Origin of the sequence: Flavobacterium hydrocarbonoxydans, from assembly GCF_009789235.1 — a bacterium.
GTDB lineage: Bacteria > Bacteroidota > Bacteroidia > Flavobacteriales > Flavobacteriaceae > Flavobacterium > Flavobacterium hydrocarbonoxydans.
This window is the reverse complement of record NZ_WSTB01000002.1, coordinates 115,344-230,686: the sequence shown is the minus strand read 5'-3', so window position 1 is coordinate 230,686 and position 115,343 is coordinate 115,344. Positions and strand designations below refer to the sequence as shown.

The 115,343-nt window shown below is 34.9% G+C and carries 105 protein-coding genes and 2 tRNA genes (2 of these 107 cut by a window edge); 40 read left to right on the top strand and 67 right to left on the bottom strand.

All coding sequences use genetic code 11. The features are described from left to right. The 4 genes from hppD to GON26_RS04215 form a co-directional block, all read right to left on the bottom strand. A protein-coding gene (gene hppD / locus GON26_RS04230; protein WP_160373836.1) for a 4-hydroxyphenylpyruvate dioxygenase crosses the window boundary here: on the bottom strand, nt 1-243 show its 5' end (the start). Its footprint begins 918 nt before the window's first position; 243 of the gene's 1,161 nt are visible here — the first part of the coding sequence; its start codon is at nt 241-243; its stop codon lies off the left edge, out of view. Between the two features lie 84 nt (nt 244-327). Next, a complete protein-coding gene (locus GON26_RS04225) occupies nt 328-690 on the bottom strand; it encodes a four helix bundle protein (protein WP_160373480.1) in 363 nt (120 codons plus the stop codon). 183 nt (nt 691-873) lie between these two features. Continuing rightward, the gene (locus GON26_RS04220) at nt 874-2,031 is read right to left on the bottom strand and encodes a homogentisate 1,2-dioxygenase (protein WP_160373479.1); all 1,158 of its coding nucleotides are present in this window, start codon (nt 2,029-2,031) and stop codon (nt 874-876) included. A gap of 216 nt (nt 2,032-2,247) precedes the next feature. Next, a complete protein-coding gene (locus GON26_RS04215; protein WP_230407894.1) occupies nt 2,248-4,365 on the bottom strand; it encodes a patatin-like phospholipase family protein in 2,118 nt (705 codons plus the stop codon). 7 nt (nt 4,366-4,372) lie between these two features. Here GON26_RS04215 and GON26_RS21645 point away from each other — a divergent pair, with 7 nt between their 5' ends. Further along, nucleotides 4,373-4,627 carry a hypothetical protein gene (locus tag GON26_RS21645; RefSeq protein ID WP_230407893.1) on the top strand — a complete coding sequence of 85 codons (255 nt, stop codon included), beginning with the start codon at nt 4,373-4,375 and terminating at the stop codon, nt 4,625-4,627. Here GON26_RS21645 and uvrC read toward each other — a convergent pair. The 3 genes from uvrC to GON26_RS04200 form a co-directional block, all read right to left on the bottom strand. Beyond that, complete coding sequence (gene uvrC / locus GON26_RS04210; protein ID WP_160373477.1) at nt 4,624-6,417, bottom strand: excinuclease ABC subunit UvrC; 1,794 nt, start codon at nt 6,415-6,417, stop codon at nt 4,624-4,626. The genes GON26_RS21645 and uvrC overlap by 4 nt on opposite strands. Before the next feature lie 273 nt (nt 6,418-6,690). Then, nucleotides 6,691-6,861, bottom strand: a complete 171-nt coding sequence (locus GON26_RS04205; RefSeq protein WP_160373476.1) for a hypothetical protein — start codon at nt 6,859-6,861, stop codon at nt 6,691-6,693. Nucleotides 6,862-6,909: 48 nt separating this feature from the next. Then, nucleotides 6,910-7,449, bottom strand: a complete 540-nt coding sequence (locus tag GON26_RS04200) for a DUF6934 family protein (protein ID WP_160373475.1) — start codon at nt 7,447-7,449, stop codon at nt 6,910-6,912. A 171-nt stretch (nt 7,450-7,620) separates the two neighbouring features. Here GON26_RS04200 and GON26_RS04195 point away from each other — a divergent pair, with 171 nt between their 5' ends. Both GON26_RS04195 and GON26_RS04190 read left to right on the top strand, forming a co-directional pair. Beyond that, nucleotides 7,621-8,601: a succinylglutamate desuccinylase/aspartoacylase family protein gene (locus tag GON26_RS04195; RefSeq protein ID WP_160373474.1), complete on the top strand. Its 981-nt coding sequence runs from the start codon at nt 7,621-7,623 to the stop codon at nt 8,599-8,601. Then, the gene (locus tag GON26_RS04190) at nt 8,588-9,157 is read left to right on the top strand and encodes a 5-formyltetrahydrofolate cyclo-ligase (protein WP_160373473.1); all 570 of its coding nucleotides are present in this window, start codon (nt 8,588-8,590) and stop codon (nt 9,155-9,157) included. The genes GON26_RS04195 and GON26_RS04190 overlap by 14 nt, the downstream gene beginning before the upstream one ends. Before the next feature lie 249 nt (nt 9,158-9,406). Here the strand turns inward: GON26_RS04190 and GON26_RS04185 are convergent, their stop codons facing one another. The 8 genes from GON26_RS04185 to GON26_RS04150 form a co-directional block, all read right to left on the bottom strand. After that, the gene (locus tag GON26_RS04185; protein WP_160373472.1) at nt 9,407-10,153 is read right to left on the bottom strand and encodes a tetratricopeptide repeat protein; all 747 of its coding nucleotides are present in this window, start codon (nt 10,151-10,153) and stop codon (nt 9,407-9,409) included. 58 nt (nt 10,154-10,211) lie between these two features. Next, a complete protein-coding gene (locus GON26_RS04180) occupies nt 10,212-11,957 on the bottom strand; it encodes a BatD family protein (protein WP_160373471.1) in 1,746 nt (581 codons plus the stop codon). Nucleotides 11,958-11,996: 39 nt separating this feature from the next. Beyond that, nucleotides 11,997-12,770, bottom strand: coding sequence for a tetratricopeptide repeat protein (locus GON26_RS04175; protein ID WP_160373470.1), 774 nt, complete (start codon nt 12,768-12,770; stop codon nt 11,997-11,999). Nucleotides 12,771-12,891: 121 nt separating this feature from the next. Next, the gene (locus tag GON26_RS04170) at nt 12,892-13,926 is read right to left on the bottom strand and encodes a VWA domain-containing protein (protein WP_160373469.1); all 1,035 of its coding nucleotides are present in this window, start codon (nt 13,924-13,926) and stop codon (nt 12,892-12,894) included. Between the two features lie 172 nt (nt 13,927-14,098). Beyond that, nucleotides 14,099-15,100: a vWA domain-containing protein gene (locus tag GON26_RS04165; protein WP_160373468.1), complete on the bottom strand. Its 1,002-nt coding sequence runs from the start codon at nt 15,098-15,100 to the stop codon at nt 14,099-14,101. Next, nucleotides 15,100-16,734: a phenylalanine--tRNA ligase subunit alpha gene (locus GON26_RS04160; protein WP_160373467.1), complete on the bottom strand. Its 1,635-nt coding sequence runs from the start codon at nt 16,732-16,734 to the stop codon at nt 15,100-15,102. Before GON26_RS04160 ends, GON26_RS04165 begins: the two co-directional genes overlap by 1 nt. 159 nt (nt 16,735-16,893) lie before the next feature. Then, entirely contained in the window at nt 16,894-17,757 is an 864-nt protein-coding gene (locus GON26_RS04155) for a DUF58 domain-containing protein (RefSeq protein WP_160373466.1), read from the bottom strand. A 97-nt stretch (nt 17,758-17,854) separates the two neighbouring features. Next, the gene (locus tag GON26_RS04150; RefSeq protein WP_007807095.1) at nt 17,855-18,859 is read right to left on the bottom strand and encodes an AAA family ATPase; all 1,005 of its coding nucleotides are present in this window, start codon (nt 18,857-18,859) and stop codon (nt 17,855-17,857) included. Nucleotides 18,860-19,082: 223 nt separating this feature from the next. Here GON26_RS04150 and GON26_RS04145 point away from each other — a divergent pair, with 223 nt between their 5' ends. From GON26_RS04145 to GON26_RS04130, 4 genes are all read left to right on the top strand, one after another. Further along, nucleotides 19,083-19,955, top strand: a complete 873-nt coding sequence (locus tag GON26_RS04145; RefSeq protein ID WP_160373465.1) for an aldo/keto reductase — start codon at nt 19,083-19,085, stop codon at nt 19,953-19,955. A gap of 11 nt (nt 19,956-19,966) precedes the next feature. Beyond that, nucleotides 19,967-20,500, top strand: coding sequence for a GNAT family N-acetyltransferase (locus tag GON26_RS04140; RefSeq protein WP_160373464.1), 534 nt, complete (start codon nt 19,967-19,969; stop codon nt 20,498-20,500). 50 nt (nt 20,501-20,550) lie between these two features. Beyond that, the gene (locus tag GON26_RS04135; protein WP_160373463.1) at nt 20,551-21,306 is read left to right on the top strand and encodes an SDR family NAD(P)-dependent oxidoreductase; all 756 of its coding nucleotides are present in this window, start codon (nt 20,551-20,553) and stop codon (nt 21,304-21,306) included. A gap of 114 nt (nt 21,307-21,420) precedes the next feature. Further along, entirely contained in the window at nt 21,421-22,560 is a 1,140-nt protein-coding gene (locus GON26_RS04130; protein WP_160373462.1) for an ATP-binding protein, read from the top strand. 223 nt (nt 22,561-22,783) lie between these two features. On the opposite strand, the gene GON26_RS04125 is transcribed toward GON26_RS04130, so the two are convergent. Further along, entirely contained in the window at nt 22,784-23,527 is a 744-nt protein-coding gene (locus tag GON26_RS04125; protein WP_160373461.1) for a DUF3298 and DUF4163 domain-containing protein, read from the bottom strand. Nucleotides 23,528-23,631: 104 nt separating this feature from the next. Here GON26_RS04125 and GON26_RS04120 point away from each other — a divergent pair, with 104 nt between their 5' ends. Continuing rightward, a complete protein-coding gene (locus GON26_RS04120) occupies nt 23,632-24,774 on the top strand; it encodes a cystathionine gamma-synthase (RefSeq protein ID WP_160373460.1) in 1,143 nt (380 codons plus the stop codon). Nucleotides 24,775-24,815: 41 nt separating this feature from the next. Here GON26_RS04120 and GON26_RS04115 read toward each other — a convergent pair whose 3' ends face one another. Beyond that, complete coding sequence (locus GON26_RS04115; RefSeq protein ID WP_160373459.1) at nt 24,816-25,610, bottom strand: THC0290_0291 family protein; 795 nt, start codon at nt 25,608-25,610, stop codon at nt 24,816-24,818. Nucleotides 25,611-25,895: 285 nt separating this feature from the next. Between GON26_RS04115 and gdhA the strand changes: the two genes are divergently transcribed. The 5 genes from gdhA to GON26_RS04090 all read left to right on the top strand — a co-directional run bounded on the left by gdhA (nt 25,896) and on the right by GON26_RS04090 (nt 34,450). After that, nucleotides 25,896-27,239, top strand: coding sequence for an NADP-specific glutamate dehydrogenase (gene gdhA / locus GON26_RS04110; protein ID WP_160373458.1), 1,344 nt, complete (start codon nt 25,896-25,898; stop codon nt 27,237-27,239). Between the two features lie 215 nt (nt 27,240-27,454). Then, nucleotides 27,455-29,737, top strand: a complete 2,283-nt coding sequence (gene porZ, locus GON26_RS04105) for a type IX secretion system anionic LPS delivery protein PorZ (protein WP_160373457.1) — start codon at nt 27,455-27,457, stop codon at nt 29,735-29,737. Between the two features lie 86 nt (nt 29,738-29,823). After that, nucleotides 29,824-30,537, top strand: a complete 714-nt coding sequence (gene recO, locus GON26_RS04100) for a DNA repair protein RecO (RefSeq protein WP_160373456.1) — start codon at nt 29,824-29,826, stop codon at nt 30,535-30,537. 121 nt (nt 30,538-30,658) lie between these two features. Next, nucleotides 30,659-34,060 carry an isoleucine--tRNA ligase gene (ileS, locus tag GON26_RS04095; protein WP_160373455.1) on the top strand — a complete coding sequence of 1,134 codons (3,402 nt, stop codon included), beginning with the start codon at nt 30,659-30,661 and terminating at the stop codon, nt 34,058-34,060. 9 nt (nt 34,061-34,069) lie between these two features. Then, the gene (locus tag GON26_RS04090) at nt 34,070-34,450 is read left to right on the top strand and encodes a TraR/DksA family transcriptional regulator (protein ID WP_116753876.1); all 381 of its coding nucleotides are present in this window, start codon (nt 34,070-34,072) and stop codon (nt 34,448-34,450) included. Nucleotides 34,451-34,644: 194 nt separating this feature from the next. Here GON26_RS04090 and GON26_RS04085 read toward each other — a convergent pair whose 3' ends face one another. Both GON26_RS04085 and GON26_RS04080 read right to left on the bottom strand, forming a co-directional pair. After that, a complete protein-coding gene (locus GON26_RS04085) occupies nt 34,645-35,025 on the bottom strand; it encodes a hypothetical protein (protein ID WP_160373454.1) in 381 nt (126 codons plus the stop codon). 40 nt (nt 35,026-35,065) lie between these two features. Next, on the bottom strand, nt 35,066-35,422 hold the full coding sequence (locus GON26_RS04080; protein WP_160373453.1) for a roadblock/LC7 domain-containing protein: 357 nt from the start codon (nt 35,420-35,422) through the stop codon (nt 35,066-35,068). A 176-nt stretch (nt 35,423-35,598) separates the two neighbouring features. Between GON26_RS04080 and GON26_RS04075 the strand changes: the two genes are divergently transcribed. From GON26_RS04075 to GON26_RS04045, 7 genes are all read left to right on the top strand, one after another. Then, a complete protein-coding gene (locus GON26_RS04075) occupies nt 35,599-35,799 on the top strand; it encodes a hypothetical protein (RefSeq protein WP_160373452.1) in 201 nt (66 codons plus the stop codon). A 127-nt stretch (nt 35,800-35,926) separates the two neighbouring features. Next, nucleotides 35,927-36,526, top strand: coding sequence for a lipoprotein signal peptidase (locus GON26_RS04070; RefSeq protein WP_160373451.1), 600 nt, complete (start codon nt 35,927-35,929; stop codon nt 36,524-36,526). 163 nt (nt 36,527-36,689) lie between these two features. After that, nucleotides 36,690-39,842 (top strand): UvrD-helicase domain-containing protein, encoded by a 3,153-nt coding sequence (locus GON26_RS04065; protein ID WP_160373450.1) that lies wholly within the window; start codon nt 36,690-36,692, stop codon nt 39,840-39,842. A gap of 82 nt (nt 39,843-39,924) precedes the next feature. Then, entirely contained in the window at nt 39,925-41,118 is a 1,194-nt protein-coding gene (gene kbl / locus GON26_RS04060; protein WP_160373449.1) for a glycine C-acetyltransferase, read from the top strand. Between the two features lie 113 nt (nt 41,119-41,231). After that, nucleotides 41,232-42,695, top strand: coding sequence for an OmpA family protein (locus tag GON26_RS04055; protein ID WP_160373448.1), 1,464 nt, complete (start codon nt 41,232-41,234; stop codon nt 42,693-42,695). A 63-nt stretch (nt 42,696-42,758) separates the two neighbouring features. Continuing rightward, nucleotides 42,759-45,524: a PD-(D/E)XK nuclease family protein gene (locus GON26_RS04050; protein WP_160373447.1), complete on the top strand. Its 2,766-nt coding sequence runs from the start codon at nt 42,759-42,761 to the stop codon at nt 45,522-45,524. Nucleotides 45,525-45,825: 301 nt separating this feature from the next. Next, nucleotides 45,826-46,512, top strand: coding sequence for an ATP-binding cassette domain-containing protein (locus tag GON26_RS04045; protein WP_160373446.1), 687 nt, complete (start codon nt 45,826-45,828; stop codon nt 46,510-46,512). On the opposite strand, the gene GON26_RS04040 is transcribed toward GON26_RS04045, so the two are convergent. Beyond that, nucleotides 46,509-46,652: a hypothetical protein gene (locus GON26_RS04040; protein ID WP_160373445.1), complete on the bottom strand. Its 144-nt coding sequence runs from the start codon at nt 46,650-46,652 to the stop codon at nt 46,509-46,511. The two genes, GON26_RS04045 and GON26_RS04040, sit on opposite strands and share 4 nt — an antisense overlap. Nucleotides 46,653-46,937: 285 nt before the next feature. Here GON26_RS04040 and GON26_RS04035 point away from each other — a divergent pair, with 285 nt between their 5' ends. Together GON26_RS04035 and GON26_RS04030 are read left to right on the top strand one after the other, a co-directional pair. Beyond that, entirely contained in the window at nt 46,938-47,258 is a 321-nt protein-coding gene (locus tag GON26_RS04035) for a roadblock/LC7 domain-containing protein (protein ID WP_160373444.1), read from the top strand. Nucleotides 47,259-47,276: 18 nt separating this feature from the next. Then, entirely contained in the window at nt 47,277-47,651 is a 375-nt protein-coding gene (locus GON26_RS04030; protein ID WP_160373443.1) for a hypothetical protein, read from the top strand. Nucleotides 47,652-47,714: 63 nt separating this feature from the next. Here GON26_RS04030 and GON26_RS04025 read toward each other — a convergent pair whose 3' ends face one another. The 7 genes from GON26_RS04025 to GON26_RS03995 all read right to left on the bottom strand — a co-directional run bounded on the left by GON26_RS04025 (nt 47,715) and on the right by GON26_RS03995 (nt 58,855). Then, complete coding sequence (locus tag GON26_RS04025) at nt 47,715-48,494, bottom strand: alpha/beta fold hydrolase (protein ID WP_160373442.1); 780 nt, start codon at nt 48,492-48,494, stop codon at nt 47,715-47,717. A gap of 150 nt (nt 48,495-48,644) precedes the next feature. Beyond that, nucleotides 48,645-49,544, bottom strand: coding sequence for an alpha/beta fold hydrolase (locus GON26_RS04020; protein WP_160373441.1), 900 nt, complete (start codon nt 49,542-49,544; stop codon nt 48,645-48,647). Between the two features lie 7 nt (nt 49,545-49,551). Next, nucleotides 49,552-50,844, bottom strand: coding sequence for an aminopeptidase P family protein (locus GON26_RS04015; RefSeq protein ID WP_160373440.1), 1,293 nt, complete (start codon nt 50,842-50,844; stop codon nt 49,552-49,554). Nucleotides 50,845-51,055: 211 nt separating this feature from the next. Next, a complete protein-coding gene (locus tag GON26_RS04010) occupies nt 51,056-52,003 on the bottom strand; it encodes a lipid A deacylase LpxR family protein (RefSeq protein ID WP_160373439.1) in 948 nt (315 codons plus the stop codon). Beyond that, the gene (gene mtgA / locus GON26_RS04005; protein ID WP_202110832.1) at nt 51,993-52,760 is read right to left on the bottom strand and encodes a monofunctional biosynthetic peptidoglycan transglycosylase; all 768 of its coding nucleotides are present in this window, start codon (nt 52,758-52,760) and stop codon (nt 51,993-51,995) included. The genes GON26_RS04010 and mtgA overlap by 11 nt, the downstream gene beginning before the upstream one ends. Before the next feature lie 69 nt (nt 52,761-52,829). Further along, nucleotides 52,830-57,704 (bottom strand): T9SS-dependent choice-of-anchor J family protein, encoded by a 4,875-nt coding sequence (locus GON26_RS04000; protein ID WP_160373438.1) that lies wholly within the window; start codon nt 57,702-57,704, stop codon nt 52,830-52,832. A gap of 38 nt (nt 57,705-57,742) precedes the next feature. Next, nucleotides 57,743-58,855: an NAD(P)/FAD-dependent oxidoreductase gene (locus GON26_RS03995; protein WP_160373437.1), complete on the bottom strand. Its 1,113-nt coding sequence runs from the start codon at nt 58,853-58,855 to the stop codon at nt 57,743-57,745. 267 nt (nt 58,856-59,122) lie between these two features. Here GON26_RS03995 and GON26_RS03990 point away from each other — a divergent pair, with 267 nt between their 5' ends. Next, entirely contained in the window at nt 59,123-61,024 is a 1,902-nt protein-coding gene (locus tag GON26_RS03990) for a S9 family peptidase (RefSeq protein WP_160373436.1), read from the top strand. A 147-nt stretch (nt 61,025-61,171) separates the two neighbouring features. Continuing rightward, nucleotides 61,172-63,613: a hybrid sensor histidine kinase/response regulator gene (locus tag GON26_RS03985; protein WP_160373435.1), complete on the top strand. Its 2,442-nt coding sequence runs from the start codon at nt 61,172-61,174 to the stop codon at nt 63,611-63,613. On the opposite strand, the gene GON26_RS03980 is transcribed toward GON26_RS03985, so the two are convergent. The 11 genes from GON26_RS03980 to pdxA form a co-directional block, all read right to left on the bottom strand. Continuing rightward, nucleotides 63,610-64,953, bottom strand: a complete 1,344-nt coding sequence (locus GON26_RS03980) for a sigma-54-dependent transcriptional regulator (protein ID WP_160373434.1) — start codon at nt 64,951-64,953, stop codon at nt 63,610-63,612. The genes GON26_RS03985 and GON26_RS03980 overlap by 4 nt on opposite strands. A 129-nt stretch (nt 64,954-65,082) precedes the next feature. Next, nucleotides 65,083-65,379, bottom strand: a complete 297-nt coding sequence (locus tag GON26_RS03975; protein WP_160373433.1) for a hypothetical protein — start codon at nt 65,377-65,379, stop codon at nt 65,083-65,085. A 12-nt stretch (nt 65,380-65,391) separates the two neighbouring features. Then, nucleotides 65,392-65,691, bottom strand: a complete 300-nt coding sequence (locus GON26_RS03970; protein ID WP_160373432.1) for a hypothetical protein — start codon at nt 65,689-65,691, stop codon at nt 65,392-65,394. Between the two features lie 43 nt (nt 65,692-65,734). Continuing rightward, nucleotides 65,735-66,031: a hypothetical protein gene (locus tag GON26_RS03965; protein ID WP_160373431.1), complete on the bottom strand. Its 297-nt coding sequence runs from the start codon at nt 66,029-66,031 to the stop codon at nt 65,735-65,737. 72 nt (nt 66,032-66,103) lie between these two features. Further along, nucleotides 66,104-66,400: a hypothetical protein gene (locus GON26_RS03960; protein ID WP_160373430.1), complete on the bottom strand. Its 297-nt coding sequence runs from the start codon at nt 66,398-66,400 to the stop codon at nt 66,104-66,106. A 303-nt stretch (nt 66,401-66,703) separates the two neighbouring features. Further along, complete coding sequence (accC, locus tag GON26_RS03955; protein WP_160373429.1) at nt 66,704-68,050, bottom strand: acetyl-CoA carboxylase biotin carboxylase subunit; 1,347 nt, start codon at nt 68,048-68,050, stop codon at nt 66,704-66,706. 104 nt (nt 68,051-68,154) lie between these two features. Next, a complete protein-coding gene (gene accB, locus GON26_RS03950) occupies nt 68,155-68,643 on the bottom strand; it encodes an acetyl-CoA carboxylase biotin carboxyl carrier protein (RefSeq protein ID WP_160373428.1) in 489 nt (162 codons plus the stop codon). 23 nt (nt 68,644-68,666) lie between these two features. Continuing rightward, nucleotides 68,667-69,665, bottom strand: coding sequence for a beta-ketoacyl-ACP synthase III (locus GON26_RS03945; RefSeq protein WP_160373427.1), 999 nt, complete (start codon nt 69,663-69,665; stop codon nt 68,667-68,669). Nucleotides 69,666-69,837: 172 nt separating this feature from the next. Next, complete coding sequence (gene rpmF, locus GON26_RS03940) at nt 69,838-70,032, bottom strand: 50S ribosomal protein L32 (RefSeq protein WP_007137315.1); 195 nt, start codon at nt 70,030-70,032, stop codon at nt 69,838-69,840. A gap of 9 nt (nt 70,033-70,041) precedes the next feature. Next, nucleotides 70,042-70,587, bottom strand: a complete 546-nt coding sequence (locus GON26_RS03935) for a YceD family protein (RefSeq protein ID WP_160373426.1) — start codon at nt 70,585-70,587, stop codon at nt 70,042-70,044. A gap of 105 nt (nt 70,588-70,692) precedes the next feature. Further along, the gene (gene pdxA / locus GON26_RS03930; RefSeq protein WP_160373425.1) at nt 70,693-71,742 is read right to left on the bottom strand and encodes a 4-hydroxythreonine-4-phosphate dehydrogenase PdxA; all 1,050 of its coding nucleotides are present in this window, start codon (nt 71,740-71,742) and stop codon (nt 70,693-70,695) included. 57 nt (nt 71,743-71,799) lie between these two features. On the opposite strand from pdxA, the gene GON26_RS03925 reads away from it, so the two are divergent. Further along, nucleotides 71,800-72,390, top strand: coding sequence for a riboflavin synthase (locus GON26_RS03925; protein ID WP_160373424.1), 591 nt, complete (start codon nt 71,800-71,802; stop codon nt 72,388-72,390). Between the two features lie 36 nt (nt 72,391-72,426). On the opposite strand, the gene GON26_RS03920 is transcribed toward GON26_RS03925, so the two are convergent. The 5 genes from GON26_RS03920 to GON26_RS03900 all read right to left on the bottom strand — a co-directional run bounded on the left by GON26_RS03920 (nt 72,427) and on the right by GON26_RS03900 (nt 76,788). Further along, nucleotides 72,427-72,645: a hypothetical protein gene (locus GON26_RS03920; RefSeq protein ID WP_160373423.1), complete on the bottom strand. Its 219-nt coding sequence runs from the start codon at nt 72,643-72,645 to the stop codon at nt 72,427-72,429. Between the two features lie 156 nt (nt 72,646-72,801). After that, nucleotides 72,802-72,875 (bottom strand) — tRNA-Ile (locus GON26_RS03915). A gap of 135 nt (nt 72,876-73,010) precedes the next feature. Beyond that, nucleotides 73,011-73,421: a methylmalonyl-CoA epimerase gene (gene mce, locus GON26_RS03910; protein ID WP_160373422.1), complete on the bottom strand. Its 411-nt coding sequence runs from the start codon at nt 73,419-73,421 to the stop codon at nt 73,011-73,013. 42 nt (nt 73,422-73,463) lie between these two features. After that, a complete protein-coding gene (locus GON26_RS03905; protein WP_160373421.1) occupies nt 73,464-75,824 on the bottom strand; it encodes a tetratricopeptide repeat protein in 2,361 nt (786 codons plus the stop codon). Beyond that, entirely contained in the window at nt 75,784-76,788 is a 1,005-nt protein-coding gene (locus GON26_RS03900; RefSeq protein WP_160373420.1) for a hypothetical protein, read from the bottom strand. The genes GON26_RS03905 and GON26_RS03900 overlap by 41 nt, the downstream gene beginning before the upstream one ends. Before the next feature lie 192 nt (nt 76,789-76,980). Here GON26_RS03900 and GON26_RS03895 point away from each other — a divergent pair, with 192 nt between their 5' ends. Beyond that, nucleotides 76,981-78,672, top strand: a complete 1,692-nt coding sequence (locus tag GON26_RS03895) for an Ig-like domain-containing protein (protein ID WP_160373419.1) — start codon at nt 76,981-76,983, stop codon at nt 78,670-78,672. Here the strand turns inward: GON26_RS03895 and GON26_RS03890 are convergent. Beyond that, on the bottom strand, nt 78,669-79,433 hold the full coding sequence (locus GON26_RS03890) for an amidohydrolase (RefSeq protein ID WP_160373418.1): 765 nt from the start codon (nt 79,431-79,433) through the stop codon (nt 78,669-78,671). The two genes, GON26_RS03895 and GON26_RS03890, sit on opposite strands and share 4 nt — an antisense overlap. A 188-nt stretch (nt 79,434-79,621) precedes the next feature. On the opposite strand from GON26_RS03890, the gene GON26_RS03885 reads away from it, so the two are divergent. The 6 genes from GON26_RS03885 (at nt 79,622) to GON26_RS03860 (ending at nt 85,452) form a co-directional block, all read left to right on the top strand. Continuing rightward, complete coding sequence (locus GON26_RS03885) at nt 79,622-80,941, top strand: GntP family permease (protein ID WP_160373417.1); 1,320 nt, start codon at nt 79,622-79,624, stop codon at nt 80,939-80,941. 4 nt (nt 80,942-80,945) lie between these two features. Next, nucleotides 80,946-81,413 carry a RidA family protein gene (locus GON26_RS03880; protein ID WP_160373416.1) on the top strand — a complete coding sequence of 156 codons (468 nt, stop codon included), beginning with the start codon at nt 80,946-80,948 and terminating at the stop codon, nt 81,411-81,413. A 139-nt stretch (nt 81,414-81,552) separates the two neighbouring features. Next, complete coding sequence (locus GON26_RS03875) at nt 81,553-82,584, top strand: sugar kinase (protein WP_160373415.1); 1,032 nt, start codon at nt 81,553-81,555, stop codon at nt 82,582-82,584. A gap of 15 nt (nt 82,585-82,599) precedes the next feature. Further along, nucleotides 82,600-83,256, top strand: a complete 657-nt coding sequence (locus GON26_RS03870) for a bifunctional 4-hydroxy-2-oxoglutarate aldolase/2-dehydro-3-deoxy-phosphogluconate aldolase (protein WP_160373414.1) — start codon at nt 82,600-82,602, stop codon at nt 83,254-83,256. Continuing rightward, entirely contained in the window at nt 83,243-84,364 is a 1,122-nt protein-coding gene (locus GON26_RS03865) for a D-TA family PLP-dependent enzyme (protein WP_230407892.1), read from the top strand. Before GON26_RS03870 ends, GON26_RS03865 begins: the two co-directional genes overlap by 14 nt. Nucleotides 84,365-84,381: 17 nt before the next feature. Beyond that, nucleotides 84,382-85,452, top strand: coding sequence for a dipeptidase (locus tag GON26_RS03860; protein ID WP_160373413.1), 1,071 nt, complete (start codon nt 84,382-84,384; stop codon nt 85,450-85,452). Here GON26_RS03860 and GON26_RS03855 read toward each other — a convergent pair. Then, complete coding sequence (locus GON26_RS03855; protein ID WP_160373412.1) at nt 85,449-86,222, bottom strand: DeoR/GlpR family DNA-binding transcription regulator; 774 nt, start codon at nt 86,220-86,222, stop codon at nt 85,449-85,451. The genes GON26_RS03860 and GON26_RS03855 overlap by 4 nt on opposite strands. 199 nt (nt 86,223-86,421) lie before the next feature. Between GON26_RS03855 and GON26_RS03850 the strand changes: the two genes are divergently transcribed. Further along, a complete protein-coding gene (locus GON26_RS03850) occupies nt 86,422-88,719 on the top strand; it encodes a family 20 glycosylhydrolase (RefSeq protein ID WP_160373411.1) in 2,298 nt (765 codons plus the stop codon). A 45-nt stretch (nt 88,720-88,764) separates the two neighbouring features. Here GON26_RS03850 and GON26_RS03845 read toward each other — a convergent pair whose 3' ends face one another. From GON26_RS03845 to GON26_RS03830, 4 genes are all read right to left on the bottom strand, one after another. Further along, nucleotides 88,765-89,781 (bottom strand): hypothetical protein, encoded by a 1,017-nt coding sequence (locus GON26_RS03845; protein ID WP_160373410.1) that lies wholly within the window; start codon nt 89,779-89,781, stop codon nt 88,765-88,767. 125 nt (nt 89,782-89,906) lie between these two features. After that, a complete protein-coding gene (locus tag GON26_RS03840; protein WP_160373409.1) occupies nt 89,907-90,653 on the bottom strand; it encodes a succinate dehydrogenase/fumarate reductase iron-sulfur subunit in 747 nt (248 codons plus the stop codon). A gap of 75 nt (nt 90,654-90,728) precedes the next feature. Then, on the bottom strand, nt 90,729-92,729 hold the full coding sequence (locus GON26_RS03835; protein WP_160373408.1) for a fumarate reductase/succinate dehydrogenase flavoprotein subunit: 2,001 nt from the start codon (nt 92,727-92,729) through the stop codon (nt 90,729-90,731). A gap of 4 nt (nt 92,730-92,733) precedes the next feature. Continuing rightward, nucleotides 92,734-93,567: a succinate dehydrogenase cytochrome b subunit gene (locus GON26_RS03830; protein WP_160373407.1), complete on the bottom strand. Its 834-nt coding sequence runs from the start codon at nt 93,565-93,567 to the stop codon at nt 92,734-92,736. 361 nt (nt 93,568-93,928) lie between these two features. On the opposite strand from GON26_RS03830, the gene GON26_RS03825 reads away from it, so the two are divergent. Further along, nucleotides 93,929-95,290, top strand: coding sequence for a hydroxymethylglutaryl-CoA synthase family protein (locus GON26_RS03825; RefSeq protein ID WP_160373406.1), 1,362 nt, complete (start codon nt 93,929-93,931; stop codon nt 95,288-95,290). Between the two features lie 569 nt (nt 95,291-95,859). On the opposite strand, the gene GON26_RS03820 is transcribed toward GON26_RS03825, so the two are convergent. From GON26_RS03820 to GON26_RS03805, 4 genes are all read right to left on the bottom strand, one after another. Then, nucleotides 95,860-96,231, bottom strand: a complete 372-nt coding sequence (locus tag GON26_RS03820) for a hypothetical protein (protein WP_160373405.1) — start codon at nt 96,229-96,231, stop codon at nt 95,860-95,862. Nucleotides 96,232-96,270: 39 nt separating this feature from the next. Continuing rightward, on the bottom strand, nt 96,271-96,708 hold the full coding sequence (locus GON26_RS03815) for a GNAT family N-acetyltransferase (protein WP_160373404.1): 438 nt from the start codon (nt 96,706-96,708) through the stop codon (nt 96,271-96,273). Between the two features lie 9 nt (nt 96,709-96,717). Next, nucleotides 96,718-97,284, bottom strand: coding sequence for a hypothetical protein (locus tag GON26_RS03810; RefSeq protein WP_160373403.1), 567 nt, complete (start codon nt 97,282-97,284; stop codon nt 96,718-96,720). A gap of 121 nt (nt 97,285-97,405) precedes the next feature. Then, on the bottom strand, nt 97,406-98,446 hold the full coding sequence (locus GON26_RS03805; protein ID WP_160373402.1) for a PIN domain-containing protein: 1,041 nt from the start codon (nt 98,444-98,446) through the stop codon (nt 97,406-97,408). 344 nt (nt 98,447-98,790) lie between these two features. Here GON26_RS03805 and GON26_RS03800 point away from each other — a divergent pair, with 344 nt between their 5' ends. Together GON26_RS03800 and GON26_RS21550 are read left to right on the top strand one after the other, a co-directional pair. Further along, a complete protein-coding gene (locus tag GON26_RS03800) occupies nt 98,791-99,120 on the top strand; it encodes a YegP family protein (protein WP_160373401.1) in 330 nt (109 codons plus the stop codon). A gap of 191 nt (nt 99,121-99,311) precedes the next feature. After that, nucleotides 99,312-99,485: a hypothetical protein gene (locus GON26_RS21550; RefSeq protein ID WP_202110831.1), complete on the top strand. Its 174-nt coding sequence runs from the start codon at nt 99,312-99,314 to the stop codon at nt 99,483-99,485. 68 nt (nt 99,486-99,553) lie between these two features. Here GON26_RS21550 and GON26_RS03795 read toward each other — a convergent pair. Next, a tRNA-Ala gene (locus tag GON26_RS03795) sits at nt 99,554-99,627 on the bottom strand. A 189-nt stretch (nt 99,628-99,816) separates the two neighbouring features. Here GON26_RS03795 and GON26_RS03790 point away from each other — a divergent pair. The 3 genes from GON26_RS03790 to GON26_RS03780 all read left to right on the top strand — a co-directional run bounded on the left by GON26_RS03790 (nt 99,817) and on the right by GON26_RS03780 (nt 102,174). Further along, nucleotides 99,817-100,581: an enoyl-CoA hydratase/isomerase family protein gene (locus GON26_RS03790; RefSeq protein ID WP_160373400.1), complete on the top strand. Its 765-nt coding sequence runs from the start codon at nt 99,817-99,819 to the stop codon at nt 100,579-100,581. A gap of 309 nt (nt 100,582-100,890) precedes the next feature. Beyond that, entirely contained in the window at nt 100,891-101,343 is a 453-nt protein-coding gene (locus GON26_RS03785) for a 6-pyruvoyl trahydropterin synthase family protein (protein ID WP_160373399.1), read from the top strand. A gap of 87 nt (nt 101,344-101,430) precedes the next feature. After that, nucleotides 101,431-102,174, top strand: a complete 744-nt coding sequence (locus tag GON26_RS03780) for a UDP-2,3-diacylglucosamine diphosphatase (protein ID WP_160373398.1) — start codon at nt 101,431-101,433, stop codon at nt 102,172-102,174. On the opposite strand, the gene GON26_RS03775 is transcribed toward GON26_RS03780, so the two are convergent. The 10 genes from GON26_RS03775 to GON26_RS03730 all read right to left on the bottom strand — a co-directional run bounded on the left by GON26_RS03775 (nt 102,175) and on the right by GON26_RS03730 (nt 111,793). After that, complete coding sequence (locus GON26_RS03775; RefSeq protein WP_160373397.1) at nt 102,175-103,386, bottom strand: cytochrome c3 family protein; 1,212 nt, start codon at nt 103,384-103,386, stop codon at nt 102,175-102,177. A gap of 82 nt (nt 103,387-103,468) precedes the next feature. Next, nucleotides 103,469-103,825, bottom strand: a complete 357-nt coding sequence (locus GON26_RS03770) for a hypothetical protein (protein WP_160373396.1) — start codon at nt 103,823-103,825, stop codon at nt 103,469-103,471. Between the two features lie 128 nt (nt 103,826-103,953). Then, complete coding sequence (locus tag GON26_RS03765; protein WP_160373395.1) at nt 103,954-104,817, bottom strand: carboxypeptidase-like regulatory domain-containing protein; 864 nt, start codon at nt 104,815-104,817, stop codon at nt 103,954-103,956. Nucleotides 104,818-104,864: 47 nt separating this feature from the next. Then, nucleotides 104,865-105,761, bottom strand: coding sequence for an alpha/beta fold hydrolase (locus tag GON26_RS03760; RefSeq protein WP_160373394.1), 897 nt, complete (start codon nt 105,759-105,761; stop codon nt 104,865-104,867). A gap of 13 nt (nt 105,762-105,774) precedes the next feature. After that, nucleotides 105,775-106,110 carry a hypothetical protein gene (locus tag GON26_RS03755; protein WP_160373393.1) on the bottom strand — a complete coding sequence of 112 codons (336 nt, stop codon included), beginning with the start codon at nt 106,108-106,110 and terminating at the stop codon, nt 105,775-105,777. A gap of 246 nt (nt 106,111-106,356) precedes the next feature. Further along, nucleotides 106,357-107,637: an MFS transporter gene (locus GON26_RS03750; RefSeq protein ID WP_160373392.1), complete on the bottom strand. Its 1,281-nt coding sequence runs from the start codon at nt 107,635-107,637 to the stop codon at nt 106,357-106,359. Continuing rightward, nucleotides 107,627-109,327, bottom strand: coding sequence for a single-stranded-DNA-specific exonuclease RecJ (recJ, locus tag GON26_RS03745; protein ID WP_160373391.1), 1,701 nt, complete (start codon nt 109,325-109,327; stop codon nt 107,627-107,629). The genes GON26_RS03750 and recJ overlap by 11 nt, the downstream gene beginning before the upstream one ends. Before the next feature lie 169 nt (nt 109,328-109,496). Then, the gene (locus GON26_RS03740) at nt 109,497-109,841 is read right to left on the bottom strand and encodes a HopJ type III effector protein (RefSeq protein WP_160373390.1); all 345 of its coding nucleotides are present in this window, start codon (nt 109,839-109,841) and stop codon (nt 109,497-109,499) included. A gap of 121 nt (nt 109,842-109,962) precedes the next feature. Further along, nucleotides 109,963-110,685: a 16S rRNA (cytidine(1402)-2'-O)-methyltransferase gene (gene rsmI, locus GON26_RS03735; protein WP_160373389.1), complete on the bottom strand. Its 723-nt coding sequence runs from the start codon at nt 110,683-110,685 to the stop codon at nt 109,963-109,965. 103 nt (nt 110,686-110,788) lie between these two features. Further along, a complete protein-coding gene (locus GON26_RS03730) occupies nt 110,789-111,793 on the bottom strand; it encodes a hypothetical protein (protein ID WP_160373388.1) in 1,005 nt (334 codons plus the stop codon). Nucleotides 111,794-112,030: 237 nt separating this feature from the next. On the opposite strand from GON26_RS03730, the gene GON26_RS03725 reads away from it, so the two are divergent. Further along, nucleotides 112,031-112,618: a thymidine kinase gene (locus GON26_RS03725; protein WP_160373387.1), complete on the top strand. Its 588-nt coding sequence runs from the start codon at nt 112,031-112,033 to the stop codon at nt 112,616-112,618. 101 nt (nt 112,619-112,719) lie between these two features. On the opposite strand, the gene rpoN is transcribed toward GON26_RS03725, so the two are convergent. The 3 genes from rpoN to asnS all read right to left on the bottom strand — a co-directional run. Next, nucleotides 112,720-114,180, bottom strand: a complete 1,461-nt coding sequence (gene rpoN, locus GON26_RS03720) for an RNA polymerase factor sigma-54 (RefSeq protein WP_160373386.1) — start codon at nt 114,178-114,180, stop codon at nt 112,720-112,722. A 92-nt stretch (nt 114,181-114,272) separates the two neighbouring features. Beyond that, nucleotides 114,273-114,668, bottom strand: a complete 396-nt coding sequence (locus tag GON26_RS03715) for a GxxExxY protein (protein WP_160373385.1) — start codon at nt 114,666-114,668, stop codon at nt 114,273-114,275. A gap of 238 nt (nt 114,669-114,906) precedes the next feature. Next, nucleotides 114,907-115,343, bottom strand: partial view of an asparagine--tRNA ligase gene (gene asnS, locus GON26_RS03710; RefSeq protein ID WP_160373384.1) — the end only. Its footprint extends 1,009 nt past the window's final position; only the last 437 of its 1,446 coding nucleotides appear in the window; its start codon lies beyond the right edge, outside the window; it ends in the stop codon at nt 114,907-114,909.

Genomic DNA, 115,343 nt, shown 5'->3' with positions numbered 1-115,343 from the left:
GGTCAGAACAATTCTGATTTTGTCTTGTTTCAACACATAAGAAGCTCTGTCTTTTACTCCGGTTTCTAATCCGGCATAAGCCAAAGATTGATATCCGAAAGCAGTCTTGTAATAATGTGCCGATTGTTTGGCGTTTCCAACATAGAATTCTACATAATCGGTTCCTAATAAAGGAAGGAAATCCTGAGCTCCTTCGAAAATTTTCTCTAATCCGTATTCTACTGATTTTACTTGTTTCATAATTAGATAATTTGACAATGAGAAAATGAGATAATTTTGAAATGTTTTAAGTTGATCAATTTTCCAATTGACACATTTTCTAATTTTCTAATTCCTCATCTTAGATGTTGATATTATTTTATTTAAAATTTTTAAAATCTCTGATAATTCATTCAGTAATTCTTCGCAATCTGGATAACTTTTGTGAGCATCACATAAGAATAACCAGTATTCAGTCTCGTCGGCTTCCTTGATCGCAATTTTTAATTTATGAATAAAGTCTGCTTTGCTCTCTGCGTTTTGCGATTCTTTTGAATTGGCTCCTATTGATGTTCCGCTTTTTAATAATTGATTTGCAATTACAAATTTCTTTTGTTCTTGTAGCTCACTTGTATAGTCAATTATATTAAGAGCAAAGTTGAAAGTTTTTATTAAAAGAGCGTTGTCTTTGTATTTTTCGTTGAAAGTCATTTTGAATTAGTTAATTAGAAAATTTGATAATGAGATAAATTATTATCAAAGATAATAATTTGTAATTTAAATACTACAAATAAGTATTGTTTTAATTATCTTTTTTTAATTGGCACATTTTCTAATTTTTATGTGCTTTCAAAAACATTATCTAATTATCAAATTGACACATTATCTAATTCGCTACTCCGTCCAGGATTTATAATATTGTCCATCATCAAGTCCCATAGCTTCTTCGGTAACCATCAATGGCCTGAAAGTATCCACCATAACGGCTAATTCCTGGGTTTCTTTATGACCAATACTGCGTTCCATTGCACCAGGAGCTGGTCCGTGCGGAATGCCTTTTGGATGCAACGTGATATGACCCTGCTCAATATTATTACGGCTCATAAAATCGCCATCGACATAATACAGTACTTCGTCTGAATCTATATTGCTGTGATTGTAAGGTGCCGGAATTGCCTTCGGGTGATAATCGTATAATCTTGGACAGAATGAGCAAACGACAAAAGTGGCCGTTTCGAAAGTTTGATGCACTGGTGGCGGTTGATGAACGCGCCCAGTTATAGGTTCGAAATTATGAATCGAAAATCCGTACGGAAAATTGTAGCCGTCCCAACCCACAACGTCAAAAGGATGTGTAGCATAAACCACTTCGTGAATCATACCTTCTTTTTTGATTTTAATTAAAAAATCACCTTTTTCATCGTGTGTTTCCAATTCGTTTGGCAAAATAAAATCGCGTTCACAAAAAGGCGAATGTTCCAAATGCTGACCTGATGCGTTTTTATAACGTTTTGGTGTATAAAAAGGAGCGTAAGATTCAACGTAGAAAAGTCGGTTCTCCTGGGTTTCAAATTCTATTTGGTAAATGATTCCGCGTGGAATAATAAGGTAATCGCCGTATTCAAAAGGAATATTGCCTAACATGGTACGCAGTTTCCCTTTTCCTTTATGGATGAAAATCATTTCATCGGCATCGGCATTTTTGTAGAAATATTTTGTGAGCGATTCTTTTGGAGCTGCCAAACCTATGATACAGTCTTTGTTGACCAGCATGGCTTTGCGACTATCCAAAAAGTCGTTTTCAGGTTTTAATTCAAAACCTTTAAATAATAATGATTTTATGTTTTTTCCGATTGCAATTTTAGGTTCAACCGAATATGAATTCAGAATTTCCTTAACCTGTGTAGGTCGGTGAACATGGTATGACAAGGATGAATGTCCGTGAAAACCTTCGGTACCAAACAATTGTTCGTAGTAGAAACCACCGTTTGGTTTTTCGAATTGGGTGTGTCTTTTTTGAGGAAAGTTTCCAAGTTTATGATATAATGGCATGGCTTTTCAATTAGATAATTTGTAAATTAGATAATTCGAAAAATTTGAATTGTATGAACAGATAATCAGTTCATTTTACTCAATGACTAATTACCTCAATTCGATAGCCTTTACTCAGGATTTCTCTTAATAAGGAATTGAAGATACTCTAATAAACCTGTCCATTTTGTTTTCATTACAACAAATATCGTAATTTTTATTGATTTAAATTACAAATTAAAACAAAAATCCGATACTAAACCAGGTAAAGCCCTTTGGGTTTTCCGGTGACCAGGAATACTTAACTTCGATCGGCCCAATAATGGTTTCTAAACCATAACCAACTGCATAACCTGTGTATTTGGGCATCGAAACCCAATCGACACTGCTAAAAATATCGTCGCCGAGATTGGCAAAATTGGCTGAAAAATTGATATGGTTTTTCTTTACAATTTCATAATCTGCCGTGATTGCCGACTTGATAAAACTATTTCCTGCAATACTCAGGAAATCATAACCATAAAAATAATTGAAATTATTCGTTTTATTATAACCATATCCACCAAGGATATAATCAAAAAAGGGAACACTTTCATTGCCAAATGTCAGACCTGCTTCGGCCTGAAATTTTATAGTCGCTTTTCTGAAAAGTGTTCTCGCAAAACCGGCTTCAGCTTTGGCAGTTGTAAAAGGATTGAATAATCCTGTATAATTTGAAGAGGCTAAATACGTCTGAATATCTCCCGATCCATACCAGCCTCTGCTCGGGAAACTCTTATCATCAAAAGAATCATATTTTAGATATCCAAAAAGGCTCCAATACGTACTTTCATCTATTTTTTGGTCAATATTGGCAAGGGTAGGCGATTTTATTTTTAGAAATTTATGTTCGACACCTCCGCCCATTAAAAATTTTTGTACAAAAATGGTCTGGAAATAAGCCTGATTCGAAACATCCAGAAACTCTACATTAATCAAATTAATGTTTGGGTTCTGCGTTGAAGCATTACTGATGCTTGTGGTAACATTACGGTTGAACTGATTTAATCTGGAACGAAAACCAAAGCTGATATTAAATCCATTTTCGACATAATAATTTAAATCGTATCTGAAATTATCTCCTAAAATAATATCCAATGAGGTTACATCATTCTTTAAAAAAGTTTTCTTGTGCGTAAGATTTAGTAAAACGGCACTTTTATAAAGTCCGTCATAATGCAAGCCCAGTTTTAGGTAGGTTTGTGTTGGGTTTTCCTGTAATTCTAAGTTTAAATCGTCTTTTTGGCCATTTGGGTCAAGACGATAAGACAATGCACTAAAGTTTTGTGTCGCATTGATATTATTGATTCCAACTCGTAAATCCTGATACGTAATTGTGCTTCCTGGTTTAAAACGAAGTTTACTGTTGATATATTCTTTGGTAAAATTATCTAGTTTATTACTATTTATTTTTGCAATTTTTAATGTATCTGTTGCTATTTCTAGCTTAGGCTTTTTGTAATAATGCTCTTCATCTACTAACGATTTGATTTTTTCGTAAACGCTAAAGGCAGCATCTTCTCCTTTTCGAATGATTTCAGAACCTTTGTCAAAAGAAATCACACCGTAATCGCTTATATCAGGTTTGATATAAACATCGGTGTTTTTTATTTTTCGTTTCATTTTGTCGATAGACTGGAGATTGGTAATCTGTACTAGTATTCTCGTAGCATTTTTCAGGCTTTTACGATCTAATAAATCGTCTTGTACATCAACACCGATAATAATATCAGCACCTAAATTACGAACTTCTTTGATTGGATAATTGTTGACTACACCACCATCGACTAATAATTTTCCGTCGATTTCAATTGGAGAAAATAAAGAGGGGAATGCAGCACTTGCCATCATAGCCTGAACTAAATTGCCTTTGTCTAATACGACTTCTTCGCCGGTTTCGATGTTTGTTGCAATACATAAAAAAGGGGTTGGCAGTTCATTAAAATCACGAACATGTCGCACATTTCGGGTAAGGCTGCTCAATAAATTATAATTGTACATTCCTTTTGAGAGCGCTTCCGGGATTCCTACTTTTAAATTACTGAAAGGCAAGGCCAATGCGTACAATTCGTCATTTTTTTTGCCATAGAAATTTTTTGAAGAACGCGGGATATAATCGTTTATCAGTTCATCAAAATTCGTTTGTTTGAATATAGAATCGATTTGAGCTGCATTGTAACCTGATGCGTAAAGTCCGCCAACAATAGCACCCATACTGGTTCCGCCAATATAATCGATTTTGACTCCTGCTTCTTCCAGAACTTTTAAAACGCCAATATGTGCAAAACCTTTGGCACCACCGCCGCTTAAAACCAAACCTATTTTGGGTCTTTTTGTACTATTGGTGCTATCCGGAGTCTTTTCTTGTGAAAATGACTCCTGCGAATTAAACAGAAAGATTGTTATAAAAACGAGTGCCACGCCACTGATGGAAATGGAAAACTGCGAGAGGCAAAAAGCTATTTTTTCTTGCCAAAAAAGAGCGACCCAAGAAGCTCCTTTTTCTGGCGTAGAAAAAAAGATTTTTGACCGAGTATTTGTAATGGACAGCAGTTTTTGGCGCATAAAAGAAAACTAATTGGTTTTGTAAAAGTCGGTAATTTTTTTGGCTTTTGCTACTCCAACAACAGCTGAAATTTCTTTTTCTGTAGCCAATTTCAATCTTTTAACACTTTTGAAATGTTGTATTAACGTAAGCATGGTTTTTTCGCCAATGCCCGGAATGCTTTCTACCGAAGAGTTAAGGGCGGCTTTGCTTCGTTTGTCACGATGAAAAGTGATGCCGAATCGGTGGGCTTCGTTACGTAATTGCTGGATGACTTTTAACGTTTCGGATTTTTTATCGAGGTACAACGGAATCGAATCGCCGGGATAAAAAAGCTCTTCGAGACGTTTGGCAATTCCGATAATGGCAATTTTTCCGCGTAAACCTAATTCGTCGATACTTTTTAAGGCTGATGAAAGCTGTCCTTTTCCACCGTCTATAATGATCAATTGCGGAAGCGGTTCGTTTTCGTCTAATAATCTTTTGTAACGGCGATACACAATTTCGGTCATCGAGGCAAAATCGTCTGGGCCTTCGACCGTTTTTACGTTAAAATGGCGATACTCTTTTTTGCTTGGTTTTCCGTCTTTAAAAACGACGCAGGCCGCAACCGGATTGGTTCCCTGAATATTCGAGTTGTCAAAACATTCGATATGGCGAGGCTCTACAGGCAAACGCAAATCTTTTTGCATCTGCGCCATGATGCGATTCGTATGACGATCAGGATCTACTATTTGCAATTGTTTAAGCTGTTCGATTCGGTAAAATTTGGCATTTCGGATTGATAAATCCAGAATTTGTTTTTTATCACCCAGTTGCGGAACGGTTATTTTGATGTTTTCGCCCAAATCAACTTCGAACGGAACAATGATTTCTTTTGATAATAAATGAAAACGCTCCCGAAGTTCTATGATGGCCAGTTCGAGTAGTTCTTCATCTGATTCGTCCAGTTTTTTCTTTATTTCTAAAGTATGCGAACGAATGATCGAACCATGCGAAATTTGTAAAAAGTTGACATACGCCGCACTTTCGTCTGATACAATCGAGAAAACGTCTATGTTGGTAATTTTTGGATTTACAATCGTGGATCGCGATTGGTAATTTTCAAGGACTTCTATTTTTTCTTTGATTTTCTGGGCTTCTTCAAAACGTAATTCCTGGGCATGCAGCATCATTAAGCGCTTGAAGTCTTTCATGCTTTCTTTGAAATTTCCTTTCAGGATTTCACGAATCGCATCCACTTGTCTTTGATAATCTTCTATTGATTCCAATCCTTCACAGGGACCTTTGCAATTGCCAATATGATATTCGAGACAAACTTTGAATTTTCCCGAATTGATGTTTGATTCGCTCAAATCATAATTGCAGGTTCGCAAGGGATATAATTCTTTGATTAAATCCAAAATAGTATGTACCGTTTTGAAACTGGTGTACGGGCCAAAATATTCAGAACCGTCCTTGACCATTCTACGGGTCGAAAATATTCTCGAAAAAGGTTCTTTTTTAATACAAATCCAAGGATAACTTTTGTCATCACGAAGCAGTACGTTGTAACGGGGCTGCAGGGTTTTGATCAAGTTGTTTTCTAACAAAAGCGCATCGGTTTCGGTAGGAACCACAATGTGTTTTATGGTTACAATTTTCCTTACCAGCACATTAGTTTTGGCGGTATCGTGAATTTTATTGAAATAGGAAGAGACTCTTTTTTTTAAATTTTTGGCTTTGCCAACATATAAAATTTTGCCGTCTTTGTCATAATATTGATACACGCCAGGATTGTCTGGCAGGGTTAGAATTTGGAGATCTAAAGACGGTTTTTGCATGCTGTTTTATTTCTGGAAATAGAGTAAAAAGTGGTTTCAAAAATCATTCCGATTTTGCCACAAAATGTAACGTTATGTTACTACAGCGGCCTTGGCGCTAAATTAAGCCCATTATTCGGATTTGCCAAATCATCCTAAATACAAAACAACTTTCTATTTAATGAATTGTCCGAATTTGTTGTAGAAAATTATTTTTTGAGTTCAACAAATGTGTAAAATAAAAAAGTCGATTTAGTTTTCTCTAAATCGACTTTTTTATTTGGGCTATTGTATTTAAATAGGTAAAGATTTTAAGTCACTTAAACTTTTCTTTGCCAGTTCTATCTTATCCGTAAACAATTCTTTTCCTTTAAGATTATTAGCAACAGTTGCAATTCTCTCTTTAATTATTGTTGATTCAACAATAACTTTAGAAGCTTTTAAAGTTGGTTTAATTGTTTTCATACTATTAAATTACATTAGAAATAATGCTTAATTATACACAAATTTATATTATTTTTTCTTGTAAACCAAAATGTCATTGTAATCTTGGTTTGGAATATATTGGACAAATGTGTTTTCTTTTGTTTTATTGCGTCCAAAAAAAATAAATTCTTTACATAGTTCATCGAAGTTTTTATCTACATAATATCTATATGCTTTTATTCTTCTTTGGTAGTTCTTGCATTTATCTACGCATTTCTTTCTACAATCTGGAAGACAATTATTTATAAAATCTTCATGACTATCACTACCACTAACAATAATTACTGCGTCTGGGTTTGTTTCAAAAAAGACAGGAACAGTACTTAATACGGTATTAAATACTATATAAATATCACCATTGTTACTGTTAATATCGTCAATAATTGTGCCGTTGGCTTCATCATAATCTCCAAAACCTAAATTATAGACGGTTCTTGCTCCCAAAGTAGTTACAGGTGAGTATTCAATTGCTTTAATGATTGTTTTTTCACCAATGCTGGCAAACAAATATTGGATTTTTATTTCGTCTTCAATTTGTTCGATATGATATATTGGTAGAGTTTTCAAAGTGTAGTTTTTTTTAGAATAAGTTTGATGAATTAATTTAAAAAACTAATAAGCTCATGTTTAAAGATTTAGTTTTTTTGCAAACTTAACGATAATTTCCTACAAATCGAATTAATTTCAAATTTACGAAATCAAAAGAATAATTTCTATATTTAGATTTTATAATTCGATATGAAAAACAGCAAAACTTTGGTGATTTTTGGCGAGACGATTTTGCCCGGTGAAAGCAGAACTATAAATGTCGAAATTGCCCGCTTACACACTACTACAAAATTAAATATTCCGATTATCGTACGCCGTTCAAAAATTGATGGGCCGGTGGTTTTATTTTCGGCTGGAATTCATGGTGATGAAATAAACGGGGTAGAAATTGTGCGGCAGATTATCAGTAAAAAAATAAATCGCCCTTCAAGAGGCACTATTATTTGTATTCCGGTTATTAATATGTATGGCTTTGTCAATAAATCGCGTGAATTTCCGGATGGACGGGATTTGAACCGGGTTTTTCCTGGAAGAAAAAAAGGTTCTTTGGCCAGCCGGTTTGCGTTTCATATAACAACTCAGATTTTACCAATTTTAGATTATGCGGTAGATTTTCATGCAGGTGGAGCAAGCAGGTTTAATGCGCCACAAATTCGAATTACCGAGAATAATCCGGAGCTGAAGATTCTAGCAGATGTTTTTAATGCACCGTTTACCTTGTTCTCTAAAAATATTGCAGGTTCTTTCAGAAATACATCTGAAAAAGCCAATGTGAAAATGCTGCTTTTTGAAGGCGGAAAATCTATTGATATTAATAACATTGTGGCCAATGAAGGCGTAAAGGGTGCTAAACGCTTACTGGCACATTTGAATATGCTCAATAGCAACCAAATTGTGGAGCCTTTTGAAGCACCAACGATTTATATCAAAAATTCGGTTTGGCTGCGGGCTAAATGTTCCGGTTTGCTGCATGATTTTAATTTGGTTGGGAAATATGTGCAAAAAGGGACTATTTTAGCCACGATTACCGATCCATTTGGTAAGTTTGAGCGAAAAGTAAAAGCGCCTCATGACGGTTTTATTATCAATGCCAATCATTCACCAATTGTTTATGAAGGCGACGCGATTTATCACATGTCTAATACCAATCCTGACTATGACGAAGAATAAGAAAGATTTACGTTTACAGTATAAAAATCTTCGAAAGGAACTGACTCTTGATGATCTTGAAGAAAAGAGTCTGGCTATAGCCAATACAATTCTGAACTTACCCATTTGGGAGAAAACCTATTTTCATGTTTTTCTGCCTATCGAAGAGCAGAAAGAAGTGAATACGGAGTATATTTTGCATTTACTTTCGGGTAAAGACAAAGAAATTGTGATTTCTAAAAGTGATTTTGAGTCAAGAGGAATGACTCATTTTTTATTGACGGATAACACTAAAATCAAGAAAAATGAATACAATATTCCGGAACCTGTAAATGGTTTGCCCGTTCCATCGCAAACTATCGATGTAGTTTTTGTACCGCTTTTGGCATTTGATATTTTAGGAAATCGCGTGGGCTACGGAAAAGGGTTTTATGATAAATTTTTAGCCGAATGTAAGCCGGAAACCATCAAAATTGGACTTTCTTTTTTTGAAGCTGAATCAGAAATCGAAGATGTTTTTGAATTGGATATAAAACTGGATTATTGTGTGACGCCTGAGAGGATTTATGCGTTTTAGGTTTTTGAACCATATAAGTTATATAAGCTAATGGAAGTTTTTTAAAATTACCCGTTGTGTTTGATTAATAAAAATTAATTAAACACATAGAAAACATAGATTTTATGATTTTTAAAAAAAAAAGGAAATCAAAAAGAAACTCGTTTTTTCACACATAGTTATGTGTTAAAAATAATTTCACCCAACGGGTTAAAATTAAACTCAACAGCATTTACCTTGAATCTCTTATATACCTTATATGGTTTAAATTTACTTCACCTCGCGAATTGCCAAAGCTTCAATCCAGCCTTCGGTTCCGTCTGTCAGTTCTACTTTTTTCCAGTTTTCTAAACTTTCTTTTACATAAACAACTGCGCCTTCGTGTAACAATATTATTTTAGAACCAGATTTTTGTGGCTCGTTTCGTAATTCGGTCATTTCTGCAAAAACTACTGCTGGTCTGTCATTATCAAAATGATTTTTTTCAGACATTCCTGCTGAAACCGTTAACAATAAAGCAAAAAGAAGCACAAACATCCCAATGAAATACAATCTTTTTGAAAGTGTTAACTGTGAAAAATAATAACCAATAAAACTCAACAAGAAAGCAAAAGAAATTTCGACTGAAATTATAGCCCAGGTATTATAATCGAAGATAGAAGTGAAGTTCTGAATTAGTTTTGCAAAACCTACTTTTGGCACTTCTTTAATTTCGTCAATAGTTAGTTTTTTGGCAAATTTCAGATTATTTAAAGTTTCAGTATCATTTGGTTTCAGGACCAAAGCTTTTTGGTAATTGTAAATCGCAGGAGCAACTTTATTCAGTTTATAATAACAGTTTCCTAAGTTAAAATACAGCTCCGCCGATTGTTCTTTATTATCCGTTACGACAGTCTCATAAGCCTGCGCCGCTTCCTGGTAAAAACCTTTTTGGTACAGGGCATTCCCTTTCTCAAAGCTAGCCTGAGCAAAGAAAGCTTGTGAAATTAATAAAAAGAGATAGAGTATATTTTTCATTTTAATTTTTATTTAAGACCTAACAGGTTTTATAAACTGTTAGATCTTGTCTTAAATTTTAAACAATTTGCTTTTCTAATTCCGAAATAATTAAAACCGCTTTGTCGTAATCCTGCTGAATAGATGCAGTTGAAGCCGGTGCATAACGTGCAAACTCGCAATTTTCTGTCAGAACAATAAAACTTTGAACGGTTTCAGGATTTGCATTTCGGGATAATAATAATTCACGAATATTGTCTTTGCTCATTTCTGAAGTTTCGATATGTAGTTTCGCTTTCAGGAAATTGTGCATTGCTTTTTCCAGTGCAATATAAAATGGCTCTTTGTTGTTAAGCTGTTTCTTAGCTTCAGACAAATACTTTTTAGCCAATTTATTATTCATTTTAATTCGGTTACCCGTTACATCACTGTCAATTGCATCTTTTTTCTTCTTCGCCAGGATTATAATCGGGATGATGATAAATGGTAAAAGCAATAAACCGTAATACAATTTCGAACCATAAAAATCTTTTTTAGCAGTACTTACTAAAACGGTTCTGGTTTTAATATGTTTAAATTGTTCCGCTTTTGCAACAACATTTTTAGAACTGGTGTTGGCTTCTGCCGGCGTTGGACCATCTAATACATCCACCATAATTTCTGAAGAAGTAATGGTTTTATAGGTTTTTGAATTCAAATCAAAATAAGAAAACTCCATCGGTTTAATGGCATATTTTCCTTTGTATTGCGGAATAATGGTGTATTTATCCGAAATTTTTCCGGACATTCCAGCTAGTGAAGTTGTCACTTTTTCGTCATGAACGGGATCGTACATTTCTAAAGCGTTTGGAACAACTGGTTTTGGCAATGTAAACAATTTCATGTTTCCGTCTCCAGTTGCAGTGACCATTAAATCCAGACTTTCGCCGTTTTTCAAGGTTGTTTTCGAAGGTGTAACAGTAAAATTAAATTTACCTACAGCGCCTGTAAATCCAATTGGTTTTCCAGCTTCCGGAAGTGCTTTTACATTAATAGTTTTGGCTCCTGCCGATACTACTTTATTTCCTTGAGTAAGAATCATTTGTCCAAACATATCTCTACGATTGCTAGGATATTCTACACCAATATCAAGAGACAATGGCTCAATGGTTAGTAATCCTGCTTTTTGAGGATATAAAATAGTTTTTTTAAGAACTACGAAATAAGATCTTTCTCCTTTATAATTTCCTTCTTCTATTTGTAATTGTTTGATTTCGATATTTTGATTCCAGAAATCATTGTATTTGGGTTTTCCGAGTTCTTTAAAACCGTTTACATTGATATTATTAAAATACAATTTGTAAACCACCGTGATGGGTTCGTTCAGGTACGGATTTGTCTTCGAAATTTCAGCGATTAAGTTTAATGACGAATCATTTGAACCACCTTGTTGCTGCGGATTGTTAGGGTCATTTTCCTGCGGTACAGCATTGGTAACTTTTATTTTTATGGGTGCTGTTTTGTAGGCTTGGCCATTATATTCAATAGAGGCTTGTTTTATAACAAAATTTCCTTTTTGAATAGGCTGAAGGATATAAGAGTATATTTTCTGAAAAGAACTTCTGCCATTCACCCAGGATTGGCTTATTTGCTGACTTGGACCTGCGACTACTCTGAATCCTTCAAATGCAGGCTCCTCAAAGTTATCGCCATCAACATTCATCATAAAGTCAATGCGAAATCTTTCGTTTTGCCCCAGAGTGTTTTTGCTCACTCTGGCTTCAAACTGAACCTGGGCCATAAGCCCTTGAAAACTTAATAGTAATAGAACTAAGTGTTTTTTCATTACTCGTTTATTCTTTTTTATCTTTTTTTAAATTAAATCTTACCAGTCTTTTTCGGCTTTTCTTGGTGCTCCTTTTACTTTTTGAGCGTTTACCTTATCCTGAATTTTCTTTTCTTCATTGTTTACGGCATCTAATAAATTCTGAACACGGTCTTTAGAAATTCCGCCTGGCATTTCTTTTGGTTCGCCATTATTATCTGATTGGTCGTCTTTTTTAGGATCGTTTTTACCGTCTTTTTTATCCTTGTCCTGATCGCCTTTGTCGTTTTTCTTCTGATCGTCTTTGCCGTCCTTTTTGTCTTTATTGTCGCCGTCTTTCTTCTGATCGTCTTTTTTGTCGTTTTTTTTGTCCTTATCCTTATCCTTGTTTTTATCGTTTTTCGGAGGATTTTCTTTTAGCTTTTGTTTTGCCAATGCGTAATTGTAGCGTGTTTCTTCATCGGTAGGATCATTACGCAAGGCATTTTTATAAGCTTCTACGGCTTGCGTATAATCTTTCTCTTTCATAAAAACGTTTCCAAGATTATGAAAGGCTTTGTGTTTCTCCGGTTTTGTTTTGGCTTTTTTTATCGCTTTAGCGTAAGCAAACTTGGCTTCGGAAATTTGATTTTGTTTGTAAATGGTATTACCTAAATTATAGGAAGGAGCGCTTGTTCTCGAAAATTTTGATTGCGAAATTCTGTAATTTGCCTCTGCATCAACAAATTTATTCTGCTTATATTCTTCATTGGCAACAGGCAATGTTTTGTCTTTCTCCTGAGCCGAAACTGCAAAAGAAGACGTTATTAAAATATAAAGAAGTAAATTTTTCATTCTATTTTTTTATTTTTTATTAGCCACAGATTTCACTAATTAGTTTTCTTGTGTTTGAATTTCACGAATAGTTATTAAAAACGTTATTCATGTAAATTCGAGTAATTTGTGGCGAACTTTATTATTTCTTTTCATTAAATAAATTCAACTCTTTCACCCAGTTTGTTTTTCTTTCTAACAGGAAAATATCCAAAAACAAAAGGAAGAAAGCGAAACCTAAAAACCACTGAAATTGCGATTCAAATTCGGCCATTTGTATCGCTTCAAATTCTGTTTTCTGAATATTATTTAAGGCATTTTTGATGTAATCCAAAACCTCTTTGGTATTTCCGCCATAAACATAACCACCTTTAGTCGCTTTTGCAATAGCTTTTAATCCGTCCTGATTTAGTTTTGTGATAACGGTTTCACCATTATTATCTTTTTGATAGCCTTTGATGACACCGTTTTCTTTTAATGGAATTGTTCCTCCCTTTTCAGTTCCTATACCAATGGTAATGATTTTTATTCCCAGTTTGTTAGCTTCTTCGGCTACACCCGAGGCTCCTTCAGAATGGTCTTCACCATCCGAAATCATAATCAGCAATTTGCTTGTTTTGCTTTTTTCATCAAAATAAGTCGATGATAATTTGATGGCTTCATCCAATGATGTTCCCTGCGAGGAAACCATTCCAGGACTCATACTTTGCAGGAACATTTTGGCAACACTATAATCTGTAGTGATAGGGAGTACGGGAAAAGCACTTCCGGCGTATGCCACAATCCCAATTCGGTCATTTCCTAAATTGTTAATAATCTGCGAAACGACTTGTTTGCTTTTCTCTAAACGACTTGGCGCAACATCTTCGGCCAGCATACTTTTGGAAACATCGACTGCAAAAACGATGTCGATTCCTTCGCGTTTTACGGTCTCCATTTTGGTCCCCATTTTAGGGTTTACCAATCCGATAATCAAACAAGCCAAAGCCAAAAGAACAACGACCAACTTTAAAACAGGTTTAAAAGTGGAGCTTTCCGGACTCAGTTTTTTTACCATGTCTAAGTCCCCAAATTCGCGTTGCTTTTTTCTTTTCCAATACAAATTAAAAAAGAAAATACACACCACTATTGGTAGTAAAATGAGTAAGTATAAATATTTTTTTTCGTCTAATTCCATAAATATTTTTAAAATTCCAATCTCAAATCGTTGAGATAAATTCCAAATTCCAATTTTTTGTTCTTAAAAGTTTAATTTTTAAATTTCTAATTCCAATTTTATTTTTTTTTAAATTTTACTAATCCATTTTCGAATTTGGAATTTAAATTTTGGAATTTTTTGATTTGAAAAATCAAATAAAACTTCTGTAAACAGTGTTTCGTAATCCAACCTCAAGTAACAATAAAAAGGCAGCTAATAAAACAAAAGGCCTGTATTTTTCGTCGTAATCGTAGAATTTTAGTTCTTCGATTTCTGTTGTTTCTAGTTTATTGATCGAATTGTATATTTCGGCTAATTTGTCATTGCTGGTTGCTCTAAAATACTTTCCATCGGTTTTTCTGGCAATGCTTTTCATCAATTGTTCGTCGATTTCTACTTTTTGCATTTTAAATAAAAATCCACCGTTTGGTGCATAGGCATAAGGAAATTCGGCCATTCCGTTGGTTCCAATTCCTACTGTATATACTTTTATACCGTATTGTTTCGCAATATCTGCAGCGGTTTCAGGTTCTATAAAACCAGCGTTGTTTACACCATCAGTCAATAAAATGATTACTCTGCTTTTAGCTTTACTGTCTTTTAAACGGTTTACCGCAGTAGCCAATCCCATCCCAATTCCTGTTCCGTCTTGTAAAACCTGATCGTATTTGATGCTTTTTATAGCTTCTAAAATAATGGCTTTGTCACTCGTTACAGGCGTTTTAGTATAAGCTTCTGAAGCGTATAAAACCAATCCGATTCTGTCATTTGGGCGTTCTTCAACAAAATCTGCTGCTACTCTTTTTAAAGCTTCCATACGGTTTGGCTTTAAATCTTTGGCCAGCATACTTCCCGAAACGTCAATTGCCATTACGATATCAACTCCTTTGGTTGTTTTGGTCTGATTGCTGATGTCAACCGTTCTTGGTCTTGCCAATGCAATAATTAGCGAACAGAGTGCTATTATTCTAAAAACGTGTAAAAAAGGTTTGAACTTCGTTAAAAAAGACTCAGAACCTTTAAAACCTTGTGTTGAACTTATTTTTAATGTTGCCGACTGCTCATTGCGTTTCCAGAAAAACCAGGCAATTGCTATCGGAATGATTAAAAATAACCAAAAAAATTCCGGATTTAAAAAAGTTATCTTTCCCATTAGTTACTTGCTTTTTTAAGTTCAACAGAATTTAAAATTCGGGCCGAAATTTCGTTTGCATAGGTATCACCTTCTTCGTGTAAAATCACGATTTGTTGTAATCCCTGCTCTTGTTTAAAAAGCAAAATTTCATAATATGCTTTTGTACTGCTTTTGTCAATTGGATTTAAAACAGTCATTGTACCATATCCTTTTACTCCTTCAATACCTTCATTTGTCTGGAAATCCTCTTGTTTTACAATAATATTTTTACCGCCCTGCGCTTCCATTACTTTTAGTGAACCTTCAAGTGCCTTTGCTAAATCAATATCAGTTGGGTTTTTGAATTTAGTTGTAGAAACGGTCACGTAAAAGTTGTCAATCATGCTTCCGTACACAAACAGCTGCATTTCCTTAATCAAAGCCATCGCTTCTTTAGGCAATACTTTTTGGGTGTCCATACGTTTTAAAACCTTTGGAGTTTCGATAACAACTCCTGGATTTCCGTACTCGCTTTTTACCCATTCGCCTTCTAATAATTCTTTGGAAGGGTGACCAATCAGATTGTCTTTTACAAAACTGAAACCTTTAGTAACGATAAAATAAGTTGTTGTAGCTGTAAGCAGGAAAACAACGGTTGCTATTGAAGTTACAATTCGTTTATTTCTTTTCTTTTGTAATTGAATTTTGATTTGCTTTTGTCTTTGCGCTTCATTCAGCAATTGATCTTCTTCTTCCGCAGGAACTTCAGTTGGTATTGCATTATCAAGTGTCAGAATAACTCTTTGGATTTTATTTCGGTCTTCAGTAATTTCAAAATCCAAAGGTTTAGATTTTGCAAATTTCACCAAATCGGCCTGACGTAAAACACGTTCCAAATTCTCAACGGTTTCAGGAGTTAGCGTCATCTTCTTTTTTGTAGAAGCTAATCGTATGGCCTGAATCAGTTCAGATGTGGTGCTTTCCATTGCCGGAATATGAATCGCTTCTTCGATATAGTTACGGGCAATATCGGTCAGTTCACTATAATATTCCTTGATTTCTCCTTTTTGCACCAATTCTTTTTGCTCCAGATTGTTTAACAAACTTGTCGCTTTTTCGATTGGCGTTTTATAAACTTCTTCTTCAATCTTTTTCTTCTGATGCTTTTTCATGTACCAATACACAAATGCACCAATAGCAAGAATTACAATCAATATCAAAAGATAAATCCACCAGGAACCAATGCCACTTTCTGCAGTGGAAATGTCCTTGATGTCATACATTTTTTGTTGTAAGGTATCTACTTTTACATTAGCGACTTCTACCGAAAGGGAATCGCTTAAAAAAGGTTTTTTGTCAATTAAAATTTTAATGGCCGGAATGGTATATTTTCCGGAATCAAATTGCGTTAAACCATATTTTTTGATGAGTTCGTAGGTATCGTTCTTTTTTACAGTATCAATCGGATAGGATTCGATAACTTCTAAAGCGCCGATATTTTTTAACTTCGGAAAAACAACTTTCGATTTGGAGCTCACGACCGTTTTAAGCGTTAACTTAAACTCGGCACCAATTTTATTCTTTGTAGTATCAATGCTGGTTTCGACTTGTTTTTGTTGAGCAAAAACAGTGGTTGAAAGCAGAAATAAAAATATGTACAGTTTTAATTTCATTTGATTTTTAATTTCAGATTTTAGTCTAAAATGAATGCTTAAACATAGAATGCTGATCTAAGCGGATTTTTTATTGTTATAATTCTTCAGCAGAAATCAATTATCAATTTTTTAAAAATCTATCCCGATAGCTATCGGGACTGCAATCTAAAATTAATTTTATCTTGATTTAAAATAACCTAATAACTTCGTTACATAACTTTCGTCAACTCTTGTGTTTACTATTCCTGCGCCAGATTTTCTAAAAACATCTTTAAAATAGTCCAGGCGTTCCTGATAATGTTTTTCGTAATTCAATCTTACCGTTTTTGAACCTGTATTTACCAGTTGTATTTTTCCGCTTTCGGCATCCAGCATGGTGACCATTCCTAAATTTGGAATTTTTTCTTCGCGAATATCGTAAACTCTGATTCCGGTAATATCGTGTTTTTTAGAAGCAATCTTTAATGTATGCTCATAATTTTCAGACATAAAATCTGAAATCATAAAAATGATGGCTTTCTTTTTTTGAGTTCCCGATAAGAATTTCAAAGCTTGGGCAATGTCGGTTTTGTTGCTTTTGGGTTCAAATTCGATTAATTCACGAATGATTCTCAAAACGTGTGAACGCCCTTTTTTAGGCGGAATATACAATTCGATAGTATCAGAAAATAAAATCAAACCAATTTTATCATTATTTTGTGTAGCCGAAAAAGCCATCGTTGCCGCAATTTCGGTGACGATGTCTTTCTTAAACTGATTTTTTGAACCAAAACCTTCCGAACCTGAAATATCGACCATCAAAACCATGGTTAGTTCACGTTCTTCTTCGAAAACTTTTACGTGAGCTTCATTGTAGCGTGCCGTAACATTCCAGTCGATGTTACGAATATCATCGCCATATTGGTATTGGCGTACTTCGCTAAAAGTCATCCCACGCCCTTTAAAAGACGAGTGATATTCTCCCGAAAAGATGTGATTGCTCAGTCTCTTGGTTTTGATTTCTATTTTTCGTACTTTTTTTAAAAGCTCTTTTGTATCCATTTTTTCGGATTGCAGATTTTAGATTTTAGATTTTAGATTCCAAATTAGAGCGTAGTTTTTTTAAATCTAAAATCTACACTCTAAAATCTAAAATTTCTTAAGGTACTTCAATCTCGTTTACGATTTTGTTGATGATATCTACGGAAGTAATGTTTTCGGCTTCAGCCTCATAAGTGATACCAACTCTATGGCGTAAAACATCGTGTACAACAGCACGAACATCTTCCGGTATTACATAACCACGACGTTTGATGAAAGCGTAACATTTAGCCGCATTGGCCAAATTGATACTTCCACGTGGAGAGGCTCCAAAGCTGATAAGTGGCTTTAAATCGGCCAATTTGTACTTCTCAGGATAACGAGTAGCAAAGATGATATCCAGGATATATTTTTCTATTTTTTCGTCCATGTACACTTCACGAACAGCTTCTTGCGCACGCAAAATTTGTTCTACAGAAACTACCGGATTTACTTTTTCGTAACTTCCTTTTAAGTTCTGACGAATTACAAAACGCTCTTCATCAATTTTTGGGTAGTCAATTACGGTTTTCAACATAAAACGATCGACCTGTGCTTCAGGAAGCTGGTACGTTCCTTCCTGCTCAACAGGGTTTTGTGTTGCCAATACTAAAAACGGACGGTCTAGTTTGAAAGTCGTATCGCCAATAGTAACTTGTTTTTCCTGCATCGCCTCTAAAAGTGCAGACTGAACTTTGGCAGGAGCACGGTTTATCTCATCGGCAAGTACGAAATTAGCAAAAATTGGCCCTTTTTTAATCGAGAATTCATTTGCTTTGATGTTGTAAATCATCGTCCCCACAACATCGGCAGGTAATAAATCAGGAGTAAACTGAATACGGCTGAAAGAACCCTGAACCGCTTGCGACAAGGTATTTATCGCTAACGTCTTGGCTAATCCCGGAACTCCTTCAAGCAAAATATGCCCTTGTCCTAAAAGTCCAATCAATAAACGCTCGACCATATGTTTCTGGCCCACAATAACTTTGTTCATTTCCATTGTAAGAAGGTCTATAAAAGCACTTTCTCTTTCAATTTTTTCATTAATCGCTCTAATGTCTAAAGTCGTTGTATTTTCTTCCATATAAATATTTTTAAAACCTTTTTTAAACGGTGTATTTTAAGCCTTACTTTTGAGAGTGCAAATTGAATATTTTTTGAGAAGTAAGATGTTAAAGAATGGTTAAAACTTCGACCAACTGACTAATTTTAAGGACGAATTGTGATTCTATTTTTATATTTTTAAGAACTTTGATGATTATGCTTCACGAAAGTATATTTAATACCACAAAAAACACAATAAAACCATGAGTAAAACTGCCTTGTCGCCTATAATTTCAGGCACTATGAATTGGGGTGTCTGGGATAAAAACCTAACGCCAAAAGAAATGGAAAACATGATACAAATTTGTATCGAAAATAAAATCACGACTTTTGATCACGCCGATATTTATGGTTCTTATACTACCGAAGCTGATTTTGGAAAAGCCTTTAAAGCGAGTAAAATAGCAAGGGAAAAACTACAATTGATTACCAAATGCGGGATTCAGATGATTGCTGAAAGTCGTCCAAACAAAATCAAACATTACGATTATTCTAAAGAATACATAATCTGGTCAGTCGAAGAATCTTTAAAAAAGCTGAAAACTGATTTTGTGGATGTTTTTTTATTGCACAGACCAAGTCCGTTGATGCAGGCAGATGAAATTGCCGAAGCAGTCGAAAAGTTAAAATCAGAAGGAAAAATCATCGATTTTGGATTATCGAATTTTACGAGTTCTCAAACCGAATTGATTCGCCAGAAAACCGAAGTGAGTTATAATCAGGTACAATTTTCGGCAACAAATTATGAGCCAATGCTGGACGGAAGTTTCGATTATATGCAAACACATAAAATTCGTCCACTTTCTTGGAATCCACTCGGAACGGTTTTTAGAGAAGATACCAAGAAAACAAGACGTTTGAAAAAACTGCTTGCTGATTTGGTTCAAAAATACAGCTTTGGCTCTGATACACTTTTATTGGCCTGGATATTGAAACACCCAGCCGGAGTCATCCCGATTGCAGGAACTGTGAATGTCGCCAGAATTCAATCGTTGATGAAAGCCGTAGAATTAGAAATGGACAAAGAAGACTGGTTCGCCATTTGGACAGAAAGTATGGGCGATGATGTTCCTTAAATAAAAACATTATGAAAATGATACGCCTCGAAAAATTTGATAAAATTTTTTATTCCGAATTAATCAATTCCATCAAAAATGCAAAAGATTTAATGCAATTTGGAGGACCAGAATTTACTTTTCCGTTAACGGAAGAACAAATAAACAAAACACTTTCGGATAAAAAGCGAATTGCTTTTAGAGTTGTAAATGCTTTTGATGAAAGTACGGTTGGGCATTGTGAAATTTATTTCAAAGACGATTCTGCAAAACTCGGAAGGATTCTGATTATCGATGAAAAGCAACGAGGTAAAGGAATTGGAGAACAAATTGTGGTTCTCTTACTGCAATTTATTCTTGAAAACAGAAAAGAAAGAAATGTTGAATTGAATGTTTTCGATTTTAATATAGGCGCCATTAAGTGTTATGAAAAAGTTGGTTTCAATATTAATCCGGATAAAAAATTGACAAGAAAAGTTGATGATGAAATCTGGACCGCGATTAATATGACAATAGATTTAAATTGGAACAATATAGGAGAGAAAATAAAATTTAAAAACAGATAAAAATCATTAAAATCCTTTTAATCTGTGGCTAAAAAACATAAAAAAAGAGAATGAAAAAAACAATTTTAATTACTGGCGCCACTAGTGGAATCGGAAAAGCAACGGCGCAATTATTTGCAAAATACCATTACAAAATTGTCATTTGCGGCAGAAGAAAAGACCGATTGGAAGAACTTGAAAAAGAACTTTCTGAATATACAGAAGTACATTCTTTGGCGTTTGATGTTCGGGATAAAAATGCGGTTTTAGAGAGTATCAATTCTTTGCCAGAATATTTTTCAAACATTGATATTTTAATTAATAATGCTGGAAATGCGCATGGGTTAGATCCTATTCAGACGGGAGATTTAGAAGATTGGGATGCTATGATAGACATCAATGTAAAAGGTTTATTATATGTTTCGAAAGCGATAATTCCGCAAATGGTCGAAAGAAAATCAGGTCATATTATCAACATTGGTTCAACCGCCGCGAAAGAAGTGTACCCGAACGGAAATGTATATTGCGGTTCAAAACACGCTGTTGACGCCATTACTGCGGGAATGCGAATTGATTTGAATCCGTTTTCTATAAAAGTTGGCGGGATACATCCAGGAATGGTTGAAACGGAGTTTAGTGAAGTGCGTTTTAAAGGCGATACCAACAAAGCTTCGAATGTTTACAAAGGTTTTGATCCGCTGCAGGCTCAGGATATTGCCGATATTATTCATTTTGTTGTGTCAAGGCCCTATCATGTAAATATTGCAGATTTGGTCGTAATGAGTACAGCGCAAGCCTCATCGACGATCGTTAAAAAAGATATTTAATTGAAATTTAATGTAGAGACGCACAGTAGTGCGTCTTTCTTTTTAAATTAGTAGAAATTTGTAATCGCCTGATTTATTCGTTGTTGCTGAAACTAAAATAAAAAATATTTAAACATGATCAACAAACGCCTTTTAATAAAAAATCTACTCGCCCATAATGATGAGAGCAGTTTTTATGACAAAAAAAGGCAGCTGAATTTACACTCCCGTGAAGGAAAAGGAAAATTCCTGAAACACATTTGTGCCCTTTCAAATTCAAACCCAACCAATAATTCCTATATCGTAGTTGGGGTAGAAGATCAGGATAACGAAATTGTTGGCGATGATTTTTTCGATGATAGCCGAATTCAGAATCTGGTGAATGCTTTTCTCGAAAACCCGCCAAAAATTCAATACGAAAATGTGCCTTTTCCTAATCTTCCAAAAGATAAAGTGGTGGGTTTGGTGACTATTAAACCCAAAAGCAAAATTTCGTATTTCAAAAAAGGAATTCATACCACGCCCGCAAATAGTGTTTTTATACGTCGTGGCAGCAATTCGGTTCCGGTTGAGGGCGAAGTTGAAAAAAATTATCAAAATACAGAAACCGTCATCGGGATTGAGAACAGTTCCCGGAATAGTATTCAATATACGCTGGATGGAGTGATAGATTTTATGAATTTCAGGCACAAAGATATGTCGCCAAAATATCATGTTTTCAAAGAATTGTTTGTGATTTGCTGGGCTGGAGTTCCTAAAAAATCTCGTGACAAAACTTTCTTATCGCGTGTAGATATTGAGCTGATTAACGAGCAAATTAAGCTTTTTTATTCGGCTCAGGATGTGGTTACCATTGTTTTTGACGACAATAGTTTTACAATTACGGAATATGTTCCGTTGGGGTTAAACGACAAAACGAGTTATTATCCTTTAGAAGAACAAACCATCCGTTTTTTTGACAATGGCTATTACAAAATTGATAGTAAAATGCTTTTTCAACCGCCTGAATTCAATAGGAGAATGTTGTTTCATATTTACAATTCGAATATAGCTTTACTTCAGAAATTGCAAAAAAATCAGATTTTATCAGAACGTGAGCTGAAAGATTTGGAAAACCTGCCTTCGACTTTTATGATTTGTTATCTGAATGGTTTTGACGATGCCAAGCAAAAATTAATTGATGCAAAATTACTTTTAAAACCTTTTTCGCAAGTGTATTTGTCCTTTAAAGAAGCGTTGCGAATTTTAAGAAAAATGAAATATGGAGAGCAGTGAAAAAAAAGGTTCTAAGTCTCTAAGGTTCTAAGTTTTTGAGTTGCAAAGGTTCAAAGCGACAAAGGTTTTCTGTAGAGACGCACCGCAGTGCGTCTTATTTAGGATTCGTTAAACGCAATTTTGTCATTCCGTAGGAATCTCTAAAACTGGTAATTCTTTGCATATAGAGATTCCTTCGGAATGACAAACTTTATGAAATTTGGTTTCTTTAAACAATCATTTATCACTCAAAAACCAAATATTTTTTTACTTTTTCAAAAGGGAAAATTATTTCCTGCGGACCTTCAGCATAAGAAGCGGCTTCATAGGAGTTGTAATATAAAAGCAAACCTTCATTGGTATAAAAAATATTTTGCGGAAGCTGAAATTTATCATTTTCAAACATAAAACCGGTCGAATTGATATTGGCTGCTGCCGGAATTTTAAATTTTGTTCTAAATTCTTTTTCGGCGAAAGCCTGAAACTCTTTTTTGTTTCTGAATAGTTTATCCATAGAAATTGACTTTCCCGTTTTAGGGTTAAACAATAAGGAACGGAAGCCCTGATAACCATGTGCGCCCCCAGTATAAGTATAATGGTCTAATTTTATATTTAAAATTTGATCCGATTGATATTCTACATTTCCAGTGATTTTGCCTTCCCAACCAAATGTTTCACTCGGGAATTTTTTGTGCATTTCTTCATAAGAAGCAATAAACGAACTTGCCAGTGTATTATAATCTCTGGCTTCCGAAGGTTTTTCCCCAAAATAAACAATGTCTTTTAAAACATTCAAAATTTTCTTGTTGATGCTATCCGCCGTCACAGGAACATTTTTTGCAACTGGAATATCAATCGTGATTTCTGGACAATCTTTTTCGCAGGGAACGGTTGACTTTTTTGTAATTACTTCGTTTTCAAAAGAAAGTTCTTTACTGCAACTGGCGAATACAAAAAATAATAGCGGAAGGAAAACGTGGTATTTCATCTCAAAAATTGTTAATTATATACAAAGGTAGGAAGTGTTTCAGGATTAGAATAAATTAAACGGTAAATTTGTAGAATATTTAAGTTTTTAAAAACGGTAACTACATGAAATTCAATACAAAAGTAATACATGGCGGTCAGCATCATGACCCAAGTACAGGAGCTGTTATGCCTCCGGTGTATCAAACTTCAACTTATATTCAGACAAGTCCGGGGCAGCCTTTGGGTGACTATGAGTACAGCAGAGCTTCAAACCCAACCCGTACGGCTTTAGAAAATGCTTTGGCCAGTATCGAAAACGGAACGCGCGGATTGGCTTTTTCGTCTGGTTTGGCAGCTACAGATTGTATTTTAAGAGCATTCAAAGCAGGTGACGAAGTTATTGCAATGGATGATTTGTACGGAGGAACCTATAGAATGTTTTCTAGAATTTATAAAGATTCAGGTATAAAATTTCATTTTGTTGATATGACCGATATTACCAAATTGAAGTCTTTAATTAATGAAAATACTAAACTGATTTGGGTAGAAACACCAACCAATCCGTTGATGAAATTGGCCGATATTCAGGAAATTGCAAAAATCACTAAAGAACATAAAATCTGGCTGGCGGTAGATAATACTTTTGCAACACCTTATTTGCAAAAACCGCTTGATTTGGGTGCTGATATCGTGATGCACTCGGCTACAAAATATTTAGGAGGACACTCCGATGTTATAGCCGGAGCTTTGATTGTAAAAGACGAAGCACTAGGCGAGCAATTGCATTTTCAGCAATTTGCAACGGGAGCAACTCTAGGACCAATGGATAGTTTTTTGGTTTTAAGAGGAATTAAAACGCTTTCGCTAAGAGTACAAAGACACTGCGAAAACGGAGAGAAAGTAGTGGAGTATTTAAGTAAGCATCCAAAAATAAATACAGTTTATTATCCAGGTTTAAAAAGTCATCCGTTTCATGAAATTGCTAAAAAGCAAATGAAAGCTTTTGGCGGAATGGTTTCGTTTACTTTTAAATCGGGTAAAAAAGAAGATTCGATTGCTTTTTTAGAGAAATTGAAAGTCTTTACGCTGGCAGAATCATTAGGCGGTGTAGAATCGCTGGCGAATCATCCGGCTTTGATGACACATGCGTCAATTCCGGCTGATAAACGTGCTGAGGTAGGTATTACCGATGACCTGGTAAGATTGAGTGTTGGTATCGAAGACGCCGAAGATTTAATTGCCGATTTAGAACAGGCATTAGCTTAAAAATAAGAAACCCCAACTCGTAAGAATTGGGGTTTTGTATTTTAATATTCTAAATAATATACATAACCAACATTAAACCAGACTTGCCAGTCATTGGCTTTGTTTTCGGTATAAATGTCTTTATTTGGGTTTAATCCGTCAATCCAGTCTGAACTGAAAACCTGGAATCGCGTTTCGAATAAGATGTCATTCATTTCATCCAGTTTGTAGTGTACTCCAAGACCTCCAACTGCTGATACGGCGAATCCTCTTTCGCTGGAAAAACCATATGCGTGACCGTCAGATGGTACTAAATATTTACCAGGTGTTGTTTCCGGAGTTCCTAACGGACCAAGAGATGAGGTGAGTTTTGATTTATATAAAGTAGCCAGAAAACCTAAACTTACATAAGGACTAAATCGTCCATTAAGTCTTTCGTAGTTTTTTATTTCTACAAATGGAGAGTACTCTAACTGTGAGCCAATATTTACTAAAGTCGAGGATCCGGTCATGGCTTTAAGCTTTGCAACTCCTGCAGAATTACTGTTTCTGTTAACCCATTGTCCGAAGTGTTCCAAATTAGCTTTGTTAAAGGATAACTCTGATCTGACTTTAAAATGCTCCGCAAAATAAGTATTACGGCTACTATTTGAAGAAAAGTTGATAAAGTGAACAATTCCAATGCCAAATCCTGTATTACCAATGTTAGTATCGAAATCATGACGTTCTCCAAAGTCTGATTGTAAGGTAACTGGTCCAAAAATAACACCAACTTCATGAGCCAGGTCTAATTGGGCATTTGTCGTCGATGAAAAGCCAAAAATGGTTATTAATGTAATTACAATTTTTTTAAACATGTGAGTGGTGGTGTCTGAATCTGAGGCAAATATATAAAAAACCTATTCGATTAGAAATTAAAAATACCTCTATTAAAAAATAAGTTGCAAAATACTTAATTTACTAACTATTGTTATGGTTTTTTTCTACAAATCGCAATAACTTAAATGGCGTTTTTCTGATTGTTTGAAAAATACATAATTCCGACAAAAATGTTATAAAAATCGTTATTTGAAATATGATTTTCCTATACCTTTGTCTGTAATAACGAAAACGTTTTCTTAAATGTTAATAATCTAATAATCATGTCACAAAGTATTACAGCTTTTATAGATTCGGTTAGTGAGAAAAACCCGAACGAGTCTGAGTTTTTACAAGCAGTATTAGAAGTTGCCGAAACGGTGATTCCTTTTATTGAAGAAAATAAAAAATATCAAAACAAAATGCTTTTAGAGCGCATGGTTGAACCTGAACGTGTGATTTTGTTCAGAGTTACGTGGCTAAACGACAAAGGCGAAATACAAGTTAATAAAGGATATCGTATCCAGATGAATTCTGCAATCGGGCCTTACAAAGGAGGTTTGCGTTTTCATCCATCTGTAAATTTAAGTATTTTGAAATTTTTGGCTTTCGAGCAAACTTTCAAAAACAGCTTGACAACATTGCCAATGGGCGGTGGAAAAGGTGGTTCTGATTTTGATCCAAAAGGAAAATCAGATAACGAAATCATGAAATTCTGTCAAAGTTTTATGACGGAACTTTCTAAACATATCGGTGCAGATACGGATGTTCCTGCCGGAGATATAGGTGTAGGAGGAAGAGAAGTTGGTTATATGTTTGGTCAATACAAAAGATTAAGAAACGAATTTACCGGAGTTCTTACCGGAAAAGGAATTTCTTTCGGAGGTTCATTAATTCGTCCGGAAGCAACAGGTTACGGAGCAGTTTATTTTGCTCAGAGTATGTTGCAGACTAAAGGAGATTCATTCAAAGGTAAAACAGTTGCAGTTTCCGGTTCTGGAAACGTAGCGCAATATGCTGCTGAAAAAGCAACTCAATTAGGTGCAAAAGTAGTTACATTGTCTGATTCTGCAGGTTATATTTATGATGCTGACGGAATCGATGCTGAGAAATTGGCTTTTGTAATGGAATTGAAAAATGAATTAAGAGGAAGAATCAGCGAGTATGTTGCGAAATATCCAAACGCAAAATATGTTGAAGGAAAACGTCCTTGGGAAGTAAAGTGTGATGTAGCTTTGCCATGCGCTACCCAAAACGAATTAGACGGAGACGAAGCAAAAACTTTGATTGCAAATGGAGTTTTGGCTGTAGCCGAAGGTGCCAATATGCCATCAACTCCAAGTGCTGTTACTGCTTTTCAGGAAGCTAAAATTTTATTTGCTCCAGGAAAAGCTTCAAATGCCGGAGGTGTTGCAACTTCTGGTCTTGAAATGTCTCAAAATTCATTGCGTTTAAGCTGGACTGCTGAAGAGGTTGATGAAAGATTAAAAGGAATCATGTTAGCAATTCATGCTTCATGTGTACAATACGGTTCTGATAAATCAGGTTATGTTGACTACGTAAAAGGAGCTAACATTGCTGGATTTGTTAAGGTTGCAGATGCTATGCTTGCTCAGGGTATAGTGTAATTTTTTAATTATAGTTTTTTGAATGCCTTCAGTTGTCTTGAAAGAGATAAACTGAAGGCATTTTTTTTAGCCATTGCGAATTTAAAAAGAATTAAAATTTTGATTTTTCATTTAACTTAATTTCTTAATGGTTCAAAAAAGAACTTTATTTAAAGTAGAACAAAATTCAAATACTTTCGTTTGTAGTATATTTGTCAATCTGAATCATCCAAATAATGAAAAGAAGGTTTCTGAATATTTTGTTTTTATTGTTGCTGCAAATTGCTTTGGCACAAAATAAATTGTCATGGCAGCCTTATTTTTCGTTTAACGAAATAAAAGACTTGTCAGAAGCACCAGCTACTGTTTTTGCAGCTTCAGAGAATGCTATGTTTTCTAAAAACACAGCTTCTAACCTTGTCAAAACCACCACAACTGTTGATGGGCTTTCCGGACAGACAATATCAGCCATTTATTATAGTGAGGTTTCTAAAAAAACATTGGTAGGCTATGAAAATGGTTTGCTGATAATCATTAATGAAGCCGATGGGAGCATGCTTAAAAAAGTAGATATTATCAATAAACAATTACCGGCCAATCTTAAAAAAATAAATCATTTCATGGAGCATAACGGTTTGGTGTATGTTTCTTGTGATTTTGGAATTGTACAGTTTAATGTAACAACTTCACAATTTGGTGATACATATTTTATTGGAGATGTCGGTGCCGAAATTAGTGTGAAACAAGCTGCTTTTTTTAATGGATTTATTTATGCCGCAACTTCAAGCGGAATCAGAAGGGCCGATATTCTGAATTCGGATTTAATTGATTACAATCAATGGTCAGTGGTTAATTCTGGTGAATGGTCAAGTGTAGAAACTTTAGATACAGAATTAATTGCGATTAACAGTTCAGGATATATTCATCGTTTTGTTTCAAATGCTTTTGTGGGTTTTTTACAACTTCCGCAGGCTTCTACAGACATGCGTGCTGAAAATAATATTCTGATGATTACCACTCCTAATACCATTTTTGTATATAATAATCAGATGATTTTAATGCGTCAAATTTCAAACACTGAAGTTCTTAGTGATAAAATAATTTTTACATGCGCAACATTTGTTAGCGATTTTATTTATATCGGAACAAAAGAAAACGGCCTGTTTTCGGCAGTTTTGGCTTCTGGAGCTACTTTTGACAACAATACACCTATTGGACCTTCCCGTAACAATATTTTTTCTTTAGATGTGACTTCAAATTCAGTTTGGGCAGTTTACGGCGATTACGATTTGTTTTATAATCCGTACAATTTAGACAGTTACGGAATTAGTAAATACAGTAATTCGGATTGGCTGAATATTCCGTATGAAGAAGTTCTGGGTGCTAAATCTATTACCCGGATTTTAGTAAATCCAAACAATGAAAATCAGGTTTATGCCAGTTCGTTTTTTTCGGGATTATTAAAAATTGAAGATGATGTTCCGAATTTTTTATACGATTATAGTAATAGTGGTTTAGAAACCATAACAACTGAAGGACCTAATTATTTTGACGTTCGTATCAACGGAAATGCTTTTGATAAATCTGGAAATCTTTGGGTAACCAATAGCCGAATCAAGAATGGTCTGAAAGTTTTAAGAACCAACGGACAATGGCAAACCTATCCGATAAGTACGGTTTTGGTAGATCCTGAAGAAACCAATTTTTCGAATATTGCCATTGATAAAAACGGTACCAAATGGATTAGTACCAGTAATGAGGGTGTAGTAGGTTTTAATGAAAGTTCTAATACGTTTAAAAAAATGACATTTGGACCTGATGTTGGGAATTTACCCAGCAACAATGCAAGAACAGTGGCCGTGGATACTAAAAACCAACTCTGGATAGGAACTACAAAAGGATTACGTGTTTTATCAAATGTAGCCAGTTTTCAAACTGAAAGTCAGTTAAAAGCAAATCCAATAATTATTAATGATGATAATCTGGCGCAGGAATTATTATATGAGCAGTTTATTACTTCGATTGCGGTTGATGGTGCCAATAATAAATGGATAGGGACGGTAGATTCTGGTATTTTTATGGTTTCGCCAAACGGTCAGGAAACCAAATATCATTTTACGATAAACAATTCGCCTTTGCCTAGTAATGTGATCAATGATATTAAGATTAATAGTGTAACCGGCGAAGTTTTTATAGCCACCAATAAAGGAATGATTTCTTTTAAAGGAATTGCAACTGAAGCCAACGAAGATTTGAATAATGTATATGTATATCCAAATCCCGTTCGTCCTGAATTTTCGGGAACGGTAAAAATCGCGGGTTTGATTGATAAGGCCAATATTAAAATTGCCGATATCGAAGGTAATTTAGTATATGAAACCACTTCTGAAGGAGGTACTATCGAATGGGATACAACCGCTTTCGGGAAATACAAAGTAGCTTCGGGCGTGTACATGATTTTTATTTCGGCACAGGATGGCGGGGAGACGAAGGTTAAAAAGGTTATGATTATTAGGTAGTCCCAAGTCCCAAGTCCCAAGTCCAGTAGTCTTAAAATCTAAAATCTACACTCTAAAATCTACACTCTAAAATCTAAAATCAAAAAGTGCAAGTAAAAACCAAAGCAATCGTAATTTCGGCTTTAAAATTTCAGGAAAAAAGTTTGATCGTAAAATGTTTTACACTTTCAAATGGGCTGAAATCTTATTTCGTGCGCGATGCTTTTTCGAGCCGGAAAGCGAGTCAGAAGATTGCTTATTTTCAGCCATTATCGATACTCGAAATCGAAGCGGTTCATAAAAATAAAGGCACTTTGGAGAATTTCAAAGAAATAAAAACTTCGGTTCCTTTTCAGAGTATTCATACTGATTTGGTCAAAAGTACGATGGTGATGTTTTTGTCTGAAATGCTCCATTATTCCATTCAGGAAGAAGAAAAAAACGAATCACTTTTTGTGTTTTTAGAAACCGCATTAACCTGGCTGGACCATCATGATGAGGTTTCTAATTTTCATTTGATTTTACTCTTAGAGACCACTAAATATCTTGGTTTTTATCCGGATGTTTCCGAAATTGATTTGCCTTTTTTTGAAATGTATGAAGGGGTTTTTACACTTTTTCACGGAATTGGTTCTTTGTCAGAGCACGAAACTTCTTTGTTTAAAAAACTGATTGATTTAAAATTTGACAATGATCAGAAAATCTTTCATGTTATCGAAAGACAAATTCTGCTTAAAATTCTGATTGATTACTACAGCTTCCATTTGGATGGATTCAAAAAACCTAAATCTTTGGATGTTTTAAAAGAAGTCTTCTCCTGATTTTCCTAAGAATTTTTCATACTTCATAAATAAAAATTTATAATCTTTTCTCTTTTTTCTAATCTCTTTCATCTTTCCTCAAAATTCCTTACTTTCGCACCTCGATTAAGAAAAGGATAAAATGAGCACAAAATTTACTGAATACAAAGGACTTGACTTGCCAACAGTAGCGTCAGAAGTACTTGATTTTTGGAAGAAAGAAAATATATTTGAAAAGAGTGTAAGTACCCGCGAAGGTGCTGAGCCTTACGTGTTTTTTGAAGGCCCGCCTTCAGCAAACGGTTTACCTGGAATTCACCACGTGATGGCACGTGCGATTAAAGATATTTTTTGCAGATATAAAACTCAAAAAGGTTTTCAGGTAAAAAGAAAAGCCGGTTGGGATACGCACGGATTGCCTGTAGAATTAGGTACCGAGAAAGAGCTTGGAATTACAAAAGAAGATATTGGTAAAACCATTTCGATAGAAGAATATAACGAAGCGTGTAAAAAAACCGTAATGCGTTATACCGACGTATGGAATGATTTGACCGAAAAAATGGGGTATTGGGTAGATATGGAAGATCCGTATGTGACGTATAAACCAAAATATATGGAGTCTGTCTGGTGGCTTTTGAAACAAATCTACGATAAAGGTTTGTTGTACAAAGGGTACACGATTCAGCCATATTCTCCAAAAGCAGGAACTGGGTTGTCTTCTCACGAAGTAAATCAGCCGGGTGCTTATAGAGATGTTACGGATACAACGATTGTAGCACAGTTTAAAACTTTACCTGAAACTTTGCCTTCATTTTTACAAGGTTTTGGAGATATTCACATCTTGGCCTGGACGACAACGCCTTGGACATTACCTTCGAATACGGCTTTAACAGTTGGACCAAAAATCGATTATGTTTTAGTAAAAACATTTAATCAATATACTTTTGAACCTGTAAATGTTGTTTTGGCTAAAAATTTAGTTGGAAAACAATTCGGAAAAGGATTTTTTGCAAGTGAAGACGATGCTGATTTTGATAATGTTAAAGAAGGAGATAAAAAACTTCCGTATAAAATTTTAGCGGAAGCGAAAGGAGCTGATTTAGTAGAAATCCGTTACGAGCAATTATTACCTTATGTGCTGCCATATCAAAATGCAGAAAATGCTTTTAGAGTAATTGCCGGAGATTTCGTAACTACAGAAGACGGAACTGGAGTTGTGCATACTGCTCCAACTTTTGGTGCAGATGATGCTAAAGTAGCAAAAGAAGCTAAGCCAGAAGTGCCGCCAATGTTGGTTTTAGACGAAAATGGTACTGCTGTTCCTTTGGTAGATTTACAAGGAAAATTCACTTCGCATTTAGGAGATTTGGCTGGTAAATATGTCAAAAATGAATATTATGATGCAGGTCAGGCGCCAGAGCGTTCTGTAGATGTTGAAATTGCTATTCGATTAAAAGAAGAAAATAAAGCCTTTAAGGTCGAAAAATACGTACACAGTTATCCGCACAGTTGGAGAACAGATGAGCCGCTTTTGTATTATCCATTAGATTCATGGTTCATTAAAGTAACCGATGTAAAAGACAGAATGTTCGACCTGAACGAAACGATCAACTGGAAACCTAAATCTACTGGCGAAGGACGTTTTGGAAACTGGCTGAAAAATGCCAACGACTGGAACTTGTCCCGTTCCAGATATTGGGGAATTCCGTTGCCAATCTGGAGAACGGAAGATAAAAAAGAAGAAGTTCTGATTGGTTCTGTTGAAGAATTATACAACGCGATCGAAAAAGCTATCGAGGCTGGTTTTCAAAAAGAAAATCCGTTTAAAGGTTTTGAAATCGGAAACATGTCTGAATCAAATTATGATTTAATCGATCTGCATAAAAATGTAGTCGATCAAATTACGTTGGTTTCGGCATCAGGACAGCCAATGAAACGCGAAAGCGATTTAATTGACGTTTGGTTTGATTCTGGTGCAATGCCGTATGCGCAATGGCATTATCCTTTTGAAAACAAAGATAAAATTGACGAGAATAAAGATTTCCCTGCGAATTTTATTGCGGAAGGAGTTGACCAAACTCGTGGATGGTTTTATACCTTACATGCTATCGGAACTTTGGTTTTTGATAAAGTAGCGTATAAAAATGTGGTTTCGAATGGTTTGGTTTTGGATAAAAACGGACAAAAAATGTCGAAACGTTTAGGAAATGCGACTGATCCTTTTGAAACAATTGCGGAATATGGTCCTGATGCTACACGTTGGTACATGATTTCAAATGCAAATCCCTGGGATAATTTAAAGTTTGATATTGAAGGAATTGCTGAGGTACGCCGTAAATTCTTTGGAACTTTATACAACACTTATTCTTTCTTTTCGTTATATGCCAATATTGATGGTTTTAAATACGCTGAAGCGGAAATTCCGTTAAACGAAAGACCAGAAATCGATCAGTGGATTATATCTGAATTGCATACATTAATAAAATTTGTGGATGAATGTTACGAGGATTATGAGCCTACAAAAGCAACAAGAGCGATTTCTGACTTTGTTCAGGAAAATTTGAGTAATTGGTACGTTCGTTTGTGCCGTCGTCGTTTCTGGAAAGGTGAATACGCTCACGATAAAATTGCGGCTTACCAAACACTTTATACCTGTTTGCTAACAATAAGCAAGTTGAGTGCTCCTGTGGCTCCTTTTTTCATGGATAAATTGTACCGAGATTTAACGATTTCAACAGGGACTGAGGATTTTGCCAGTGTTCACTTGGCTGAGTTCCCAAAATTTGTCGAAAACTTTGTTAATAAAACGTTAGAAAGCAAAATGCAGAAAGCGCAAACCATCTCATCATTGGTTTTGTCACTTCGTAAAAAGGAGATGATCAAGGTGCGTCAGCCGTTGCAAAAGGTAATGATTCCAGTACTTGACGAGAATCAGAGAGCTGAAATTGAGGCTATTTCTGAGCTTGTAAAAGCGGAGGTAAACGTTAAAGAAATTGTGCTTTTAGATGATGATTCCGGTATTTTGGTAAAACAGATTAAGCCTAATTTTAAAGCTTTAGGACCACGTTTCGGTAAAGATATGGGTCTGATTTCCAAAGAAATACAAAATTTTTCAGCGGAGCAGATTAACCAATTAGACAAGCAGGGAACGCTGGATATTGTTATTGCTGGAAATAATGTAACTTTATCACTAGAAGATGTCGAAATAACATCGCAGGATATCGAAGGATGGCTGGTTGCAAATTCAAATGGAATTACAGTTGCGTTGGATATCACCATTTCAGAAGAACTGAAAAGTGAAGGTATTGCAAGAGAGTTGGTAAACAGAATTCAAAATATCCGTAAAGATTCCGGATTTGAAGTTACCGATAAAATCAAAGTGCAATTGAAGAGAAATAGCCTTTTAGAAGAGGCAATTCTAAAAAATGAAGACTATATTAAGTCTGAAACGTTAACAAATGATTTAGTTTTTGTGGATGTTCTGGAAAACGGCACAGAAATTGAGTTTGATGATATTAAAACAGTGATATTAATTTCCAAATAATATATAACAATGGTAGATGAAATTACAAGATACTCAGATGCTGATTTAGCAGAGTTCAAAGAGATAATTCAAAATAAAATACAAAAAGCACAAGCCGATCTGGATTTAATAAAAAGTGCTTACATGAATGATTTGAATAACGGGACAGATGATACTTCTCCTACCTTTAAAGCATTTGAAGAAGGAAGCGAAACAATGTCGAAAGAAGCAAATTCGCAGTTGGCTATCAGACAGGAAAAGTTTATCCGCGACCTTAAAAACGCATTATTCCGTGTAGAAAATAAAACCTACGGTATTTGTAAAGTAACAGGTAAATTGATCAGTAAAGAAAGACTGAAAATTGTTCCTCACGCTACAATGAGTATCGAGGCGAAAAACTTGCAACGATAAGAATTAAGATAAATAAGCGCTCCTTTTTAGGGGCGTTTTTTATTTTAAAATTAAATTGAAATCTTTTTTCTTAGAAGAAAGAATACTGTTGTTATGGAAGTAATTAAACAACGGGCGATTTGGGGCAACGAGGAATATAAAAATTCAATTAGAACCGTTTTGATTAGGAACGGTTCTAATTAATTTAAAAAAGATTAAGCTAGATTTTTTTCCAGATCTAATTTGTGTTTTCTAAGGACTGCTCTTGTCATTCCTAAATTTGCTTTAGTGGAATCTGCAGCAAGATAAATCATGAATTTTTTGTTAGGAGAAATGTCGATAATATGAATTTGATTCGAAAGTGTAATCAAAATATCCTCGATTTCCTGATTCAGACCTAATGCTTTTACAGCACTCAGTTTTGCTTTTACAACCTCCAGGTTATAAGCTGCTGCCAACTCAGGGTCAAAACCTGGATCTACGGTTAAGTTTCCAAAACTCAATCCTGTTTCAATTTCAGTTACAGCGATGGCGATAAAGCCATTTACATTTGTTTTCATCTCTGATAAAAACACGTTTAAAAAGTCATTACTCATGGTTAATTGGTATTTGTTGTTAATGGATATTTTTGTTTAATTATTGTAATAGTGGTTTTTTGCTCAGCTCGTTTGCCAATTCTTCGGTAGTACGCATAAATAATCCCAAATTGCTTCCATCATTCGAAAAAATGATTAAAAAGTTTGATTTGCTTATTTTATTTCCAATTATGACACCATCTGTAGTTTTTAAGAACAACTGTTTCAGAATTCCTTTATCTAAATCATCCAGAAGCTTTTCACTCATTGATAATATGGCGGCTGTCATTGCTGCAACACTATCTCCATATTCTAAGTCTAATGAGGTGATTAATTTTCCTTTTCCATCTAAAATTAAGGCCGATGCAGCTTTGGTATTGATTAAAAAATCGCTTAGAGTATTTTTGATTTCATTCATTTTGATTGGATTTGGAGTTTGTTAAAATGTTTATAGGATAGACAGGTTATTTGATTAATTACAGTTTTTTCGGCTAAACAATTGTTAAATTTTACTTACAAATATAAATTATTTTGTGTATTATTGTATAGTTCAAATGTTAATAATTTTATTTTTTAACCCATAAAACCTACAAAATGGCTAAAGTATTGAAATTCAAAGATGTGAATTCGAATGTTGAATCCAGAATGAAAGAATTTGAAAAATTACGCTCTAAATTGAAAGCAGAAAAGGCTAAAAAATTAAATGGCGGGAAAGATAATAAAGGAATTTTTAAATCAATATCCGAGTTTTTTTCAGATACACCAGCCCAACCCAAGAAGCCAGCTGCTAAATAATACGCTGTAATTCGCTTCTGATAAGTTTGTGATTTTTTTTGAATTATTAATTATAAAAGAATTAACGCTCCTTAGGGAGCGATTTTTTTGATTTAATTGTTATTTTTGCCCATCAAAAAATTATAAAATGTCATTACGAAAAGCGTATCTCCTTATATTTCTAGTTTTACTCATTGATCAAATTTCTAAAATTTACGTAAAAACAAACTTTGTTCTGGGTCAGGAACATGAAGTTTTTAGTTGGTTTAAAATTCATTTCATCGAAAATGAAGGAATGGCATGGGGAACTAAGATTCCTGGAGAATACGGAAAATTAATTCTGACTGTGTTTAGGATTTTTGCTGTATTCGGTATTGGATACTGGTTAAACGATGCGGTAAAAAAACATCATTCAACCTATTTAATCGTGGCTGTTGCCTTAATTCTTGCCGGTGCAGCCGGAAATATTTTCGATTCAGTTTTTTACGGAGTTATTTTTGATGACAGTTATAACAATCTGGCAACCATTTTTTCGCCGGAACCATACGGAACCTGGTTTCACGGTTTGGTGGTCGATATGTTTTATTTTCCTATTTGGGAAGGAAATTTACCAACCTGGTTTCCAATTTGGGGAGGCAATCATTTTACATTCTTTAATGCTATTTTCAATATTGCCGATGTGGCGATTTCTACAGGAGTAGGTATTCTGCTTGTTTTTAATAAAAGAGCATTTCCTAAAACAACATAATATTTAAAAATTCCAATCCCGAAGTGACGGGATAAATTCCAAATTCCAATTTCTTTTAGATAAAAATCTAAAGAGTTGGAATTTGGAATTTTTTATTTGGATCTATCCTTCATTGGGATTTAATATTTAATGTTCTATTTTTACCATACAAAAAACCAACCTTATGCAAAGTCCGTCTTTTTCCATTTATGATGCGTCCGCAGGTTCAGGGAAGACCTATACTTTGGTTAAAGAATACCTAAAAATCATTCTTTCTTCTCCTAAAAATGATGCCTATCGAAATATTTTGGCGATAACTTTTACCAACAAGGCGGTTCATGAAATGAAAAGCCGTATTGTAGGGAGTTTGTCTGAGTTTGCTAAAGACGAACCTTCCGCAAAAGCATTCGATTTAATGGAAGATTTGTCTCGTGATACGGGGCTCTCAATCATTAAAATTAAAACAAAATCGCAAAGTATCATCAAGCATCTGATTCATAATTACGCTGCGTTTGATATTTCTACTATTGATAAGTTTACACACAAAGTGATTCGTGCTTTTGCGCATGATTTAAATTTACCAATGACTTTTGAAGTTACGCTGGATACCGAAAATCTTTTGGTAGAAGCCGTAGATGCTATTATTGCACAGGCAGGTCAGGATGAAACGCTGACGAAACTGTTGGTGGATTTTACGATGGAAAAAACCGACGATGATAAAAGTTGGGACATTTCACGCGAAATTCTGGAAACCGGAAGATTGGTTCTGAATGAAAATAACCGAAACGAAATTTCGCATTTTCAGGACACAACGATCGAAGAATTCGTTGTAATCAAAAAGAAAATGCTGGCTTTATGTCTTGATTTGGAAAAAGAGAATGCTGGATTCGCAACAGATTTACTCTCTTTAATTGATAAAAACGGAATTGATTTGAAATCATTTTCAAGAGGTACTTTTCCCAATCATTTAGAAAGTATTCGTGACGGGAAATTCAATCCAAGAAATAAAACTTTTCACGAGTTTGATGATATTGCGATTAATAAAACGGCAAAAGACAGGGCTTTAATCGAAAATATCATTCCTGAATTGCTTCAGACTTTAGAAAAAATTTATAAAAACTTCGAGAAAAGAGATTTTTACAAAGCCTTCCTGAAAAACATAACACCGCTTTCGCTTTTGAATACTGTAAGTAATGAGCTGGCAAAAATTCAATCCGAACAAAATGTTTTATCGATTTCAGAATTCAATGCGATTATTCATCGTGAAATCCAGAATCAGCCGGCACCTTTTATTTATGAACGCTTGGGCGAAAGATACCGTCATTTTTTTATTGATGAATTTCAGGATACCTCAGAAATGCAATGGCAAAACCTGATTCCGTTGATTGATAACGCACTTGCAGGTCAGGATGATTTTGGAAACAAAGGAACGCTGATGATTGTAGGTGATCCTAAGCAATCTATTTATCGCTGGCGTGGTGGAAAGGCTGAGCAGTTTATCGAATTGAGCAAAGAGGTCAATCCCTTTAGTAATAAAGATAAAAAAATTGAACACTTAGATACCAATTACCGCAGTTATAGTCAGGTGATCGATTTTAATAATGCTTTTTTTAAACTGATTTCGACTGAATTTTCAAACGAAGATTATAAGGATTTGTATGAAAACCATAGTTTTCAGAATTCAAATTCAAAAAAAGGAGGTTATGTCAATATTTCTTTTCTTCCAGTGATAGAAAAAAATGACGTTGCTGATGAAGAAGAAGTCGAAAAAGACGATTTGTATGTTTTGGCGACATTAAATACAATTCAGAAAGTACTTCGGGAAGGATTCGAATACAAAGATATTGTGATTCTGACACGAAAACGAGATCAGGGAATCGCTATCGCAAATTATTTAACCGAGCAAAACATTCCACTTTTATCATCAGAAACTTTGATGATTCAAAACGCAACAGAAGTTCGTTTGATTGTTCATTTACTTAAATATTTGAATAATAATGCCGATTTAGAGGCAAAAGCGAATTTCCTGCATTTTTTGGCTTCAAACAAAGAGCTTACAATGCCTGTTCATGATTTTATTGCTCAGGGAATGGCTTGCAGACAGGAAAGTGAATTCGAAAATTGGCTTTTATCATTTGATGTTTCGCTGTCTTTTGAAAACATTCGGAAGAAATCATTGTACGAAGCTGTGGAGATTATCATTTCTAAATTTATTCTTCCACAGGAAGGGAATGCTTATGTGCAGTATTTTCTGGATATTGTTTTGGAAAGAGATATTCGTAATCAAGCCGGAATTGCAGACTTTTTGAGTTATTGGGATAAGAACGGGGAGAAATTTAGCATACCTTCTCCTGAAGGAAAAAACGCCGTTCGTATTATGACGATTCATAAATCGAAGGGGTTAGAATTTCCGGTAGTTATTTTTCCTTTCGCAGAAGAAGATTATAATCGAAAGCCAAAAGATAAATTGTGGCTCGATACAGAAGATGATTTAGGAGTCCCGAAAGCCTTAATCGACAATAGTACCGCTGTTGAGGGTTTTGGCGAAAATGCTTCGGCTGTTTTTAATCTAAAGAAACAAGAAGAATTACTGGATAATATTAATGTGTTATATGTAGCACTGACGCGAGCCGAAGAGCAGCTGTTTGTAATTTCTCAAACAATCAAAGAAAGAAAAGATGGAGAGTTTCCGAGTAATATGGCTTCTTTTTTTATTAAATTTTTAATAAATCAGGGTGTTTATGAAGAAGAAAAACTGGAATACGAATTCGGAAATAAACAAAAACTTTCCCGATCAAACCCATCCGAAGATTTTGTAAAAACGATTCCAATGGTTGCCGAAGTTTTAAATCCTAAAAACATTAAAATTGCCCAAAGAGAGGCTTTGATGTGGGGTACGCATCAGCAGGAAGCAATTTCGTACGGTAATGTGATTCATGAAATCCTGGCTTTCGTAAAAGATAGATCAGATGTTGATTTGGCCATTACCAAAGCTTTAGAGAATGGGTTGATTACTTATGATCAAAAAGAAGTTGTTTTTAAAACCCTTCAGGAAATTGTAAATCATGTTGAATTAAGTATTTGTTTTAATGGAGAAAACAAAGTGCTGAATGAGCAGACTATCGTTCAGAAAGAAGGGAAAATTCTAAAACCAGACCGAATTGTATTGACTCCAAACAAAGAAGCTTATCTTTTAGATTATAAAACCGGAGCCATTAATCCTAAATACAAACAACAAATTCAAGAATATCAGGATGCTATTGAGGATTTGGGATACAAAGTGTTAAAAAGGGCTTTGGTGTATATAGGAACCGAAATCGATGTAGTAAATTTGTGAAAAAATTAATCAGATGTTAAAGGATTAACGGGGTTTTTAAAGTGTAAACTGTTAATATTTAACGTTTTAAAAAGAATAAAAAATGTACGGTAAAATAAAAGAGCATTTGCAAAACGAATTGCAAACTATTGAAGAAAACGGAATTTTTAAAAAAGAACGTATTATAACCTCTGCGCAGGATGCGGAAATCACTATTTCTACAGGAGAAAAAGTTTTGAATTTTTGTGCTAATAATTATTTAGGACTTTCATCACACCCGGAGGTCGTTCAGGCAGCAAAGGATGCAATGGATACTCATGGTTTCGGAATGTCATCAGTGCGTTTTATTTGCGGTACTCAGGATATTCATAAAACATTAGAAAAAAAGATAGCTGATTTTTACGGTACAGAAGATACGATTCTTTATGCAGCTGCTTTTGATGCAAATGGTGGGGTTTTCGAACCATTATTAGGTGAAAATGACGCTATCATTTCGGATAGTTTAAACCATGCTTCTATTATAGACGGAGTTCGTTTGTGCAAAGCGGCCCGTTATCGTTATGAAAATAACAATATGGAAGATTTAGAACAACAACTAATTAAAGCGAATGAGGCAGGTACACGTTTTAAATTAATTGTTACTGATGGTGTTTTTTCTATGGATGGGCTTGTGGCACCATTAGATAAAATATGTGATTTGGCTGATAAATATGACGCAATGGTTATGGTTGATGAATGTCATGCTGCAGGATTTATAGGTGCGACAGGTAAAGGTACGCTGGAAGCAAAAGGAGTGATGGGCCGTGTTGATATTATAACAGGTACACTTGGAAAAGCTTTAGGTGGAGCGATGGGAGGCTACACAACGGCTAAAAAAGAAATTATAGAATTATTGCGTCAGCGCTCAAGACCTTATTTGTTTTCAAATTCTTTGGCACCAGCCATTGTTGGGGCTTCTATTAAAGTTTTTGAACTTTTAGAAAAAGATACTTCGTTAAGAGATAAATTAGAATGGAATACCAATTATTTCAAAAAAGGAATGAAAGAAGCAGGTTTTGACATCATCGATGGCGACTCTGCAATCGTTCCGGTAATGCTTTATGATGCAAAATTATCGCAAATCATGGCAGATGAGCTTCTGAAAAAAGGAATTTATGTAATAGGATTCTTCTTTCCGGTTGTTCCTAAAGAAAAAGCCAGAATTAGGGTTCAGCTTTCGGCAGCCCATACTAAACAGCATTTAGACAGTGCTATAAACGCCTTTATATCAGTCGGAAAAATGTTAAAAGTTATATAATTACCACTTTAATTAATTTTTTGTAGGTTTTTTTTAACATTTCATTTTGTATTTAAAAAATTTGGTGTTACTTTTGCTTGTAATTAACTAAATTGTAATTAAAAAAATTAAGTATGAAACATCTTAACAAACTTTTAGTTGCTGTGATGATGGTGATGGGTTTAACTTCTCACGCGCAAGACAGTAACAATCCGTGGGCTATCTCTTTTGGAGTTAATGCTGTGGATACAAGGACTAGTGCAAGTCCAGAACATGTTGACTTTTTTCCAGCACACTTTTCTCAGCCATTCGCTGCTAAAGACAACTGGAATGTACTTCCATCGCTATCTTACATTGGTGTGTCTAGATACGTTGGTAGCGGATTCTCTGTAGGTTTACAAGGTTCTGTAAACAAAATTGACAAATATGTTATTTTTGATCCAAGTGCTCCAGATCACGATGGTCGTGGTATGGTTGTGACTAATCCAGGTGATTTGATGTATTACGGAATTGATGCTACTTTAAAGTACAGCTTCCAAGAATTAATCAAATCTAAAATAATCGATCCTTCGTTATCTGTTGGAGCTGGTTATACTTTCTTTGGAGACAGTAGCTACGGAACAGTTAACCCAGGTGCTGGTGTTACTTTCTGGTTTACTGATGCTATTGGTCTTGAATTAGGTACAAGATACAAATGGTCATTTGGTGATAGAGAAGATGCTTCTGGAACTCCAGATGCTCCATCTCACTTCCAACACACTGCTGGTATCGTTTTCAAATTTGGAGGTAAAGATACTGACGGTGACGGAATCTATGACAAAGATGATGCTTGTCCAGATGTTGCTGGTCTAAAACAATTCAACGGATGTCCTGATACTGACGGAGACGGAATCGTTGACGGAAGTGATGCTTGTCCAGATGTATTTGGTTTAGCTGCTTTAAACGGTTGTCCTGATACTGACGGAGACGGAATTGCTGATGCAAAAGATGCTTGTCCAGATGTTGCTGGTTTAGCTGCATTAAACGGATGTCCAGATGCTGACGGTGACGGTGTTGCTGATAAAGATGACAAATGTCCTACAGTTGCTGGTCCTAAAGAAAATGGTGGTTGTCCTTTCTTAGATGCTGATAAAGATGGTATCGCTGATAAAGATGACGATTGTCCTACTGTAGCTGGTCCAGCTAGTAACAGAGGATGTCCTGAAGTAACTTCTGAAGCTTTAGAAGAACTTAAAGTTCAAGCTAGAGCGGTTTACTTTAACTCAGGTAAAGCTACTTTCAAAAGCGGAGACAAAGAAACTCCAGCTAGATTAGATGCAATTAAAGAAATCCTTAAAAACTATCCAACTGCAAAATTCAGTATTGAAGGGCACACAGATAGCGATGGTTCTGATAAATTGAATCAAAAACTTTCTGAAGATAGAGCAGCTGCTGTTAAAGATGCTTTAATCGCAAGAGGAGTTAGCGCTGATAACTTAGAGTCTAAAGGTTTTGGTGAGTCTATGCCAGTTGCAAGTAACAAAACTGCTGCAGGTAAAGCTCAAAACAGAAGAACTGAAATTAAACACATTGGTTCTAAATACCAAGGTAAACTATAATTTAGTTTTCAAATAATTTTAAAAAGCCATTCTTAATTGAATGGCTTTTTTTATTTTTATCAAATGATAAATACTTCTTTTCTCGAAAAAATTGCAGCTGTTATAATTCAGGATTATGCAGACAGACTTGCTGAGATAACCATAATACTACCTAATAAAAGAGCAAAGGTTTTTTTGATTGAAGCGTTGAAAAATCAAACGGAACAAACTATTCTCTGTCCAGAAATAATCAGCATCGAAGATTTTGTACAAGATGTTGCTTCTGTTCGTTCTATTGATGCTATTGAACTTTTATTTGAGTTTTATGAAGTTTATCTTTCGGTTACAGAAAAACAACATCAACAATCTTTTGAATTATTTGCCAATTGGGCAAAAACACTTTTACAGGATTTTAATGAAATTGATCGCTATTTATTAGACTCTAATCATGTTTTGTCTTATCTAAAAGATATTGAAGACATCAAAAAATGGGGAATTGAAGTTGAAAACAAAACCAAATTACTAGAGAATTATATTGATTTCTGGAAATTACTTCCGCTGTACTATGATTCATTGTATCATCATTTGTTGAATAAAGGATTTGGTTATCAGGGATTGATTTATAGAGAAGCGGTTAATAATTTAAATCACTTTTCAAATACAATTTCAAATAAAACTTTTGTTTTTGCAGGATTTAATGCTTTAAATGCTGCTGAAGAAAAAATTGTACAACACCTTCTGGCTCTTGATCAGGCTAAAATATATTGGGATGTTGATCAGACTTTTTTAAACGATCCGTATCACGATGCCGGACTTTTTGTTCGTCGGTTTAAAGAAAGCTGGAAACATTATAAATCAAATTCTTTTGATTGGATTGTAGATGATTTTTCGCAGCCTAAAAACATTCAGGTTATTGGAACTCCAAAAACTATCGGGCAAGCTAAACTTGCAGGTAGTATTGTTGAAAATATAATTAACGAAAATCCTATTTCTTCACTGGATAAAGTTGCTATTGTGCTTGGTGAAGAAAATTTGCTAATGCCGGTTTTGTATTCTTTGCCAGCTTCGGTTGGGGCATTGAATATCACCATGGGTTATTCGGGGAAAAATAATCCGTCCCAAATATTAGTGGCAAAATTATTTAAAATGCACACTAATGCACTTTCCAGAAAAGGGGAGAGTTATGTTTTTTATTATAAAGATGTGCTGGATATTCTAACGCATCCACTTGTAGAGCCGTATGCAAAAACCAGTAAGCTGGTTGCCATTATAAATGAGAATAATTACACTTTTATTACTCATAAACGTTTGCTCGAACTTAATCCTTCTCCAACTAATTTATTCGGATTGTTGTTTCAGAAATGGGAAAATGGATCTGTAGCGGTTCTTGAAAATATATCGGCGCTTTTACTTTTGATTAAAGAAAATTTTAATAATGATAATGAGGAAGAAAAAATAGCCAAGACATTTGTTTTTGCTGTTTTCAAAGTCATAAATAAATTGATTAATTATTATTCTCAGCATCATCATATCGATAATATTCAGACGTTGTATGCGATTTATAAACAGGTTATTGATGTTGCCGAAGTTTCATTTGAAGGAGAACCCCTAAATGGTTTGCAGATTATGGGTGTGCTGGAAAGCCGTGTACTGGATTTCGAAACAGTCATTGTGACATCAATGAATGAGGGTAAGTTTCCTGCCGGGAAATCTCAAAATTCTTTTATTCCTTATGATGTGAAACGTGAACTGGGTTTGCCAACGTTTAAAGAAAAAGACGCCATTTATACCTATCATTTTTATCATTTACTGCAAAGAGCAAAGAATATATACCTGATTTATAATACTGAAAATGATGGTCTTGATGCCGGTGAACGCAGCCGATTTATAACACAGCTTGAAGTGGAAAAACAGCTGAAGCATAATTTGACTTTTGATATTTATAATCCGGTTTTGCCCGCGAGTGCTTACCAGCCCATGGTGGTGCAGAAATCAGCTGCGGTTATGGAGCGTTTGAAGGAAATTGCAGCCAAAGGTTTTTCGCCATCAGCATTGACTAGTTATATCCGGAATCCGATTGATTTTTATTTCCAGAAAATTTTACGAATTCGGGAAGTCGAAGAAGTGGAGGAAAATATTGCCCTGAATACTTTAGGCACCATTATTCACGAAACTTTAGAAGCCTTATATCAACCGTTTATTGGTAAATTTATTTCGGAAGCAGATCTTTCTAATTGCTTTAAACTTTTGGATGAGGAAGTTTTAAAACAATTCAAATTGGTTTATAAAGAAGGCGAAATTAAAAAAGGAAGAAACCTGCTGGCTTTTGAAGTGGCAAAACGAAATGTTTTTAATTTTCTGAAACTCGAACTGGAATCGATTAAAAATGGCGATGCCGTACAGATTATTGCTTTGGAACAAACATTTGAAAGAGAACTTATTCATCCGGCTCTGCCTTTTCCGGTTTTAATAAAAGGAAATGTTGACCGAATTGAACTTCGCAACGGAAAAATACGAATTATTGATTATAAGACCGGAAAAGTCGATAAAGCCAATGTTGTCCTGAAATCATGGAATGGATTGACACAGGAGCTTAAAAACGACAAAATCATTCAGGTTCTGGCCTATGCCTTTATGTATGAAGGTCATGCTAATGGTGTTGCTATGGAAGCCGGAATTATTTCGTTTAAAAATTTAAAATCAGGGTTTTTGCCTTTTGGCTTTAAAGAAGAAAAAGAATTAGAGCAAGTGGTTTCTCATGAAATACTCCATAATTATGTAGAAGAAATTGTTTTGCTGCTCAAAGAAATTTTTGACACCAATATTCCTTTCGAAGAAACAATCCTTTAAAAATAATCTCTATCAGAAAGCTGCATAATATATTCGAATTCTTTAAAACTACTTTAAGTATTAACTTGCTGGTTTGCGCAGTTGCCCTCGTATTTGGCGGTTTTGATAGTTTTTTTATAGTATTTCTTAGTTTTGGTTTTTTGATGAGTATTGGATACAAAGAAATCTACCATAAGAACGACTATTTGTTTTATTCGAATAACGGAATTTCTAAAATTCAGCTTTTAGTATTGAGCTATATTTTGACTTTTATTGTGGCTTTATGTGCTGCTTTTGTTCTTTTTTTAATAAAGAAAATATTTTGAAAAAACATATTTTAGAAGTAGATGGCATTCAAAAGAAATATAATGAAAGGAGTATTCTTTCGGATATTTACCTGAAATGCGAAACGGGAGAAATTGTGGGTTTGTTGGGAAGAAATGGTTCTGGTAAATCGACTTTGTTGAAAGTGATTTTCGGAATAGTTCCTGCGCCTAATAAATGTATCCGTATTGATGGAGTTTCGAAAAATAATACAAATGCGTTGTTTAAAGAAGTTAATTATTTACATCAGGATCATTTTACTCCGAATCATCTGTCTGTTCAGAGAGCAATTTCATTATCGATCGATAAACAAAAAAGGGATGTTTTTAGTAAAGATGAATTTATTTCGCCGCTTTTGAAAAAAAAGATACGACACTTGTCCACTGGAGAATTGCGCTATCTCGAAATTAAAACAATACTTTTTAATTCTTCCAAATTTGTTTTATTGGATGAGCCCTATAATGGTTTGTCGCCTCTAATGATCGAAATGGTAAACGAAATGATCAGGTCTAATGCTGAAAATAAAGGAATAATCATAACCGATCATAATTATGAAAATGTAATGCGTATTTCGACACGGTTGCTTTTGATAAAAGAAGGTAAAGTGCACAATATCAATAAAAAAGCAGAGCTTGTTGAGAAAGGTTATCTCACAAGCTCTGCTTTTATGACTATTAATTCTTAGCTAAATATCTTTTTGAAAAAACCTTTTTTTTCGGTTTCCTGTACAGGGCTATTGTTTATGCTTCCGTTTTCAAAACGAAATCTTCTAAACTTCATTAACTTAACATTCAGATCAAAACGTAATTCTTCGACGGTTTTCATAGGGCTTAATTTTTTACAAATTTACTAAAAACTCCCCTAAATCTGAGTTTTACAAAAGCGTTTTTCGCACAAATGAATTTAATAGAATAAAAGACTGTTTTTTCAAAAGCATTCCTTTTTTCTGTTAATTTTTTTTGCGTTATTATTTTCTAAAACACTTAAATATTATACTATAAATAAAAGTGATTCAGTGTGTTAGGCTGTGTTTTTTTTTAACAAGTGTTTATCGGGCAATTGTCATTATTAAAATAACTTTGACCTTTCTTATAAAACAAAAACAGCAATATGATTGATTTAAATACACTTGTTGAAGAGACTGGAGCTGAATCGGGATTGGTTTTTAATATCGACGGAATTCTTCTCGAATCTGTTAATTTAGAATATGACGGAAATGTTGCGGCAATGATTGGAATGATATTGAAAATGAGTTTGGAGATGTCTGAAGATCTTAATAATGGCGACCTTAAACAATTGATGATTAAGAATAATGACGGGATTGTGGTGGCAAATAAAGATCAGGATGATAACTGCGTTGCATTGCTTTCTAAAGATTTAAGTAAAATGGGTCTTTTGCTTCGCAAATTAGATTCAGTTTTTAATAATTAATTTAAATACAATTAAAACATGTCAGATTTTTTACAAAACTTTCAAAACGATTTGAGAGAAAACGTTAATGGATTTATAGCTGTTTCGGTAACAGAGATTCAAACAGGAATGTCTTATTGTTCACTTTCTTTGGATCCAAATTTTGATCCGGAATTGGCTTCTGCTTATAATTTAGAAGTTGTTAAAGCGAAACAAAATGCAATTAAAGCATTAGGTTTAGAGCAAAAAATTAATGACATTTTGATTACGCTTACAGATCAATTGCACATTATAGATGTTTCTGAAGACGGAAACTATTTTATTTACCTGGCGGTTGATGCTAAAAAAGCAAACTTGGGATTGACAAGAGCAACTTTGTCAAAATTCAAAAAAGACATTATAACAAAATTATAATTTTTTTACCACCACCAATGAAAACGGCTGTCTCAATTACCTGAGCAGCTTTTTTTATTTTTATTATTTACCGAAAAAGTCAGTCAGGACAAGTTTAAGTTCTTCTTTATTTTCGATGTGGCTCATGTGTCCGTCTTCAAAGGAAACTAATTCGGCAGTAGTATCATCAACCTGAGAGAGACTTTCTTCGTAGCTTAAAACAGGGTCTTTTTTGCCCAAAATCAATAAAACAGGAAAAAGATTGGCTTGCAAAAGCGCCATTCTGTCTTTTCTAATTTTCATTCCTTCCAGCGAAGCTATAATTCCCTGTAACGGTGTTTTTAAGGCTTGTTCTTTAACTTTTTCAATTTCGGCAGCCAGAAGTGTTCGATTGTTTTCGCTGAATAAATTGGCAATAGCCAAACTTACAAAAGCAATATAATTTTGTTTTACTGCTTTTATCGCGCGGCTTCTGTTTGTCTTTTTTTCGGCAGAATCTTCTCTGGAAGTTGAGTTCAGCAAAACTATTTTTTTGATGTTCTTCGGGAATAATTCGGCGAAAGCCAAAGCCACATAACCACCCATGGAATGCCCAACGAGCATTGCTTTTCGGACGTGTACTGTTTTTAAAACCTCGTGAACCACATTGGCATTGTCTTCCATTTCATGTACATAACCCAAACAATCCGATTCGCCATGGCCTAATAAATCAATCGTAATAACCCGATATTTATCAGAAAAAAAAGAAATATAATCGTTCCACATGGTTTGGTTTTCCAGAAAACCATGAAGGAAGACAATTGCAGTTCCTTCGCCGGAATCTGTGTAGGCTATTTTGGTATTTTTGTATAGAAGCGTTTTCAAAGTAATGTTTTAAAAAGGCAAAGATAGGGAAGGTTAAACCATATAAGAAATATAAGTTTATTTTGTGAAAAGGATTTTTATGGAAATTTTTTAAATCATTTATGGCGATAAAAAACAAAAACGGCTAACATTTCTGCTAGCCGTTATTATTTATAATTTCAAAAAAGAATTAATCTCTGAAAAATATTTCTCTCTGGCATCGAGCCAACCGTAATGTTTGGAATGGTCGAGCAAAACAATTTTTGAGTTTGAAAAAGCTTTATGGGCAATATCAGCGATTTCTTTGCCTACAATGTCTTGTTTTCCCTGAATGATTAAAACCGGATTTTTGAAATCTTTTAGTTTAGGAGCACAGTCAAAAGGCATTTGCTGCATATCGCTCCATAACAAACTGTTGATAGCTGAATTTCCTTGTGTTAATCTCTCGGCAATTATCGGAATATATTTTTTATCATATACATACGCAGGCGCCATTGCTCTTCCGCGGGCCAGTCTTGCAGCATGCGAGGTGTCGCCTTTCTCGATTTTGTCATTCCAGTAATTCATCGAATCTTTCTCGGTTTTGGTTAAACCGGCTTCAATCAGATTTCTGCCTTTTAACAAACTTAAATCGATTCCGCCAGACGATGATAAAACCAGTTTATGGATGCTGTTTGGGTAAAGGGTCGCGTAATACGAAGCCAGCATTCCGCCGAAGGAATGCCCAAGGATATTCCATTTTTCAATTTTAAGATGTTTTCTCAACGATTCGATATCATCTGCCATCAATTTCATCGAAACTGTTTTAGCATCAATTTTGACAAGTTTCGACTTTCCGGTTCCTCTTTGGTCGTAAATAATCGTTTGCTGATTTTCGGCCAAAGTTTTCGCCATCTCTTCAAAACCATTACTATTCATTCCGGGACCGCCATTAATGATTAATAGCGGTTCGCCTTTTCCGAATGTTTTGTAATAGGTTTCGCTGGCATCGTTGTTTTTAGAAAAACCTTCGGTTTGAGCGACGGTCTTTCCTAAAGCAAGCAGGAAAACAACTAAAAGAATCTTTTTCATGCTGCGATTACGAGTTCATCAAAGTTTCAATTTCATCAATTTCAACCGGAATGTTGCGCATTAAGTTAAAAGGTTCTCCTTTTTCCTGAACCACCACATTATCCTCCAGACGAATTCCGAAACCTTCAGCCGGAATATAAATCCCTGGTTCAACCGTAAAAACCATATTGGCTTTCATTGGCTCGTGAAGCAAACCGTAATCGTGCGTATCAAGTCCCATGTGATGAGAAGTTCCGTGCATGAAATATTTTTTGTAAGCAGGCCATTCCGGATTTTCGTTCTGAACATCGGCTTTGTCAATCAATCCTAAACCAAGTAATTCCGAAGTCATGATTTTACCTACTTCAATATGATATTGTTTCCAAAGTGTTCCCGGAGCAAGCATTTTTGTCGCTTCGTTTTTTACTCGTAAAACGGCATTGTAAACGGCTTTTTGTCTGTCTGAATATTTTCCTGAAACCGGAATGGTTCGGGTCATATCACTGGAATAATTAGCATATTCTGCCGCAACGTCTAATAAAATTAAATCGCCTGCTTTACATTGCTGATTGTTTTCGATATAATGTAAAACGTTCGCGTTATTACCGGAAGCGATAATAGGAGTGTAAGCAAAACCTTTTGATCGGTTACGGATGAATTCGTGAACCAGTTCGGCTTCGATTTCGTACTCGGTAACATTTGGCTTTACAAACGATAATAATCTACGGAAACCTTTCTCTGTAATATCACAGGCTTGCTGAATCAAATCGATTTCTTCGCTTTCTTTTATCGAGCGAATGCGTTGTAGGATTGGGTTACTTTTTGCCACATTGTGTGCTGGGTAACGCTCTTTCCACCATTTTACAAAACGCGCTTCACGGGTTTCCGTTTCTACTGTCGCACGGTAATGCTCGTTTGTATTAATGTACATCGTGTCAGCATACGTCATCATTTCGTTCAGAATTTTATGAAAATCCTGCAGCCAGTAAACCGTTCTGATTCCAGATACCTGAAAAGCACGTTCTTTACTTAGTTTTTCGCCTTCCCAAACCGCAATATGATCGTTGGTTTCTTTCAGGAAAAGCATTTCTTTTTGGTTTTCGTAAGGAGCATCCGGAAACAAAAGCAAAATACTCTCTTCCTGGTCAACACCACTCAGGTAAAAAATGTCACGGTGTTGTGCAAACGGCATCGTACTGTCGGCACTAATTGGGTAAATGTCATTAGAATTAAAAACGGCAACACTGTTAGGTTTCATTTCTGCCGTGAATTTTTTGCGGTTTTTTACAAAAAGAGCGCTGTTTATTTGATGATATTTCATAATTATTTCATTTTTGAACTTGGAATTTCAAAATTACTACTTTTTGAAGAAGTAGCACAAAATTGATTTATTAAAGTTTTCTTATTGTTGCAAATTAATTTTGAATGTTTTTTCTATCTAAAATAGGATGCAGATTATTTTTATTAAAAGAAAAATCACTTTAACAAAAAGATTTATTTTAAAAGATAAAAAAATAAAGAAGCAGTTGTACTTATTTGAGTAAGTACGAAGCACGGATGGAACCGTAAAAGTAACCCGTCATAGCATCGTTTTTTTGCTCTTTTCCTCTGTAGATAAAAGTGTAAGATAAGTTAAGATTGTTGTGTCGGTACTTGAAACCCGCTTCTAAATTGAAACGAAAGGGTTTTAAATGATACGTTATTGGGCTGGTATTACTAAACAAACTTCCCTGAATCGTAGCGTCATACAATTGGTAATTTAATGAAGGAGCCGCATAAAAATAGAATTCACGAACATTAAATTGAGGTGCTGCACTTACCGAAGCATCATGCAAATTAGAATCGTAAACCGAAAGTAATTTTTTAAAACCAATTCGGGTTAGAAATCCTGTAGAAACGCCTGTAAAAATGGTTCCAATATTTCCTTCGGACTGAAAATGAACATCAACAAAATCATGGTGTTTTTTTGGGAATATTTTTTTTGAAAAAAGAACATGGCCCTGTACAGCAAACGCATTATGAATTTGGTTTTCCCAGCCATACACTTTTTTATAGCCAATAAGATTATGAAAACCTTTTTGTACTTCTTCTCCATACGAATTGGGACCCAGATAACCCAACTGGAAATCAGTTTTTAAGACCGATTCATTTTGATAAAAAAAACCTCGTCCGGCTTCGGCAAAAAGATACCCTGCAAAAGGACGGTTGTTGATCGAAACGGCGTCTTTATTAATGTATCTTGGATTGTATAAATATTGTCCGATTCTGAATTCGGTGATTTTTTTATTTATTTTTTCGTTACTGTTTTTAGATAAAAAACGATAAAAAAGTTCTAATCCGTTGGTGTAATACATATCGTTTTTTGACGAGGTGTACAAATCGTTATCGCTGATAAAACCAATTTCGGAAGTTCTTTCCTGACCAAAAGACAAGGCTGTTGCGAAGAATAAAAGCGCTAAAAAAGCTTTTTTATTTCGCATTATAATCGATTTTGCCTAAAGTACGCATGATACGAACTATTTTTTCTTTTCGACGATTGATGTAGCTCGAAGATCCTGTTGCTTTAAATTTTCTTGGGTTAGGCAAAATAGCAGCAATTCCCGCTGCCTGCATTGGCGTTAAACTAGAAGCGTCACGATGGTACCAATGTTCTGTTGCGGCATAGGCTCCGTAAACTCCGTCACCCATTTCGATACTGTTCAGATACACTTCCATGATGCGTTCTTTGCCCCAGATAAGTTCTATCAGTACGGTAAAATAAGCTTCGAGCCCTTTACGGAAATAACTTTTGCCCTGCCAGAGAAAAACATTTTTGGCAGTTTGCTGCGATATGGTGCTTCCGCCACGAATTCGGCGTCCGCGTTCGTTGCTTTTATATGCTTTTTGAAGAGCTTTAAAATCAAAACCGTTGTGCGTTAAAAAAGTTCCGTCTTCACTAGAGATTACGGCTTTTTGTAAATTCATCGAAATTTTTTCAATCGGTTCCCAGTCATGATCAAAATAAACTTCCTTGCCATCCATTTTGTTTTCGATAGCTCTAATAAGCATCAAGGGTGTAAAAGGCACAGGTACAAATTTAAAAACGATTACCGAGCCTATTGAGAGACCAAAAAACCACAACAATGATTTAATCACAAACCATTTTACTTTTTCTCCAAAGGTTCTGTTGGACTTCTTTGGAGAAGATTTAGTTTTACTTGCGGGTGTTTTTTTTGCTACTGGTTTTTTGGCTGCCATTATTGTAAGTCTGCTAATTTTATTCAACAAAAATAGGTATGTTTTTCAAAATTAAAATCAGCAATACATTTATTTCTTGATGATTTTAAAGGTTTCCACTCTTTCCTCTGACGTCATATTAATTAAATAAACGCCTGCCGGATATTTTTTAAAGTCCAAATTTACTTTTGAATCTAAATGTTTTGTTGATGAAAGCAATTGTCCATTTATGTTATATACTTTGATATTCGAAATTATTGAATTACTTTCTATATTTAAAATATTTTCTACAGGATTTGGATAAAATTTAAAAGCAGTGTAGTTATTTTCTGTAACTGCCAAAGTTGCCTCGTTATTAAAGGTCAGATTATCCAAAAAGGCATTGTCTCCCGTTTGAGATTTTCCAAGGTGCTGTAATGAGATTCTAATATCAGATCCAACATAAGGAGTCAGGTCAAAAACATAATTCTGATACGCATCTCCATTGTTGGAAGAAGGCTGAATTACATCACCTAAAACATTTCCGTTTACCACAACTCTAAACATTGATTCATTAGCTGAGGCTACAAAAGTTTGTTTCAAATCGAAACGCATGAATAAAGCAGTGGCATTTTTAGCATCAACTTTCATGTTAATTTTGGTAATGCTGTTTTGATTTTTCTCCCAAATAAGCTCTGATGCTGAGCTCGAATTAGTTTTCTTGTCGGTATTCGAAGTTATTTTCCATTCATCGTTATACGCATTTCCTTGCATTCTGACTACTTTGTTGTTTGCATCTTCAGGATCTTCAGCAACCGAACTACTATTATAAGTAGAACCTTCAAAAACTATTTCACCGGTAAGAGGCGTCTGGAAATCATATTTTAATGTTGATCCATCTCCTTTTAAAGAACTGGCGTAACCTTCTTTAAATTCAAAATTATCAGCAATCATACGGGCTCCTCCATAATTGTAGAAATCCATAAAAAGACTGTAATCACCAGTAGTAACAGGAGTTATATAATAGGTAAGCTCCGTATAATTGTATTCTGAAAGAGTACCTGAACCACTTAATCTGTATTGCATGTTGTAATCGTTTTGTCCCATACCTGCTGTTATGGCAACAGACTGCGTAACGTATTCGTATGCTTTTCTTCCTTTTAAGCTAAATTTATAGGTTGTTCCGGCATTCAAATGAAACATTGGAGAGAATATCTCTGTTGAGAATTCGTCTTTAAACTGCATAAAAGTATTATCGTCATACCCTTTTACAGTGTCGTAATTGTAATTACTAGTAGGCTCTAATGGCTTGTCCTGCATTATAAAACTACCCGATAACAACTTGAAACAATCTGGAAGCGCATTTTTTCCGTAAGCGCTAAGACTGTTAAAGTTTTCTGACCATGGCAATGCGTATAAATCGCAGGTCGTATCTATTTTTTTAGGTCCGGCTTCAATTGAATTTCCAGCATCACAAGTGGTTTTAAAATAAAATTCATACGCACTTCCTGTTTGTAGACCGGTAACAGCGATTTCATTTTTATCTGTGTTTAAAATAGTTCCGGAACCTCTGGTAAATCCTGAAAGACCATATTCTATCTGAACATTTTGTGGAGACGAATTGTTCGAAGTCCATTTTATAGTGGCCGAATTATTATTAACATTAGAAAAAACAATATCTAATGGTTCGTAACAAGGCAGAGTCTGATCATAATGGATATTATCTATTAAAACGAAATGAGTACCGCCAATAGAAACTTTAGGATCTGACTCATAGATAAAAGCAATTTGTTTGTTGTCGCCTGTGTAATTAGCAAAATCAACATTAATTTCTTTTCCATATTTAGGATACTCTCTAAGTTCGTCAAGCGAAATAGACTGATAAGGCTCAAAAGTACTGATGTCTGATGGGTTTTTGATTGTTCCGATGATAAGCGTACTGTTTTTGGCAAACAAATCAATTCCGCCAACATTAAGCCAGAATTTCACTTTTTTGTTGCTGTCAAAATCGGCCAGGTAAGGCGAGATTAAAATTCCTTTTGTTTTATCATCAGATTGTAATGAAAAAACATTTGGAGCACTGGTAACATTAATCAGATTATGTTCATAGACTCTTGAATACTGATAAATATTGGTCGTCCAGCAAAAATAAGGTATGACCATGACATTGGTTGGATACTGATCAAAATCTTCTGCAAAAGGTGCTGTTTTTGTACACGTTGTTTTAAAGGTATAAGGGTCACTCCATTGACTTGGCATATTCACCTCGCAATACGTTCTCACTCTGTACTCGAACGTATTTGAATCTATTCCTTCCAGAGTATAAGGGTTTGTTTTTACATTGATTATTGTTCCGGTACCTTCAGTAAAACCTTTTGGTCCGTATTCAATATCCCAGCTGTCTGATTGTTTTTTGCTGTTATTGTCTTTCCAGTCTAAAGTTACACTGTTAGTACCAGATTGTCTTGCTCCCAAATTACTTGGTTTTGGACAGTCATTTTCTAAATAACTAAAATCATCTATTACAAATCGTCTTAGATTATAATTCTTTACAGCATGTTTGAAACCGATAAACTTATCTGTTCCGTAATAATTAGAAAAATCAACTTCATAATTCAGCCATGTCGCTAAATTCTCAACCGGAATTTTAATAGTGGTATAAGGCGTAAAAGTGCTGTAATCTTCAGGATCAGAAAGCGTTCCTATTATAAGTTCGACATCCTGATTGTAGGTTTCTTTAGGGCTCACCATCCAGAAATTGATTTTTTTGTAATGATCAAAATCTTTCAGTCTTGGCGATACCAGAACCACTCTGTCTGCTTTTTGTCCGGTACCTGCAGGAAAAGGAGCATCTAATGTATTGGATAATATCATCGAACGTAAACCGCTTTTTGCTCCGGTTCCGCCTGCTTTCTGAATATTAACTTTTATAAAACGATCTTTTGTCCAGTATCTTTGGTACACATAAGGTGTAACTCTGGTCCAGCAGCCTTGTTTTTCAAATTCGGCAGTTTCAAAATCTTCGTTATAACCTGCAGTTAAACCTAAACATTTGGTTCTGAAATAACCTTTGTCAGACCAGTTACTATAATCGCTGCCGCATTTGGCACGTACATAAAAATCATATTCGGTATCGTCAGAGACTGATTCGGTTATTTTAAAAGGCGATGCTGTAGCATTTACGATAGTTCCCGAACCGTGAGCAAATCCTTTTGGACCGTATTCGATCTGCCATTCAGAAGCTGGTTTGTAATTTTCCCAGGTAACCGTAGCCGAATCGTATTCGAAATCTATGGTTTTTGGATTTAAAGGTTCTAAACAGGCCGGTGCTGTATCATAGCTAAAATCGTCTATACAGAAAGTACCGGTGCCTTCGCTATTTTGTTTAATAGCAATATATTGATGGTTATTGCTTTTTTGATAATTGTCTAAATAAACAGTATGTTCTTTCCAAAGATTTGATTTGTATGGATTGTCAATTTCATTCATTTCAGTAGGTGAAATGGTTTTTAGCGCAATGAAAGTTGACGCGTCCGCCGGGTCAGACATAGTACCAATAGTCAAAGAGTTGGTATTGTAACCATCATAAGTATCATACGCAAGGAGGCTGAATTTAATTCTTTTATCCGCATCCAGATCTGTAACATAAGGTGTTATAAGAAAGGCTTTTTGAGTTGAAGATGCACTATGCGTTCGCATCACGATTTTCTTGGTTCCGGTTTTAGGCAAAGGTTCATTAAACCACGGCAAATCTTCAGAATCTTTACTTACAACGGCACCAGTTGCAATTGTATTCCAGCAAAGGTCGAAATAATCAGCGCCTTCAAAAGAATTTGAATATCCGTCAGTAACGGTAATACAAGGAGTTTTGAATTGAATAGGAGTAGTCCAGTTCGAAAACAAATCATCGATACAGTTGGCTCTTACTTTTACTTCGTAATCAGTATTTCCGGATAAATTAGTTAAATCAAAAGGACTGCTTGTTGTATTAAAAACCTGTGTAGTACGTTTGGTAACATTCGTTAAGCTTACCTGAAAATTATCCTGATTAAGTCCCACAAAACTTATCTGAGCTGAGTTTTCCTTAATATCACTAATTTTAAAATCAGTCAGATTAAAGCAGTTCGAAGCCGTTTCATAGCTAAAATCATCAATATTGATGTAACTATTAACTCCGGAATATTTTGGTTTATAAAGAAACACGACATACTCATCTGTTCCGTTATAATTATTAAAATAAACCGTTTCTAGGTTCCAGTCTGCGCCGCTTTTATAAGTAACTTCTGAAAGCAAATGAAAAGTATTCAAATCACTTGGATCACTCATCGTACCTACCAACAATTCTTCATCGGTATAAAAGTTGGTAAGCCAGAATTTTATCTTACGGTCTGTGGCTAAATCATTAAATTTAGGGGAGATAAAAGCAACATGGCCATTATCGTCATAATTAGTATTGGACATTTCTCCCGAAGAACCTTTCTCGTCCGAATCGCTATGATTTTCTCCTGTTGAAATGCCTACAAAAGCATATCTATTGTTATATACATATCCTCTCCATTCTAATTCACTTTCTTTTTGATTATTAAAATCGGTTGTATAACCCACAGAATACACTTTGTCGCTGGTGGCAAATACAGTCTTGGTTTGCGACCAGGCACCCCATACCAGGTTGACACCGTCTAAATGTCTTTCTCTTACCCTGAACTCGTATTTTTTTAAGGGGTCGATGTTGAATCTGTAAAAGTCGATTCCTGAAATTGTTTGAGAGGTTCCTGTTCCCGGCAGAAAGCCTACAGGACCATATTCAAATTGCCAGTCGTACGTTACTAACGGATTGTAATCATGGTATTCGACCATAACTTCCCCGATTAAAGAAACGGTAACATCAAAATTAATGTCAAAAGATTTGAATGTAGGTTTGGGATTGGCTTGTGAAAAAAATAAACTAAATAAAGAAAAAAGAATTACTAAAGTAGTTTTTTGCATGTTTGGGGGGCTTGTTATGGTTCGTTGGTTTTGTTTTTTTATATTAAATCGGCTAATTCGGTTCCTATTAAACTGCCTATGGCGACTCCCATTCCGCCTAAACGTACTCCGCAGCATACATTTTCAGAAAGTTGTGTAACTACAGGATTCTTGCTGTTTCCTACACCCATTATACCGCTCCAGCGGTGGGCAATTTGGAAATTATGGTTGGGTAAAATGACTTCTCTAAGTAAACTTTCCAGTTTGTTTTGTACAATTTCGGTCTGACCAAATTCGGTGGTGGTTTCGGTCTCAAAATCTAAATTTCGTCCGCCTCCCAATAGAATTCTATCGCCAATATTCCTGAAATAATAATACCCTTTATCCAGATGAAAAGTGCCTTTGATGTCTAAGTTCGGGATGGGTTCTGTAATTAAAACCTGTGCTCTGGCTGGTTTTACAGCGCCATTGGTTAAGCTGTTGGCAAAACCATTGGTGGCAAAAAGTATTTTTTTTGAAGTGAAGCTAAAATCATTCAGTACAATTTCTACATGATTTCCCGCATCGGTATAAGAAGTTACGGTTTGCTGATTCAGAATTAAAATATTAGCGGCAACAGCTTGCCTGAGCAATTCCTGCATCATATTTCCGGTATCAATCTGAGCTTCAAACGGATTGAAAATTAAGTATTCGTTGGTATTTTCGAAACCAAAACGATCAACTTCTTTAGAGAAAACATCGGCTTTAAAAAGAGGTTTTAGAATTTCATTGACAAAAGGTAATTTCGAAATACATTCGCTAAAACTGCTTTCATCTTCTTTAAGAAAAAGTTCATAACCACCATAAGGTTTGAAATCTATTGCGGTATCACCCAGTCTTTTTCGAAGTAATTGCAAACCCTGCCAGCGTTTCTCAATCAGCCTGACCACATCATCTTCAGTGTGTGTTATTAAATCATCAATAATTTCTGAAAGACTTCCGAAACAGGCAAAACCGGCATTTTTAGTACTGGCACCCTGCGGCAACATGCCTTTTTCTAACACGAGAATTTTTGCGGTTGGGAATCTTTCGCGTAAGCGTAAAGCTGTGTGCAAACCAACTATACCACTTCCTACGATGGTATAATCGATATTTGTGAACCAGTTTTTTAGTTCCCAATAACTTAACTCCATGTTTGAAAATTTTGTTAAAAGTACATTTTTTTTTGAATTCTGTAGGAATATAAATTACAAAAAAAAGGAAATCCCAATTTTTTAAATTCCGAATTCCAACTCAGAAAATTCAAATGCCAATAAAGAAATTCCAAATTCCAAAAATGAACTAAATAATAATCTTTTCTAATGGAATTTGGAATTTCAAATTAAATTTTGGGATTTGGAATTTCTAAATTGGAATTTAAAAGTTGTACTTTTAGCACTGAGAAAATTAGAATTTTTATTATGAAAAAAGTATTATTTACAACCTTAATAATGATGAGTTTAAGCGCTGTAGGGCAGAATGTAATGTCGCCGGAATTGTTGTGGAAATTAGGAAGAGTAACACCACTTGGACTTTCGAAAGATGGAAAAAATGTTGTTTTTAAGGTTTCAACGCCTTCGGTTGAAGAAAATAAATCGAGTTCGAAAGTGTATGTTTTGCCTGTTAATGGCGGAACTGCAACTGAAATCAAAGACACAAAAGAAGTTTTGGCCGATAAAAACATTTCGCCTGACGGAAAATTTTTAGTTTATAATGAAGAGGTAAAACTGGAAAAAGTTTTAGGAAAAGATTTTTATCCGAATCTTGACAAATCAGACGTTCAGATTTATGACGGTTTGGATTATCGTCATTGGGATACCTGGAATGAAGGGAAATTTAACCACGTTTTTTATAAAGAGAATAAAGAAGGTGCAGCTGGAATTGATATTTTAAAGGGAGAAAATTTCGATTCGCCACAAAAACCTTTTGGCGGAGACGAAGATTATATCTGGTCTCCGGACGGAAAAAACATCTTGTATGTGTGCAAGAAAAAAGCGGGAACAGCTTATGCAATTTCGACCAACACCAATATTTACGAGTATAATTTAGAAACTCAAAAAACCATCAACAGAACCGAAGATAATTTAGGATACGATACGGCTCCGCAATTTTCTCCTACTGGAAATCTGAGCTGGCTGCAAATGAAACGTGACGGTTATGAATCGGATAAAAATGATATTATTGTTGATTTTAAAGGGATCAAAACCAACTTAACAGCGAATTGGGATGGAACTGTAGAAAGTTTTATCTGGAGTAAAGACGGTAAAAATGTATTTTTTGTAGCGCCAATCGACGGAACAAAACAACTTTTTACAGTTAATTTTCCTGGACTGACCCGAATTGCCATTCAGGTGCGTCAATTGACCAATGGTGATTTTGATGTGAATGATTTAATTGGTTTTGCAGGTGATGAAATTCTTGTAACCCGTTCTGATATGAATCATGCTTCGGAGATTTTTTCTTTTAATCTGAAGAAAAACAGCTGGAAACAATTATCAAACATCAATACGGAAACCTACAAAACAATAGCGTTAAGCAAAACCGAAAAACGTTATGTTACCACAACAGACGGTAAAAAAATGCTGGTTTGGGTAATTTTGCCTCCAAATTTTGATGCGTCTAAAAAATATCCAACTTTATTATTTTGTCAGGGAGGGCCTCAAGCGCCATTGACACAATCGTATTCTTTCCGTTGGAATTTTCAGTTAATGGCTGCAAAAGGCTATGTAGTTGTAGCGCCAAATCGTCGCGGGATGCCAGGACACGGAGTAGAGTGGAACGAGCAAATTAGTAAAGACTGGGGCGGACAGGTTATGGACGATTATCTTTCTGCCATTGATGCTGTTGCCAAAGAAAACTATGTTGATAACGCCCGTTTGGGTTGTGTGGGAGCAAGTTACGGAGGATATTCGGTGTTTTATTTAGCCGGAATTCATAAAAACCGTTTCAAGACTTTTATTGCACATGATGGCGTATTCAATACACAAAGTATGTTTGGAACAACCGAAGAAGTTTTCTTTAACAACTGGGATTTTGGTGGTGCTTATTGGGAAAAAGACAATGCCGTAGCGCAAAAAGCCTATACGACTTTTAACCCGGCAAGTCTGGTTGGAAACTGGAATAAACCAATTTTGATTATTCAGGGAGGAAAAGATTTTCGTGTGCCAATTGGACAAAGTCAGGAAGCTTTTCAGGCGGCGCAATTAAGAGGAATCAAAAGCCGATTGTTGTATTTTCCGGATGAAAATCACTGGGTTTTGCATCCGCAGAACGCTCAGGTGTGGCAAAGTGAATTTTTCAAATGGTTAGGAGAAACACTTTAACAGACAGGTAATTATATTGTAAGAATAGCCGCTGACTTTGTTCAGCGGCTTTTTTTTATAATATATTTAGCTTTTGTAACCAGAAAAATTTTGGTAATTTGTAGTACATTCACTTTCTAAAAATTTAAGCCTAAATACCAACTTTCTATGCAAAGCAAAAACAGCTATACTCCGATAAAAGTACTTTTTAGTTACGTGGCTTTGGCTGCTTTAGTGGTAAGTGTTGGCTGGTTTTTGTATTCAGAAAATGTGGTTTATTCTCAGCTTGAAAGTAAAATTGCCTTTGAAAAAACAAAGATTTTAAAAATAAGCAAATTGTTTTCGAATGTTTATAAAACGGAAAGTTTAGCCCGAAAAACAATACAGACCAATTCTGAAACAGATTTTAAGAGTTATATAGTAGAGCAGGATTCTTTAAAATCAAGAATTGATACACTGAAACAGTTAGTAACTACCCAATATCAAAAAACATTGTTGGACAGTGTTACCTATTTTCTTTCTGAAAAAACGGAGAACATCAGAAAACTAAAAACGATAAAAAATAAGGCGAATGATGAGGTTTCTGTCAATAACGCTATTGATGAAATTACCAAATTAGAATTCAAATTACGTAAACTGGAACTGAGTGACTTCACTAAAAAACCAAATGATTTGGGAGGATATCAGCGTTCTGTACTCCAGAGATATGTAGATTATCTAAACCAAAATATTCCCGATGACAGTACCAATACACTGAGTAAAAAAGCTTCGGATTCGATTTTATCCACTTCAAAAAAACTGTTAAGTACGGTAAAAAGAGAAACCGAAAAGAAAAAGGAATCTTTAAATTTTGAAGAAAATAAATTGCTTAAAAACGAAATAGCAATTTCTGAACAACTTCGAAAAGTGCTTCGTATCATCGAAAGAGAAATCATTATCAACACCATTAAAAACAATGCCTTAAAAGATAAATCGCTTAAAAGGGTAAATGAAATTGTGACGGCATCGGCTATTATTGGTTTATTGCTAACGGTTTTTTTCTCGATATTAATTGTTAGTGATTATTCGAAAACGCAGCTCTATAAAAAACAGTTGGAGATTGCCAATTATAAAACGCAAAACTTACTCAAAAGCAGGGAGCAGCTTATCTCAACCGTCAGCCATGATTTGAAAACGCCATTGAGTACCATAGTAGGATACACGGAACTTTTGGGTAATTCTGCAATCAATACCAAACAATCGTATTTTGTTAAAAATATTAAAAACTCCTCCGAATATATTTCGCAGCTGGTGCAGGATTTATTAGACTTTTCTAAAATTGAAGCAGGTAAAATAGCTATCGAAAAAGTACCTTTTTCATTAACAGAAACTATTTATGAAGTAGCACATAATATTCAGTCAGTTTACAAACAGAAAAATATTGAACTGATTATTTCAGTTGATGAAAGTTTCAATAGAAGAATCATCGGAGATCCTTTCAGACTGAAACAAATATTAAGTAACATCATTGGTAATGCTTTTAAATTTACAGAAGAAGGTTTTATTAAAATCAATGGATATGCTTTGTCCGATGAGCCCTTTTTTGTTATTAAAATTGAAGATTCCGGCATTGGGATAAAAGAAGAAAATCAACAATTGGTTTTTGAAGAATTTGCACAGGCTAATGAAAGTATCGAAAAGAAATATGGTGGCACCGGTTTAGGATTGGCTATCTGCAAAAAGATAATTGCCATATTGGGCGGACAATTAAATTTGGAAAGCACATTTGGAAAGGGGAGTACCTTTGAAGTTAAACTGCCATTACAGTTTGATAGCAGTGAAAATTCAGTTGTGGAAACAAAGAAAACAGGACCGTTAAATACTAAAAAACAGACTTTTGTAATCGTCGATGATGACCCCAATTTGCTGGGATTGACCAGTAGTGTTTTGAAACAGGAAAAGCATCATGTTTTATCCTTTAACAAAGCCAAGGACGCTTTAAAAGTAATGAAAACCGCTCAATTTGATTTTGTTATAACCGATATTCAAATGCCGGAAATGGATGGCTTTATGTTTGCAGATAGCCTGCGTAATGATGCCAATACCACTTATACCAACCAGCCTATTATTGCCTTGACAGGTCGTGCAGATTTAGATTTTTCAGTTTATACCCAGGCAGGATTTACTACTATTATAAAAAAACCTTATTCGCCTAAAGTTTTGCTGGAAACCATTCAGCATATTTTAGACAATACCAGTATTCCGGATCATGGTCAGGATGAGTCGGTTGCTGATTTGCCGGTTCAGCTGTATTCACTGGAAACTTTGAAAGATTTTTTAGGCAATGATGAAGAGGCTTTGCGTGAAGTTTTAAAATCTTTTATTGAAAATACCCGTGAAATTTTCCCGCTTTTAGAAAAGGCTGTCACCGAGAAGAATAATAAAGAGATAAATTCGATTGCACATCGCATAACGCCAATGTTCAAACAAATCCAGGCTAACGAAATTGCTAAAATATTAAATAGACTTGAAGAAAATAATTTGGTAAATATTGATCTACAAATGGCTTTTGAAGATTTTAAGGCCAAAACAGAAGACCTTTTGCTGGCTTTACAACACGAACTGAATTAGTCTATATTGTATTGTTTGAGTTTGTTGTAAAGTGTTTTTCGGGTTATCTTGAGCAATTTGGCAGCTTCTGATTTATTGTTTTGTGTTTTGGACAAAGCGTGAATAATCGCTTCTTTTTCGTTATCGGATAAGGAAAAAGAACCGCTTACGTTTTGTTTCTGAATTTGAAAAAACTCTGCAGGCAAAACATCGCTTTCAATAAAATTTCCCCGTGTTAAGAGTGTAGAACGTTTTACACAATTTTGAAGTTCCCGCAGGTTTCCCGGCCAGTTGTAATTTTGAAAGAGAGCCACGACTTCTGGCGAAAAACCAATGACTTCTTTGTTCAGTTGCTGATTGGCTTTTTCCAGAAAATAATCTGCAAAAATCATTAAATCTTCTTCTCTGTCGGTTAAGGATGGTGACTGGATAGAGAATTCATTGATTCTATGGTATAAATCTTCGCGAAAATCTCCATTTTTTACAGCTTCACGTAAATCTTCGTTGGTAGCCGTTATAATTCGGATATCGACATTAATTTCTTTATTGCTGCCTACAGGTTTAATCTTGCGTTCCTGAAGCGCTCTTAATAGCTGAATTTGATTTTCATAAGAAAGATTACCAATTTCATCCAAAAAAAGAGTTCCGCCATTTGCAGCTTCGAAATAACCTATTTTGTCGCTTATGGCTCCTGTGAAAGATCCTTTTAAGTGACCAAAAAATTCGCTTGCGGCTAATTCTTTTGGAATAGCTCCGCAGTCAACTGCAATGAAAGTATTTTTTTTGCGGTTGCTTTGCTGATGAATACTTTTGGCAATGATTTCTTTTCCTGTTCCGCTTTCGCCAATAATCAACACCGACATATCGGTTGGACTGACTAGCTGAATGTGTTCTGAGAGTTTTTTTGAAGCGACCGAAATTCCTTTTACAAATTCATTTTCAGATTCGGCTTGTTTTGATTTTGCCTTTTTTTCTTTGACGGGAATCTCTACTTCAGTTTCGGAAGATTGTAAGGCGTTGGTAATCACCAATAAAACTTCGTCAGGATTGAAAGGTTTGGAGATATAATCTGCTGCTCCGTTCTTAATTGCTTTTACCGCCGTATTGACGTCAGAATAACCGGTCATTAGTATGATGGGAATGTCTGGATAAGAGTCTTTAATTTCAGACATGAGTTTAATGCCGTCAGAATCTGGTAATCGAAGATCGGTCAGAATCAGGTCGAATGATTCTTTTTGGATGGCAACGCGGGCTTCGGCAGCTGAGAAAGCAATCGATACATCGTATGCTTTTTTTATTAGAAATTTTTCTAATAATTTGCAAAACGAAATATCATCTTCTATCAGTAATATCTTAGGCATTTGAATTTTTTGGACTTTGATGCTAAAATAATACTATTAAAATTGTATTCTCATAAAATTATGCAAAAAAAAAGAGATTACCGGAAGTAATCTCTTTTTTACCAAAAACATAAATCTAATTTCACCTAATTATATTTTCAACCAGTTGCCATTAACATCTGAGTAAACAGTAGCCTTTTGGTCACCAACTGATATGTTGAGTTTGTATTCTTTTTTCTCGTTTACAAAAGCTTTGTCCAGCTTTGCACCAGGATAAGCATTTTGTAATGCCGTTGTAACAACCTGAGGAACACTTTCGATACTAACTTCTGTGTAAGTATCCTGAACCATTACTGTTTTTTTTACAGTTTCGGTTGTGGCAACATTTGTAGCGTAAATAGAAATGCTTCCAAATACAATTACTGCTGATAAGATTAGCTTTTTCATAACTTTTGTTTATTAATATTTCTTGGCGATGTTTCCTTTTTCATCTGTAAAAACATAATGATTAGATTCGCCTGTAAGAAGTTCTAATTTGTATTGTTTCTTAGGGTTTACGTAAGCTTTTACAAGTTTAGAACCCGGAAATGAATTTTTGATTGTTGCCTGAACTTCTGCAGGAAGTGCATCAAGAGCAATTTCTTTATAATCATCCTGAACATTTATAATGTTTACATCAGATGTTTTAGTTCTTGCTGTGTCTGCATTCATTGATAAAGTTCCTAAAAGGATTACAGCTGTTACGATTAAATTTTTCATACTATTGTTTTTTTAATTAATGTTAGCTGATAAAATTAGGCAATTATTTTTTAATCCATGTTCCATCTGCGTTAGCAAATAGAGAACCTACTTTGTCTCCTACAGTTACATCCAGTTTGTATTCTGATTTTGCATTTTTGTATGCTTTGCTCAATACGGCATCTGGATAGGCTTTTTTCAAAGCATCGCTAACTGCTGTTGGCACTTCTTCTAGTTTGATTTCAGTATATTCGTCCTGAATCGAGATTGTTTTTACGATTGTATTTGTAATTGGCGAGGTTGAAGCAAATGATGTTAAACCTCCCAAAACGATTGCGGCTGATAGAAATAAATTTTTCATGATAGTGATATTTTAATATTGTTAATTTAATCTTAGTATTCTTGATTTGAATTTTCACGGGACTACTAATTATTATTTTTTAATCCAGGTTCCGTCTGCATTAGCAAAAATAGAACCCACTTTGTCTCCTACTGTAACGTCTAGTTTGTATTCTGATTTTTCGTTTTTATAAGCTTTAGTAAGAACTGCATCAGGATAGGCTTTTTTCAAAGCATCTGTAACTGCAGCTGGCAGCTCTTCTACTTTAATTTCTGTATATTCATCCTGAATAGAAATTGTTTTTACAATGTTGTTTGAAATATTAGATGTTGAAGCAAAAGATGTTAAACTTCCTAATAAGATTGCGGCTGATAGAAATAAATTTTTCATAATGTGTATATTTAAATTATTTAATAGTTGTTTACACTTTAGATAATGAAATAACTGTGCCGTTACTACAACGTTACCTTTTGATTGTTGTAAATCCTTATTTTTAAAGGAATTATGAAAAAAAAGGCATTCGTGCCAAAGTAAAAAAAGTGTGTAATGCCAGTAGCAAGTGTGTAAAAAATACACAACAATAGTGTGTAACTAGTGTTTTTTTATAGAAAATAAAAAACCCGATAGATTAAAAACTATCGGGTTGATTTGTATAGGATATAAAAAAGCCGTCAAATTTGACGGCTTTAAAGATTATTCCGGACTATTCATTTTAAAGGTGTCCATAAAAGCAGTAGTATAATCTCCTGCAATGTATCTTGGATCATCCATTAATTGTCTGTGGAAAGGTATTGTCGTTTTTACACCTTCAATAACAAATTCATCCAATGCTCTGCGCATTTTGCTGATTGCCTCTTCACGGGTTTGCGCCGTAGTAATAAGTTTTGCAATCATCGAATCGTAATTTGGTGGAATACTATAACCAGAATATACGTGAGTATCTAAACGTACTCCGTGACCTCCTGGCATATGAAGGGTTGTGATTTTTCCTGGTGAAGGGCGGAAATCATTATAAGGATCTTCAGCATTAATACGGCACTCGATAGCGTGTAATTGTGGTAAGTAGTTTTTTCCTGAAATTGGAATTCCTGCTGCTACCATAATTTGCTCACGAATCAAGTCGTAGTCAATTACTTGTTCAGTAATTGGATGTTCTACCTGAATACGGGTATTCATTTCCATGAAATAGAAGTTTCTGTGTTTGTCCACCAAAAATTCTACAGTTCCTGCTCCTTCGTATTTAATGAATTCAGCAGCTTTTACAGCAGCTTCTCCCATTGCAGTACGCAATTCATCAGTCATGAAAGGGGAAGGGGTTTCTTCAGTTAGTTTTTGGTGACGACGTTGTACAGAACAGTCTCTTTCAGAAAGGTGACAGGCTTTTCCATAAGAATCTCCTACTACCTGAATTTCGATATGACGTGGTTCTTCGATAAGTTTTTCCATGTACATCCCGTCATTTCCAAAAGCTGCAGCAGCTTCCTGACGTGCGCTTTCCCAGGCTTTTAAAAGCTCTTCTTCTTTCCAGACAGCGCGCATTCCTTTTCCACCACCACCAGCAGTTGCTTTTAGCATTACCGGGTAGCCAAATTCTTTAGCCAGTTTTTGCGTTTGTTCGAAAGATTCTAACAATCCGTCAGATCCTGGTACACACGGAACTCCTGCAGCTTTCATTGTAGCTTTTGCAGAAGCTTTATCTCCCATTCTGTCAATCATTTCAGGAGCGGCACCAATAAATTTGATTCCGTGTTCCTGACATATTTTAGAGAATTTAGCATTCTCAGAAAGAAATCCGTAACCCGGGTGTATCGCGTCTGCGTTTGTAATTTCGGCAGCAGCAATGATATTTGACATTTTCAAATACGATAAGTTACTTGGAGGAGGACCAATACAAACCGCTTCGTCAGCGAACTTAACATGTAAACTTTCTGCATCGGCTGTAGAGTAAACTGCTACAGTTTTGATTCCCATTTCCTTACATGTACGAATTACACGAAGTGCAATTTCTCCTCTATTCGCAATTAATATTTTTTTAAACATCTTATTTTAATTAGATAATTAGACAATTTGATCATTAGATAATTTCAGATGATTAACAAAGTGGCTAATCAATCTAAAATCTAAAATCTAAAATCTAAATTTATTTATGATGGATCAACTAAAAATAAAGGTTGGTCAAATTCTACAGGAGACATATCGTCAACAAGAATTTTTACAATTTTACCTGACACTTCTGATTCGATTTCGTTGAATAATTTCATTGCTTCGATTACACAAAGAACATCACCTTTAGCAATTGTGTTTCCAACTTCTGTGAAAACAGGTTTGTCAGGAGATGGTTTTCTATAAAAAGTACCAATGATTGGCGATTTTATAGTGATGAATTTAGAATCTTCAGCAGCAGCTGGAGCTTCTGTGTTAACATTTACAACTACCGGAGCTGCTTGTTGAGGCACAGCTGCCTGTGGTAATGCTGCCTGAGCAGGTAATTGTTGTACATAAGTAGTTTCAGTAACGTTTCCTTCTAAAGTTGTTCTGATGGTGATTTTTACATCATCCATTTCCAACTTAACTTCTGCAACACCCGAATTTGCTACAAATTTGATTAGGTTTTGAATTTCTTTTAAATCCATAATGATTCGTTTTTAGTTTTAATTTATTTTTTATCGTAAGCCCATTTTAGGTAAATAGATCCCCATGTGAATCCACCACCAAAAGCGGCAAAAATAATATTATCTCCTTTTTTGAATAGGTGTTCAAAGTCGTTAAGTACTAATGGTAAAGTTGCTGAAGTTGTATTACCATATTTTTCAATATTCATTAATACTTTAGAGTCCTCAAGATTCATTCTGCTTGCAGTAGCATCAATAATACGTTTGTTTGCCTGATGAGGTACTAACCAATTTACATCTTCGTTAGTCAGATTGTTTCTTTTTACGATCAATTCGCTGGCATCAGCCATATTGGTAACGGCATATTTAAAAACGGTTTTTCCGTCTTGTATGATATTGTGTTGTCTGTTTTGAACGGTCTCTATTGTAGTGGGAACCAGAGAACCTCCGGCAGTAATTTTAAGAAAATCACGTCCGACGCCATCACTGCGTAAATATTCGTCCTGTAATCCAAGGCCTTCATAATTAGGTTCGAATAAAACGGCACCCGCTCCATCACCAAAAATAATACAGGTTGCACGGTCTGTATAATCTACAATAGAGGACATTTTATCGGCACCAATTAAAAGTACTTTTTTATATCTTCCTGATTGTATGTAAGCTGCAGCTGTTGACATTCCGTATAAAAAACTGGAACAGGCTGCCTGCAAATCATAAGCAAATGCATTGGTAGCGCCAATTTCTGTTGCAACATAAACTCCTGTTGAGGCTACTGGCATATCTGCTGTAGCTGTTGCCATTATAATCATATCAATCTCTAAAGGATCAATATTGGCTTTTTGAATTAAATCCTGTGCTGCTTTTATAGCAAGAAACGAGGTTCCTTTGTCAGCATCTTTAAGAATTCTTCTTTCCTTAATTCCGGTACGAGTAGTAATCCATTCGTCATTGGTTTCGACCATTGTTTCCAGTACTTTGTTCGAAAGTACAAAGTCAGGAACGTAAGCTCCAACAGCGGTAATTGCGGCTGTGATTGTATTCATTATATTTTATTATTTCGTTCCAAATATAACTATTTGGAAAATTTTTAAAAGACTTGAAAATTACAAAAAAAAACGAAATGAATTTGTATATAATTTCTTAAAAAAAGAAAATTATAACCAACAAAAAAAACTCTCACTATGTGAGAGTTCCAGTATCATTTACGAAAACAAATTAAGCAACCGCTACAGATTTATCGATAACAACTTGCCCTCTGTAGTACATTTTACCTTCATGCCAGTAAGCTCTGTGGTATAAATGTGCTTCTCCAGTAATAGGACATGTAGCGATTTGAGCTACAGTAGCTTTATAATGTGTTCTTCTCTTATCTCTTCTTGTTTTCGAGATTTTTCTCTTAGGATGTGCCATTTTACTATATTATTTATCCGTTAATAGTTGCTTTAATTTGTCCCAACGCGGGTCAATATCTTCTTCTTTTTTACTCTCTTCTTTTGTTGGTTCTTTTACTTTTAATTCATTCAGTTTTGTTAGAGCTGGAGTTTGCAAACTTCCGTCTTTTACGCCTGGATGAACTCGTTTTAGTGGTACCGAAAGTGCAATCATTTCATAAATGTATTGTGCTACATCTAATTCGAATTCGCCATGCGGTAAAATCAGCAATTCTTCATTGTCATTATTGAATTCATCTCCAAAACGAACGATTAGTTTCATTTTTCCTTTAATAGGTAAATCAAAATCTTCGCCGGTTAGGTCACAAGGCACGTTTACGGTTCCTTTGTGTTTGAAATTCAATTCTAATAGATTGCTTCCTTTTTCTAAAACTAAATTTACTTTGATATCCGAACTCTGAAATTCGTCATAATCAAAGTTCTCAAAGAACTTGTTATTTATTTGATACTCAAAATGGTGTTTTCCTAGCTTTAACCCTACGAAAGGAATTAAAAATTCTTTTGTTTTGCTCATTTCAACATCAATTTGTCCAATGGGTATCAAAAAACAGATACCTGAATTGGGGTGCAAAGATATAAAATTATTATAAAACTAATAATCTTATTCACCTTTTTTTGTTTATAACTGTTTTTCTTTTATTTTGAGTGGTTTTTCGCTAATCTCCTCATACTGATTACGAGAGCGAAAAATATCCAATGCAAGGTAAACGGCTTCTTTAAACGAATTAAAATCAGCCAGATCTTTTCCAGCAATATCGTACGCTGTGCCGTGATCGGGTGAGGTTCTTACTTTGTTTAAACCTGCTGTATAATTTACTCCTTTTCCAAAAGACAAGGTCTTAAAAGGAATCAATCCCTGATCGTGATATGTTGCTACAATAGCATCATATTTTTCGTATTGGCCGCTTCCAAAAAAGCCATCTGCCGGAAATGGACCAAAAACCATCGTTCCTTTTTCGAAAATTTTCTTCAAAGCTGGTTTTAAAACCAAATCATCTTCTTTGCCAATTACGCCTCCATCACCCGCATGCGGATTTAGACTTAAAACCGCAATCTTTGGTTTTACAATACTAAAATCCTGAATTAGAGATTTTCTTATTGTTTCTATTTTTCTTGTAATTAGTTCTTCGGTCAAATGTGATGAAACTTCATTAAGAGGTACGTGGTCTGTTAATAAACCTACTCTTAAATTATCCTGCACCATCATCATAAGTGAATTTCCTTCCAATTCCTGATCTAAATAATCAGTATGCCCGGGAAATTTAAAATCTTCCGACTGGATGTTGTATTTGTTGATAGGAGCGGTAACCAAAACATCAATTAAGCCGTCTTTCAGGGCTTGGGTGGCTGCTGTAAAAGATTTGATGGCATATTCGCCGATTTTTTCATCGGTTTTACCTAAATTAATGTCAACACCTTCTTTCCAGAGATTGTAAACATTAACTTTTCCTATCACAACCTGATCCAGCTTATCGACACCATGAAATTGTATAGTTGATGTGAAACTCTTTTTTACAAACGAAAGAACTTTGGCGTTAGCAAAAATAACCGGCGTACACAGTTCTAACATTCGGGAATCCTCGAATGTTTTCAATATAACTTCGCTTCCAATACCGTTTAAATCTCCTATTGAAATTCCAACAATAATATTTTCTGCTTTTTTATTCATGAGCTCAGTTTATTTATTACTAATTTTGATGTGCAAATTTAGTAAAATAAAACAACAATGTTTACAGGAATTATAGAAACCCTTGGAAGGATTCATGAAATACAAAAAGAGCAAAACAATCTTCACATAACGGTTGATTCAGTTTTTACAAATGAATTAAAGGTAGATCAAAGTGTTTCGCACAATGGCATCTGTTTAACAGTCGTTGCGATAAAAGAGTCTTTTTATACCGTAACAGCTATTGAGGAAACAATTTTAAAAACTAATATTGCTGACTGGAAGGTTGGTGATATTGTGAATCTCGAAAGAGGAATGAAGCTGGGAGACCGACTTGACGGACACATCGTGCAGGGGCATGTTGATCAAACAGGAACTTGTATTAAAATTGAAGAAGCTAACGGTAGCTGGAATTATACGTTTGAATACGATCAAACGTTGAATAATATTACCATCGAAAAAGGTTCAATTACGGTAAATGGCGTGAGTCTTACGGTTGTAAACTCTAAAACAAACGAGTTTAGTGTGTCTATTATACCTTATACGTTTGAAAATACTAACTTCAAAAACTTTAAAGTAGGAACAATAATCAATCTTGAATTTGATGTCGTAGGGAAATACATATCGAGACTATATTCGATAAATAAATAGGCTTCGAATTTTCTGAATAAAAAAAAGCTCTGGTTTTTACTTAGGGCTTTTTTTTATGGATATACTTTTATATACAATATATACACCTAAAAGTAGTCCTGCTGCTGTCAAAATAAATATATTTTGATCTATAGGTACGTCGCCCTGACATGGAAGGCCGTCGCAGTCGCCAGGTTCTGGTGGCATGGCAAAGCTCAAAAACACATTGAAAAAAATCAATGTAAGTGCTAGTATTTTTTTTGAAATAATTCTCATAATTTAACTCAATTTAGGGGCGAGTAGGTTGCTTTTTTATGTTCGAAAATGCTCTAATTCACACAAATAGCACAATTTTGAATTGCAATATCCTACAAATTTACGCATTCTAATTTAAAACAAAAAAAAGCTTCATAATAAATATGAAGCTTTATGTGGTCCCACCTGGGCTCGAACCAGGGACCACCTGATTATGAGTCAGGTGCTCTAACCAACTGAGCTATAGGACCGGTTTTTGAAGTTGCAATATTACCACTATTTTTAATTCGCTCCAAATATTTATGCACCTGTTTTGTGCTTTATTCAAATTTTAACGAGTTGTTCTTAAAAATATTGTTGAATGTCAATATCTTAACGCACTGTTCCTATAAATGTTTTACTTCCTGGCAGAGTTCAACTAAAACGCCATTTGTGTTTTTTGGATGTAAAAAAGCTACTATTTTATTGTCGGCGCCCTTTTTTGGCACTTCATTAATTAAAATAAAACCTTCTTTTTTCAATCGTTCGCATTCAGCAACAATATCATCAACGTCAAAAGCAATATGATGAATTCCGGGTCCTTTTTTCTGTAAAAACTTCGCAATTGGACTTTCGGGGTTTGTGGCCATTAAAAGTTCAATTTTATTTGGTCCGTTTTGAAAAAAGGAAGTAACGACTCCTTCACTTTCTACGCTCTCGGATTTATAAGGCGGAACTCCCAATAGTTTTTCAAATAAAATATTTGATTCTTCCAGGTTTTCAACTGCAATCCCGATATGTTCAATTTTGTTTAACATCTTAATTATTGGTTTAATATACGAAAAAAAAGTATTTGTGGTTTATTTATTTACATAGGTATTAAAATAACCACACTCAGCAAGTACTTCTTTGTAGTATTTAGTGTCTGAATATTCATTTTTTAAGGTTTTGAAGCCACTCCAGGCTAAAAAGTTAATTTTGTTATCTTCGACTTCCCACCAATTATTCAGGCTGTTGTATTTTTTATTGTAATATTCGTTTCGTTCGCATTTGGCTAACAGGTAAATACATTTGGCTTTTTGCTCTTTGGTTGTAGCTGCCTCTAATGCTTTTTGATAGTACATTTTAGGAAGGCTGCAATTGGTAATCATTTTTTTCATTGAATCTCTGAACGAATAAGGGCTTGATCCGTAACCTACAATATTGATTTCGTAAAAGGTTCTGCCGTTTCCAAAATGCGTGATGTTGTAAAAAGCATTTCCTAAAAGCAAACTGTTGGTATAAGTGTCTTCGTTTTTGGCTATTTTGTCCTGCATGAGTTGTATGGTTTGCAGGAAATCCAATTGTGAATATTTCTTTTTTTGATAAGCAGTATGATCGCAATCATGGCAATCTTTGATGTTTCCGTTGAAAGGATTCCCAAGGAAATTCATGTATTGTACCGAATCTGCTTCTTTTATAAAAGTTATCGCATCTGAGATTTTATTCTGATACGTCGCTTTTACAGCCTGAAAATTATTGATGTCTTTTAATTTTAGGCCGTAAATTCCAAAACCAGTTTGTTCGATTTCGGTTTTATTTGGCTTTGCCAAAAATGTTTTCATAGCCAATAAATTCTTTTCGTTATCATAAAAAGAATTGCCATTACCCCAATAATACGAATTGGTTTCGCCAAATAATTCTGCCATTACAGGATTTGATTGCTCTTTATACAAACGGGATAAATATGTTTTGCTCCATTGCGAAGCGTTTTGGTAGCGAAACTCGGTTCCTCTATATTCTTTAGGAAGTTCCTGATAAAGCCAATTAAGATCTTTTAATATTGAGTTTACATTTTTGTCTGTCAGCTTGGTTATTTTGCTCATGTTGTTTACAAAACGAAGCAGTCGCAGCTGATTGTTGGCCAGTTCGGTTTTGGGCATGCTTTTTTCTGCTTTTTCGAAACTGTTTTCTGCCTTAGAGAAATCGCCATTTAAAGTTTGCAGGTATCCTAAAGCGGTATCCCATAAATAAGGTTTGTTGGTGTTGCCTGAAGCAGTAATTTTAGTCACTAAATCAAAGGCGATTTTGTCAACTTTACTTTTATTATAGGCTTTGTTTTCAGCAACGGTCTGGCTTTTTGCTTTAGCATCCGGTTCGGTGTCTTTTTGAAAAGAGTTGTTAATTTTGTCTTCCTGTTTGTTTACCAGGCGGGTTAGTAAATAATTCAGATGCTCGCTTTTTGGGTCTAATCCAAATATTTTTTCAATAGCTTCTGTTTCATTTTTATAATAACCCTGAACGGCCCAAAGTGCTGCTTTTTCCTGATTATTTTTGGCTAATTGTAAGGACTCGTTCCAGTCTTTTTCTTCTTGCGGATGAAAATTATAAGCCGCAACCACACGCATTTGAGGACATTTGTCAAAAACCTGTGCGTATAAATAATTCGATTGGGCATAATTTTTTACTTTATACTGTACGCCTGCCACATAAGCAAGGGCGCGATAATACAAAGTGTTTTTAGGAACTGAAGCTTCTGTTTTGTTAAAGAAGTCTATTGCTTTTTTATTGTTGTCGCTATAAAAATAAGCTTTCATGGTTTGGAACCAGTACCTGTTTTTTAAAAAACTATCTTTTGTATCGGTATAGTTTTTTTCGATTTCACCAATCCATTTCCAGTCTGAAAACAAGTTAGCTTCTGCGGGTTCGTAGCTCCAGTATTCGTAATTTCCAACCGAAGACGATTCGATTCTTTTGGCCAGATACATAAATTCCAGAAAGTTTTTGATTTCTTTATCTTTCAAATTGATTTTTTTCGACCACTTTTCAGAGGTTTCATTTTTCTTTTTCGAAGTATAAAAAAGATGCAATTGGTCTAAGTCAAATTCGCTTTTCGAAACAAAACTTTCATCCTGCACAATTTCTTTTTTACTCTTGTCCAGTAAAAAAAAGTTAATGGTGGCAGTATCTGCTTTTTGTTTAAGGTATTCTTTCCAGTCTTTGGCAATATTATCATTAAAACGGGAATTGTAATTGGAGACGAAACCAATTTCATAAAAAACGTCGCCCGATAAAAACAAAGGCGTATAGGATTCTTCGGTAAAAGTTTCAGGAGTAAAATTCGAATTGTATCCTATAAAATCATAGTCATAGCCACCTCCGCAGGCATAAATCACACCATAAATAAATAGTAATGCGCTACTAAAAACAAGAAACAACTTGTTCAAAAATATTCTTTTCATAGTTATTTAAATTGAATTCGTCTAAATCGTAAAATATAATTTCCTTAGGAGCCTGAGCTGAATTTTCGTTCAGGTCTTCTGCCATTTCTGTTAAATCAGCAGCAGTAATGGCTTCTGTTTTCAGGAGGTCGTCTTTTTCATAAAACGTTCCGCCCTTATAATTAGCGTGTTTTACCCTGAAATAATTTGTTTTTATTTTTACAAAGTTAGTGTCCTTTTGTAAATCGGAAACATTTAATTTGCTTTTTAATCCTATAACTTTTTGGTTCTTAATATGTACAGCCCAGGAATAAATTGGTAATGCAAAATTAAGTTGGAGAGGGTATTTTTTTAAACTCTTGAGATAACGGTCGGCAATTTTTTTCTCATAAATAGAATTGGATGAATCAGCCGATATGGTTCCGATGTTGTAATACATCAAAACGCCCGAATCGACATTGGGTATTTTGGTTTTCTTAAAATATTTTACCTGATGCAGCCTGATGGTGGCAGATAGTTTTTTATGAGAAAGCTTTTTTATTTTTTCTATAAATTCTAAATAAATAGTCTTGGTTGCTAATGTCCAGTCGCAGTCTATTTGAATTTCCTGACCATTAAGGTTGTTTTTTTGATTGATCGTATTGATAAAATTAACCGTTTTCTGAGCCAAATCGTCAATATTGAGGTTGGGTTGCAGCAAGACCTGATTTTTAAGATATACTACAGGAACGATGTTATATGCTGTTGGTTTTTCTTTAAAATGAATGGGACTTACCGGAAAAGGAACTTTGGTTTTAGGATGCAAATCAATGTCGAAATAGCGAATATAGATTTTAGAAACGTTGTTTTCTTCTAAGGTAACTTTTTCTTTTTCTGAAAGTTTAAATGTTGTTTTCCAGTAATAAAAGGCTATAATGGGTTTGTCGTTTCTATTACAAGCTGTCAATAGGAAGAAGAATACACTAAGAAGAAAACCTTTTTTCAAAACCAATTGTGAATTAAATTGAATTTCAAATGTAAGAAATTATAAGGGGTTCAAAGTTTGTATTGCTTTTTTCTTTTTTTAATTTTAAAAGAAAGAAATCTTCATAGCACGGGCAAATCCTAATAATTCGATAAAAAATTTCGATAGAAGTAAATATAATTGTTATTTTGTGGAATCAAATTTGAAACCATCATGTTGAAAAACAACTTAAAATATATCTCTTTTTTATTAGTACTGTTAATGATGAGCTGTGCCAAGCGAGGCAGTATAACCGGTGGGCTAAAAGATACTCTGGCACCAATTTTAAGATCGAGTTACCCTAAAAATTTCAGTACAGAATTTAAAGGCGACAAAATCATCCTGACATTTGATGAATATGTAAAGCTTAAAAATACCAATAAACAGCTGATTATTTCTCCTCCAATGAAGACTCAGCCTATTATTACACCTTCAAACGCAAGTAAAGAGATTACAATCCAAATCAAAGATACGTTGTTGCCTAACACGACTTACAGTTTGAATTTTGGTCAAAGTATCACCGATAATAACGAAGGAAACCCTTATAATCAGTTCAAATATGTATTTTCAACAGGAACTTATATTGACTCACTGACGCTTGGCGGAAGAATTAAAGATGCTTATGATAAAACAGTCGATAATTTTGTTTCGGTAATGTTATATGAAGTCGATGACAAGTTCAATGATTCTATTATTTACAAAGAAACGCCACGCTATATCACGAATACGCTGGACAGTCTGCAGACTTTTAAATTAGAAAATTTAAAGGCTGGAAAATATTTTTTGCTGGCTCTGAAAGATAAAAGCAATAATAATAAATTTAGTCCTAAAGATGATAAAATTGGTTTTATCAAACATTATATCACGGTTCCGAATGACACCCTTTTTGAGATAGAATTATTTAAAGAAGCGCTTCCGCTAAAGGCATTAAAACCGACTCAGGCTTCCGGAAACCGATTGTTGCTTCCGTATGATGGAAAACAAAACTTTAAAATTTCGAAGCCAAAAATTGTTTTGAAAAACCAAAATGAAATCTTAGAAACCATCGTAACTGAATTTCCTAAAAAAGATTCGCTGCAGGTTTGGTACAAGCCTATAAAAGTCGATTCATTATCAATGGAAGTAAGTCATGACAATTATAAAAAAGATTTTACTTTTAAAATCAAAGACCAGAAAAAGGATACGTTAAATATTAGTCCGGTACAAAACGGAGCGATTAATTTTAGAGATAGGTTTACTTTAAATTCTGCTACACCATTGGTGAAATTTGATAAAACTTTAATGAAGTTAGTCGATAAAGATTCTGTTGCTGTTGATTTTACTACAGAATATGATGAATTTGAGCAAAAATTATATTTCGACTTTAAGAGAGAACCTTCTCAGAAATACAATTTTACTTTTTTTCCGGGGGCTCTGACTGATTTTTACGAAAAATCAAATGATACTTTATCTTATAAATTAAATACGAAAGAACTGGAGGATTACGGAAATGTAGTTTTGAATTTAAAGAATGTAAAACGCTTTCCGATTATCATCGAACTGATTAATAAAAAAGGGGATAAGGTACTGGCTACCGAATATTCGACAGGCGAAACCAAATTTGAATTCAATCTTTTAGAGCCTGAATTGTTCTCAATTCGTGTGATTTATGATGACAATAAAAATAAAATATACGATGCCGGGAATTATCTGAACAAACAATATTCAGAAGAAGTTAATTATCTACAGGGAAGTTTTGATGTTCGGGCCAATTGGGATGTCGATCAGACTTTTGATTTGAGTATTCCATATAATTCTGAACTGGAGCGAAAAGAAGATGAAAAGAAGAAAAAAGACGATGCGAAAAGAAAGAAAACGGCTTTCTAGTTTATCGTAAAAGTGTCTTTATCACTCAGGAAATCAAGTTTTTTTCTGGTTTCTAATAGTGGGTTTTTATCCAATTCAATTATAAAAACACCTTCTGTTTCCTGGGGTTCCAAAATATAGTTTCCTAAAAAATCTACTGCTTGCGAGTGACCAATATGTTCGTAAGCATTGGCGTCAAAACCTATTCTGTTTACACCAATTACGTAAGACATGTTTTCGATCGCACGTGCTTTTAGTAATGCATCCCAGGCATTCGTACGTACTTTTGGCCAATTGGCAACATACAAAAGAAAGTCGTAGTTTTCTGTATTTCTGGAAAAAACAGGGAAGCGTAAATCGTAACATATTTGTGGGCAAATTCTCCAGCCCATATATTCGATAATGTTTTTTTGTGTTCCTTTTGTGTAAAATTGGTCTTCGCTAGCCAGTGTAAACAAATGGCGTTTATCATAGTGTTCTATTTCTCCATTTGGAAAAACAAAAATCGAGCGGTTGTAATACTGATTGTTTTCTTCGATAATCAAACTTCCTGTGAGGGCACAATTTTTCTTTTTAGCCAAAGTCTGCATCCAAAGAATACTTTCGCCCTGCATGGTTTCAGCCATTTTTGAAGCATTCATCGTAAATCCGGTCGTAAACATTTCAGGAAGCACAATCAAATTAACTTCCTGATCAATCGAATCGATTTTCTCTTCAAAGTTATTTCTGTTTTTCTGAGGTTCTTCCCAATGCAGGTCAGACTGGATTAGCGCTATTTTCATTTGATTTAAATTTCTATAAAGATAAAAAAGTCGCTGGAGTTTTATTTCAAAATTAATTTTAAATAGCTAAAAGGTTTTGCAAAAAAATCGCATTATTTGCAAAAAAATCGCATTGTATTAAAATAATTTATATATTTGAATTTCATTAACAAACCCAAGTCATTATTAATCAGTGAAATTAACCTGCTATGAGCGTATTAATCCTAACAGCCTGTATTGCATTTTTAATCATACAAATAGCATGGTTCAAGATTAATCCGTTTGTTGCTTTTATTATTACGTCTTTGTTGGCGGGTTTGTTTTTAGGATTGCCAATTAATAGTTTGTCACAAACGATTCAAAAAGGTTTGGGCGAAATGTTAGGTTCTATCACACTGATTATTGTTTTCGGAACCTGTATTGGCAAACTAACGGTTTCCTCCGGAGCGGCGAATGTGATTGCCAAAACCGTTATGGGCTGGACTGGCGAAAAATACGTTCGTTTGGGTTTAATGATTACGGGATTCATCGTTGGAATTCCGCTTTTTTATAGTGTTGGATTTGTATTATTAGTGCCCATAATATTTTCAGTGGCACATCAATTTAAGTTGTCAAAGGTTTATTTAGGTATTCCGATGCTGGCTTCCCTTTCTGTTGCACATGGATTCTTACCACCACATCCATCTCCAATGGCTTTAAGCAGCATGTTAAGTGCTGATATAGGACTTGTTTTAATTTATGGCGTCATAATCGCCATTCCGACTATTTTTATTGCCGGATTGTTGTTTTCTAATTTGCTTAGAAATATCAAAACAGAATCAAAACAGGAAATCTTAAACGTAGAGGAAGTCAGCAGCAACAACAAAATTCCGGGTTTTGGCATCAGTTTGTTTTCGGCATTGTTTCCGGTTTTCGGATTAACTCTTACCTCATTGCTTCCTTTAGTTTCCAATAACGAAAGTTTAGGAAATATTTGCAAAACTATTGGCGATCCCAGTATCATTATGCTGATTTCATTACTTATTTGCACCTATACTTTAGGATTACGATTGAATAAAAGCATGGTTTCGATAATGGATGAATATGGCATCGCGATAAAAGATGTCGCTTTAATTATATTAATTATTGGGGGCGCAGGAAGTCTCAAAGAAGTGATGGTCGTAAGCGGCGTAAACGAAACTATTGTACAGGCACTTACCCAAACCAATATTCATCCGTATTTGCTGGCCTGGTTAATGGCTGCGATTATCAGGATTTGTGTAGGATCAGCAACGGCTGCGGGATTGATGACTGCCAGTGTTTTGCTACCTTTGTTACAAGCGAGTGGGTTAGATCCTAATTTACTGGTGCTGGCAGTAGGAGCAGGAAGTCTGATGTGCTCTCACGTAAACGATCCGGGTTTTTGGATGTTCAAAGAATATTTTAACATCAGCCTGAAAGATACCTTTAAATCCTGGACAGTTATGGAATCTTTAGTGTCTGTTTTAGGAATTATTTTCGTTTTTATTTTAAACTCAATTATACATTAATATCATGAATCTATTACCACAAGAAAAATTTGAAACTCTTGGCTTGTCATTACCGCCAGCGCCTCAACCTCTTGGAATTTATAAACCTTTTTTAGTCGATGGCAAATATTTATACCTTTCAGGGCATGGTCCCGTGAGAGATGATAAATCCTTAATTATCGGAAGAATTGGCGATGATATGGATATTGAAGAAGGAAAATTAGCTGCCCGACAAGTGGGTTTGACGATGTTATCTACGATAGTAACCAATTTTGGAAGTCTGAATAAGGTAAAAAGAGTCATTAAAGTACTCGGAATGGTGAATTGTAACGGAGACTTTTTGAGACATCCTTATGTAATAAATGGCTGTAGTGAATTGTTCGCAGAAGTCTGGGGACAGGAAAACGGAATAGGAGTAAGAAGCGCCGTTGGTATGGGGTCTCTTCCGGATAATATTCCGGTCGAAGTTGAAGCGGTATTTGAATTATATTAAAAAAGTATGCCAAGGATTAAATGTTTTCAAAGTTTTTCCGCCACGAATTCACGAATTTTTTTAATCAAATATGCAGAATTAATTAGTGAATTCGTGGCGAAAAAAAAATCTATATAATCTGTGGCAAAAAAGAATAACTATGAATACAGACACACCACAAACTAAAGTTGCAACTTTCGGAGAATTATTACTCCGGATGAGCGTTGCTAATGGATACAGGTTTACACAGGCCAATGAATTAAAAGTTCATATTGGCGGAGCCGAAGCCAATGTTTGTGTATTGCTTTCTCTATTGGGTATAAAAACCGATTATATTACGCGTTTGCCGCAAAATGATCTGGCTCAATTAGCTTTAAATGAACTTCACAAGTATAATGTAAATACGTCTAATAGTATTTATGGTGGTGATCGAATTGGGATGTATTTCGTAGAAGCGGGCAATCAGATTAGGCAGTCGCAGGTTATTTATGATCGTAATAATTCATCATTTGCTACAATCGACAAAAATAAAATTGACTGGGATGTCGTTCTGAATGATGTTACTCATTTTCATTGGTCGGGAATAAGTCCGGGCGTTTCTTACGAAGCCGGTTTGGTTTGTAAAGAAGCCATTTTAGCAGCGCATCAAAAAGGAATTTCTATTTCTTCTGATTTTAATTTTAGATCTAAATTATGGCAATATGGTAAACATCCGTCAGAGATTATGCCTGAACTGCTTTATTATAGCACGATTACGGTCGCAGATTTAGATGCAATAGAGATTTACTTCGGAATAAAAACTGACCAAGAGGATTCAGATGCTGATCGCTTTCAAAAAGCCTATTTTTTATTAAAGGAAAAAATGCCTTTTCTTAAAACTTTAGCGATGAGTTTTAGGAAATCCGAAGGGCAAACGCATCTTTATAACGGAATGTTGTTTCATGATGGCTCGTTTTATCAATCTGAAATACATAAAATACATTTAGTAACCGATCAAATAGGTTCTGGTGACGCCTTTACGGCAGGTTTATTATACGCATTGGCTCATAATAAAGCGGGTCAGGAATGTATAGAGTGGGCAACGGCTTGTGGTGTTATTAAACAAAGTATTCCTGGAGATTTTGCACTTAGCACAGCAGCCGAAATTAGTCATTTTATTAAAAATGGCTCAAGCAACAGAATTAACAGATAAAATAGATTGAACTATATGTACCGTATTTTAAAAAAGCAGGGCGTACTCCCTTTAGTAACTCAAATAAATATTCAAACTGCCGAAATCATTCTGCAGTCAGCTGCTGATGCAGGTATAAAAATAATCGAATTTGCTGCCCGCGCAGAAGATGCTCAAGAGGTTTTTAAACAAATGATTGCTTTTAGAAAGGCAAAAAATCTTGACTTAAAATTAGCGGTTGGCTCTGTATTAAATATCAAAGATGCCCAAGTTTACCACCAATTGGGGGCAGACTGTATTGTTTGCCCTCATATTGACTTGGAAATTGGGAACTACTGTATTAAAAATAATATTTATTGGATTCCAGGAGCCGCAACTTTAAACGAAATATTAAATGCCAATGCATTAGGAGCCGAAATTGTAAAGCTTTTTCCAGCTGATAAAATTGGAGGACCCGGCTATGTAAAGGCAATAACAGCACCTTTTCCTAATTTAAAATTAATGCCTACCGGTGGTGTAACTTTAGAAGAAAACAACTTGAAATCCTGGTTTAAGGCAGGTGTTGTTTGTGTTGGAATTGGGTCTAATTTGTTTTCAAAAGAATTATTAGCGCAATTAAATTATGAAAAATCCTTTGAAGCCTTTCAGGATTTAATTGAAGTAGTCAAAAAAACAAAAAATGAAGATGCATAAAAATTGGTGGGAGATTAATCCTGAAACTCTTGTTGATACGCCTTTTTTAGCTGTTTACGAAGATCGTATCCGGTTGAATATTGAGCGTCTGATTAAGTCGGTAGATGGTGATGTTCAGAAATTGCGTCCTCATGTTAAAACACATAAATCAGGAGAGATTCTGGAGTTATTTAAAAAATATAATATCAATAAAGTAAAATGTGCCACCATTGCCGAAGCTGAACTTTGTGCGATGCATCAGATTCCTGATGTTCTTTTGGCGTACCAGCCTGTAGGTTTAAAAAAAGAGAGATGGATTTCTTTAATTCAAAAATATCCAAGTATTTATTTTTCAACCCTTGTAGATAATATTGATTCAGCGCGGGAACTTAATGATGCTGCCTGGAAAAGTAATTGTGTACTAAATGTGTACGTTGACCTGAATGTGGGGATGAATAGAACCGGTTTTCGATTTTCCGACGACTGGACTTCTTTAATGCATCATATCGGGTTACTTCATAATCTTCATCTTTTGGGTGTCCATATTTATGATGGTCACCTAAAAGGAAGTATTGAAGAAAGAATGGATACCGCATCAAAATCATTTACGGTTATTAACGAAAAAGTACAAGAGTTTCAGAGACATTTAAACTACGAATTAAAAATGGTAGCTGGTGGGTCTAATACATTTCCTTTTTACAGCAATCAAAAAAAGGTGGAGTGTAGTCCCGGGACCTTTGTTTTCTGGGATGCTAATTATCAAACTAATTTACCTGAACAGGAATTTGAACCTGCTGCGGTATTGGTTGGCAGTGTAATTTCTAAACCGACCGAAAATACTTTTTGTATTGATATTGGATACAAAGCGGTAGCTTCTGAAAACCCAATCAATAAAAGAATAGTTATTTTAAATGATGACAACCTGTTTGCCTTATCTCATTCCGAAGAACATTTGATTGTCGAAAACCGGGGAGAAAATCATTATAGTATTGGTGATCTTATTTATGCTTTGCCGTATCATGTTTGTCCTACCTGTGCGCTGTATGATTCGGTTCAGGTGGTTAATTCGAAACATCAGATTTATGATGAATGGCGTGTTGCTGCGCGCAGCCGAAAAATTAATATATAAATTTAGGTTTAACGATTATGTTTATACTAGATGCCCATTTAGACCTGAGCATGAATGCGATGGAATGGAACAGAGATTTACGAAATGACGTAGCGACTTTACGTCATTTAGAAAAAGGAATGAATGATAAGCCAGACCGCGCAAAAGCTACGGTTTCACTGCCTGATTTACGTAAAGGCAATGTTGGGATTGTCGTGGCGACACAAATAGCCCGATTTGTAAAACCTGACAGCATCATTCCGGGCTGGAATTCTCCTGAACAGGCGTGGGCGCAGACACAAGGACAGTTATCCTGGTACAAATGCATGGAAGCCGCTGGTGAAATGGCATCTATTACGGATAAAAATTCGCTGCAAAAACATATTGATTTATGGAATGATGGTTCCTCAAACGAAAAAAAGCCAATAGGTTATATTCTGAGTTTAGAAGGTGCTGACTCCATCGTAGATATATCTTATTTAGAAAAAGCATATAATTACGGTTTAAGAGCAGTTGGCCCAGCACATTATGGCCCGGGGCGTTACGCAAACGGAACTGATGCTACCGGAAAGATGAACGCAAATGGGATCGAATTATTAAAAGAAATGGAGCGTTTGAATATCATTTTAGATGCTACTCATTTATGCGATGATGCTTTCTGGCAGGCACTTGATCATTACAATGGTCCTGTTTGGGCTAGTCACAACAATTGCAGAAGTCTGGTAAATCACAACCGACAGTTTAGCGATGAGCAAATTAAAGCGCTGATTTCAAGAGGAGCTGTTATAGGCGGTGCTTTAGATGCCTGGATGCTGGTCCCAGATTGGGAGCGTGGGGTTTCAACGCCTTTAGGCATGAATTGCAATCTGGAAACTGTTTTTAAACACATGGACCACATTTGCCAATTGGCCGGAAATGCGAATCATATTGGTGTAGGTTCTGATTTAGACGGAGCCTTCGGAACAGAGCAGTCACCTTATGATTTGGATACGATTGCTGATTTGCAAAAATTAGTATTGATTTTTAAGAAAAACGGTTATGCTGATGAGGATTTGAAAAAGATCTTTCATCAGAACTGGATTAATTTTTTAATGAAAAACTGGGATTAAATAAATATTAAACCCGGAACTGCTTTTTTGTAAGATTGTATTTTTTCGTGATCGGGGTTTACTTCGGTTACTACATAATTTACTTCGGATAAATTGGCAATTTTCATTTTCAAAACCGTGTCCAGTTTTTCAGAGATGGTTAAAATTGCTGTTTTTTCAGCAGCCTGAATCATTGCTTTTTTTACCTGAACGGTTTCCCAGTCTGAGTCTGAGAAACCACCCTCAATATCAAGAGCATTGGTTCCCAGTATTAATAAATCAACTTTAATATTGGCTAACTGATTGTAAACATCACCGCTTACACACATTTGGCTGTAAGATGAAATGCTGCCGCCAATCATTATAATTTTGACATTTGGTTTGTCTAAAAGTTCTACGGCAGATAAAACAGTCACCGTAAAAATAGTTAAATTCATGTCGTTGGGAATCAGCCGGATGAACTCTCTGATAGTAGTTCCCCCGCCAATTAATAAAACCATTCCGCTATGAAGCAAACCGATGGTTTTTTGTGCAATTATTTGTTTGGATTCTCCGGCATAAGTTTGAGTTAAGGAGGAATGATGGTACGCTTTGGTCATGGCACCACCTTTCACTTTTATCAACAACGATTCTGATTCAAGTTCATTAATATCGCGTCTGATGGTATCTTCTGAAACAAATAACTGACCAGAAAGGGTGTCGAAACTTACACGGGTATGTAAGTTAATCTCTTTTAGAATGTGATTTTTTCGTTCTTCCTTAGTATAATTTATTGATTCATTCTCGCTCATAAAACTTATTTTTATTAGCACAAATGTAATCAAATATTGCAATTATATTGCTAAACAATTTTATGTAAAAATTAAAAAATGGATATAAAACTCTTGTATTTAATGCCTTAAGTGGAGTTTTCTGTTTTGCGATTTTTTTGCAAAAAAGGCTTTATGAAGCTGCTAATTTTAAGTTTATTACAACTCATCAAATCAAAACATGAAAAAACACCTCTTATTATTGTTTGTTTTTTGTTATTCAATCGGAAATGCACAGTCTTTCTCTGATAATCCTACTATAATTCCTTCCCCGAATTTTTATCAGGCTTCTCCTGATAGTATCCAAATTGATGGCCAGGTAAAAATAACTTTCCAAAATAAAAAATTCAGCGCAAAAGAACTCAAAACTGCTAAAATTTTCGAATCTGCCATCAACAGGAATCTTCCAAAACAAAAAAGCAATGTTCAGATTGAATTTATAACCAATGTTGCCTTGGCCTCAAAAGAAGGATATGAAATAAGTATTACTCCTAAAAAAATAATCGTAAAAGGACAGGAAGAAGGGCTGTTTTATGCCGTACAAAGTTTGCTGCAGCTTTTGCCTAATAAAGTTTTGACTTCAAAAATCAAACTGCCTTGTGCCGAAATCAAAGATCAACCCCGATATGCTTACCGAGGCTTGCATTTAGACGTCTGCCGTCATTTTTTCTCTGTTGATGTTATAAAAGATTTTATCGCTCAAATGGCCAGTTATAAATTAAATAATTTCCATTGGCATCTAACAGACGATCAGGGCTGGAGAATCGAAATAAAAAAGTATCCTAAGCTAACAGAAATTGGTTCGAAAAGAGCACAGACTTTAGTAGGCAATAAGTTCGAAAGATTTCCTTATTTTTTTGATGGAAATCCATACGGAGGTTTTTATACGCAGGAAGAAATTAAAGAGGTTGTAAAATTTGCCGAAGACCATTATGTAAATATTATTCCCGAAATCGAAATGCCGGGACATGCAACTGCGGCTGTCACGGCTTACCCAAATTTGTCTTGTTTTCCGGATCGTCCTTATAAAGTAGTAGAATCCTGGGGCGTATTCGAAGATATTTTTTGTGCCGGAAAAGAAGAAACTTTTACTTTTTTAGAAGATGTTCTGGCTGAGGTTTTGACTTTGTTTCCTAGTAAATACATCCATATTGGTGGAGATGAATGCCCAAAAGCAAGATGGAAAATTTGCTCTAACTGTCAAAAGCGAATCCAGGATTTAGGATTGAAAGATGAGCATGAATTACAAAGTTATCTCACAACCCGAATAGAGAAATTCCTAAATGCAAGAGGAAGACAGATTTTAGGATGGGACGAAATGCTGGAAGGTGGTCTTGCGCCAAATGCGGCTGTAATGTCCTGGCGGGGTGAAGCTGGCGGAATTAGCGCAGCCAGACAAAAACATTTTGTAATCATGAATCCGGAACAGGTGGTTTATCTGGATTATAATCAGGGCTATTCGCCACAAGAACCATTAACAATAGGAAGATTAACAACAGTTGAAAAAATATACAATTACAATCCAACTCCTGCTGATAGCCTCACGGTTGATGAACAAAAATATATTTTGGGTGTGCAGTCTAATCTTTGGTCGGAATACCTGACCAGTCCTGCAAAATTGAATTATATGTTGTACCCAAGAGTGTTTGCTTTGGCAGAAATTGCCTGGACGGAAATTCAGAACAAAAATTACGACAATTTTATTCTGAATAAAATGCCTTATCATCTGGAGAAATTAGAAGCACAAAAAAGATTGTATAAAGTTCCATCTCCTTTTGGTGCAGAAGAGACTGCTTTAATAGCTTCAAAATATGTTTTAGATTTAAAACCAACCGTTAAAAACGGAAAAATTTTCTACACTATTGATGGGTATAACCCGGATGAAACAGCTGTGCTTTACACAAAACCTGTAACGATTAATATTCCGAAAGGAGAATATAGAATTATAAAAACTATTCAAATAAGCGAAAGCGGAAGAAAAAGTTCCATCAGCAAAATAGTAGTTCGAAACCCGGATTTAAAATCGGCCTTAACCATTCAGCCAACAAAAAAAGGGTTGAAATACGATTATTTTACAGGAACATTATTTCAACAGGTTCAGGATTTAGAATTAGCAAAACCTGTTGCTTCTGGTATTTTCGAAGGCGCCATCAGCAGTGAAAAATGGAAAACAAAAACAGAGCGTTACATCGGCTTAAAATTCAGCGGATACATCTATGTTTCAGAAACGGCAAATTATACCATTTCGACCCTTTCAGACGATGGATCGAAGCTTTTTATAGATGATGAATTAGTAGTGAATAACGATGGTATTCATTGGCTCAATGAGGCGTATGGAGCTGTAAAACTGGAGAAAGGCTTTCACAAAATGAATATCAGTTATTTTGATCAGGTTGGCGGAACAACGTTGAGTTGTTTTATACAACAGGAAGGAAAAGAAAAACAGGAGATTAGTGCTTCACAATTGTATTACGAGTAAAAAAGAAAAGACGCATTCACTTGGCGAATGCGTCTTTATTAGAATTTATTTAGATATTGCTTTGCTGATGTTTTTAAAATCGTCATCTTTTAAATTATAGGCAAAACCAGCACCATAAAAATAATAGGCTGGATTTCCTGTCTTGGCATTCACTACATCTAAATATTTATTTCCGTTCATACTTACATATCGTAAATAGAATATGTCTTCATTATTGAGAATCTTTTTTTCAAGATCTTCATCTCTAATAAACTGATACTTGTATTTGTAATCCTCTACTAGTTTTTTAAGATCTTTTTCATCTCTAAGTTTTTCTGTTCCTTTCCATGCATTGTATTCCATCATATAAGCTTCTGGAATATAAAGTGTATTCTCTTTTAGGCTTTTAATTTCCGGGGTGACATAATCATCGTAAAGTCCGCAATGTTCACCTTTGCTGATAATTTGGTTTATCTGTTGAAAGTAGTTTTTAAGGATTCCTAAATTTGTATTTGTAAAACTTTGTTCCGTGTACATTCGGTCATAAAGATTGCTAATTTTCTCATCTGATCTGGCTACCATTGCATCTACTAAAAATTTATTATTAACAGAAAGCGGAGCTCTTGCTATATAAGTTAAATTCTCATTGAAAAGCCCACTCAATTTTTTATTATACTTTTTGTCGTCTGGTTTCAGTTTCGCAAATCCTTTATCGAATTTTTCTTTATCCAAAATTCGTATTGTGAAATTGGTGTGAATATAAACAGTACCTTTTCCACTTATAGATATATCCCCGATGAATTTTGCTATTGAATATGTACCATTCGCATAATCACTCATTTTAAAATCTTTAAATTCAACAACCTTATAAGGAGTGACTGTCCAGACTTCTTTTAGAATCTTTTCGTAATCTTCTGTCTTATTTAATTGTGGTAAAACAAAAATGGTAGTGGTGCTTTTAAATTTTTCAAGTTCCCCTTTTTCGAATTCCTCATTTGCTCCCCTGTCGGATGGGGTTATGGCAACTTGAGCGTAATTTTTTATACTCAGAAAGAGCATTACAATAAGTAAAATTTTTTTCATTTAATTGTTTTTGATTTGATTTCGGGACTAAAGATAGTATTATTAATATGGAAATTTCTACAAAAAAAAACGCATTCAATTTAATGAATGCGTTCTTTTTTATTTGAAACTAAAAGTATTTTAGATTATCCTTTCAAGCTTGCCACTAAATACTCACGGTTCATACGTGCGATATTTTCAAGAGAAATACCTTTAGGGCATTCTACCTCACAAGCTCCGGTGTTGGTACAGTTTCCAAAACCTTCTAAATCCATTTGGTGTACCATATTTAATACACGATCAGCAGCTTCAACTTTACCTTGAGGTAATAAAGCATATTGCGAAACTTTTGCAGAAACAAACAACATTGCTGATGAGTTTTTACAAGTTGCTACACAAGCTCCACAACCAATACAGGCAGCCGCATCAAATGATTTGTCTGCATCGTCTTTGTTTATCGGAATAGTATTGGCATCGATGGTATTTCCTGAAGTATTTACCGAGATAAATCCTCCTGCGTGCTGAATTCTGTCAAAAGAACTTCTGTCCACCACTAAATCTTTGATTACCGGGAACGCTTTTGCTCTAAATGGCTCGATAAAAATCGTATCACCATCTTTAAACATACGCATGTGTAACTGGCAAGTAGTAACGCCTCTGTCTGGCCCGTGCGCTTCTCCGTTGATGAATAAAGAGCACATTCCGCAAATTCCTTCGCGACAATCGTGGTCAAAAGCTACTGGTTCGTCTCCTTTGTTGATTAATTGCTCGTTAAGAACATCAAGCATTTCAAGGAAAGACATATCTGGTTCAATTCCGTCAATTGGGTAATCAACGATTGCTCCTTTATCCTGGGCGTTTTTCTGACGCCATATTTTTAATGTAAGTTTCATACTTTTTTAGTTTGAAAGTCATAAAGTCGAATGTCTAAAGCCTGTAACTTTGGACTAGGGACTTTGGACTAATTACTATTTATAACTTCTTTGAACTAATTTGATGTTTTCGTAAATCAATGGCTCTTTGTGTAATACGGCATCACTTGGTTTTCCTTTGTATTCCCATGCTGCTACGTATGCAAAGTTTTCGTCATCACGAAGTGCTTCACCTTCTTCAGTCTGGTATTCTTCACGGAAGTGACCTCCACAAGACTCATTACGGTGTAAAGCATCTTTTGCGAACAATTCTCCAAGTTCTAAGAAATCGGCAACACGAGTCGCTTTTTCTAACTCTTGGTTAAATCCATCTGCAGTTCCAGGTACTTTTACATCTTTGTAGAACTCTTCGCGTAAAGCAGCAATTTCTTCGATAGCTTCAGTCAAACCTTTAGCGTTACGTGCCATACCAACTTTATCCCACATGATTTTTCCTAATTTCTTGTGGAAATAATCTACAGAATGTGTTCCGTTATTATTGATAAATTTCTCAATTTGATCTTTCACGCCTTTTTCAGCCTCTACGAATTCTGGTAAATCGGTAGAAATAGGTCCCATTTTAATATCTGGAGCCAAATAATCTCCGATAGTATAAGGCAATACGAAATATCCGTCAGCCAAACCTTGCATCAAAGCAGAAGCTCCTAATCTGTTTGCTCCGTGATCAGAGAAGTTAGACTCTCCGATTGAGAAACATCCTGGAATAGTTGTCATTAAGTTATAATCAACCCATGTTCCACCCATAGTGTAGTGAACCGCAGGGTAAATCATCATTGGCGTAGTATAAGGGTCTTCGTCAACGATTTTGTAATACATCTGGAATAAGTTTCCGTATTTACTTTTTACGATTTCAGCTCCTAATTTAGTTACCAAAGCAGTGTCATTAGCATCTAAACCTTTTACAAAAGCCGCTTCAGTTCCGTAACGTTTGATTGCTGCTGCGAAATCTAAGTAAACTGCTTCTCCGGTTTTGTTAACTCCAAAACCAGCATCACATCTTTCTTTTGCAGCACGAGACGCAACATCACGAGGTACTAAGTTACCAAAAGCCGGATATCTTCTTTCTAAGAAATAATCTCTCTCAGCTTCAGATAAGTCAGTTGCTTTTTTCTTTCCTTCACGGATAGCTTTTGCATCTTCTAAAGATTTTGGTACCCAAATACGACCGTCATTACGTAACGACTCAGACATCAAAGTCAATTTTGACTGATGATCTCCAGAAACCGGAATACAGGTTGGGTGAATTTGTGTATAGCAAGGATTTGCGAAAAACGCTCCTTTTTTATGAATTTTCCAGGCAGCAGTTGCGTTGCTTCCCATTGCGTTTGTAGATAAGAAAAATACGTTTCCGTATCCTCCGGAACCAATCACTACAGCGTGAGCAGAATGTCTTTCGATTTCTCCTGTAACCAGGTTACGCGCGATAATTCCTCTTGCTTTTCCATCAACGATTACTAAATCCAGCATTTCGTGACGGTTGTACATTTTTACTTTTCCACGACCAATCTGACGGTTCATTGCAGAATAAGCTCCTAACAATAATTGCTGTCCAGTTTGTCCTTGTGCATAAAAAGTACGGGAAACCAAAGTTCCTCCAAAAGAACGGTTGTCCAAAAGTCCGCCATATTCTCTAGCCAAAGGCACACCTTGAGCCACACATTGGTCAATAATATTAGATGAAACTTCGGCCAAACGGTGTACGTTTGCTTCACGTGCGCGGTAATCTCCACCTTTTACAGTATCGTAAAACAATCTGTAAACAGAGTCACCGTCACCTTTATAATTTTTTGCTGCATTGATACCTCCTTGCGCTGCAATCGAGTGCGCACGACGTGGAGAATCCTGAAAACAAAATGCTTTTACGTTATATCCTAACTCAGCCAAAGTAGCTGCGGCAGAACCTCCAGCCAAACCAGTACCTACTACAATAATATCTAAATTACGTTTGTTGGCCGGGTTAACTAAGTTGATGTGATTTTTATAATTGGTCCACTTGTCTGCTATAGGACCTTGTGGAATTTTAGAATCTAAGCTCATATAGTTATGCTTTTAAAAAGAAATGAATATAAATAGGTATAATGGCAAAAAGTAAAGGAACAATTAGCGCAAATCCTTTTCCAAATCCTTTAATTATTGGAGAATAGGTAGGATTGTTTACTCCCATAGTCTGAAACGCACTTGCGAAACCATGCCATAAGTGAAAAGCCAAAACTGCCATTGCTAATACATATAATAAAGTAGCAATCAAACCTGTTTTTGCATCCTGAAAAAATGCAACCGTTATTTTATGTAAATCTTTATACCCTTCTTTTACTTTTACTTTTGCAGCAGTATCGTAAAACTCTGTACGGTTTTTAATTTCCAGACCTCCAGTCTCTACCTGGTTTACCGGAATATAACCAGCATCTGTAGTAAGGTAGAAATCTTGTTTTTGTCCTTGATTTTCGATGCTAATGGTTTGCAAAGGGAAATTTTCATCAAAGTGCATTTTTGCCCAGAAATTAACCATGTGTGTCACAATAAAAACTAAGATTATTGTTCCTAAAACAGCCATGTTTCTTGAAGCCCAAGGACTGTTTGCTGCTGCATTGTTTTTTGCATAAGCAATAGGACGTGCTGCACGGTTTTGAAACGTAAGCATTATTCCGTCAATTGCGTGAAATAAAATAGAAATGTAGGTTAAGTAAGAAAGTAATTTTACTGCCGGATTGGTAGTCATAAACAACGCATATTGATTGAAGTGTAATGCGTCGCTAAAAATTAACTGTAAATTTCCAGCTAAGTGACCCGCCAAAAACAAGCATAAAAATAACCCAGTTAGAGCCATCCAGTATTTTTTTGCTAATGATGACTTTAATAGTGCCGATTTTGCCATAAGTATTAGTTTGTTTTGTTTTTAAAATAATCCCACAAAAATAAGGCAATTGCTCTACAACTACAACCATTTCGCTGTTATTTATAATGATTTTAAAAAAAGATTTTTTCTACGTATTTTTACGTATAAAATCCAACATTTCCATTTTATTTTATTATAAAAATTTTCAAAAACACACTTCTGAATTTTTATTTAACAAATTACAGCCGCTTTAATTAGGAAGAAAAATTTATGATATTGTTATTTTAATCAAACTTTTGATTTGTTTTCTTCAAAAGTGTCTTTGAAAAGGAATTTTATGAGTTTAAAAAATTGTCATTTCACAACATAATTTTACCTTTATCTGCTTAAAATTTCAAGAATGAAAACAGGAATTGACGCTATATCTTTTGATGTAGCCAACATACATCTACCTATAAAAACATTGGCAGTTGCCAGAAATATTGAACCCGAAAAATTAGAAAAAGGTCTCGGATTAATCAAAATGACTTTGCCAGACGTACATCAGGACGCTGTAGTTTTTGGAGCAAACGCTTTGACAAAACTGATTATAGACAACCATTTAAACCTTAGTGAAATTAGCCGAATCTACATTGGAACCGAAAGCGGAATCGACAGTTCGAAACCAATAAGTTCTTTCTTAATTAGTTTAATGGAACAAAAATTTGGCGAAGACTCTCTAGCCGAATGCGATGTTGTCGATTTTACTTTTGCCTGTATTGGCGGTGTTGATGCGTTGCAAAACTGTATTGATTTTGTAAAATTAAATCCAAACAAAAAAGCGATTGTTGTTACTACAGATTTTGCCAAATACGATTTAAACTCTACTGGAGAATACACGCAAGGAGCAGGAGCTTTGGCGATGTTGGTCACTTCGAACCCAAGAATTATTGCTTTTAATGACCATTGGGCAACCAGTACAAAAGGAGTTTTTGACTTTTTTAAACCGTACAGAAGTCTTTCGAAAGAAGCGATTACGCAAAACGAAAACAACGATCCCTGGTTTGATAATTTAGAAGCCGAAATCGAAATTCATAAAGACCAACCGGTTTTCGACGGTCAATATTCGAATCAGTGTTATATGGATCGTACCAGAAATGCTTACTTTTCGTTCAAGAAATTAAAAAATACTTCGGAGACGATTTACAATACCTGGAACAGTATCATCATGCACTTGCCGTATTCTTTTCAGGGACGCCGTATGTTGTCTGAAATTTATGCTTTGGACAGCGCTGATAAAATTATTTCTGAAAATATAGAGCCAGCGGATTATGCTAACAAAATAAAAGAAGTTGGAAAATCAGAGGAGTACAGAAAGTTTGTAACCGAGAAATTACAGCCTGCAGAATTGGCTTCTTCGCTGATTGGAAATCTTTATACAGGTTCCATTTTCATGGGATTATTATCTACTTTGGCGCATTATTACGATACTAAAAAAGAAGTTGCAGGAACTAAATTTGGATTCCTGGCGTACGGAAGCGGTTCTAAATCAAAAGTTTTCGAAGGAACGATTCAGCCTGAGTGGCAATCGGCTTTAGCGAAAGCAAAACTTTTTGAAAATCTTGCCGAAAGTACAGAAATAGGTTTTGAAACGTATGAAAGTCTTCATAAAAAAGAACAAAAACAAAGCATCAGAACGCCTAAAAACGAATGGGTTTTAGACCGAATCGAAAAGGAAATTCCTAATTTGATTGGGGCGAGATATTATAAATGGATTGAATAAGTTAAATCCCAAATTCCAATAGAAAACCGAGGCAATTCTGCTTCGGTTTTTTATATAAATAAAAAAATTATACCCAATCTTGTCATTGCGATTTCTATGATAAAAGCAATTTTTTTTTAGGAGCTAATCCCGCTATCCGTTACAATCTTTTGTGGCGAACCCCGCCACAAAAGGATTTTCACTTCTATCGGGGCTAGGGCATCAGTTTTCCATAAGAATGTTTTTGTTAGTTTTGTCAGAAATAACAACGTTCTGTTAAACAACCCTTTAAGAGTTTTAAACTCTGAAAGGGTTTACTTTTTGAAAATTACAAAATCAATCCTTTTTATCCTGTTGTTCTGTCTTAATATAATTTCCTGAGAGCGTTCTGTCTTCGGCGTTCATTCCGTTTGACATTCCGAGCATGAAAGCGGTTATAATGAGCATTATTTTTCTTTTTAACCAATGTGTAAGTGGTTTAGATTGCTCTAAACGTGTTTTATGTTTATACATGTTGAAAATGATAAGTGATTAAATATTTATGATATCATCCTTATGCGTAGAATTGCATAAATGCTAAGAAAAATCTCTTAAGCTTTGTATAAACTTTTATAAGTGTTGTTTGAAGTAATTATTTCATTCATAAAAACAAATTGATTTATGAAAGAACTTAGGTTTTGATGCAATTGTTTTTGTGATTTCTGAAGAATCCTGATTTGAAAACTACAAACAGTTTCAAAATTTAGAAAACTAAAAAATGTTGAAAAAGAAATTTTTGCAATAACTTTTATCTGATTGAATACAAATAAAGGAGCAGTTCTAAATTTTAATTCTTTCTTAGCAATTACAAATGAAGATTGGTAATACGCTGCAGCATTCGAGTGAGAATGTACTGAGGTATCATTTGCCATCACGACAAAAGCCAAAAATAGAGCAATTAGATATCTTGAAAAGTTTTTCAATCTGTTATACTTGAATTGTTTTCCGAATTTACTCAATTATTACTTATAAATCGTAAACTTATTATGCGATAAGGTAAAACCAAGATTTTCGTAAATCAAAACATTTTCTACTCTTTTGCGATTGGTCGTGACTTCGATACTTTTTAGATTGTTTTGGTCTGCAAAAAGTATTATTTTTTCGATTAGTTTTTTTCCAATTCCTTTGCCACGATGGTTTTTATGAATGAAAAACTCCTGAATTTCTCCAACTAATCCGCAGTGATGCAAAAGCTTTTGGGTGTGAAAACTAATAAAACCTAAACCTTCTTTGTCGTTTTCGGCTAATAAATAAAGGTTCCTTGGGTTAGAAATGTTTTCATCGAATATTTCCTTAAAAATGCCAAAGTCTAAGATTTCATCTTCAAGTTCGCAAATGAGGTTATAAACGATATCTAAGTCTCGTTTTTCTACTTTTCTGATTTCAATTTTTGAGTCCATACTTTGAATTTACAAAATTAAGGCTTCTCTGTTTTCTTTTCTGTTAAGAAGCAAAAGCAAACCTAAAGCAAAAACCAGACAACTCACCAACATTAAAATTCCGTTTTTTAATATAAAAAATGAGAAACCTACCATTGGCGCACCAACGATTACCATTAGAGCACTTATGGTATGTGTTTTTATAAAGTTGAAAGCATGTGCTGCCAAACCAACAAAAAGGAAAGACGGACCCACTACTACAAACGGAAACAAAATGGAAGGCGTATTGCTTATATGTTCGCTCAACGCAGCTTTGGCAACTTCGTCATTTCCGTAACTCCACATTATGAAATCGATGGTACAAAGGCCTATGTGAGCCACAACTCCTAAAGCTGTTATGACCGAAGCAACGGTATTTAGTTTGTTTTTTGGAAAAACACTATTGAAAGATAACAGCAAACAAGCCCCAATAAGATTGAACCAATGCGCAAAATCGATTGGTTTTTTGAAATACTCAAAAGCAGCACTATTAGAAAACATAATATAACTCAGAACAAAAAAGAACAATCCGATTAAGCAAATGGTTTTTGGTTTCATATTTTTAGTTTCTTGTATAGACTTTGGTTTTTGGAGTTTGTTACGGTTTAAATTTTTTGCTAGTGCGAGCAAAGGACTTATATCCCACATCTTTTAATATTTTAAATCTGATTATTTAATTTCAAAAAACAATATCTGAAATTTCAATTTCTTCAATCTTTTCATTCTGGCAAATAATACTTAAAAAAACCTCACATTCTATATACTTAATCTCAGTACGTGCATTTCTATATCGATCAAACCCATAAATATAATTATCATGGTTATGCGGATAATCATAAAATTCAAATTCAACTTCAAGCTCTGCTCTAACTTTACATTTAATTATAATTTTTCCATTAGCCATTTCATAGAAAAACAAATCATATAACTCATATATAAACGAGTTTATTACTTTAAAAAACTCCGTGCTTTCATTTGAAGTTTTATTTTTATACCATGAAGTTATTCTGTGTTTTTTCAAGTTTTCAACCTCATTACAGATTCTTTCTGATAAATTGTCTTCAAAAAGTTTCTTATCTAGCCAATCATCATTAATATAATCCATTTTACTTGAATGCCTTTCAATAAAGTCTTTTAATGATTTAAAATAATTAACTTTTATTCCTAATTCATCACATTCTTTCTTTAAACTTTTATGAAGTTCAGACGAGTTCTTATCATCTCCAAAATCTTTAGGATTGTTACTTATAAAAATTACTTGCTTTTCATGATTCCCTTTACAATGATCCAGAATTGTTAACCAAATTACTGCATCTCTAAAGCCTACATCTCCGTCCTTAAAAGGCTTTTCCCTGTTTATGGCTCTTTTTATTATTTCTGGAAGATAATCATTCCTGTAAGAAATTATATTTGATTCATCAATATCCAATTCTTTATTAATAAAATCAATAAAATCAGAAATCTCGTTTTCAACATCTAAATCTGGTCTAATAATATACTCTCTATTTAGATTTTTATTTAATTCAGACCTATGCTTTTCAATATTCATCAAGTTTTCATTTATTGTCCTTCTGTAGACTCCTTTTAGCTCTTCAAATATTATTTGAGGAAAAACAAACTTCGAATCAGTCCTTTTTAAATAATCTTTCAGAACTTTAAAATCCTGTGACCTCAAAAACAAATCATTTCTAAAAATATTAGTATCTAAAACTATATTCATATTCAATTCTATTTATCAACTAGCAATATACAAATTCCCTCAATTGAAAAATTAATTTCCTGTATAAACAATTTACTTTCTATGGAACTTAATAGCCGTCGTGAGGGATAGTAGCAACTACCGAAGTAGTGCGGATAGCCCGACAGCATCCCGACAAGAGGGCGTATAAGCGTAAAGTGAGTTTGCCCTCTTGTCGGGATGGTGGCACGCCCAAATAGCATTATTTATTGGTTGAATCTTTATGTTTTGAATAAATTTTTGGTACGCATCGATTTTGTATTTCTAAGTTTTGTATTTTTATAAAAAGCGATTATTAATATTATATCTTAAAAAACCAGAACAGTATGGGGAAATTTGTTATTACTAAAAGAGCAAACGGTGAGTTTCAATTTAATTTAAAGGCTGGAAATGGCCAAACAATTTTAACCAGTGAGGGGTATGCTTCTAAGGCGGCTTGTTTGAACGGAATTGAATCTGTGAAAACGAATTCGCAGGATGATTCTAAATTTGATAAAAGAGAATCGTCAAGCGGTAAACCTTATTTTAATCTAAAAGCGACTAACGGACAAATCATTGGCGCAAGCGAAATGTACGAAAGTACCTCGGCCAGAGACGCTGGAATTGCATCGGTAAAAACAAATGCTCCTGAGGCCACTACGGATGATCAGGCTTAAAATTTGATTGTAAAATATATGGAAAGCACTCTTTTTTGGGAGTGCTTTTTTTTTGGATGATTTTTTTTTGCCACGAAGTTGCGAAGTCGCAAGGTTTTGATTTGTTTTGTGTTTTTAAGATTAGCGGTATTTAACTATTTGATAACGTGGAGTTGTTTTATAATTCGTAACTTTAAAATAAAATGAACGTCATGGAAATCAATTGGTTAGTATTAGGAGCTTTGGCTGTGGTGTTGGTGGTTTTGGTGCTGTTTTTGATTAAAAAAAATCAGAAAGAGAAAAAGAAACTAGTCGATTTTTTGAATAATGATTACAAAAAACGCGAAGAAAATGAACCTGATTTTGAAGGTACGACAGAACGATAAGTTACTTTTTGGAAATGGTGTAAAAATAAATAACCCTTGTAAAAATAGTATTTACAAGGGTTTTTTTGTGGAGAATATCGGATTCGAACCGATCACCTCTACGCTGCCAGCGTAGCGCTCTAGCCAAATGAGCTAATCCCCCGTGATGTAATGTAGAGAATTCTTATTCTAACTATCACCTTCCCGATTTTCATCGGGACGCTCTAGCCAAATGAGCTAATCCCCCAATCTGAAGGCAAATTAAATCAATTAATTGACAAAATGCAAGTTTTAAAACGCATCAATTGAAAATAGTTGTCAAAACCGTAACTTTACCATCAAATCTATATGTATGAGTGTTGAAAATCAAAGCGGAAGTTTACAAACTACTATTGCTGGAGCCGTGGCTACGGTGCAATTTGGTCATCCCGCAAGCAATTCTTTTCCGCGTTTGTTGTTGGATAAACTTACTGCCGAAATTACTTATTTAAGTACGCATCAGGAAGTTTCAGTTGTTGTTTTGCAAAGCGAAGGCGACAAAGTTTTTTGTGCGGGCGCATCGTTTGATGAACTTTTGGCAGTAGAAAATGAGGAGCAGGGCATTCATTTTTTTTCAGGATTTGCTCTTTTGCTTCATGCGATGCGCAGTTGTTCTAAACTTATTGTGGGTCGTGTTCAGGGCAAAGCTGTTGGTGGTGGTGTTGGCATTATTGCGGCTTGCGATTATGTTTTGGCAACTCCTGAAAGTGCTGTGAAATTGTCTGAACTGGCAATCGGAATTGGTCCGTTTGTAATCGAACCTGCTGTTTCCCGAAAAATTGGTAAAACGGCAATGACGGAAATGACGCTGGCAGCACATGAATGGAAACCGGCAGAATGGGCTTTTCAGAAAGGGCTTTTTTCGGCTATTTATTCTAAAGAAAATCTGGATGCCGAGGTGGAAAATTTTGTTCAGAAATTGAGCAGTTACAATCCGGAAGCATTATTTGAAATGAAAAAAATAATTTGGGATGGAACAGAAAACTGGGATTCTTTGCTATTGGAAAGAGCTAAAATTACTGGAAAATTGGTTTTGTCGGATTTTACTAAAACAGCTTTATTACAGTTTAAAAAGTAAAGAATTTGTGGTTTAAGGGGTAAGTGCTATAAGTTTATTTAATTTCATAATAACTTTGTTTGTATTTTTAGTTATATCAATATTTAGCTAAGTTATTTGTTTACAGTATGATAAATATTTTTTTGTCTTTTAGATCTTAAAATCTTTTTTTATCTGTTCAATCAGTATCATTTTTGGACTATTTTTTTATTTAGTTGGTGTAGCAGATCGTAATCTTATGTAATGAATTCAAAATCTCATATCTTAACGTTTTTGTAATTAAAGCCCATTTCTCGCATCTATTCCTTAAATTTGCAAAAAAAATTCCCGATGAGTAATATCAGAATTACAAAACAATTTAGTTTCGAAACCGGTCACGCTTTGTACGGTTACGACGGAAAATGCAAAAACGTTCACGGTCATAGTTACAAATTGTCGGTAACGGTTATTGGTTCGCCAATTACGGATCGTTCGAATGTAAAATTCGGAATGGTAATCGATTTTTCGGATCTAAAGAAAATTGTAAAAGAAGAAATCGTCGATCAGTTTGATCATGCCACTGTTTTCAATCAGACAACACCGCACATTGAACTGGCAAATGAATTGAAAGATCGTGGACATCACGTGATTTTGGTAGATTATCAGCCAACGAGTGAAAACATGGTGGTTGACTTTGCCGAGAGAATCATCGGACGACTTCCAAGTGGAATTTCGCTTTTCTCATTAAAACTTCAGGAAACAGAATCTTCGTTTGCCGAATGGTACGCGAGTGATAATATCTAAAAATCCCAAAAAATAAATTCCAAATTCCAAGTTACAAGAATAACGTTTTAACCCAAAACCCACAACTCAAAACCCACAACTCTTTCAATGAAAAAAGTATATTTTGCTTCAGACCAACATTTTGGCGCTCCAACTGCTGAGTTGAGTTTGCCTCGCGAAAAAAAATTCGTCGCTTGGCTGGATGAAGTGAAACAAGATGCAGAAGCGATTTTTTTATTGGGCGATTTGTTCGATTTTTGGTTCGAATATAAAACGGTTGTGCCAAAGGGATTTGTACGTGTTTTGGGGAAGTTAGCCGAAATTCGAGACAGCGGTATCCCGATTTACTTTTTCGTAGGAAACCATGATTTGTGGATGGAAGATTATTTTGAAACCGAATTGAATATTCCGGTGTATCATGATAATAAGGAATTTACTTTTAACGGAAAAACGTTCCTAATTGGTCACGGCGATGGAAAAGGACCTGGTGATTTGGGTTATAAAAGAATGAAAAAGGTCTTTACAAATCCGTTTTCAAAGTGGTTGTTTCGTTGGCTGCATCCTGATATTGGTGTTCGTTTGGCACAATATTTATCAGTAAAAAATAAGCTAATTTCTGGCGACGAAGATGTAAAATTTTTAGGCGAAGAAAACGAATGGCTGGTTTTGTACGCCAAACGTAAATTAGAAACCAAACACTACAATTATTTTATTTTCGGACACCGTCATTTACCCATGATTATTCCGGTGGGAGAAAACTCAAACTACGTCAATCTGGGTGACTGGATTGGGTATTTTACTTACGGCGTTTTTGATGGTGAAAATTTTGAATTACAAAAATTCGAAAAATAATTATTTCTTAGCAGCTGGATAAATTCCAATTCGGTGTGTTCTCAGTATGTATTTAGACAGGGCCTTGCTGTTCGAAAGCTGAAATGTAATGGCATTTGAGGATTTTTTCGGCATGTGACATTCCACACAATTATCGGCTAATAATTTTGCAGGCATCATTTTTAGCGTAGTTGCTTTGTGCTCAATTCCCTGATGACACGTCATACAGATTTTGGAATAAGAAGCTAAATTTGGCGAAGCATTTTGGTGCGGATTATGGCATGTTATACAATCCATTTTATCGCTATTTACAAAACATTTGCTTTGCGCCATCAAACGAAATTGATTTCCGTGTACATCAAAATTTGCTGTGTCCGTAATGCTTTTCGTATCCCGATAATAATCCGAAAGGTTATCTCCAGGTTTAAAATCAAAGCGGGATTTCAATTTCATACCATCATTTCCAGCATGACAAAGTGCGCAGGCATCTAGTTTTTGTTGCCTGTTTAGCGATTTATAACTTACGATACTGTTGGCTGCTTTTACGTTTGGGTTTTTCAAATGAAATTCAGCATGTTTTTTTGCAGGTCCGTGACAACGTTCGCAATCAATACCATAAACAATTGTTTTTTTATTGATGACATCTTCCACATCCATCGACATGAAATTTTTTTCTTCCGAACTCTGATTGACGCTTTTGCTACTGATGTTTGAACTATGACAAGCATAACAATCTTTGATGACCTGCCTGTCAAAATAAGGTTTGTCAGCTGGAAAACCGGGACTTGTTGCCCAATTGTGTATAGAATTGTAGTAAGAGAGTGGCAGTTCGTAGGTGTTGTTGCTGCGCCAATATACAGAGGTTTGAGCATGTTTTGTTCCAAATACAATTTCAAAACGATGTGCTTCGACTTCTTTTCCGTTTTTATACAAAACCTGATAAAGGCTGTCGTTGCGTTTTTCCATGACCAGTTTTGTGTTTTTGTCGTAGATGAAAACGTGATTTTTTGAGTCAAAATCACCCAGAACATTTTCCGGAATTGCTGGTGCGGTCGCTTTAAAATGCGAACTATGAGAAGCCATTTCGTATTGTGGCTGATGACATTCTATACAGCTTTCAGAACCTGCATAATCGGTTCCGCGAGGGTCTGTATATTCGTCAGATTTATTGGTACAGTTCACAAAAAGAACTGTTAAAACAACAACAGCAAAAAGTATTTTTGTTTTTTTCATTATTGTAAATATACTTTTTTTAGTGTAATTCTAAAATATATTTTAATAATGAAAATGGATTCTTAAATGATTGTGAATTTGTTTAATTTAGCCCGACTCCATACACATATTCTTCCAGTTCAATCTTGAATAAAGAGCCTTCTACCAAATCTTTGATTGATTTTAATTCTTTTATAGAAACCGCCAAATCTATTTGAGAACAAGGTGTTTTTAATAAAAATTTATGGCAGGAATTTTTCAATTCACAAGCTTCGCAACAAGCATTTTCAGTCAAACTATCTTCGATCAAATCGCAAAACTGGTTCATTTCGTCAAGAGTAAGATAAAAACCAGTTTCCTTAAAAACCAATTGTACTTTATCTGAAATCACTTCTGTCCCTTCTTTCCAGTAAAAAGCGATGCCAAAATTGTTATGATATATTTGTTCTATTTCTCTCATTGTGAATCTTTATTTCAACAAATATAAATATTATTTATATTAATTCTAAATAAAAAATTCATAAAAATGTGATAAAAAAATGAACCATATAAGTGATATAAGTTCATTTTAAAAAAACGAATATTTTTTTACTGGCACATTGTATTGAGGTAAAAAGTTAAACTTTGACCACTTTTGTACCAGGTACTCCTATTTCGTTCCCTGTAAAAGCTGGTTTCTGTTGGAGAAGCAGCAGTTGAAATGGCAAAGAATCTACTGTTTTCATCCTTTTTTACGCTTTGAATCCATTGAATAGTTACCGCAATTTCTCCCATTTCTTTATCCAGATAAATATCAAATGGGTTTAAATCTAAATTATACATACCCAAGAAGCCGTCCTTTACTTCAAAAACAATATCTTTTTCAATTAGAATTTCGGTGGGTAAGTCATTTTCAATTTTATAAAAATTCAATCTGAATTTTACCGACTTAAATTCATTTGATGTAATATTGAAATTAAAATCATTGACTTTGCAATCTTTTTTTATTTTGAATTGCATTCCCTTTTCACGACTTAATCGGTCATCAATGGTTTTGTCCATAGCGTAGAAAAAATTAGAATGCATAAGGCCTAATCCTTTTGAACTTCGCCCAAATTGTTTTGGTTTTGGTTTTTTGAATTTGACTACAACTTCTTTTAAAGTGTTTTCCGAAGGGTCTAAAATTATTTTATTATGAGCAGATTTTAGCTGACTAACCAATATTTTTTTCGTCTCAAAACCAATATGCGAAAATACAATAGTATCATTTGGAGTAACTTTTTTGTCAAGAACTAAATTAAAAATTCCTTTTGTATTAGAAACGGTACCCGAATTTTTATCGGTTATGCCAATATTAACATATTCTAAAAATTGATTGTTTTTAGAATCTCTTATTTCGCCCGAAATGGAAGTTTCCTGAGCTGTTATTCCAAAAGTTAGAAAGAAGAAAGCAAGAGTAATGTTGTATTTCATTTGAAGAAATTTCTTCTAAAGAAATGAAATAGGATTTGAAATCAGAATTACTTTATCCAATTTTTAACATTTTCCAGAAATCTATTCTGTTGATCGACAAAGAGATAATGTGAACAATTTTCTAGTAATGCAAAATGATTTTCGCCCACTAATTTTTTAATTGAATTAATTTGAGTTGATGAAAAAATGCCATCTTCCTTACCATAAATAGCGAAAACAGGAGTGTTTGCTGATTTAATTTTTTGAAGATACGGTGTGCTGTCTATATTTTTGAGCTTTTCATTTTTATAAAAAAGCAACGGTGCATTTTGATTTCTAATATTGGTTTTATAAAAATTGCTTGCTTCGTAATTAGCTCTTAGTTTTTGAGAATCTCCAGTTGGATTTGGCATTTTAAAGTAGTCGTTTTCACCGGCTAAATCAAAGCATTTTTTTCTGTACTCGGCTGAATTTTTATCTAGTTTTTTAATTTCACTAATTCTTTCTGCATATTTTTCTCCAACAGAATTCAAAATGTGATCGTAAGTTTCTTGTTGCGAAATCAAAGCTCCAGCCAAAACAAGTGCATTCACTTTTTTAGGATATTTTTCTGTGAAAAGTGTTGCTACGAGACCGCCAAAACTATGAGCAAGGAGTGTAGCTTTCTTTAAATGGTATTTTTTGTAGATAAAATTTAAGTCCTGAAAAGCTTCATTATAAGTAAATTTTGCATTAGAATCTGTAGATCTTCCTTCGCCTCTGCGGTCGTAAACAATTACGTAAAAGCCTTTATCGGCAAGACTTTGAGCCGTAGTACTTTCAAATAACGTCGAATTTCCGCTTGGGCCGCCATGAATAAAAACAATGGCTTTCTCCTTTTTGTTTCCGTAGGTTTTAATGTAGAGATTTTGCCCGTTTACCAAAAAGGACAACATTAAGAAGAAAGCCAATTGTAATTGTTTCATCTATCCTAAAGTTTTATTTTTTTAAAGCCACATAAATAATAGTGTCTTTGGCGATGTAATGATCTTCTGTTAAATTATAATCTTTTAAGATGAGATTCATTTCCAAAATATCATTTTTAATCTTAACATCATTTTTTTTCAGATATAGGTTTTTTTCAAATTGAAATTCAGCTATATTTTTTTCGAACAATAAATACTTTTTCTCAATTATTTCATATGTACAACAGGCACCTAAAAAACCTCCAAATTTTTTATTAATTTGGATTTGATCATTTTTGAATCTAATGTCATCAGGAGCAAATAAGAAAAGAAAAATAGAGGATAATATAGCTCCGAGAATGCCATCCATTAACCAGCTTATAAAAATTAAACATGGAGAAAATATATAGATTGAAAAATATAATGATACTTTTTTAAAAGGTTTTCGATAGTAAAAAAATAAAACTGAAGCCGAAAAATAAAAGATAACCTTTAGGGAAAAGCGCAAATTCGAAATTAAACTAATTTCGAAGATTGCTTTAAAAATTAAATTCATTATCAATATTGCGAGTATTCCAAAATGAATAATTAGAAGTATCTTTTTAAATTTTATCATTTACTCTGCGTTATGATGATCTTCCATATCCTTGCGAAGATCTAAATTTCTAAATGTAGGTGATTTTATTCCGAAGCCTAAAACGGTCAAAAGCGTCATACTCCCACCAAAAACGACCGATGTTACCGTTCCCATCAATTTAGCTGTTAAACCACTTTCGAAAGCGCCTAATTCGTTTGATGAACCTACAAACATAGAGTTTACGGCAGCAACGCGTCCGCGCATGTGATCGGGAGTTTTCAATTGTAAAATCGTCTGGCGAATTACCACTGAGATTCCATCAGCAACTCCGCTTAAAAATAGCGCCACGACTGAAAGCCAGAAAATAGTCGAAACTCCAAAAAGTATAATACACAATCCGAAGATAAAAATGGCGACTAAAAGTTTCATTCCAGCCTTTTTATACAACGGAACGTATGCCGAAATTAACATCGTGATAAAAGCACCAATTGCCGGAGCAGCTCTCAAAACACCAAATCCTTCCGGGCCTACTTTTAGAATATCCTGAGCAAAAACAGGTAATAAAGCCACAGCGCCTCCAAAAAGAACGGCTACCATATCTAACGAAAGTACTCCTAAAATGGTTTTATTATTGAACACAAATTTGATTCCTTCTTTCAGGCTTTCCATAACCGGTTCGCCAATTTTTGGATTCAGAATTGGTTTTTTACTGATTTGTGATAAGGCAATTAAAGAGAAAACAGAGAATCCGAAAACCAGACACATTGACCAGTGAACACCTATCCAATTTATTGAAAACCCCGCCACCGCTGGCCCTAAAACCGAACCAATTTGCCAAACCGAACTACTCCAGGTAGCTGCATTTGGATAGGCTTTTTTAGGTACAATCAATGACAATAGTGAGAAAATTGTTGGTCCAAGAAAAGCACGAACCAATCCGCCTAGAAATACTAAAAAGTAAATAGAATATAAAATGACGTTAGGGGAGTAGCCACCCACAACTTTTAGCCAGGTCAGTAAAAATAGCCCAAAACTAATTACCGAGAAGCCTAAAATACATTTTACTAATAAACCTTTTTTCTCTCTTTGATCTACAATATGACCGGCAAATAATGCCATTGAAACAGCAGGAATTACCTCCATTAAGCCAATAATTCCTAACGAAAGTGGGTTTTTGGTTAAACTATAAACTTCCCATTCGATTACAATAAATTGCATCGACCAGGCAAAAACCATCGCGAAACGCAACAATAAAAACACGTTAAATTCTCTAAAGCGCAACGCCTGATAAGGATCTTGTTTGTGGGGCTTAGTTTCCATCTGTTCTAATATCTTTTAACATCAATTGAGTCGAAACTTTGTCGTTCCACTCGTTTTCAGCAAGGGTGTAGGCTAACTGAAAAGGTTGTTGGTTTTTTGCGATTTCTATTTTTTTTCCGAGTCCAAAACCAATGGCAGCAATGCCTTCGGAGTTATTCTGTTTGACAAATAATCTCAAATGTTCATCATCTGCACCTAATGTTTTGGCGTAGCCTGTATCTTTTACATTTTGGGTCATAAAAACAGGTGTCATATTCTGAGGTCCAAAAGGTTCGAATTGTTTTAGAATCCGGACTAGTTTAGGCGTAATATCGGTAAAGTCGATTTCAGCATCAATTTCGATTTCTGGCGTTCGCATTTCTGGAAGAATCGTTTCCTCAACTTGTTTTTCGAAAGCGTTTTTAAAATTGATATAATTTTCGGCTTTCAAAGTCATTCCGGCTGCGTACATGTGACCTCCAAATTGCTCCAAATGTTCAGCGCAGGCATCCAACGCATTGTAAACATCAAATCCTTTTACAGATCGTGCCGAAGCCGCATATTTATCACCGCTTTTCGTAAAAACCAAAGTCGGACGGTAATAGGTCTCAATTAATCTTGAAGCTACAATTCCGATCACGCCTTTGTGCCAGTCTTCCTGAAAAACTACCGTCGAAAATCGATCTTGTTCGTTGTTTGCTACAATTTGCTGAAAAGCTTCTTTGGTAATTTTTTTATCTAAATCTTTCCGGTCAGCATTATATTGTTCTATTTCTGATGCAAATTGCTGTGCCTGTTCGAAGTTAAATTCGGTCAATAATTCGACTGCATGATTGCCGTGTTTGATTCTTCCTGCCGCATTAATTCTGGGCGAAATAATAAAAACGACATCAGAAATATCTAAAACTTTCTTTTTTATCTGATGAATTAAAGCCTTGATTCCGGGTCTTGGCGCAGCATTGATGACCTGCAGGCCAAAATATGCCAGCACACGATTTTCTCCCGTAATCGGAACAATGTCGGCGGCAATAGCTGTGGCAACTAGATCTAAATATTCGACTAAATCGTCAATGGTTTCATTTCGATTTTGGCCTAAAGCCTGAATCAGTTTAAAACCAACGCCGCAACCGCACAATTCATCATAAGGATAAGTGCAATCTTCTCTTTTTGGGTCTAAGATTGCAACCGCATCGGGAAGAAATTCCCCTGGACGGTGGTGATCGCAAATGATAAAATCGATATTTTTTTCTTTCGCGTAGGCGATATGATCAATAGATTTTATACCGCAATCGAGCGCAATAATTAGCGAAAATCCGTTGTCGTCGGCAAAGTCAATTCCTTTAAAGGAGATTCCGTAACCTTCGTCATAACGATCCGGGATGTAAGTCGCAATATTTGGATAATGTGATTTTAAATAAGAAGAAACCAGCGAAACGGCTGTTGTTCCATCAACATCGTAATCGCCAAAAACCAATATGTTTTCGTGATTTTCGATAGCCAGTTCAATTCGTGCTACAGCCTTGTCCATATCCTTCATCAGATACGGATCATGCAAATGTTCTAACGAAGGGCGAAAGAAATTCTTGGCGTCTTCGTAAGTTTCAATGCCACGCTGAATCAAAAGCGTTGCTACAAAATCTTCTACATTCAGGGCTTGCGCCAAATGTTTGATTTTATCTTCAGAAGGTTTTGGTTTTATTGTCCAACGCATTGCTAATTTTAGATTTTAGAGTGTTGATTTTAGATTGGAGAAATCGAAAATCGTTTAGTCAGAAATGTAATTTTTATTGCCACAGATTAAAGGATTTAAAAGGATTTTTTAATCTGTGTTAATCTTTTAATCTGTGGCTAAATTATTTAGTGTCAGTTTAGCAAGATGCCTATTTTGCTTCTAAAGCACTTCCTTCAAACTGAATTCCGTCCCAGCCTGTATTGATGAAGTTTCGAATATTCTGATGATTGGTTCCGTTTGGATCACCTAAAACTTCTTCGAAATAAATAGCACCAAAACACGCTAATGTTTCTTCTTGACTTAAGTTTTGCAATTTTGCGAAAGAAAATAATTTGCAAGAACCAGAGTTTTCTCCGGCAGCGTTATGTTGCGTTCCGTTTTGGAAAGCTGTTGGTGTAAAGTTGTAGTTTTCTTCAATCGTAGCAATCGTTTCTGCGAAAGCTATTTCGGTTGGAGTTTGTTTTAGTTTTTCTAAAAAGGCTTGAATGCACATAATGTTGATGTTTTTTTTACCACAAATTGCACAAATTTCCGCTAATTAAATTTGTGATAATTTGTGTAATTTGTGGTGACCATTTTTTTTAATTTTGCTAATTGGTGAGTTCGTGGAGAAATTATTCTTCGTCATCATCCTTCGAAAATTTACTTTTCTTAGGTTCTTTAATTATTGTTTTTCCAGCAACCACAACGACAATTTCGCCTCGTGGAGCTGTTTTTTCAAAATGGGTTAGAACTTCTCTTGCTGTTCCGCGTACATTTTCTTCGTGTAGTTTTGATAATTCTCTCGAAACACAAACTTGTCTGTCTTCGCCAAAATATTGTATAAATTCGGCTAATGTTTTGACTAATTTATGTGGAGAAACATACAAAATCATCGTTCTTGTTTCTTCGGCTAAAGCCAAAAATCGAGTTTGACGTCCTTTTTTGTCAGGTAAAAAACCTTCGAAAATAAATTTGTCATTTGGCAATCCGCTGTTGACCAAAGCAGGTACAAAAGCAGTTGCGCCCGGCAAACATTCCACCTCAATTTTATTTTCGACACAAGCACGAGTCAATAAAAAACCAGGATCAGAAATCGCCGGTGTTCCCGCATCCGAAATTAAAGCAATGGTTTCTCCAGCTTTCAAACGCGCAATCAAATTCTCGGTTGTTTTGTGCTCGTTGTGCATGTGATGGCTGTGCATGTGCGTGCCAATTTCAAAATGCTTCAGCAATTTTCCGCTGGTTCGGGTGTCTTCGGCCAAAATCAAATCGACTTCTTTCAGAATCCTGATGGCACGAAAAGTCATGTCTTCGAGATTGCCAATTGGCGTTGGAACGATATATAATTTAGACATATTTTGTTGTAATATTTAACACAGATTACACCAATTAGCACAAATGATTAAAAGGCTAAAAATTTCACGAATAGAAATTTGTGTAAATCTGTGAAATTTGTGTTTATGAGAATTTTTTCTCAATAATTCCTAAAAAACGCTCTGCATAATCGTCTTTTCCTTCCCAATTATTGTAGTCTGGTTTTACCATATTTTCGATAAATCCCTGCGCTTCATTATAGGTATCAAAAGTCAATAACTGATTTAATACACGGCTGTAATCTTCAGAGCTGTTTCCGAAAAGATTTTTGGTGAATGCAATTCGGTCATTCAAATCAATGTGGAAACCTTTGGCTAATTTTTCGTTTAATGTGGCAATTTTTGGTTCTGCTTTTTCTAAAACTTCCGTTTCTATAACTGTTTTTTCTTTAAATTCATTGATGGATGGAGCAGGCGGAATAGCTTCAAAATTATCCACTTTTACAAAATGCGCATCGGCATAATTGATACCAAAATCCTCAAACAAAATCTGAACAGGTTTTGATGGTGTTGAAATTTCTTCTTCGATTGCTTTTTCTTCTTCAATTGCCTCAAGTTCAAAAGCAGGTTTGAAATCGGGAATTGGATTGAAATCGCTTTTTGTTGAAAACGAAAGTTCTTCCACTTTTTCTGTTTCTTTTTTCTCTTCAAGAACAGGTTCTTCAATGGTTTCCTCGATTGGCTCTTCAATAGTTTTTAGAACAGGTTCTGGTATTTCTTCTTCTTCAATTTCTTGTTCTTCCACTGTTTCTTCAATTTGTTCTTCAGCTTGAGCTACAATTTCTTCAATAATTTCAGGTTCGAAATTTTCTTCGGTTACGATTTCTTCAGTAATAACAGGATCTTCAAGTTTAGTTTCAACTGGAGTATCTTCTTCTTTTTCAAAAATAGTTTCGATTTGAGATTCTATTTCGCCTCGGCCAATTGTTGGTTTTGGAGAGTCAAAATTTTCATCAATAAATTTTAAAACAGCTAATTTTTCATATAATTTCTGCGTTTCAAGATACAATTGATTGATATCGGATTTGTTTTTAAGTTTTAAAATTCGATGAGCAATGCTGATTAAATCGGCTTCCAATTTTTTTTTCATAACTGTTGAAATTATAGTGAATAGGTATTTCTAATATATTTTGTATTCGATTGTGTTGATTATTGAAGAAAACTCGCAGAACATTTTTTTATTTCTGTTAATAAGCGTTTGCGAATCTCTGTTTTGATAAAAATTTTCTACTTTTGAAAAAATGTAAAAAGAGTAATTTTTTACATCAATTTATTACCAGTACAAAGTAATAAAAACTATTCATTTTTAAAGGTAGAAAAATACAAAATGTTTCTCGAAAATACAGTAAATCACAAAGAACAATTTGGTTGGATTGAAGTTATTTGTGGATCAATGTTTTCGGGTAAAACCGAGGAGTTAATCCGTAGATTAAAACGCGCTCAATTTGCCAAACAAAGAGTCGAAATTTTTAAACCTGCTATTGATACCCGCTATCATGACGAAATGGTGGTATCGCACGATGCCAACGAAATTCGTTCTACACCTGTACCAGCTGCTGCCAATATTGCGATTTTGGCACAAGGTTGCGACGTAATTGGTATTGATGAAGCGCAATTTTTTGATGACGAAATTGTTACCGTTTGTAACGATCTCGCCAATCAGGGAATTCGAGTAATCGTTGCAGGACTGGACATGGATTTTAAAGGAAATCCTTTCGGACCTATGCCAGCGCTTATGGCAACAGCTGAATATGTAACAAAAGTGCATGCCGTTTGTACAAGAACTGGAAACCTTGCCAATTATAGTTTTAGAAAAACAGACAGTGATAAACTGGTTATGTTAGGCGAAACCGAAGAATATGAGCCACTTAGCCGTGCAGCGTATTTTAATGCAATGAAGAAAAATCAGGAATAAATAGTATATTTTTTCATTAGAATAAACCCGACAGGTTATAAAATCTGTCGGGTTTGTTATTTTTAAATGAACTTATATCTCTTATATGGTTTAAAGAAAAACTAAATCTTCTTTCTCATTCTTGCCACCGGAATATCCAATTGTTCACGGTATTTCGCAATGGTTCTACGCGCAATCGGATAACCTTTTTCTTTTAAGATTTCGGCCAATTGATCGTCTGGAAGCGGTTTGTGTTTGTCTTCTTCTTCAATGGTATTTTTAAGAATCTTTTTAATTTCTAAAGTCGAAACATCTTCGCCTTGATCGTTTTTCATCGCTTCAGAGAAAAACTCTTTGATTAGTTTTGTTCCGTATGGTGTTTCTACATATTTACTATTCGCAACGCGCGAAATCGTCGAAATATCCAAACCAACCATATCTGCAATGTCTTTTAAGATCATTGGTTTTAGCTTAGTTTCGTCACCATCCAAAAAGAATTCTTCCTGATAATGCATAATCGCATTCATCGTTACAAAAAGTGTTTCCTGACGTTGTCTGATCGCATCGATAAACCATTTAGCCGAATCGAGTTTCTGCTTGATAAACTGAACCGCATCTTTTTGTGCCGACGATTTGTCGCGGGAATCTTTATACGTCTGCATCATTTCCTGATAATCTTTAGAAACGTGCAAAGACGGAGCATTTCTTCCGTTTAAAGTCAGTTCCAGTTCTCCATCCACAATTCTGATAGCAAAATCCGGAACTACATTTTCGGTAACTTTATTGTTTCCGGTATAAGAACCGCCCGGTTTTGGGTTCAGTCTTTCAATTTCGTGAATCGCTTTTTTTAGCTGTTCATTCGAAACCGAATATTTCTGTAAAAGCTTATCGTAATGTTTTTTGGTAAAAGCATCAAACTGATTTTCGATAATATCAATTGCCAAGTCAACGTATTCCGTTGGCGTTTTATGTTTCAGTTGCAGCAATAAACACTCTTGCAAATCACGCGCACCAACTCCAGAAGGTTCCAGTTCGTGAATAACGTGCAGCATTCTTTCAACCATTTTCTCATCGGTATAAATACCCTGAGTAAAGGCCATATCATCGACCATATCAGGAACGCTTCTGCGAATGTAACCCATGTCATCGATACTTCCAACCAGGAATTCGGCGATTTCGCGCTCTTCGTCATTCAGAATAAAAGTATTCAACTGATTGATTAAATCCTGATGAAAACTAATAGGAGAAGCAAAAGGTGTTTCGCGCTCTTCATCTTCACCATAATTATTCACCTGAGTTTTATAATCCGGCGTATCATCGTCGCTTAAATATTCGTCGATATTAATGTCGTCTGCTTCGATTCTGTCCGATTCTGCATCATCATAATCGTCGTATTCTTCATTAGCAAATTCATCCGCTTCGTATTCGTCTTCTTTACCAGCTTCCAGGGCTGGATTTTCGTTCATTTCTTCCAATAAACGTTGCTCAAAAGCTTGCGTAGGCAATTGAATTAACTTCATCAGCTGAATTTGCTGTGGAGATAATTTCTGTGATAATTTTAAATTTAAAAATTGCTTTAGCATAATAAGACACTAATTTTTTAGCCACTAAGACGCGAAGGCGCAAAGTTTTTTTGCCATGAAATCACAAAGATACAATGGCATATTTGTTTAATTTAATATCTTCTTTTTGTATTTATAAATCTTCTAATACCACTCTTAATTAGTGGAACATTAAAATTAATTAAAAAGCCTAAATCTTTATCCAGCAATTTTAATTGACTTATAATTTGTGCTTCCCAAACAGGATTCATTTGCTCAACTGCTTTTATTTCGATAATTATCGAATCTTCAATCAGTAAATCTAATCTTAATCCTTCACTAAATTCAATTCCGTCATAAACTATCGGAATATCAACCTGGCGTTTTACTTCAAGACCAGCTTTTGTGATTTCATGAGCCAAACAAACTTCATAAACTCTTTCTAATAGTCCAGGTCCAAGTTGTTTATGAACCTTGAATGCCGAGTTTACAATAATTCTTCCAATTTCTTCCGTTCTTTCAGAGAGCATAATATTTTGAGTTTGCCACGAAGGCACAAAGGCGCGAATTTATTTTTCTTTAAAGATTAAGCTTTAAAAATAAAAATACATGTTGACTTTCTTTGTGTCTTCGTGGTATTTTTATTTTTTTAGAATCTTTAATAAGCAAAATTTAAAAACTTTGCGCCTTTGTGTCTTTGTGGCAAACTTTTACCAACAGGGTACAAAAAACTTTGTGTCTTAGTGCCTTCGTGGCAAATTCCGTTTCCTAGAATTCCGCACTTCCAGGAGTTCTCGGGAAAGGAATTACGTCTCTAATGTTTGTCATTCCAGTTACAAACAATACCAAACGCTCAAATCCAAGTCCGAAACCTGCATGAGTTGCAGAACCAAATCTTCTTGTGTCCAGGTACCAGTATAATTCTTCTTCGTCGATTCCCAGGGTTTTCATTTTTTCAACCAGAACATCGTAACGCTCTTCTCTTTCAGAACCACCAACGATTTCTCCAATTCCTGGGAAAAGGATGTCCATCGCACGAACTGTTTCTCTTCCAGGTTCAGTGTTGTCGTTCAAACGCATGTAAAACGCTTTAATATTTGCTGGATAATCGTATAAAATTACCGGACATTTAAAGTGTTTTTCAACCAAATAACGCTCGTGTTCCGACTGTAAATCAGCTCCCCATTCGTTGATAAGGTATTGAA

Excerpts from the sequence above, each read along its gene's own strand:
- GON26_RS04225 (WP_160373480.1), bottom strand. The coding sequence starts at position 690 with ATGACTTTCAACGAAAAATACAAAGACAACGCTCTTTTAATAAAAACT.
- GON26_RS04220 (WP_160373479.1), bottom strand. The coding sequence starts at position 2,031 with ATGCCATTATATCATAAACTTGGAAACTTTCCTCAAAAAAGACACACC.
- uvrC (WP_160373477.1), bottom strand. The coding sequence starts at position 6,417 with ATGCAAAAACCGTCTTTAGATCTCCAAATTCTAACCCTGCCAGACAAT.
- GON26_RS04205 (WP_160373476.1), bottom strand. The coding sequence starts at position 6,861 with ATGAAAACAATTAAACCAACTTTAAAAGCTTCTAAAGTTATTGTTGAA.
- GON26_RS04195 (WP_160373474.1), top strand. The coding sequence starts at position 7,621 with ATGAAAAACAGCAAAACTTTGGTGATTTTTGGCGAGACGATTTTGCCC.
- GON26_RS04190 (WP_160373473.1), top strand. The coding sequence starts at position 8,588 with ATGACGAAGAATAAGAAAGATTTACGTTTACAGTATAAAAATCTTCGA.
- GON26_RS04185 (WP_160373472.1), bottom strand. The coding sequence starts at position 10,153 with ATGAAAAATATACTCTATCTCTTTTTATTAATTTCACAAGCTTTCTTT.
- GON26_RS04180 (WP_160373471.1), bottom strand. The coding sequence starts at position 11,957 with ATGAAAAAACACTTAGTTCTATTACTATTAAGTTTTCAAGGGCTTATG.
- GON26_RS04175 (WP_160373470.1), bottom strand. The coding sequence starts at position 12,770 with ATGAAAAATTTACTTCTTTATATTTTAATAACGTCTTCTTTTGCAGTT.
- GON26_RS04170 (WP_160373469.1), bottom strand. The coding sequence starts at position 13,926 with ATGGAATTAGACGAAAAAAAATATTTATACTTACTCATTTTACTACCA.
- GON26_RS04165 (WP_160373468.1), bottom strand. The coding sequence starts at position 15,100 with ATGGGAAAGATAACTTTTTTAAATCCGGAATTTTTTTGGTTATTTTTA.
- GON26_RS04160 (WP_160373467.1), bottom strand. The coding sequence starts at position 16,734 with ATGAAATTAAAACTGTACATATTTTTATTTCTGCTTTCAACCACTGTT.
- GON26_RS04155 (WP_160373466.1), bottom strand. The coding sequence starts at position 17,757 with ATGGATACAAAAGAGCTTTTAAAAAAAGTACGAAAAATAGAAATCAAA.
- GON26_RS04150 (WP_007807095.1), bottom strand. The coding sequence starts at position 18,859 with ATGGAAGAAAATACAACGACTTTAGACATTAGAGCGATTAATGAAAAA.
- GON26_RS04145 (WP_160373465.1), top strand. The coding sequence starts at position 19,083 with ATGAGTAAAACTGCCTTGTCGCCTATAATTTCAGGCACTATGAATTGG.
- GON26_RS04140 (WP_160373464.1), top strand. The coding sequence starts at position 19,967 with ATGAAAATGATACGCCTCGAAAAATTTGATAAAATTTTTTATTCCGAA.
- GON26_RS04135 (WP_160373463.1), top strand. The coding sequence starts at position 20,551 with ATGAAAAAAACAATTTTAATTACTGGCGCCACTAGTGGAATCGGAAAA.
- GON26_RS04130 (WP_160373462.1), top strand. The coding sequence starts at position 21,421 with ATGATCAACAAACGCCTTTTAATAAAAAATCTACTCGCCCATAATGAT.
- GON26_RS04125 (WP_160373461.1), bottom strand. The coding sequence starts at position 23,527 with ATGAAATACCACGTTTTCCTTCCGCTATTATTTTTTGTATTCGCCAGT.
- GON26_RS04120 (WP_160373460.1), top strand. The coding sequence starts at position 23,632 with ATGAAATTCAATACAAAAGTAATACATGGCGGTCAGCATCATGACCCA.
- GON26_RS04115 (WP_160373459.1), bottom strand. The coding sequence starts at position 25,610 with ATGTTTAAAAAAATTGTAATTACATTAATAACCATTTTTGGCTTTTCA.
- gdhA (WP_160373458.1), top strand. The coding sequence starts at position 25,896 with ATGTCACAAAGTATTACAGCTTTTATAGATTCGGTTAGTGAGAAAAAC.
- porZ (WP_160373457.1), top strand. The coding sequence starts at position 27,455 with ATGAAAAGAAGGTTTCTGAATATTTTGTTTTTATTGTTGCTGCAAATT.
- ileS (WP_160373455.1), top strand. The coding sequence starts at position 30,659 with ATGAGCACAAAATTTACTGAATACAAAGGACTTGACTTGCCAACAGTA.
- GON26_RS04090 (WP_116753876.1), top strand. The coding sequence starts at position 34,070 with ATGGTAGATGAAATTACAAGATACTCAGATGCTGATTTAGCAGAGTTC.
- GON26_RS04085 (WP_160373454.1), bottom strand. The coding sequence starts at position 35,025 with ATGAGTAATGACTTTTTAAACGTGTTTTTATCAGAGATGAAAACAAAT.
- GON26_RS04080 (WP_160373453.1), bottom strand. The coding sequence starts at position 35,422 with ATGAATGAAATCAAAAATACTCTAAGCGATTTTTTAATCAATACCAAA.
- GON26_RS04075 (WP_160373452.1), top strand. The coding sequence starts at position 35,599 with ATGGCTAAAGTATTGAAATTCAAAGATGTGAATTCGAATGTTGAATCC.
- GON26_RS04070 (WP_160373451.1), top strand. The coding sequence starts at position 35,927 with ATGTCATTACGAAAAGCGTATCTCCTTATATTTCTAGTTTTACTCATT.
- GON26_RS04065 (WP_160373450.1), top strand. The coding sequence starts at position 36,690 with ATGCAAAGTCCGTCTTTTTCCATTTATGATGCGTCCGCAGGTTCAGGG.
- kbl (WP_160373449.1), top strand. The coding sequence starts at position 39,925 with ATGTACGGTAAAATAAAAGAGCATTTGCAAAACGAATTGCAAACTATT.
- GON26_RS04055 (WP_160373448.1), top strand. The coding sequence starts at position 41,232 with ATGAAACATCTTAACAAACTTTTAGTTGCTGTGATGATGGTGATGGGT.
- GON26_RS04050 (WP_160373447.1), top strand. The coding sequence starts at position 42,759 with ATGATAAATACTTCTTTTCTCGAAAAAATTGCAGCTGTTATAATTCAG.
- GON26_RS04040 (WP_160373445.1), bottom strand. The coding sequence starts at position 46,652 with ATGAAAACCGTCGAAGAATTACGTTTTGATCTGAATGTTAAGTTAATG.
- GON26_RS04035 (WP_160373444.1), top strand. The coding sequence starts at position 46,938 with ATGATTGATTTAAATACACTTGTTGAAGAGACTGGAGCTGAATCGGGA.
- GON26_RS04030 (WP_160373443.1), top strand. The coding sequence starts at position 47,277 with ATGTCAGATTTTTTACAAAACTTTCAAAACGATTTGAGAGAAAACGTT.
- GON26_RS04020 (WP_160373441.1), bottom strand. The coding sequence starts at position 49,544 with ATGAAAAAGATTCTTTTAGTTGTTTTCCTGCTTGCTTTAGGAAAGACC.
- GON26_RS04015 (WP_160373440.1), bottom strand. The coding sequence starts at position 50,844 with ATGAAATATCATCAAATAAACAGCGCTCTTTTTGTAAAAAACCGCAAA.
- GON26_RS04010 (WP_160373439.1), bottom strand. The coding sequence starts at position 52,003 with ATGCGAAATAAAAAAGCTTTTTTAGCGCTTTTATTCTTCGCAACAGCC.
- mtgA (WP_202110832.1), bottom strand. The coding sequence starts at position 52,760 with ATGGCAGCCAAAAAACCAGTAGCAAAAAAAACACCCGCAAGTAAAACT.
- GON26_RS04000 (WP_160373438.1), bottom strand. The coding sequence starts at position 57,704 with ATGCAAAAAACTACTTTAGTAATTCTTTTTTCTTTATTTAGTTTATTT.
- GON26_RS03995 (WP_160373437.1), bottom strand. The coding sequence starts at position 58,855 with ATGGAGTTAAGTTATTGGGAACTAAAAAACTGGTTCACAAATATCGAT.
- GON26_RS03990 (WP_160373436.1), top strand. The coding sequence starts at position 59,123 with ATGAAAAAAGTATTATTTACAACCTTAATAATGATGAGTTTAAGCGCT.
- GON26_RS03985 (WP_160373435.1), top strand. The coding sequence starts at position 61,172 with ATGCAAAGCAAAAACAGCTATACTCCGATAAAAGTACTTTTTAGTTAC.
- GON26_RS03980 (WP_160373434.1), bottom strand. The coding sequence starts at position 64,953 with ATGCCTAAGATATTACTGATAGAAGATGATATTTCGTTTTGCAAATTA.
- GON26_RS03975 (WP_160373433.1), bottom strand. The coding sequence starts at position 65,379 with ATGAAAAAGCTAATCTTATCAGCAGTAATTGTATTTGGAAGCATTTCT.
- GON26_RS03970 (WP_160373432.1), bottom strand. The coding sequence starts at position 65,691 with ATGAAAAATTTAATCGTAACAGCTGTAATCCTTTTAGGAACTTTATCA.
- GON26_RS03965 (WP_160373431.1), bottom strand. The coding sequence starts at position 66,031 with ATGAAAAATTTATTTCTATCAGCCGCAATCGTTTTGGGAGGTTTAACA.
- GON26_RS03960 (WP_160373430.1), bottom strand. The coding sequence starts at position 66,400 with ATGAAAAATTTATTTCTATCAGCCGCAATCTTATTAGGAAGTTTAACA.
- accC (WP_160373429.1), bottom strand. The coding sequence starts at position 68,050 with ATGTTTAAAAAAATATTAATTGCGAATAGAGGAGAAATTGCACTTCGT.
- accB (WP_160373428.1), bottom strand. The coding sequence starts at position 68,643 with ATGGATTTAAAAGAAATTCAAAACCTAATCAAATTTGTAGCAAATTCG.
- GON26_RS03945 (WP_160373427.1), bottom strand. The coding sequence starts at position 69,665 with ATGAATACAATCACAGCCGCAATTACCGCTGTTGGAGCTTACGTTCCT.
- rpmF (WP_007137315.1), bottom strand. The coding sequence starts at position 70,032 with ATGGCACATCCTAAGAGAAAAATCTCGAAAACAAGAAGAGATAAGAGA.
- GON26_RS03935 (WP_160373426.1), bottom strand. The coding sequence starts at position 70,587 with ATGAGCAAAACAAAAGAATTTTTAATTCCTTTCGTAGGGTTAAAGCTA.
- pdxA (WP_160373425.1), bottom strand. The coding sequence starts at position 71,742 with ATGAATAAAAAAGCAGAAAATATTATTGTTGGAATTTCAATAGGAGAT.
- GON26_RS03925 (WP_160373424.1), top strand. The coding sequence starts at position 71,800 with ATGTTTACAGGAATTATAGAAACCCTTGGAAGGATTCATGAAATACAA.
- GON26_RS03920 (WP_160373423.1), bottom strand. The coding sequence starts at position 72,645 with ATGAGAATTATTTCAAAAAAAATACTAGCACTTACATTGATTTTTTTC.
- mce (WP_160373422.1), bottom strand. The coding sequence starts at position 73,421 with ATGTTAAACAAAATTGAACATATCGGGATTGCAGTTGAAAACCTGGAA.
- GON26_RS03905 (WP_160373421.1), bottom strand. The coding sequence starts at position 75,824 with ATGAAAAGAATATTTTTGAACAAGTTGTTTCTTGTTTTTAGTAGCGCA.
- GON26_RS03895 (WP_160373419.1), top strand. The coding sequence starts at position 76,981 with ATGTTGAAAAACAACTTAAAATATATCTCTTTTTTATTAGTACTGTTA.
- GON26_RS03890 (WP_160373418.1), bottom strand. The coding sequence starts at position 79,433 with ATGAAAATAGCGCTAATCCAGTCTGACCTGCATTGGGAAGAACCTCAG.
- GON26_RS03885 (WP_160373417.1), top strand. The coding sequence starts at position 79,622 with ATGAGCGTATTAATCCTAACAGCCTGTATTGCATTTTTAATCATACAA.
- GON26_RS03880 (WP_160373416.1), top strand. The coding sequence starts at position 80,946 with ATGAATCTATTACCACAAGAAAAATTTGAAACTCTTGGCTTGTCATTA.
- GON26_RS03875 (WP_160373415.1), top strand. The coding sequence starts at position 81,553 with ATGAATACAGACACACCACAAACTAAAGTTGCAACTTTCGGAGAATTA.
- GON26_RS03870 (WP_160373414.1), top strand. The coding sequence starts at position 82,600 with ATGTACCGTATTTTAAAAAAGCAGGGCGTACTCCCTTTAGTAACTCAA.
- GON26_RS03865 (WP_230407892.1), top strand. The coding sequence starts at position 83,243 with ATGAAGATGCATAAAAATTGGTGGGAGATTAATCCTGAAACTCTTGTT.
- GON26_RS03860 (WP_160373413.1), top strand. The coding sequence starts at position 84,382 with ATGTTTATACTAGATGCCCATTTAGACCTGAGCATGAATGCGATGGAA.
- GON26_RS03855 (WP_160373412.1), bottom strand. The coding sequence starts at position 86,222 with ATGAGCGAGAATGAATCAATAAATTATACTAAGGAAGAACGAAAAAAT.
- GON26_RS03850 (WP_160373411.1), top strand. The coding sequence starts at position 86,422 with ATGAAAAAACACCTCTTATTATTGTTTGTTTTTTGTTATTCAATCGGA.
- GON26_RS03845 (WP_160373410.1), bottom strand. The coding sequence starts at position 89,781 with ATGAAAAAAATTTTACTTATTGTAATGCTCTTTCTGAGTATAAAAAAT.
- GON26_RS03840 (WP_160373409.1), bottom strand. The coding sequence starts at position 90,653 with ATGAAACTTACATTAAAAATATGGCGTCAGAAAAACGCCCAGGATAAA.
- GON26_RS03835 (WP_160373408.1), bottom strand. The coding sequence starts at position 92,729 with ATGAGCTTAGATTCTAAAATTCCACAAGGTCCTATAGCAGACAAGTGG.
- GON26_RS03830 (WP_160373407.1), bottom strand. The coding sequence starts at position 93,567 with ATGGCAAAATCGGCACTATTAAAGTCATCATTAGCAAAAAAATACTGG.
- GON26_RS03825 (WP_160373406.1), top strand. The coding sequence starts at position 93,929 with ATGAAAACAGGAATTGACGCTATATCTTTTGATGTAGCCAACATACAT.
- GON26_RS03815 (WP_160373404.1), bottom strand. The coding sequence starts at position 96,708 with ATGGACTCAAAAATTGAAATCAGAAAAGTAGAAAAACGAGACTTAGAT.
- GON26_RS03810 (WP_160373403.1), bottom strand. The coding sequence starts at position 97,284 with ATGAAACCAAAAACCATTTGCTTAATCGGATTGTTCTTTTTTGTTCTG.
- GON26_RS03805 (WP_160373402.1), bottom strand. The coding sequence starts at position 98,446 with ATGAATATAGTTTTAGATACTAATATTTTTAGAAATGATTTGTTTTTG.
- GON26_RS03800 (WP_160373401.1), top strand. The coding sequence starts at position 98,791 with ATGGGGAAATTTGTTATTACTAAAAGAGCAAACGGTGAGTTTCAATTT.
- GON26_RS21550 (WP_202110831.1), top strand. The coding sequence starts at position 99,312 with ATGGAAATCAATTGGTTAGTATTAGGAGCTTTGGCTGTGGTGTTGGTG.
- GON26_RS03790 (WP_160373400.1), top strand. The coding sequence starts at position 99,817 with ATGAGTGTTGAAAATCAAAGCGGAAGTTTACAAACTACTATTGCTGGA.
- GON26_RS03785 (WP_160373399.1), top strand. The coding sequence starts at position 100,891 with ATGAGTAATATCAGAATTACAAAACAATTTAGTTTCGAAACCGGTCAC.
- GON26_RS03780 (WP_160373398.1), top strand. The coding sequence starts at position 101,431 with ATGAAAAAAGTATATTTTGCTTCAGACCAACATTTTGGCGCTCCAACT.
- GON26_RS03775 (WP_160373397.1), bottom strand. The coding sequence starts at position 103,386 with ATGAAAAAAACAAAAATACTTTTTGCTGTTGTTGTTTTAACAGTTCTT.
- GON26_RS03770 (WP_160373396.1), bottom strand. The coding sequence starts at position 103,825 with ATGAGAGAAATAGAACAAATATATCATAACAATTTTGGCATCGCTTTT.
- GON26_RS03765 (WP_160373395.1), bottom strand. The coding sequence starts at position 104,817 with ATGAAATACAACATTACTCTTGCTTTCTTCTTTCTAACTTTTGGAATA.
- GON26_RS03760 (WP_160373394.1), bottom strand. The coding sequence starts at position 105,761 with ATGAAACAATTACAATTGGCTTTCTTCTTAATGTTGTCCTTTTTGGTA.
- GON26_RS03755 (WP_160373393.1), bottom strand. The coding sequence starts at position 106,110 with ATGGATGGCATTCTCGGAGCTATATTATCCTCTATTTTTCTTTTCTTA.
- GON26_RS03750 (WP_160373392.1), bottom strand. The coding sequence starts at position 107,637 with ATGGAAACTAAGCCCCACAAACAAGATCCTTATCAGGCGTTGCGCTTT.
- recJ (WP_160373391.1), bottom strand. The coding sequence starts at position 109,327 with ATGCGTTGGACAATAAAACCAAAACCTTCTGAAGATAAAATCAAACAT.
- GON26_RS03740 (WP_160373390.1), bottom strand. The coding sequence starts at position 109,841 with ATGTGCATTCAAGCCTTTTTAGAAAAACTAAAACAAACTCCAACCGAA.
- rsmI (WP_160373389.1), bottom strand. The coding sequence starts at position 110,685 with ATGTCTAAATTATATATCGTTCCAACGCCAATTGGCAATCTCGAAGAC.
- GON26_RS03730 (WP_160373388.1), bottom strand. The coding sequence starts at position 111,793 with ATGAAAAAAAAATTGGAAGCCGATTTAATCAGCATTGCTCATCGAATT.
- GON26_RS03725 (WP_160373387.1), top strand. The coding sequence starts at position 112,031 with ATGTTTCTCGAAAATACAGTAAATCACAAAGAACAATTTGGTTGGATT.
- rpoN (WP_160373386.1), bottom strand. The coding sequence starts at position 114,180 with ATGCTAAAGCAATTTTTAAATTTAAAATTATCACAGAAATTATCTCCA.
- GON26_RS03715 (WP_160373385.1), bottom strand. The coding sequence starts at position 114,668 with ATGCTCTCTGAAAGAACGGAAGAAATTGGAAGAATTATTGTAAACTCG.